Source organism: Salinivibrio sp. ML323, from assembly GCF_001995745.1.
GTDB classification, from domain to species: domain Bacteria; phylum Pseudomonadota; class Gammaproteobacteria; order Enterobacterales; family Vibrionaceae; genus Salinivibrio; species Salinivibrio kushneri.
Genome location: NZ_MUES01000001.1, coordinates 57,672 through 173,014, shown reverse-complemented (window position 1 = coordinate 173,014; position 115,343 = coordinate 57,672). Strand labels below are relative to the sequence as shown.

General features: G+C 51.6%; 100 protein-coding genes, 1 tRNA gene, 1 other RNA gene and 1 CRISPR repeat array (2 of these 103 cut by a window edge). Of the genes, 38 read left to right on the top strand and 64 right to left on the bottom strand.

The features are described from left to right. The 8 genes from panC to thpR all read right to left on the bottom strand — a co-directional run. On the bottom strand, nucleotides 1-9 hold the 5' portion of the coding sequence (panC, locus tag BZG13_RS00785) for a pantoate--beta-alanine ligase (RefSeq protein ID WP_077484309.1). Its footprint begins 885 nt before the window's first position; only the first 9 of its 894 coding nucleotides appear in the window; it begins with the start codon at nucleotides 7-9; its stop codon lies beyond the left edge, outside the window. A gap of 11 nt (nucleotides 10-20) precedes the next feature. Further along, nucleotides 21-815 carry a 3-methyl-2-oxobutanoate hydroxymethyltransferase gene (gene panB / locus BZG13_RS00780; RefSeq protein WP_077456537.1) on the bottom strand — a complete coding sequence of 265 codons (795 nt, stop codon included), beginning with the start codon at nucleotides 813-815 and terminating at the stop codon, nucleotides 21-23. 35 nt (nucleotides 816-850) lie between these two features. Then, nucleotides 851-1,342: a 2-amino-4-hydroxy-6-hydroxymethyldihydropteridine diphosphokinase gene (gene folK, locus BZG13_RS00775; RefSeq protein ID WP_077484307.1), complete on the bottom strand. Its 492-nt coding sequence runs from the start codon at nucleotides 1,340-1,342 to the stop codon at nucleotides 851-853. Further along, the gene (pcnB, locus tag BZG13_RS00770; RefSeq protein WP_206744306.1) at nucleotides 1,339-2,703 is read right to left on the bottom strand and encodes a polynucleotide adenylyltransferase PcnB; all 1,365 of its coding nucleotides are present in this window, start codon (nucleotides 2,701-2,703) and stop codon (nucleotides 1,339-1,341) included. The genes folK and pcnB overlap by 4 nt, the downstream gene beginning before the upstream one ends. 103 nt (nucleotides 2,704-2,806) lie before the next feature. Next, nucleotides 2,807-3,691, bottom strand: a complete 885-nt coding sequence (gluQRS, locus tag BZG13_RS00765) for a tRNA glutamyl-Q(34) synthetase GluQRS (RefSeq protein ID WP_077484302.1) — start codon at nucleotides 3,689-3,691, stop codon at nucleotides 2,807-2,809. A 186-nt stretch (nucleotides 3,692-3,877) separates the two neighbouring features. After that, nucleotides 3,878-4,327 carry an RNA polymerase-binding protein DksA gene (gene dksA, locus BZG13_RS00760; RefSeq protein WP_046074011.1) on the bottom strand — a complete coding sequence of 150 codons (450 nt, stop codon included), beginning with the start codon at nucleotides 4,325-4,327 and terminating at the stop codon, nucleotides 3,878-3,880. 123 nt (nucleotides 4,328-4,450) lie between these two features. After that, nucleotides 4,451-5,173, bottom strand: a complete 723-nt coding sequence (gene sfsA / locus BZG13_RS00755) for a DNA/RNA nuclease SfsA (protein WP_077484299.1) — start codon at nucleotides 5,171-5,173, stop codon at nucleotides 4,451-4,453. A 19-nt stretch (nucleotides 5,174-5,192) separates the two neighbouring features. Next, nucleotides 5,193-5,744: an RNA 2',3'-cyclic phosphodiesterase gene (gene thpR / locus BZG13_RS00750; RefSeq protein WP_077484297.1), complete on the bottom strand. Its 552-nt coding sequence runs from the start codon at nucleotides 5,742-5,744 to the stop codon at nucleotides 5,193-5,195. A 65-nt stretch (nucleotides 5,745-5,809) separates the two neighbouring features. Here thpR and hrpB point away from each other — a divergent pair, with 65 nt between their 5' ends. After that, a complete protein-coding gene (hrpB, locus tag BZG13_RS00745) occupies nucleotides 5,810-8,263 on the top strand; it encodes an ATP-dependent helicase HrpB (protein WP_077484294.1) in 2,454 nt (817 codons plus the stop codon). Nucleotides 8,264-8,271: 8 nt separating this feature from the next. Continuing rightward, the gene (mrcB, locus tag BZG13_RS00740; RefSeq protein WP_077484292.1) at nucleotides 8,272-10,611 is read left to right on the top strand and encodes a penicillin-binding protein 1B; all 2,340 of its coding nucleotides are present in this window, start codon (nucleotides 8,272-8,274) and stop codon (nucleotides 10,609-10,611) included. A 113-nt stretch (nucleotides 10,612-10,724) separates the two neighbouring features. Here the strand turns inward: mrcB and BZG13_RS00735 are convergent, their stop codons facing one another. The 4 genes from BZG13_RS00735 to BZG13_RS00720 all read right to left on the bottom strand — a co-directional run bounded on the left by BZG13_RS00735 (nucleotide 10,725) and on the right by BZG13_RS00720 (nucleotide 16,080). Further along, nucleotides 10,725-11,495, bottom strand: a complete 771-nt coding sequence (locus BZG13_RS00735; RefSeq protein ID WP_069363391.1) for an ABC transporter permease — start codon at nucleotides 11,493-11,495, stop codon at nucleotides 10,725-10,727. Continuing rightward, nucleotides 11,492-12,415 carry an ABC transporter ATP-binding protein gene (locus BZG13_RS00730; protein ID WP_077484289.1) on the bottom strand — a complete coding sequence of 308 codons (924 nt, stop codon included), beginning with the start codon at nucleotides 12,413-12,415 and terminating at the stop codon, nucleotides 11,492-11,494. The genes BZG13_RS00735 and BZG13_RS00730 overlap by 4 nt, the downstream gene beginning before the upstream one ends. Nucleotides 12,416-12,429: 14 nt before the next feature. After that, entirely contained in the window at nucleotides 12,430-14,082 is a 1,653-nt protein-coding gene (locus tag BZG13_RS00725; RefSeq protein ID WP_077484286.1) for a SulP family inorganic anion transporter, read from the bottom strand. A 342-nt stretch (nucleotides 14,083-14,424) separates the two neighbouring features. After that, entirely contained in the window at nucleotides 14,425-16,080 is a 1,656-nt protein-coding gene (locus BZG13_RS00720; protein ID WP_077484284.1) for a SulP family inorganic anion transporter, read from the bottom strand. Between the two features lie 213 nt (nucleotides 16,081-16,293). On the opposite strand from BZG13_RS00720, the gene can reads away from it, so the two are divergent. Beyond that, nucleotides 16,294-16,953, top strand: coding sequence for a carbonate dehydratase (gene can / locus BZG13_RS00715; RefSeq protein ID WP_077484282.1), 660 nt, complete (start codon nucleotides 16,294-16,296; stop codon nucleotides 16,951-16,953). 144 nt (nucleotides 16,954-17,097) lie between these two features. Here the strand turns inward: can and hpt are convergent, their stop codons facing one another. Next, nucleotides 17,098-17,628: a hypoxanthine phosphoribosyltransferase gene (gene hpt / locus BZG13_RS00710; RefSeq protein WP_077484280.1), complete on the bottom strand. Its 531-nt coding sequence runs from the start codon at nucleotides 17,626-17,628 to the stop codon at nucleotides 17,098-17,100. 347 nt (nucleotides 17,629-17,975) lie between these two features. Between hpt and BZG13_RS00705 the strand changes: the two genes are divergently transcribed. Further along, nucleotides 17,976-18,581 (top strand): TetR/AcrR family transcriptional regulator, encoded by a 606-nt coding sequence (locus BZG13_RS00705; protein ID WP_077484278.1) that lies wholly within the window; start codon nucleotides 17,976-17,978, stop codon nucleotides 18,579-18,581. Nucleotides 18,582-18,640: 59 nt separating this feature from the next. Here BZG13_RS00705 and BZG13_RS00700 read toward each other — a convergent pair whose 3' ends face one another. From BZG13_RS00700 to BZG13_RS00675, 6 genes are all read right to left on the bottom strand, one after another. Beyond that, nucleotides 18,641-19,687 carry an ABC transporter ATP-binding protein gene (locus BZG13_RS00700; RefSeq protein WP_077484276.1) on the bottom strand — a complete coding sequence of 349 codons (1,047 nt, stop codon included), beginning with the start codon at nucleotides 19,685-19,687 and terminating at the stop codon, nucleotides 18,641-18,643. Beyond that, nucleotides 19,684-21,315 carry an ABC transporter permease gene (locus tag BZG13_RS00695; protein ID WP_046073998.1) on the bottom strand — a complete coding sequence of 544 codons (1,632 nt, stop codon included), beginning with the start codon at nucleotides 21,313-21,315 and terminating at the stop codon, nucleotides 19,684-19,686. The genes BZG13_RS00700 and BZG13_RS00695 overlap by 4 nt, the downstream gene beginning before the upstream one ends. A gap of 63 nt (nucleotides 21,316-21,378) precedes the next feature. Next, a complete protein-coding gene (locus BZG13_RS00690; protein WP_069363379.1) occupies nucleotides 21,379-22,395 on the bottom strand; it encodes a Fe(3+) ABC transporter substrate-binding protein in 1,017 nt (338 codons plus the stop codon). Between the two features lie 164 nt (nucleotides 22,396-22,559). Further along, nucleotides 22,560-23,789, bottom strand: a complete 1,230-nt coding sequence (locus BZG13_RS00685; protein WP_077484274.1) for an ammonium transporter — start codon at nucleotides 23,787-23,789, stop codon at nucleotides 22,560-22,562. An 18-nt stretch (nucleotides 23,790-23,807) separates the two neighbouring features. Continuing rightward, the gene (locus BZG13_RS00680; RefSeq protein WP_069363377.1) at nucleotides 23,808-24,146 is read right to left on the bottom strand and encodes a P-II family nitrogen regulator; all 339 of its coding nucleotides are present in this window, start codon (nucleotides 24,144-24,146) and stop codon (nucleotides 23,808-23,810) included. Nucleotides 24,147-24,449: 303 nt separating this feature from the next. Continuing rightward, nucleotides 24,450-24,833: a YacL family protein gene (locus BZG13_RS00675; RefSeq protein ID WP_158011720.1), complete on the bottom strand. Its 384-nt coding sequence runs from the start codon at nucleotides 24,831-24,833 to the stop codon at nucleotides 24,450-24,452. A 126-nt stretch (nucleotides 24,834-24,959) separates the two neighbouring features. Between BZG13_RS00675 and BZG13_RS00670 the strand changes: the two genes are divergently transcribed. Then, a complete protein-coding gene (locus BZG13_RS00670) occupies nucleotides 24,960-26,099 on the top strand; it encodes a glycerate kinase (protein WP_077484270.1) in 1,140 nt (379 codons plus the stop codon). Nucleotides 26,100-26,179: 80 nt separating this feature from the next. Here BZG13_RS00670 and acnB read toward each other — a convergent pair whose 3' ends face one another. Beyond that, entirely contained in the window at nucleotides 26,180-28,777 is a 2,598-nt protein-coding gene (acnB, locus tag BZG13_RS00665; protein ID WP_077456505.1) for a bifunctional aconitate hydratase 2/2-methylisocitrate dehydratase, read from the bottom strand. A gap of 553 nt (nucleotides 28,778-29,330) precedes the next feature. Between acnB and BZG13_RS00660 the strand changes: the two genes are divergently transcribed. After that, on the top strand, nucleotides 29,331-31,244 hold the full coding sequence (locus BZG13_RS00660) for a methyl-accepting chemotaxis protein (protein ID WP_077484268.1): 1,914 nt from the start codon (nucleotides 29,331-29,333) through the stop codon (nucleotides 31,242-31,244). A gap of 133 nt (nucleotides 31,245-31,377) precedes the next feature. Here the strand turns inward: BZG13_RS00660 and lpdA are convergent, their stop codons facing one another. From lpdA to BZG13_RS00625, 7 genes are all read right to left on the bottom strand, one after another. Continuing rightward, entirely contained in the window at nucleotides 31,378-32,802 is a 1,425-nt protein-coding gene (gene lpdA, locus BZG13_RS00655) for a dihydrolipoyl dehydrogenase (protein ID WP_077456501.1), read from the bottom strand. A gap of 186 nt (nucleotides 32,803-32,988) precedes the next feature. After that, nucleotides 32,989-34,869, bottom strand: coding sequence for a pyruvate dehydrogenase complex dihydrolipoyllysine-residue acetyltransferase (aceF, locus tag BZG13_RS00650; protein WP_077484266.1), 1,881 nt, complete (start codon nucleotides 34,867-34,869; stop codon nucleotides 32,989-32,991). Nucleotides 34,870-34,881: 12 nt separating this feature from the next. Beyond that, a complete protein-coding gene (aceE, locus tag BZG13_RS00645) occupies nucleotides 34,882-37,548 on the bottom strand; it encodes a pyruvate dehydrogenase (acetyl-transferring), homodimeric type (RefSeq protein ID WP_077484264.1) in 2,667 nt (888 codons plus the stop codon). 71 nt (nucleotides 37,549-37,619) lie between these two features. Beyond that, complete coding sequence (gene pdhR / locus BZG13_RS00640; RefSeq protein WP_077484262.1) at nucleotides 37,620-38,411, bottom strand: pyruvate dehydrogenase complex transcriptional repressor PdhR; 792 nt, start codon at nucleotides 38,409-38,411, stop codon at nucleotides 37,620-37,622. Nucleotides 38,412-38,649: 238 nt separating this feature from the next. Continuing rightward, nucleotides 38,650-39,198: a 1,6-anhydro-N-acetylmuramyl-L-alanine amidase AmpD gene (gene ampD / locus BZG13_RS00635; RefSeq protein WP_069363368.1), complete on the bottom strand. Its 549-nt coding sequence runs from the start codon at nucleotides 39,196-39,198 to the stop codon at nucleotides 38,650-38,652. A gap of 24 nt (nucleotides 39,199-39,222) precedes the next feature. After that, the gene (locus BZG13_RS00630) at nucleotides 39,223-40,527 is read right to left on the bottom strand and encodes a diguanylate cyclase domain-containing protein (RefSeq protein ID WP_077484260.1); all 1,305 of its coding nucleotides are present in this window, start codon (nucleotides 40,525-40,527) and stop codon (nucleotides 39,223-39,225) included. Then, nucleotides 40,524-41,519: an ABC transporter substrate-binding protein gene (locus BZG13_RS00625; protein ID WP_077484258.1), complete on the bottom strand. Its 996-nt coding sequence runs from the start codon at nucleotides 41,517-41,519 to the stop codon at nucleotides 40,524-40,526. Before BZG13_RS00625 ends, BZG13_RS00630 begins: the two co-directional genes overlap by 4 nt. A gap of 163 nt (nucleotides 41,520-41,682) precedes the next feature. Here BZG13_RS00625 and nadC point away from each other — a divergent pair, with 163 nt between their 5' ends. From nadC to yacG, 8 genes are all read left to right on the top strand, one after another. Beyond that, nucleotides 41,683-42,585 (top strand): carboxylating nicotinate-nucleotide diphosphorylase, encoded by a 903-nt coding sequence (nadC, locus tag BZG13_RS00620; RefSeq protein ID WP_077484495.1) that lies wholly within the window; start codon nucleotides 41,683-41,685, stop codon nucleotides 42,583-42,585. 245 nt (nucleotides 42,586-42,830) lie between these two features. Next, nucleotides 42,831-43,280: a pilin gene (locus tag BZG13_RS00615; protein ID WP_077484256.1), complete on the top strand. Its 450-nt coding sequence runs from the start codon at nucleotides 42,831-42,833 to the stop codon at nucleotides 43,278-43,280. Nucleotides 43,281-43,350: 70 nt separating this feature from the next. Further along, a complete protein-coding gene (pilB, locus tag BZG13_RS00610; protein ID WP_077484254.1) occupies nucleotides 43,351-45,033 on the top strand; it encodes a type IV-A pilus assembly ATPase PilB in 1,683 nt (560 codons plus the stop codon). 9 nt (nucleotides 45,034-45,042) lie between these two features. Next, the gene (locus tag BZG13_RS00605) at nucleotides 45,043-46,257 is read left to right on the top strand and encodes a type II secretion system F family protein (RefSeq protein ID WP_077484252.1); all 1,215 of its coding nucleotides are present in this window, start codon (nucleotides 45,043-45,045) and stop codon (nucleotides 46,255-46,257) included. A gap of 64 nt (nucleotides 46,258-46,321) precedes the next feature. After that, entirely contained in the window at nucleotides 46,322-47,191 is an 870-nt protein-coding gene (locus BZG13_RS00600) for a prepilin peptidase (RefSeq protein WP_077484250.1), read from the top strand. Beyond that, nucleotides 47,191-47,805 carry a dephospho-CoA kinase gene (gene coaE, locus BZG13_RS00595; RefSeq protein WP_077484248.1) on the top strand — a complete coding sequence of 205 codons (615 nt, stop codon included), beginning with the start codon at nucleotides 47,191-47,193 and terminating at the stop codon, nucleotides 47,803-47,805. The genes BZG13_RS00600 and coaE overlap by 1 nt, the downstream gene beginning before the upstream one ends. A gap of 23 nt (nucleotides 47,806-47,828) precedes the next feature. After that, nucleotides 47,829-48,569 carry a cell division protein ZapD gene (zapD, locus tag BZG13_RS00590; protein ID WP_077456479.1) on the top strand — a complete coding sequence of 247 codons (741 nt, stop codon included), beginning with the start codon at nucleotides 47,829-47,831 and terminating at the stop codon, nucleotides 48,567-48,569. 10 nt (nucleotides 48,570-48,579) lie between these two features. Further along, nucleotides 48,580-48,780, top strand: a complete 201-nt coding sequence (yacG, locus tag BZG13_RS00585) for a DNA gyrase inhibitor YacG (RefSeq protein WP_069363361.1) — start codon at nucleotides 48,580-48,582, stop codon at nucleotides 48,778-48,780. Between the two features lie 42 nt (nucleotides 48,781-48,822). On the opposite strand, the gene mutT is transcribed toward yacG, so the two are convergent. Both mutT and secA read right to left on the bottom strand, forming a co-directional pair. Further along, nucleotides 48,823-49,218: an 8-oxo-dGTP diphosphatase MutT gene (gene mutT / locus BZG13_RS00580; RefSeq protein WP_069363360.1), complete on the bottom strand. Its 396-nt coding sequence runs from the start codon at nucleotides 49,216-49,218 to the stop codon at nucleotides 48,823-48,825. A gap of 62 nt (nucleotides 49,219-49,280) precedes the next feature. Then, entirely contained in the window at nucleotides 49,281-52,013 is a 2,733-nt protein-coding gene (secA, locus tag BZG13_RS00575) for a preprotein translocase subunit SecA (RefSeq protein ID WP_077484246.1), read from the bottom strand. Between the two features lie 484 nt (nucleotides 52,014-52,497). Here secA and BZG13_RS00570 point away from each other — a divergent pair, with 484 nt between their 5' ends. Next, on the top strand, nucleotides 52,498-52,956 hold the full coding sequence (locus BZG13_RS00570) for a DUF721 domain-containing protein (protein WP_069363358.1): 459 nt from the start codon (nucleotides 52,498-52,500) through the stop codon (nucleotides 52,954-52,956). A gap of 105 nt (nucleotides 52,957-53,061) precedes the next feature. Here the strand turns inward: BZG13_RS00570 and lpxC are convergent, their stop codons facing one another. The 17 genes from lpxC to rsmI form a co-directional block, all read right to left on the bottom strand. Next, nucleotides 53,062-53,979, bottom strand: coding sequence for a UDP-3-O-acyl-N-acetylglucosamine deacetylase (gene lpxC / locus BZG13_RS00565; protein WP_069363357.1), 918 nt, complete (start codon nucleotides 53,977-53,979; stop codon nucleotides 53,062-53,064). A gap of 117 nt (nucleotides 53,980-54,096) precedes the next feature. Then, nucleotides 54,097-55,272 carry a cell division protein FtsZ gene (gene ftsZ / locus BZG13_RS00560; protein WP_046073972.1) on the bottom strand — a complete coding sequence of 392 codons (1,176 nt, stop codon included), beginning with the start codon at nucleotides 55,270-55,272 and terminating at the stop codon, nucleotides 54,097-54,099. A 33-nt stretch (nucleotides 55,273-55,305) separates the two neighbouring features. Then, entirely contained in the window at nucleotides 55,306-56,562 is a 1,257-nt protein-coding gene (gene ftsA, locus BZG13_RS00555; protein ID WP_077484244.1) for a cell division protein FtsA, read from the bottom strand. A gap of 11 nt (nucleotides 56,563-56,573) precedes the next feature. Then, the gene (locus tag BZG13_RS00550) at nucleotides 56,574-57,350 is read right to left on the bottom strand and encodes a cell division protein FtsQ/DivIB (RefSeq protein ID WP_077484242.1); all 777 of its coding nucleotides are present in this window, start codon (nucleotides 57,348-57,350) and stop codon (nucleotides 56,574-56,576) included. Nucleotides 57,351-57,567: 217 nt separating this feature from the next. After that, the gene (gene murC / locus BZG13_RS00545; RefSeq protein ID WP_077484240.1) at nucleotides 57,568-59,025 is read right to left on the bottom strand and encodes a UDP-N-acetylmuramate--L-alanine ligase; all 1,458 of its coding nucleotides are present in this window, start codon (nucleotides 59,023-59,025) and stop codon (nucleotides 57,568-57,570) included. A 10-nt stretch (nucleotides 59,026-59,035) separates the two neighbouring features. Continuing rightward, nucleotides 59,036-60,100 (bottom strand): undecaprenyldiphospho-muramoylpentapeptide beta-N-acetylglucosaminyltransferase, encoded by a 1,065-nt coding sequence (murG, locus tag BZG13_RS00540; RefSeq protein WP_443216349.1) that lies wholly within the window; start codon nucleotides 60,098-60,100, stop codon nucleotides 59,036-59,038. Continuing rightward, entirely contained in the window at nucleotides 60,090-61,295 is a 1,206-nt protein-coding gene (gene ftsW, locus BZG13_RS00535) for a cell division protein FtsW (RefSeq protein ID WP_077484236.1), read from the bottom strand. The genes murG and ftsW overlap by 11 nt, the downstream gene beginning before the upstream one ends. Further along, a complete protein-coding gene (gene murD / locus BZG13_RS00530; RefSeq protein WP_077484234.1) occupies nucleotides 61,292-62,662 on the bottom strand; it encodes a UDP-N-acetylmuramoyl-L-alanine--D-glutamate ligase in 1,371 nt (456 codons plus the stop codon). Before murD ends, ftsW begins: the two co-directional genes overlap by 4 nt. A gap of 2 nt (nucleotides 62,663-62,664) precedes the next feature. Continuing rightward, nucleotides 62,665-63,747 (bottom strand): phospho-N-acetylmuramoyl-pentapeptide-transferase, encoded by a 1,083-nt coding sequence (gene mraY / locus BZG13_RS00525; protein ID WP_077484232.1) that lies wholly within the window; start codon nucleotides 63,745-63,747, stop codon nucleotides 62,665-62,667. Then, nucleotides 63,747-65,114, bottom strand: coding sequence for a UDP-N-acetylmuramoyl-tripeptide--D-alanyl-D-alanine ligase (locus tag BZG13_RS00520; protein WP_077484230.1), 1,368 nt, complete (start codon nucleotides 65,112-65,114; stop codon nucleotides 63,747-63,749). Before BZG13_RS00520 ends, mraY begins: the two co-directional genes overlap by 1 nt. Further along, on the bottom strand, nucleotides 65,111-66,577 hold the full coding sequence (murE, locus tag BZG13_RS00515) for a UDP-N-acetylmuramoyl-L-alanyl-D-glutamate--2,6-diaminopimelate ligase (protein WP_077484228.1): 1,467 nt from the start codon (nucleotides 66,575-66,577) through the stop codon (nucleotides 65,111-65,113). The genes BZG13_RS00520 and murE overlap by 4 nt, the downstream gene beginning before the upstream one ends. Then, nucleotides 66,570-68,336 (bottom strand): penicillin-binding transpeptidase domain-containing protein, encoded by a 1,767-nt coding sequence (locus tag BZG13_RS00510; protein WP_077484226.1) that lies wholly within the window; start codon nucleotides 68,334-68,336, stop codon nucleotides 66,570-66,572. Before BZG13_RS00510 ends, murE begins: the two co-directional genes overlap by 8 nt. Continuing rightward, nucleotides 68,333-68,662: a cell division protein FtsL gene (gene ftsL / locus BZG13_RS00505; protein WP_069363348.1), complete on the bottom strand. Its 330-nt coding sequence runs from the start codon at nucleotides 68,660-68,662 to the stop codon at nucleotides 68,333-68,335. The genes BZG13_RS00510 and ftsL overlap by 4 nt, the downstream gene beginning before the upstream one ends. Nucleotides 68,663-68,665: 3 nt before the next feature. Then, nucleotides 68,666-69,616: a 16S rRNA (cytosine(1402)-N(4))-methyltransferase RsmH gene (gene rsmH / locus BZG13_RS00500; protein WP_077456459.1), complete on the bottom strand. Its 951-nt coding sequence runs from the start codon at nucleotides 69,614-69,616 to the stop codon at nucleotides 68,666-68,668. A gap of 16 nt (nucleotides 69,617-69,632) precedes the next feature. Further along, entirely contained in the window at nucleotides 69,633-70,091 is a 459-nt protein-coding gene (mraZ, locus tag BZG13_RS00495) for a division/cell wall cluster transcriptional repressor MraZ (protein WP_077484224.1), read from the bottom strand. 252 nt (nucleotides 70,092-70,343) lie between these two features. Further along, nucleotides 70,344-70,724, bottom strand: an RNA gene (rnpB, locus tag BZG13_RS00490) — RNase P RNA component class A. A 54-nt stretch (nucleotides 70,725-70,778) separates the two neighbouring features. Beyond that, nucleotides 70,779-71,636, bottom strand: a complete 858-nt coding sequence (gene rsmI, locus BZG13_RS00485) for a 16S rRNA (cytidine(1402)-2'-O)-methyltransferase (protein ID WP_077484222.1) — start codon at nucleotides 71,634-71,636, stop codon at nucleotides 70,779-70,781. Between the two features lie 61 nt (nucleotides 71,637-71,697). Here rsmI and BZG13_RS00480 point away from each other — a divergent pair, with 61 nt between their 5' ends. From BZG13_RS00480 to BZG13_RS00465, 4 genes are read left to right on the top strand one after another with little or no spacing between them, the layout of a single operon-like run. Beyond that, entirely contained in the window at nucleotides 71,698-73,548 is a 1,851-nt protein-coding gene (locus BZG13_RS00480; RefSeq protein WP_158074856.1) for a penicillin-binding protein activator, read from the top strand. Continuing rightward, nucleotides 73,545-73,910 (top strand): YraN family protein, encoded by a 366-nt coding sequence (locus BZG13_RS00475; protein WP_077484218.1) that lies wholly within the window; start codon nucleotides 73,545-73,547, stop codon nucleotides 73,908-73,910. Before BZG13_RS00480 ends, BZG13_RS00475 begins: the two co-directional genes overlap by 4 nt. A 3-nt stretch (nucleotides 73,911-73,913) precedes the next feature. Beyond that, a complete protein-coding gene (locus BZG13_RS00470) occupies nucleotides 73,914-74,504 on the top strand; it encodes a phosphoheptose isomerase (RefSeq protein WP_046073955.1) in 591 nt (196 codons plus the stop codon). 3 nt (nucleotides 74,505-74,507) lie between these two features. Continuing rightward, a complete protein-coding gene (locus BZG13_RS00465; RefSeq protein ID WP_077484216.1) occupies nucleotides 74,508-75,038 on the top strand; it encodes a BON domain-containing protein in 531 nt (176 codons plus the stop codon). A gap of 75 nt (nucleotides 75,039-75,113) precedes the next feature. Here the strand turns inward: BZG13_RS00465 and lptG are convergent, their stop codons facing one another. Further along, nucleotides 75,114-76,187 carry an LPS export ABC transporter permease LptG gene (gene lptG, locus BZG13_RS00460; protein ID WP_077484214.1) on the bottom strand — a complete coding sequence of 358 codons (1,074 nt, stop codon included), beginning with the start codon at nucleotides 76,185-76,187 and terminating at the stop codon, nucleotides 75,114-75,116. Then, the gene (gene lptF, locus BZG13_RS00455; protein ID WP_077484212.1) at nucleotides 76,187-77,287 is read right to left on the bottom strand and encodes an LPS export ABC transporter permease LptF; all 1,101 of its coding nucleotides are present in this window, start codon (nucleotides 77,285-77,287) and stop codon (nucleotides 76,187-76,189) included. The genes lptG and lptF overlap by 1 nt, the downstream gene beginning before the upstream one ends. 192 nt (nucleotides 77,288-77,479) lie before the next feature. Here lptF and pepA point away from each other — a divergent pair, with 192 nt between their 5' ends. The 4 genes from pepA (at nucleotide 77,480) to BZG13_RS00435 (ending at nucleotide 83,163) form a co-directional block, all read left to right on the top strand. Continuing rightward, on the top strand, nucleotides 77,480-78,991 hold the full coding sequence (gene pepA, locus BZG13_RS00450; protein WP_077484210.1) for a leucyl aminopeptidase: 1,512 nt from the start codon (nucleotides 77,480-77,482) through the stop codon (nucleotides 78,989-78,991). 147 nt (nucleotides 78,992-79,138) lie between these two features. After that, a complete protein-coding gene (locus tag BZG13_RS00445) occupies nucleotides 79,139-79,669 on the top strand; it encodes a DNA polymerase III subunit chi (protein ID WP_077484208.1) in 531 nt (176 codons plus the stop codon). An 18-nt stretch (nucleotides 79,670-79,687) separates the two neighbouring features. Then, nucleotides 79,688-82,546, top strand: coding sequence for a valine--tRNA ligase (locus BZG13_RS00440; RefSeq protein ID WP_077484206.1), 2,859 nt, complete (start codon nucleotides 79,688-79,690; stop codon nucleotides 82,544-82,546). A gap of 233 nt (nucleotides 82,547-82,779) precedes the next feature. Continuing rightward, a complete protein-coding gene (locus BZG13_RS00435; RefSeq protein ID WP_077484204.1) occupies nucleotides 82,780-83,163 on the top strand; it encodes a DUF2061 domain-containing protein in 384 nt (127 codons plus the stop codon). Between the two features lie 51 nt (nucleotides 83,164-83,214). On the opposite strand, the gene rraB is transcribed toward BZG13_RS00435, so the two are convergent. Continuing rightward, nucleotides 83,215-83,595 carry a ribonuclease E inhibitor RraB gene (gene rraB / locus BZG13_RS00430; RefSeq protein WP_077484202.1) on the bottom strand — a complete coding sequence of 127 codons (381 nt, stop codon included), beginning with the start codon at nucleotides 83,593-83,595 and terminating at the stop codon, nucleotides 83,215-83,217. A gap of 327 nt (nucleotides 83,596-83,922) precedes the next feature. On the opposite strand from rraB, the gene arcA reads away from it, so the two are divergent. Then, entirely contained in the window at nucleotides 83,923-85,143 is a 1,221-nt protein-coding gene (gene arcA / locus BZG13_RS00425; RefSeq protein ID WP_069363333.1) for an arginine deiminase, read from the top strand. Nucleotides 85,144-85,520: 377 nt separating this feature from the next. After that, nucleotides 85,521-86,669: a DUF3103 family protein gene (locus tag BZG13_RS00420; RefSeq protein WP_077484200.1), complete on the top strand. Its 1,149-nt coding sequence runs from the start codon at nucleotides 85,521-85,523 to the stop codon at nucleotides 86,667-86,669. Nucleotides 86,670-87,150: 481 nt separating this feature from the next. On the opposite strand, the gene brnA is transcribed toward BZG13_RS00420, so the two are convergent. Together brnA and BZG13_RS00410 are read right to left on the bottom strand one after the other, a co-directional pair. After that, entirely contained in the window at nucleotides 87,151-87,393 is a 243-nt protein-coding gene (gene brnA / locus BZG13_RS00415; RefSeq protein ID WP_077484198.1) for a type II toxin-antitoxin system BrnA family antitoxin, read from the bottom strand. Further along, nucleotides 87,380-87,646: a BrnT family toxin gene (locus tag BZG13_RS00410; protein WP_077484196.1), complete on the bottom strand. Its 267-nt coding sequence runs from the start codon at nucleotides 87,644-87,646 to the stop codon at nucleotides 87,380-87,382. The genes brnA and BZG13_RS00410 overlap by 14 nt, the downstream gene beginning before the upstream one ends. A 741-nt stretch (nucleotides 87,647-88,387) precedes the next feature. On the opposite strand from BZG13_RS00410, the gene BZG13_RS00405 reads away from it, so the two are divergent. The 7 genes from BZG13_RS00405 (at nucleotide 88,388) to cas4 (ending at nucleotide 97,337) form a co-directional block, all read left to right on the top strand. Next, on the top strand, nucleotides 88,388-89,680 hold the full coding sequence (locus BZG13_RS00405) for a hypothetical protein (RefSeq protein WP_198935494.1): 1,293 nt from the start codon (nucleotides 88,388-88,390) through the stop codon (nucleotides 89,678-89,680). Continuing rightward, nucleotides 89,681-90,049, top strand: coding sequence for a hypothetical protein (locus BZG13_RS00400; protein ID WP_077484194.1), 369 nt, complete (start codon nucleotides 89,681-89,683; stop codon nucleotides 90,047-90,049). A 156-nt stretch (nucleotides 90,050-90,205) separates the two neighbouring features. Next, nucleotides 90,206-90,565 (top strand): hypothetical protein, encoded by a 360-nt coding sequence (locus BZG13_RS00395; protein WP_077484192.1) that lies wholly within the window; start codon nucleotides 90,206-90,208, stop codon nucleotides 90,563-90,565. A 328-nt stretch (nucleotides 90,566-90,893) separates the two neighbouring features. After that, nucleotides 90,894-95,336: a hypothetical protein gene (locus BZG13_RS00390; protein ID WP_077484190.1), complete on the top strand. Its 4,443-nt coding sequence runs from the start codon at nucleotides 90,894-90,896 to the stop codon at nucleotides 95,334-95,336. A gap of 158 nt (nucleotides 95,337-95,494) precedes the next feature. Then, a complete protein-coding gene (cas1, locus tag BZG13_RS00385; protein ID WP_077484188.1) occupies nucleotides 95,495-96,478 on the top strand; it encodes a CRISPR-associated endonuclease Cas1 in 984 nt (327 codons plus the stop codon). A 3-nt stretch (nucleotides 96,479-96,481) separates the two neighbouring features. Next, nucleotides 96,482-96,769, top strand: a complete 288-nt coding sequence (cas2, locus tag BZG13_RS00380) for a CRISPR-associated endonuclease Cas2 (RefSeq protein WP_077484186.1) — start codon at nucleotides 96,482-96,484, stop codon at nucleotides 96,767-96,769. Next, nucleotides 96,756-97,337, top strand: a complete 582-nt coding sequence (gene cas4, locus BZG13_RS00375) for a CRISPR-associated protein Cas4 (RefSeq protein WP_158074855.1) — start codon at nucleotides 96,756-96,758, stop codon at nucleotides 97,335-97,337. Before cas2 ends, cas4 begins: the two co-directional genes overlap by 14 nt. A 125-nt stretch (nucleotides 97,338-97,462) precedes the next feature. After that, nucleotides 97,463-99,539: a CRISPR direct-repeat array (repeat unit 37 nt; unit sequence GCTTCAGAGCCTATCTCAACAAGTCAGCCACTGAAAC). Nucleotides 99,540-99,661: 122 nt separating this feature from the next. Here cas4 and BZG13_RS00370 read toward each other — a convergent pair. The 3 genes from BZG13_RS00370 to BZG13_RS00360 all read right to left on the bottom strand — a co-directional run bounded on the left by BZG13_RS00370 (nucleotide 99,662) and on the right by BZG13_RS00360 (nucleotide 100,985). Then, nucleotides 99,662-99,955, bottom strand: a complete 294-nt coding sequence (locus tag BZG13_RS00370; RefSeq protein ID WP_077484182.1) for a hypothetical protein — start codon at nucleotides 99,953-99,955, stop codon at nucleotides 99,662-99,664. Between the two features lie 581 nt (nucleotides 99,956-100,536). Then, a tRNA-Ile gene (locus BZG13_RS00365) sits at nucleotides 100,537-100,612 on the bottom strand. A gap of 154 nt (nucleotides 100,613-100,766) precedes the next feature. Then, nucleotides 100,767-100,985, bottom strand: a complete 219-nt coding sequence (locus BZG13_RS00360; RefSeq protein ID WP_131825181.1) for a hypothetical protein — start codon at nucleotides 100,983-100,985, stop codon at nucleotides 100,767-100,769. A gap of 320 nt (nucleotides 100,986-101,305) precedes the next feature. Here BZG13_RS00360 and argF point away from each other — a divergent pair, with 320 nt between their 5' ends. The 3 genes from argF (at nucleotide 101,306) to pyrI (ending at nucleotide 103,936) form a co-directional block, all read left to right on the top strand. Further along, complete coding sequence (argF, locus tag BZG13_RS00355) at nucleotides 101,306-102,313, top strand: ornithine carbamoyltransferase (protein WP_077484178.1); 1,008 nt, start codon at nucleotides 101,306-101,308, stop codon at nucleotides 102,311-102,313. Between the two features lie 214 nt (nucleotides 102,314-102,527). Beyond that, complete coding sequence (gene pyrB, locus BZG13_RS00350; protein WP_077484176.1) at nucleotides 102,528-103,472, top strand: aspartate carbamoyltransferase; 945 nt, start codon at nucleotides 102,528-102,530, stop codon at nucleotides 103,470-103,472. After that, nucleotides 103,469-103,936: an aspartate carbamoyltransferase regulatory subunit gene (gene pyrI, locus BZG13_RS00345; RefSeq protein WP_069363326.1), complete on the top strand. Its 468-nt coding sequence runs from the start codon at nucleotides 103,469-103,471 to the stop codon at nucleotides 103,934-103,936. The genes pyrB and pyrI overlap by 4 nt, the downstream gene beginning before the upstream one ends. Nucleotides 103,937-104,075: 139 nt before the next feature. On the opposite strand, the gene sspB is transcribed toward pyrI, so the two are convergent. The 8 genes from sspB to zapE all read right to left on the bottom strand — a co-directional run bounded on the left by sspB (nucleotide 104,076) and on the right by zapE (nucleotide 110,516). Continuing rightward, nucleotides 104,076-104,603, bottom strand: coding sequence for a ClpXP protease specificity-enhancing factor (gene sspB, locus BZG13_RS00340; protein WP_077484174.1), 528 nt, complete (start codon nucleotides 104,601-104,603; stop codon nucleotides 104,076-104,078). Next, nucleotides 104,603-105,241, bottom strand: coding sequence for a stringent starvation protein SspA (gene sspA / locus BZG13_RS00335; RefSeq protein WP_046073932.1), 639 nt, complete (start codon nucleotides 105,239-105,241; stop codon nucleotides 104,603-104,605). The genes sspB and sspA overlap by 1 nt, the downstream gene beginning before the upstream one ends. 87 nt (nucleotides 105,242-105,328) lie before the next feature. Next, a complete protein-coding gene (locus BZG13_RS00330) occupies nucleotides 105,329-106,066 on the bottom strand; it encodes a cytochrome c1 (RefSeq protein WP_077484172.1) in 738 nt (245 codons plus the stop codon). Next, nucleotides 106,063-107,331: a cytochrome b gene (locus BZG13_RS00325; RefSeq protein ID WP_077484170.1), complete on the bottom strand. Its 1,269-nt coding sequence runs from the start codon at nucleotides 107,329-107,331 to the stop codon at nucleotides 106,063-106,065. The genes BZG13_RS00330 and BZG13_RS00325 overlap by 4 nt, the downstream gene beginning before the upstream one ends. Continuing rightward, nucleotides 107,331-107,921: a ubiquinol-cytochrome c reductase iron-sulfur subunit gene (gene petA, locus BZG13_RS00320; protein WP_077484168.1), complete on the bottom strand. Its 591-nt coding sequence runs from the start codon at nucleotides 107,919-107,921 to the stop codon at nucleotides 107,331-107,333. Before petA ends, BZG13_RS00325 begins: the two co-directional genes overlap by 1 nt. A gap of 379 nt (nucleotides 107,922-108,300) precedes the next feature. Then, entirely contained in the window at nucleotides 108,301-108,690 is a 390-nt protein-coding gene (rpsI, locus tag BZG13_RS00315; protein WP_069363322.1) for a 30S ribosomal protein S9, read from the bottom strand. Between the two features lie 13 nt (nucleotides 108,691-108,703). Next, nucleotides 108,704-109,132, bottom strand: coding sequence for a 50S ribosomal protein L13 (rplM, locus tag BZG13_RS00310; RefSeq protein WP_046073927.1), 429 nt, complete (start codon nucleotides 109,130-109,132; stop codon nucleotides 108,704-108,706). Between the two features lie 277 nt (nucleotides 109,133-109,409). Next, nucleotides 109,410-110,516: a cell division protein ZapE gene (gene zapE / locus BZG13_RS00305; protein ID WP_077484166.1), complete on the bottom strand. Its 1,107-nt coding sequence runs from the start codon at nucleotides 110,514-110,516 to the stop codon at nucleotides 109,410-109,412. Nucleotides 110,517-110,795: 279 nt separating this feature from the next. Between zapE and zapG the strand changes: the two genes are divergently transcribed. From zapG to degS, 3 genes are all read left to right on the top strand, one after another. Then, nucleotides 110,796-111,203 carry a Z-ring associated protein ZapG gene (gene zapG, locus BZG13_RS00300; protein WP_069363320.1) on the top strand — a complete coding sequence of 136 codons (408 nt, stop codon included), beginning with the start codon at nucleotides 110,796-110,798 and terminating at the stop codon, nucleotides 111,201-111,203. Nucleotides 111,204-111,274: 71 nt separating this feature from the next. Then, nucleotides 111,275-112,639 (top strand): Do family serine endopeptidase, encoded by a 1,365-nt coding sequence (locus BZG13_RS00295; protein WP_106407177.1) that lies wholly within the window; start codon nucleotides 111,275-111,277, stop codon nucleotides 112,637-112,639. Nucleotides 112,640-112,787: 148 nt separating this feature from the next. Then, nucleotides 112,788-113,858 carry an outer membrane-stress sensor serine endopeptidase DegS gene (gene degS / locus BZG13_RS00290; protein WP_069363318.1) on the top strand — a complete coding sequence of 357 codons (1,071 nt, stop codon included), beginning with the start codon at nucleotides 112,788-112,790 and terminating at the stop codon, nucleotides 113,856-113,858. Nucleotides 113,859-113,942: 84 nt separating this feature from the next. Here degS and murA read toward each other — a convergent pair whose 3' ends face one another. Together murA and ibaG are read right to left on the bottom strand one after the other, a co-directional pair. After that, nucleotides 113,943-115,202: a UDP-N-acetylglucosamine 1-carboxyvinyltransferase gene (gene murA, locus BZG13_RS00285; protein ID WP_077484162.1), complete on the bottom strand. Its 1,260-nt coding sequence runs from the start codon at nucleotides 115,200-115,202 to the stop codon at nucleotides 113,943-113,945. Between the two features lie 9 nt (nucleotides 115,203-115,211). Continuing rightward, nucleotides 115,212-115,343, bottom strand: partial view of a BolA family iron metabolism protein IbaG gene (gene ibaG / locus BZG13_RS00280; protein WP_077484160.1) — the end only. It continues 138 nt past the right edge of the window; 132 of the gene's 270 nt are visible here — the last part of the coding sequence; its start codon lies beyond the right edge, outside the window; its stop codon occupies nucleotides 115,212-115,214.

Below are 115,343 nucleotides of genomic sequence, written 5' to 3'. Positions count from 1 at the left end.
TACCTGCATACTCGGTCTCTCTATTTAAACGTGTGGGCGGAACCGGGAAATTCGCCACTCGCCACTTCTTGCACATACTTAGCCACTGCCGCACGCGCATCACCGGTCTCTGCCAAGTAGTTTTTCGAGAACTTAGGCATGTAATTTGCCGATACGCCGAGCATATCATGCATGACCAAAATTTGACCATCTGTGTCACCGCCCGCGCCAATCCCAATCACAGGCACAGACACGGTTTCAGTAATGCGCTTGGCCAGTGAAGCGGGAACGCATTCCAGCACAATGATCTGCGCGCCGGCTTTTTCTAGCGCGATCGCATCGGCTACCATTTGCTCGGCTTTTTCTTCCTCACGGCCTTGTACTTTAAAGCCACCAAAGATATTCACCGATTGCGGGGTAAGACCTAAGTGCGCACAAACCGGCACGGCGCGCTCGGTGAGCATTTTCACCGTATCAACCAACCATGATCCGCCCTCGACTTTGACCATATTGGCGCCCGCTTTGATCAATGCTGCGGCATTGGTGCAGGCTTGCTCAGGGGTGGCACAGCTCATAAATGGCATGTCGGCCATTAGCAAACTATTTGGACTCCCTGCTCGGACACAGCGGGTGTGGTACGCCAGCTCGTCAACCGATACCGACAAGGTATCGCTTTTACCTTGCAGCACCATGCCTAACGAATCGCCAACCAATAAAACAGGCACATCCTGCTGCTCAAACAATTGAGCAAAGCTCGCATCATAGGCAGTCAAGGACGCAAATTTCTGTCCTTGCTGCTTCCAAGTGATCAGATCGGTAATTGTGATTTTTTTCATTGTGTCTCCCAAAGCCTGAAACTGGGGCCCACCGATTAAACGTGATCGCAAATACGGGTTAAACCATTGCGATCAACGCGCGTCAGGCACGCGGCGAGGGTGCTGCCATCAGGCAAGCACAAGTCGGGGGCGATATCGGCAAGTGGATAAAGCACGAACTCACGCACTTTCATGCCATAATGTGGCACCGTCAGTCGCGGCTCGTCGATGACGCGATTGCCATAGAGTAGAATATCAAGGTCCAAGGTTCTTGGTCCCCAACGCTCTGCTTTGCGTTCCCTGCCATAATCAAGCTCAATCGCTTGTGTTGCATCCAATAGTGTCAGAGGGTCAAGCTGAGTGTCCAGCGCCGCGACGGCATTAACATAATCGGGCTGATCGGCCGGCCCCATGGGTTTGCTGGTATAAAGGGCTGACGCTGCCACAAAATGACTCTGCGGCAGTGACTTTAACGCAGCAACCGCCTGTTTGGCTTTTTCTACAGGATCACCGAGATTGCTGCCAATGGCGATATATACCCGATTCATGCGTCTGAGTTTGACTGCGGTTTACGCCGACGTGGCGGCCCTTTACGTCGACGAGACTTGGGTTTACGCGTATTATGAGCTTTATTGATCGCACGCACCATTTTTTGGCGGCCACTTTGATCGGCACGCTGAAAGTCTCGCCACCACGCACACAGCGCTTCTGTCTCTTCACCTTCTACCGCACCGCGCATCTCAAGCAAATCAAACGCGGCACGGAATTTTTTCTCGTCCAACGTTTTAAACGCACGCGCCCCGGTGCGACGCGTCATGCGCATTTGCAATTGCCACACTTCACGTATCATGGCGGTGAAGCGCCGCGGAATGGCGATGGTCTTCACTTGCTCATCCACAATATCACTGGCGGCCACCATGAAGGCGTCGTAGTAGCTCAAGCCACTTTCAAATGCCATTTCTTCCGCCCGTGTCACCAAGGGATACCAAAGCATGGCGGCAAATAAGAAAGCCGGGTTAATGCGTTGTTCGTTGACTACCCGCTTATCGGTTGAGCGTAATACCTGCTCTAGCATTTGCTCTGTTTGGCTGGTTTGTGTCTCGGTAAAGTGTGCGGCCACTGCCGGGAAGAGTTGCTGAAATAAATTGTACTCGCGCAACATTTGATATGTCGCGACCCCTTGACCGGATTGCAACAACTTCAAGCTTTCTTCAAACATTCGAGCGGCCGGGATATCTTGCAATAACGGCGCAAGCTCGATAATCGGCGCGGCGGTCGCGCTGTTAATCGTCATATCGAGCTTAACCGCAAAGCGCACCGCGCGTAACATCCGTACTGGATCTTCACGGTAGCGCGTTTCAGGATCACCGATCAGGCGGATAACGCGGTTATTGAGATCATCAAGCCCCCCTGCGTAATCCCGAATAGAAAAGTCGGCGATATTGTAATACAGCCCGTTCACCGTAAAGTCACGGCGCTGCGCGTCTTCATCGATGGTGCCATATACATTGTCACGCAATAGCATCCCATCTTCTGAGCGAGCCGTTTGCTTATCTTTCTCGCCTTTGCCGTGGTGGCCTCGGAATGTGGCCACCTCAATCACATCGCGGCCAAATAGGATGTGGGCAAGACGAAAACGCCGCCCAATGAGTCGACAGTTACGAAACAGCTTTTTGACTTCATCTGGGGTGGCATCGGTGGCAATATCAAAGTCTTTGGGTTCACGCCCCAATAAAAGGTCTCGCACACCGCCACCAACGAGGTACGCTTCAAAGCCCGCTTTGTGCAGGCGATAAAGCACTTTCAGCGCATTTTCGCTGATACCTTTGCGCGAAATGCCATGTGCTTTGCGGGGGATAACTTCCAACTTAAGATCCTCAATTGCGCGTGTTTTACTATCACGATTCAGAACCTTACGGCAAAAGCTGGTCACTCGATTAAAGATAGCTCACCTCGTATTTAATTGTTCGGGCCATGAAACAGCGGCATATAATATATCAGGGTGGGCCATTTTAGAATGCTGTCGTCACTTCCGTTTTTCTCGGTATCTGTGCCAACGACCAACGCTTAACCGCCAGGTCTAATAATTGGGTGGGACTCTCCACCTCTTGCTCAGCCACTCCATGCAAACCAAGAAACGTCATCGCTGCGCGTAAAGCAGGAAGCGGCGCTTGGTTATCAATGGCAGGGGCCCGGTTTTGCTTAGAAAGCTTATGTCCCTCTGCATTGACAGCCAGAGGCAGGTGTAAATAACGGGGCACGGGTTGGCCGAGTTGTTGGTACAACGCGATATGGCGCCCTGTCGGCATAATCAAATCTGCCCCACGCACGATATCGGTCACGCCTTGATCGATATCATCGAGTACCACCGCAAGATTATACGCATACAAGCCGTCGCGTCGCTTAATAATAAAGTCTTCGTTGGCCAGATGCGCATCAAGACCAAGCGTACCATGCAACCTGTCCTGAAAAGCGAGTACCTCGGCAGGACTTTTTAGTCTCACCGCCGCCGCTTGCGCCCCTTTATCTTTATCACGACACCAACCTGGGTAAACGCCACCCGCCTCTTTGATTTGCCGCCGGGTACAGGTGCAATAATACGCCTGCCCAGCGCTTAACCAAGCGTCAATCTGCGCTTGATAATCAGAAAGGTGCTGGCTTTGGTAACGCACCTCTCCGTCCCACGCAAAACCAAACGCCTCCAGCGTGCGCAAAATGTCACTCGCGGCGCCCGGCTGCTCGCGAGGCGGATCGATATCTTCAATCCGAACCAGCCACTGCCCATGGTGTGCGCGCGCATCTAAATACGAGCCAAGTGCCGCCACCAATGAGCCAAAGTGTAGCGGGCCCGACGGGGAAGGGGCAAAACGGCCAATATAAGCGGTCTGCGAAGTCATGATAAGCGCATAGACAGTAGTTGCGACGCCTGCAGCGAGAGTGAATAGCGCAAATTGTACGGGGATCTTGCGCTAACACAAGCACCCTAAAACACAAAAAGGGAGCCGAGGCTCCCTTTTATCTGTCTGCTTTCTCTCTGCCAACCACGGCGAGCGAACAACGAGTGCAAATATAACGCGCCAGCGTTAGCCAGCCATTTGCTTTTCTTTTAGCTCAGCCAGTGTTTTACAGTCAATACACAACTCTGCTGTTGGGCGAGCTTCTAAGCGGCGCACCCCAATTTCGATACCACACGAGTCGCAAAAGCCGAAGTCATCATCTTCGATACGCTGCAATGTCTTATCGATCTTCTTAATCAGCTTGCGCTCGCGATCGCGGTTACGCAGCTCTAGGTTGAATTCCTCTTCCTGTGCTGCACGATCGACAGGATCGGGGAAATTGGCCGCCTCATCTTTCATATGATTCATGGTGCGGTCGACTTCTTCCCTGAGCTGATTACGCCACGCATTGAGGATTTTACGGAAATGCTCAAGCTGAGCCTCTCCCATATACTCCTCTCCAGGTTTCTCCTGGTATGGCTCTAATCCGGCAATGGCCAGGATGCCCAGCGATTTCTTTTCTTTGCTTTCTGGCATTCAGCTTCTCCTAAAAAACCTTGACATGACCCGTGTCTGTCAAATGAGGGCGCTATCTATAGCAGAAAGCCTTTAGGGTGGCAATCTTTGATTTACGCCGCGCAACGCCCAATGTGAACATGCTTACACTTTTGCGTTATGACTAACAAAAGGTACGGAATTAACCAGATTTAGCTCACTCGGCGACATCTGAGCCTGATAGCAGATCACTTCTACCCCTGACGCCAGCGCCTGATTTAATAACTGGTTATAATCCGGGTCGATATGGGGGGCGCCTGTGACTTTTTCAATCCCTGAGTGCAAAACAACGAATAATAAGACCGCACGATGTCCTTGCTCTGCCATCGCCATCAATTCACGCAAGTGCTTTTGCCCACGCGTGGAGACGGCATCCGGAAACGCTCCCCAGCCGTCTTCCTCCAATAATGTGACACTCTTTACTTCTATATAGCAGTCAGGTTTGTCATCGTCACGTAATAGTAGGTCTATGCGACTGTTTTCGCTGCCATAGCGTACTTCCGTCTGTAATTGTCGATACCCCACTAGTTCAGGAATACTACCTGCCTGCACCGCCTCAACCGCTAAGGGGTTGGCACGTGCCGTGTTGACACAAATCCAGTGTCCCTGCTGGGTATGATTAAGCTCCCAACTATGCGGGTATTTACGTTTGCTATTATCGGAGGTGGAAAACCAAACCGTATCGCCTGGCGTCGCACAACCGGTCATCGCCCCGGTATTGGCACAATGCATGGTCAGCAACTCGCCATTAGCCAGCGTGACGTCGGTTAAAAAACGTTTGTAGCGGCGTACTAAGGTTGCCGACGCTAGTGGTGGGGAAAACTGCATCTGCCGTTCCTGCTGGTGATTAACAAAGGCTGAATTGATGCAGGCATTGGTATAACGCCCGCCCCTCATTATCTCGCGGTATCGATTCATCTGACGCGGAGGAAGGCGAAGCATATAACCCAAACCGTTGACAGGCAAATGTCTGTGTTGGCATAGGTGGTAGGTGTAAAGCTTGTTGATGCTTGACGCCACGACGCAAGGTAATATGCGGCGTAAACGTATGACTGTCCGCTTTCGCGTGCCAAACGGGTAAGGTTTGTAAGTGATGAGCTAGGTCAAACAATACCGACGGGGGTTGGTTGAAGGTTACACACGCAATTTTCGGCTGCTCCCATACTTCAACACCTGAGGTAGTGAGAGAAAACGCAGGCAGAGCTAGGTTACTTGCCGCGGCTTGGAGCGCAGGGAGCTTGGTATCAGGAACCTCCCCCAAAAACGCCAAGGTGAGATGTAAGTTCTGATCGGGCACCGCGCGCCCCTCACCACAAAGATGATGGTGGTAGCGAACCAGTTGCTCCCGAGCGGCTTGATTGGTTTTCTCGTCCAAACCTAATGCGAAAAATAGTCGCATGGGCTCTCCTTTTACGCTCAGTCCGTTAAAATAGTCACTTTGATTCTGACACAAAGGGCGAATTCTTGTCTCAGCTTCCCATTGATGCCGTGATACCCAACCTGATAGACGGGCTCGCGACCTATCCGCAGATCCTCTTATCCGCACCACCGGGCGCGGGTAAGTCGACGCGCTTACCCCTTGCGTTGCTTGAGCAGGCCTCACTGCCGGGAAAAATCGTGCTACTGGAGCCCCGTCGGCTCGCCGCGCGCAATATTGCCCGCTTCCTCGCCCATCATCTGGGTGAGCCGATAGGCCAAACCATCGGTTTACGCAYGCGGGGAGAGACCAAAGTCAGTGCTCAAACGCGTGTTGAGGTGGTCACTGAGGGGGTGCTGACACGTTTGCTGCAAACCGACCCCATGCTTGATGGCGTGAGTGTGGTCATGTTCGATGAGTTTCACGAACGCAGCCTGCATGCCGATCTCGCGCTCGCCTTGAGTCTAGATTGCCAAGCTGGCTTGCGAGATGATCTGCGTCTGGTGGTCATGTCTGCGACCTTAGATAATCACGCCTTGGCGCAACATTTACCCGACGCCCTGACCCTGACAACTGAAGGGCGCAGCTACCCGATTCATTATCACTATCACCCACTGTCACGGCATTCACAATGGGCCAGCGCAGTGGCTAGCGCCAGTCTTGATTTTATCGCTCAACACGCGGGGTCGGCCCTACTCTTTCTCMCCGGTGTGAGCACGATTAGACAGGTTTATGCCGCCCTAGAAGGGCGCCTCCCTGATGACATGGATTTGCATCGTCTTCACGGTAGCCTTGACGCCTCGGCGCAACACGCCGCGATCGCCCCTCCTTCTACTGGGAGGCGTAAGTTAGTGCTCACAACCAATATCGCTGAGACCAGTTTAACCATCGAAGGGATCCGGTTAGTGATCGATGCGGGACTTGAGCGGATGGTTATCCATCAAGCACAAACGGGTATCGATAAGCTAGTAACACGGCAGATCACACGCAGTGCCGCCATTCAACGCGCAGGTCGCGCCGGTCGCCTTGAGGAAGGACAGTGCCTACGCCTATACAGCGAAGAGCAGTTTCAACGCTTACCAGCCACTCCTACCGCGCCGATCTTACGAGAAGACTTAACCGATCTTGCCCTCAATATCATCCAGTGGGGCTGTGATGTGAAAGATTTACATTGGCTTGACGTGCCGCCCACCAAGCATTGGCAAGCGGCCTGTATCAGGCTGACACAATTGGGGCTGATTGATACGCGCCAAGGACTCACCGCGCTGGGGCAACGTGCCATTCAATTGGCGGCTAGCCCACGCGCTGCCGCCATGTTGGCTCGGGCTGAAAAGGAGGACACCTCTGTGTTATCCACCGCCTGCTGGCTCGCCGCATGGGCCGACAAGCCCATGACCTCAAGATCATCGCTGGCGCTGGTTGACCAATTACAATCGGTCATGGCTCACAAAGACTATCAAGACCGCGCCCAGTCACTGGCACGGACACTTGGGATAAGATTGCAACGCTCCCTCGATGAAGCCATGTTGCCACTGCTGGCCGCTAACACTTGGCCAGATAGAGTCGCATTGAGACGGGGAAAAACGAGACGCTTTATGATGGCCAATGGTCACGGCGTGACACTCGATAGTCAAGACGCACTCAGTCACGCTGAGGCAATCGTGGTTTGTGATGTGATGGCCGGCGAGCAACACGACAGCCGCGCCTACAGTGCCATCGCGCTTTCACTGGACACGCTACAACAGATGCGCCCCGACTTATTACGTCAACATGAGGTCGTACAATGGGACGACCATCGCGGCACGCTAAAAGCAGAAAAACAGCAACGCCTCGGCGAATTAGTGCTTTATCGTGAGCCACTGAATACACTCAGTGCTGAGCAGCAGGCGCAAGGATTATTAGACGCCGTACGCCAAAAAGGCATTGATGCGTTGAACTGGCAACGCAGCAGCCAGTCCTTGCTCACCCGCGCCCGCTGCGCGCAAGCCTGGGGACTAGATATTATGCTACCGCCACTTAGCGACGACGACTTATTGGCATCGCTCGATACCTGGCTCGCGCCATTTATTCACGGCATGTCGCGCTGGCAAACCCTGCAGCAGCTAGATCTCAAGCCCGTGTTAGAAGCTTGGTTCGGCTTTGCGGTCACCCAACAATTGAACGCGGCGCTGCCCACACATATGACCGTCCCAACGGGCTCACGTTATCCTTTGCGCTATACGCCAGACAGTGCGCCCGTCTTAGCGGTGAAAATGCAAGAGATGTACGGGCAGGCCCAAACGCCCACCCTGGCTAACGGCAAGGTGACGGTACAAGTAGAGTTACTTTCCCCCGCTGGACGCCCGCTACAAATTACCCAAGATCTGGCGGGCTTTTGGCAAGGCAGTTACAAAGAGGTGCAAAAAGAAATGAAAGGGCGGTACCCTAAACACCTTTGGCCTGATGATCCGGCCAACCATGTGCCAACCCGAAAAACCAAGCGCCATTTTAATCAGAGTTAAGCTATTGTATGGCAGAAAAAAAAACACGCTCACGCCCGAGCAATAAAAAACGTTCATCACCCAAACGCCAGCCCAAGAAGACGCCGACTAAGCCAAGTTGGGGGAAACGCCTGTTAGGCTTAGGGCTAAAGTGCAGCCTCGTCGGGATTGCCGCCGTGGTCATGTTAGGGATCTATCTAGATGGCAAAATCCAAGACAGATTCAGCGGCCAGATTTGGCAGCTTCCTGGGGTCGTTTATGGCCGAGTCATCAACCTGTCTCCTGGTAGCGATTTTTCCCTCTCACAGCTACGCCAGCAACTGGATGCGCTTAATTATCAGAAGGTACGCACCCCAAAACGCCCTGGCGAGTACTCGGCGTCAAGCACCCGGCTTGAGATCATTCGTCGTCCATTTGATTTTGAAGATGGGCCCGCGCCGGCACGTCATGCGATGTTGAGCTTTGCTGACGGCCAAGTGGATAAAATCACCGAGGTAAGCAGCCAACAACCGCTGGGGTTATTGCGTATCGAACCCAAGCTATTGGGCATGATGGAGTCCGGCATTCGTGAGCAACGCTTATTCTTGCCACGCGAGCGTTTCCCTGAGTTTTTAGTTGAAGCCTTGATCACCACAGAAGACAGAGACTTCTATCACCACGAAGGTGTTTCGCCTACCGGTATTTTACGTGCACTCGTCGCCAATATTCGCGCAGGGCGCACCGTGCAAGGAGGCTCGACGCTGACTCAACAGTTAGCTAAGAACTTGTTCCTTACCCGTGATCGCACCTTGTGGCGTAAGGTACAAGAAGCTTACATGGCACTGATCCTGGATTTTCGCTATAGCAAAGACAAAATCATTGAGGCCTACCTCAATGAGGTTTACCTCGGCCAAAGCCGTGGTGAGCCGGTGCACGGTTTTCCTTTAGGGGCGCGCTTGTATTTCGGTCGTCCTATCAGTGAGCTACGTGTCGATCAACTCGCATTACTAGTTGGCATGGTAAAAGGGCCGTCCTACTACAACCCCTTTCGCCATCCTGAACGCGCCAAAACACGACGTGATCTGGTATTACGCTTGATGCTCGAGCAAAATCTGCTCACCAGTGCCAATTATGATGCCGCCGCCAGTCGTCCGCTCGATATTCAGGCCACCCCGACGCTATCGCGTCCCCAGCCCGCCTACTTTGATCAGCTCAAAGAAGAGATCCGCCACAATGTCGGGGATAAATATGCCGCGGGCGAAGGGCTGCGTATATTTACCACGCTCGACCCTGTCTCACAGCAAGCGATTGAAGGCGCAGTCGTCGATAAGGTCAAGGCACTTAAAGGCCGAGCAGGTAACAAGCTTGAAGCGGCAGCGGTGATTGCCGACCGCCGCAGCGGCGAAGTTCGTGCCATGGTCGGCGGCGCACGCCCGGGTTTCGCTGGCTTTAATCGCGCATTAAACGCCAAACGCCCCATCGGCTCACTGTCAAAACCGGCGGTGTATCTGACCGCGTTGAGCCACCCGGAACGTTTCCAGCTCACCAGCAAGATTGACGATAAACCCATTCGTTTAGAAGGCAGCCAAGGCAGTCGCTGGCAACCGCGCAACTATGACCGCCAATACCGAGGCCGTGTGTCCTTACTCACCGCTCTTGCCAAGTCTTATAACGTCCCGACGGTAAATCTCGGCATGCAGCTGGGGTTAGATGAGGTGATCAAGACCTTCGGCAAACTGGGCGCCAATACCGAGAATATCCCTCAAGTACCGTCTTTGCTTCTTGGCGCGTTTAGCATGAGTCCGTTCGACGTTACCCAAATCTACCAAACGCTCGGCAGTGGTGGGCAACGTGCCCCCTTAACCGCCTTACGCGCGGTCACCACCAAAGAGGGACAAAACCTTTATCAAAACTGGCCAAAAGCAGAGCGTGTCGTGCCTCAGCAAGCTGGCTGGCTGACGCTATACGCGATGAAGCAGGTCGTTCAGCAAGGGACGGGACGCTACTTGACGCGTCGCCATGGCAATGTGGCACTCGCGGGCAAAACCGGTACCACAGATGATAACCGCGATAGTTGGTTTGTCGGTATCGATGATAAAGAAGTCACCACGGTGTGGCTTGGCCGCGACGATAACCAATCAACCGGGCTCACCGGCGCTTCAGGGGCATTGCGTGTCTATGATGATTATCTCAGTCGCCGAGGCGCCAGTGCGCTGACATTATCATGGCCGGCTAACGTCACCACAGTCGCCGTGACCCAGCAAGGCAGTCAGTATCAGCTGAATTGTCGTGGAGAGATGTCGCTACCGATTTGGGACATTGATGGGCAGTTTGCCAAACGCTGTGGTCAGTCAGACCCGGTCGGGTGGCTAAAAGGTTTGTTTAACTAAGCGTCAGCACACCATCAGGCGTCATTGTTCAAGCCAGCAATAAAAAGCCCCGGCCATGATGGCCGGGGCTTTTGTATCCGGTATCAAACCGAATTATTGGTACTGCGAGGTCGTTAACTACGCAAGCCTGTTCCTTTGGAAATCAAGCCCCACGCCAGGGCATACAGCCCGATGATGAACAGCATCAGCACCCCAAACGATGTCATGATGCCGACATCTGACACGCCAAGAAAGCCGTACCGGAACGCGTTCACCATGTACACAATCGGGTTCAGTTTTGACACGCCCTGCCAAAACTCAGGCAGCAGGGAGAGCGAATAAAACACCCCCCCTAGGTAAGTTAATGGCGTCAAGATAAAGGTAGGGATCAGGCTAATATCGTCAAAGGTTTTGGCGAAAATAGCGTTAATCAGTCCACCCAGTGCAAACACCGCCGAGGTCAACACCACGGTGGTAATCACAATCAACGGATGCGCTATCTGCAAGTCGACGAAGAACAAAGAGGTCATGGTCACCAAGGCGCCGACCGCTAACCCCCGACACATGCCACCACCAATGTAGCCGGCAATGATCACGTAGTTTGGAATGGGGGCGACCAACAACTCCTCAATATTATGTTGGAACTTGGCACTAAAGAAAGACGATGCCACATTCGAGTACGAGTTGGTGATCACCGACATCATGATAAGCCCGGGCACGATATACTCCATATAGGAGAAGCCTTCCATCTGGCCAATCCGCGAGCCAATCAGATTACCGAAAATAATAAAATAGAGGCTCATGGTAATCGCGGGCGGCACCAAGGTTTGCACCCAGATACGGGTAAAGCGCGCCACTTCTTTATGAATCAGGGTGCGAAATGCCACCCAATACAAAGCATTCATGCACGCTCCTCCCCATTTTGCTGAATTAAGGTGACAAATAACTCCTCAAGGCGGTTTGCCTTGTTGCGCATCGACAGCACCTGCACCCCTTGTTGCGACAACTGGTCAAAGACAGGGGTCAATCCGACTGACTTATTCACTTCCACTTCCAAGGTATTGGTATCGGTTTTCTGCCAATTAACACCGTCTAAGGTGCTCAGTTTATGCCCCGGCTGTAAATCAAGGATAAACGTCTCTGCGTCCAGCTTCGCCAGCAAGGCCTTCATGGAGGTATCTTCCACCAGCTCTCCTCGATTGATAATACCGATGTTGCGACACAAGGTTTCGGCTTCTTCAAGGTAATGGGTGGTAAGAATGATGGTGATCCCTTGCCGGTTTATCTCGGTGAGAAAGTCCCACATGGAACGACGCAGCTCAATATCGACGCCAGCGGTTGGCTCATCCAAAATCAACAGGCGAGGCTCATGCATCAACGCGCGGGCAATCATTAAGCGACGCTTCATGCCCCCCGACAAATTACGGGCAGGCTCATGGCGCTTATCCCATAAATCGAGCTGCGAGAGGTATTTTTTCGCGCGTAATTTGGCTTGGTCGCGGGGCACACCATAGTAACCCGCTTGGTTCACCACGATTTGTTCCACTTTCTCAAACTGGTTAAAGTTAAACTCTTGTGGCACCAGCCCGATTTGTTTTTTAGCTTCCACTTTTTGGCTATCGAGATCGTAGCCAAAAATGCTCACCTGCCCCTGGGTTTTATTCACCAGTGAGCTCAAAATGCCAATGGTGGTGGATTTACCCGCCCCATTTGGCCCCAATAGCGCATAAAAATCGCCCTCCTCGACAGAGAGCGATACCCCTTTTAGCGCCTTAACACTGGTCCCATAGGTTTTGACCAGGTCTTTGATGTCGATGGCTTTCATAAGCTCCCGTTCTTTTAAGGCATGACCTCGGTCACTCGGTGCGCGGCACGGAGTGCGTCATAACGGCTATCAAAAGTATGATCGTCGGTGAGCCAATTTTTAACATGCAAGCGCTCAAGCTGATCCCGTGTTTTTTGATGGGGGCAGAGCAGAAAAACTTGGCAATTGGCATCCACCGCATCTTTGATCGCATTTTCCAGCGCGAGGCCGACGGTCATATCAATCATGGGCACGTCACTGAGGTCTAAGATCATGACATCGAATTCCTCAATTTTACTGTGCTGACGTGCAATCGCTTTCGAGACACTGAATATCATTGGGCCTGAGAGATAGAAAAACAACACTTTTCCGTTGGCGCTATCTAATAAAGCCCTTTCCATCTCACTCAAGGGGACGTCATCTTCATCCGCATCACTGATCGCTTTGACCTGCTTTTCTTGCTCACGGCTTAAGTGTTCAATGGCAATAATATTGGCAATAAACACGCCCACACCCACTGCCACAATTAAGTCCACCAGCACGGTCAATATCATCACCCCATACATGATCACGGTTTGATGTAAGCTGACTTTGTGGGCACGTTGGATAAAGGTGCGGTCAAGGATATTGAACCCCACATAAATAGCGATACCCGCCAGCACCGCCATCGGGATGGGCTCAGTCAAAAAGCCTGCGACCAAGATCACCGCCGCTAAAATAAGGGCGCGCACAATGGCCGCAAAGGGTGAACGTCCACCCACTTGCACATTGACCACCGTGCCCATGGTGCCACCCGCGCCCGGCAAAGCGCCAAATAATCCCGCCACCATGTTGGCCACTCCCTGCCCGCGCAGTTCTTTATCCGAATCATGCTCTTCGCGCGTCAACGAGTCAGCGATGACCGCAGAGAGCAAGGTATCAATGCACCCCAAGGTCCCCAACACTAACGCATCCACCATCATGGTGGTGAGTACCTCACTGTCAATGTGTGGCAGCATCAAGGTGGGCAAGCCGGTGGGAATCACACCAATACGGCGAATCGCCTCAAGATCAAACCACCACATTGACAACACAGTCACCACCACCAAGGCAACGAGTTGCACCGGCATATAACGGCGATATTTTTGTGGGAAAGAAAAGAGGATCCCCAGCGTCAATAGCCCTAATAGCAGCTCACTTTGTTGGGTATGCGCGATGAGATCGGGCAGCGCTTGCAAGGTCCCGAGTACGCCACCGTCAGGGGTGCCTTGCCCCAGTAAAGGCGGCAACTGCAAAATGATCAAGATAACGCCAATGCCGGACATAAAGCCCGATATCACGCTATATGGCATTAAAGTGACGTATTTTCCAAGCTTCAAGGTCCCTAAAATCACTTGGAATAAGCCCGCCATCATCACCACCGTAAAGCCCATTGCCATGCCCCCTTCGGGGTAACGTGACACCATGGTGGTGAGTACCGCGGTCATGATCACTGTCATCGGGCCGGTCGGCTCTGAGATAAGGGTTGAAGAGCCACCAAACAACGCAGCAAACAGGCCTACTAAAATGGCCCCCCACATGCCGGCTTCGGCACCGGCACCTGACGCTACCCCGAACGCCAGCGAGAGGGGCAAAGAAATAACCGCCGTGGTGACGCCCCCAAACAGGTCCCCTTTCAGGGTCCAGTTCTTGAATCGTTCGAATTTCAAAACAGCTGATCCTTTCAAGTCGTATGCAGTATCACGGCCATGACGGCTTTACTCACTGGCACGGGGGTCCCCCAGTGCGCGCGCCAGTATATAGGAATGTGCACAAGATCAAATCAGGAGGGGAAACGCATGGTCAGTTTTCAACCAAAAAGAATAAAATGATGAGAAATGTGGCAAATATTCACTAAATATCTTGTATTTAAGTGATCGTGATGGGGGGGGATTTGGCTAATCGGGAAACGCGCGGATCCCTCTAAAAAGCCATGACAGCACACAAACCCGCTCATGACGCCAGTTTGCGAGTTTGTGTGTATCGAGGTGTAAGAGACGTTGAACAGTGCGCTATGGCATCACTTCTACCAAGCGGTTGGCCGCCTCTAATGCTGGTTTGCGTGTGGTAAAAATATGCGCGTCTCTGACCCAATCACCGATGTGAAGGCGCTGCAGCTGCTCACGTGTCTCATCGTGCGGGCACAGTAAAAACACCGTGCACTCGGCCTCACGCGCATCTTTAATCGCGTTCTCTAACGCCAAGCCAACCGTCATATCTAACATGGGCACATCGCTTAAATCCAATATCATCACACGGAACTCGTTGATGTGCGCATGCTGGCGTGCAATCGCTTTCGAGACACTGAAAATCATCGGCCCGGAAAGATAGAAAAACAACACTTGGCCATTGCTGGCATCAAGCAGCGCACGCTCTTCGTCATCAAGCGGCACTTCATCATCTTCGGCATCACTGATGGCCCGCACTTGCTTGGCTTGCTCTCGACTGAGGCGCTCAATCACCAATAAGTTGGCAATGAATACCCCCAAGCCAACGGCAACAATCAAATCGACAAATACCGTCAGCGCCATCACGCCATACATGATCCCCGTCTGCTGTAAGCTGATCTTGTGGGCACGATGCAGAAAGCTCCAATCGAGGATATTAAAACCGACGTACAAGGCGATGCCCGCCAATACTGCCATCGGGATGGGCGCGGTCAGCGCACCGGCGACCAATACCACCGCGGCTAACATCGCCGCCCGCAACATTCCCGATAAGGGAGAACGCGCGCCTACTTGTACATTCACCACGGTGCCCATAGTCGCCCCCGCGCCAGGGAGCGCACCAAGTAACCCGGCAATCATATTGGCGACGCCCTGTCCGCGCAGCTCGCGATCAGAGTTGTGTTCTTGCCGCGTCAGGGAGTCAGCAATCACCGCGGTTAATAAGGTATCAATACAGCCTAAGGTACCCAGTACGAGGGCATCAATCACCATCGCAGTAAAATGCTCAGCCGTGATATGCGGAAGCACTAGCGAGGGTAAGCCAGTGGGTATTTCCCCAATACGACGAATGCTGTCGGTATCAAACAATAAAATCGACACCAAAGTGATACTGACGAGTGCGACAAGCTGTGCGGGAATAAAACGACGATACTTGGCAGGGAAATAAAACAAGATGCCAAGGGTGAGTCCCCCGAGGAACACCTCTTTAAAATCGGCATTAGCGAGTAAGTCAGGCAATGCTTTGAGGGTGCCAAGCGCCCCGCCAGAAGGTGCGGCTTGCCCCAATAACGGCGCCAGCTGGAGCAAAATCAAGATCACCCCAATCCCTGACATAAAGCCTGACACCACACTGTAGGGCATCAAGGTAACGTATTTACCTAGCCTTAAACTGCCAATCAGAACTTGGAACGCGCCAGCCATCATCACCACGGTAAACGCCATAGCAACGCCTCCTTCCGGGTAGCGAGCCATCATCGCGGTTAGCACCGTGGTCATGATCACTGTCATCGGCCCAGTGGGCTCGGAGATCAACGTTGATGAACCACCAAATAACGAGGCAAACAACCCGACTAGAATCGCGCCCCATAGCCCAGCTTCCGCGCCAGCGCCTGAGGCGACACCAAATGCTAGCGCCAATGGCAATGAGATAATCGCGGTAGTGACCCCACCAAACAAATCCCCTTTTACTGTCAGCTGCGCAAATCGTCCTTTATCAAACACGCACTACCCCTACTGCGGTTAAGATCATGATAGAGCGAACAGTATACGAATTTTCTTGGATTAACCTATCCGAGCAGTGGTGTTGCAGGTAAACAGCGTGATCCATTGGACGCGAAAGGTGTAAAAAAATGTGAAAATTGATCTCAGTATATTTCAATCCCCCTCATTGCGGTATAGTGGCAATTGATAACTTTGCCAAAAGACTGAGTGGATATGGCCCAAATCAAAGCGTTGTTCGCCAACAATAAAGCCTGGTCAAAAGACATTCGTGATACCAACCCACAATTTTTTGCCGAGTTGGCGAAAGAACAACATCCAGAATATTTATGGATTGGCTGCGCCGATAGTCGCGTCCCCGCAGAGCGCCTGACTGGCTTAGACTCGGGCGAGCTTTTTGTTCATCGTAATGTCGCCAATCAAGTGATTCATACCGATCTCAATTGTTTATCCGTGGTGCAGTACGCCGTCGATGTCCTGCAAATCAAACACATTATTGTCTGTGGCCACTATGGTTGTGGCGGGGTACATGCAGCGATTGAAAACCCTGAGCTGGGTTTAATTAACAACTGGTTACTGCATATTCGTGATCTCTACCTCAAGCACAAAAGCTATCTTAGCCAACTGCCCGCACAAGCCCGTGGTAACCGGCTGTGTGAGATCAATGTCGCCGAACAGGTTTATCATCTGGGCAATTCAACGATTTTGCGAGCGGCCTGGGAGCGCGGCCAAGATGTGAAGGTCCATGGCTGGTTTTACGACACCACCGACGGGATCTTGCGGGATCTAGGGATGACCGCCAATAGTCAGGCATCACTGGAAATCAACTATCAATCGGCGATGTGTGAACTCGTGTCTGACCAGGTCGAGTGTTAGTCTTTCCACTCCTCCCTGACAAGGCAGGATGGCACTCGCCTGTCTCATGGGGTCAAAAAAACCGAGCGACCGCTCGGTTTTTCATTGCTCGTGAGACGCTCTGTCGCTCTGCGCGATGATTAGCGTTGCCAATCACCGTGAAAATTAATCCAATGGAATCACTTTACCGACGTACGGCAGATGGCGATACTTTTGCGCATAATCAATGCCCACACCGACCACAAATTCATCTGGAATCGTAAAGCCCAACCAATCAACCTTGACGTCGACTTCTCGGCGCTCTGGCTTGTCTAACAATGTACAAATACGTACAGAATTTGGCTCGCGCAAAGACAGGATTTCACACACCTTGCTGAGCGTATTGCCGGTATCGATGATATCCTCGACTAAGAGTACATCTTTGCCTTTAATATCATCATCTAAATCTTTCAAAATACGCACATCACGCGTACTTTCCATGCTGTTGCCGTAACTTGATGCGGTCATAAAGTCGACCGCGTGCGGCAAGTCAATGGCACGGCATAAGTCGGCCATGAAAACGAACGAGCCTCGCAACAATCCAACCAATACTAGGTCTTTTGAATCTTTATAATGCTCGTTGATCTCGGCGCCCAGGGCTTTGACTCGCGCCTGTACGTCCTGCTCTGAAATCATCACTTCAACGGTGTGTTTCATATCTGCCCCGATGGTTGTCTCTCCGAAAAAGGGAGGTCACTTACAAAGGTGGCATAGTCTAGCACTAAATCGATTGCGGATCCCAGTGAGTGCGTTTTTGCCGCTTATGCACCTGCACACTAGTTGGCTATCACGCTGATTGATAAGAAAAAATAATCCCTGCCTTTGTTTTTAATAATGAATGACTTTTTTTGCAGACAAAATTACTGTTTTACGGCCYAGATCAGGCTTCTAGCCGTTGTCAGGCCATAAATGGCTGGTATAAACTCGAACTCGCTAATAATAAAATCATTAGCACAAACAATAATTAATTTGTACAAACCAAAAATAAGTTGGCAGGTTTTAGGATGGCTCAATCAAATGAGAGAACAAGGACGCGGCTATCGCCCGAGCGCCGCAAAGAGCAGTTATTAGGGTGTGGCTTAGATGTGTTTGCGAAACGCGGGATTGGTCGTGCCGGACACGCCGATATTGCCGAAATGGCAGACGTCTCTGTCGCGACCGTATTTAACTACTTCCCAACCCGTGAAGACTTGGTGGAAGAGATCTTGGCCCAGACCGAGAAACACTTCATAAAACTCATTAATGAGTGCACCGAGCAAGATCAATCAATGCGAGCATCGCTAAACTGCATTACCTCGCAAATTATCGACACGGCACTGGCAGACAAAGCTTGGATGAAAGTCTGGTTTGAATGGAGTACCTCTATTCGCGAGGATATTTGGCCACGCTTTGTCAAAGGCAGTCGAGATGCGATGGATCAGTTCGAGCACGTGTTCGAGAACGGGATGGCAAAAGGTGAAATGGTCGACCGTTACCAACCGCGTGAGCTTGCCAGTATGTTAGCTGGGGTGTGCTATGTGCTGTTTTTACAGGCGCACCAACAACCAGATAAAACGGCTTTAAACGCCATGGCTCAGCACTATGTTGATGTACTGTGCCAACAAAGCTAACCAGGTGTTCAACCTAGTAGAAAGCCAACCCCTCGGTTGGCTTTTTTGGTTCTGGTGTCTTAATCGTCAATAAAACTCGGCCCATCATTGAACAGGACGGGCTCGTGAGGGCGGATATGTAAACTGACTTTATCCCCAACCAATAGCGGCTCGCGCGCGTGCACCGATAGTTTTTGACCGTGGATATCGATGGTGTAACGGCTGCTGTCCCCCATAAACTGCTGAGACAATACCTGCCCTTCCCCCTTCTCATCAGCACGAATGCTAAGAAACTGCGGTCTCAGTAACCACCAATGCGGGCCTGGATGACAATGCACCGGACGAGGCCAAGGGCCGAGCGGTGTCTGCATTTGTTCTTGCGACGAGACCGTTACCGGCACATAAGAGCCCTGGCCAAGAAAATCAGCGACGAAGCGGCTCGCAGGTTGATAATACACCTCAGTGGTATCACCATACTGCTCAATGAGTCCCTGGTTCATCACGGCCAGCTTATCGGCAAACGCGAATGCTTCTTCTCGACTATGCGTCACCAGGATCGCCGTCACCCCTTGGGATTTAAAAATGCGTCGGATTTCCTCAATTAAATCATGACGAACTTGGGTATCAATATTCGAAAAGGGCTCATCAAGCAATAACAGATCGGGTTCATAAGCCAGCGCGCGCGCTATCGCCACCCGCTGTTGCTGGCCGCCCGAGAGCTGATGAGGATAGCGGTCACCCAGCTCCGCCAGACGCACCAGCTTGAGCATTTCAGTCACTTTTTCACTTCGTGCTGCCGTGCTGAATCCAGACAGACCAAACCCCACGTTGTCTGCCACCGTAAGGTGTGGGAACAGCGCATAGTCTTGAAAAATCATCCCAATATTGCGTTGCTCTGGCGGGATTGAATGCTGAGTATCATCCATGAGTTTGCACCCAATCGATAGTTTTCCTGACGATAATGGCATTAATCCAGCCATTGCTTTTAGCAACGTCGTCTTCCCGCAGCCACTCGCGCCGAGCAAGCACACAATCTCTCCCTGCGCGACTTGCAGCGACAAATCCTTGAGGACAGGCGTACCGTTATAACTGCAGGTCAAATTCTCTATCGCGAGCGCACACTTCATTGATATTTTTGCTCCAATGACCGGTTAATCAGGATAAGGGGGACCAAGCCAACCACGACCAACAAAATGGCAGGCAAGGCGGCATACTCCAAGTGCTCATCCGAGGTAAAGTTGTACACATACGTGGCCAGTGTTTCGAAATTAAAAGGGCGTAGTAGAATCGCTGCATTAAGCTCTTTCATCGACTCAATAAACACCAACAGCATCGCAATGAGCGTGCCCCGCCGAATTAAGGGTAAATGCACACGGCGAATCACCCCTGTGGTGGTGCATCCCATGGTTCGCGCCGCCATATCCAGTGACGGAGGAATTTTGGCCATGCTTGATTCAATACTGCCAATGGCGACGGCACTGAACCGCACGACAAACGCGACCAATAAGGCCACCATGGTGCCAGATAATAGGAGGCCAGGCCGTCCCCAGCCGTAATGCGTGGCAATATCGTTAATGAAGTGATCACCGCGGGTCAATACTAACATCACACCAATCGCAAGCACCGTCCCCGGCACCGCATAGCCCATCGACGCCAACCGCATGGGGGCAACACTGACCCCATGCCCACGCAGGCGGCGATACACATTCACGGTCCACGCAATACCCACCGCGATCAGAGCCGCCAAACTGGAGGTATAAAAGCTGTTATAGCTAAAAGTGGCAAACTCGCTGACCGCATTTTTTTCGTAGTAGTGCCATGCATAAACTAACAGCTGTAGCAGGGGTAAAATAAACGCCAGTGACAATAAACTCCAGCACCAGGCTAACACCCCCACTTTACGCCAGCCTGTTAAGGGCATTTTCTCAATCGCATCACTGCTCGAGCTTGGACTAAATTGCGCTTGTTTGCGTCGCCCATAACGTTCCGCACTGATCAAAAGGAAGATAGCCACCAGCATGATCGCTGAGATTTTAGCGGCAGCGGTTAAGCTCGAATAGCTCAACCAGGTATCATAGACCGCGGTCGTAAGAGTGCTGACCGCAAAGTAATTGACCGTACCAAAATCGCCTAGTGCCTCCATTGCCACCAAAGAGGCACCTACCGCAATCGCCGGCCGTGCTAACGGTAAAGAAATGCGCCGAAAGCTTTGCATCGGTGAGCAACCGAGCAAACGCGCGGAGTGGGTCAAGGTGACACTCTGCTCCATAAATGCGGCACGGGTGAGCAGGTAGATATAAGGGTATAAGACTAACGCCAGCACAAAACACGCACCTGGCAAGGTACGCATATCGGGAAACCAGTAATCATTGACCGTTTGCCATTCAAACAGCGCCCGCAAGCCGCGTTGCAATGGACCCGCATAATCAAACCAGTCAGTATAGATATAACCGATGATATAGCCCGGCATCGCAAGCGGAAGCACCATCGCCCACTGCAGTTGCCGGCTACCCGGTACCTGATACATGGCCAGCATCCAGGCGGTGGGTACTCCGAGAATGATCGCAATCGCCACCACGCCAGCCACTAATAAGCTGGTATTCAAGGTGTAAGTCGGTAGTACGGTCTCGAACAAATGGGGAAAAATATCCCCGGTATCGCCCACCGCGGTATAAAAGATCGCTAAGATCGGCAAAACCAGCAATAGGGCTAGGCCCCAACTGCTGGTTTTTATCATGGGTAATCTATCTCGCATGGCCTACTACATTAAGGCGTCAGAGAAAGACAACAGGGGCGGCAGCCGCCCCTATGCAATGGCTTACAGGTCGAACTGAACTTCATCCAGCAATTTCACTGACTGGCTGTAGTTATCCGCAATCGCCTCAAGCGGCATTGGGTCATGCTTGTAGTCGCCCCAAGACGCCACCAGCTCAGACTGCTCAACACCCGGCTTCACCGGCTCTTCGAAGTTCACCTCAGCATACATATGCTGTGCTTTGTCTGACGTTAAAAATTCCATTAGTTTTAGCGCGTTTTCTTCGTTCGGTGCGTACTTCGCCATCGCCATGCCACTCACGTTCACGTGCGTACCGTAAGCATTCTGGCCTGGATAGTTCAAGTAAACCGCTTCCGCCCACGCTGTTTGTTCTTCGTCGTTCAGCATTTTGCCCAGGTAATAGCTATTACCTAGTGAGACGTCACACAGGCCTTCTTTGATCGCTTTCACTTGTGCACGATCATTGCCTTGTGGTTTACGTGCGAGATTGTCTTTTACGCCCTCAAGCCACTCTTTGGCTTTCGCTTCACCGTGGTTTTCGATGATAGCTGACACCAGAGAAACATTGTATGGGTGTTTGCCTGAACGGGTGCAAATCTTGCCTTTCCATTCTGGTTTTGCCAAGTCGAGATAATCAAAATCGTCACCCAGTTTGCCGACACGCTCGCGAGAAGAGTATACCGCACGTGCACGCGTGGTTAGCGCGACCCACTTATCTTCACTATCACGGAACTGCTCAGGCACGTTTTGATCGATGAGATCGCTTTGCACAGGCTGCACTACGTCTTGGTTTACCAGCTCTTTAAGGCGTGAGATATCAACGGTTAGCAGTACGTCAGCCGGGCTGTACTCTCCTTCTTGCTTGACCTTTTCCGCCATGCCTTTTTTAGCGAACTTAACATTCACTTCAATGCCGGTCTCTTCGGTAAACGCATCGAACATAGGCTCAATCAAGAAAGGTTGGCGATACGAGTAAACATTGACTTCTTCGGATGCGACCGCGGCGCTGGTTCCTAATAAGCTTGCGGTAATAGCCGAGGCAATCAGTAGTTTTTTCATCGTGGCAGTCCTTAAATATGATGATAAATGATAACGAATCTCACTTTCGTTAGTATACAGAGAATGACTGGATGCTCAATATCGATAAGATCAAAAAAAAACGAAACCCTACATTAAAAATGTAAGGTTTCGTTTCAGAGTCTAATCGAATTGCGTGTAACTGACTATTTTACGCTGACAAATTCGGGATATGCATCAATACCACAGTCGTGTAGATCCATCCCTGACATCTCCTCTTCTTCGGTGACACGAACCCCCATGGTGTTTTTCAGTACTAGCCACACGAGGAAACTTGCCGCAAACACCCAAGCAAAAATCACCGCCGCGCCCAGAAGCTGCGCACCAAAGGTTGCTCCGGTGTTACTTAAAGGCACAACCATCAAGCCGAAGAAGCCACACACACCGTGCACGGAGATAGCACCGACAGGATCATCCACTTTTACCTTGTCCAGACCGATAATACTGAATACGACAATCACACCTGATACCGCACCGATAATCAGCGCTGCCACGGGTGAAGGCGATAAAGGATCCGCCGTGATGGCCACTAAGCCGGCTAACGCACCGTTAAGCACCATGGTCAAATCGGCTTTTCCCCAAAGGGTTTTACACACCAGCAAGGCGGCTATCGCACCGGCCGCCGCCGCCGCATTGGTATTCAAGAAGATTTGTCCGACCGCCGTAGCGTTTTCAAAATCCGAGACCATCAGTTGTGAGCCACCGTTAAACCCAAACCAGCCGAACCATAAGATGAAGGTACCGAGTGTTGCCAGAGGCAGGTTTGAGCCAGGGATGGGATTGATTTTGCCATTTTTGCTGTATTTCCCTTTACGCGCCCCCAAGAGCAGGACACCTGCTAGGGCCGCAGCGGCACCGGCCATGTGAACAATCCCGGAGCCTGCGAAGTCGCTAAAGCCTGCTTCTGAAAGAAAACCACCGCCCCAGGTCCAGTAACCTTCAACCGGATAAATCACCGCGGTTAAGACGACAGAGAACACCAGGAATGCCCACAGCTTCATACGCTCAGCTACCGCGCCTGACACCACAGACATCGCGGTTGCCACAAACACCACTTGGAAGAAGAAGTCTGATTCAAGCGAGTGATCCGCGTCTGCCCCTTGCGTACCAATCAAGGTCCCAAAAGAAGGGACAAAGCCACCGCCACTGTTATCCACGTACATGATGTTATAACCCACCAACAGGTACATAGTGCACGCGATGGCGTAGAGGCAGATATTTTTGGTCAGTATCTCAGTGGTGTTTTTCGAGCGCACTAGGCCTGCCTCTAACATGGCAAAGCCAGCCGCCATCCACATCACTAACGCACCAGATAAAAGAAAGAAAAAAGTGTCGAGCGCGTAGCGCAATTCAGTCACCGTGTTTACCAGTTCCATTGTCTTTACTCCCTGTTTTTAAATTGCTTCCAGATCCATCTCGCCAGTACGGATCCGCACCGCCTGCTGAAGATCAAAGACGAAGATCTTCCCGTCGCCGATCTTGCCGGTTTGTGCGGCTTGAGCGATCGCATCCACCACACTGTCGACATGTTCGCTCTGCACAGCGATTTCTAATTTTACTTTGGGTAAAAAATCGACCTGATATTCAGCACCACGGTATAACTCTGTGTGCCCTTTTTGGCGGCCAAAGCCTTTCACTTCTGAGACAGTCATGCCGTCAATGCCAGCATCCGCCAACGCTTCACGTACGTCATCRAGCTTGAACGGCTTGATAATGGCGCTAATCAGTTTCATATCCTTCTCCTGCGTCCTTGTGTTTGCATCATCATCCAACCATCAAGAGCCGTGCCAAGATTTAAATAATTTAAAATCAACAACTTAAATTAAAAACACATGTAAGGGCGTTCATTTGCACCATTTAAGTGCGAATTATTCACCAACACCGCGCATGCCAAGGGGAACGATAGGCAATTGCACCAATGGGGAACATCGACACGAGAATAAGGAGAAAAAACGAGGGGGAGATCTATCTATTCAAAGCACGCATAGGGGAATACGTGCTCATCCATGCATCGCTCACTCAGTGAGCCTCAGCACTTAACGTCGACCGTAACGGGCAATGAAGTCTTGGTAAGCGCCCAACATCACTAAAAAATCTTGGTAACCACACGCCGCGTAACTTTCTTCATCATAAAAGGTCAGCGCCTGCTCATTGAGCGTGGTTTGCGCATCATCCGAGGCAGGTTGCAGCATGGCATTCGCCACCACCACGACCTCATCACGATTGGCGGTAAGCGTGAACGTATGCCCGCGCCACTGCTGCTCTGACTCAAGTTGCTGCAGAGTATGTAGACAGGGTGTCACTTGAGCCAGCTCAGTGCCGAGTTCATCCAATAGCCAACGTCCTATGGCTTCATGTCCCATAGAAAAAACAATCCGGTAGCTGTCATCAAAACTGTTGCGAGAAAATTCGTAATCCACACTGACCTCCAAATTTGGCACGCTATTGTCCTGCTTTTTGCCAGAATTGCCAAGCCGGGACTGTCATCCAAATATCACTTCAACCATACTTAAATGGAATAACAGTAGGCAGCAAAGGATAGGCAAATGCATATCGTGATCGCACCTGATTCATTTAAAGAAGGCCTTAGTGCTCGCCATGTTGCACAGGCGATTGAGGCTGGCATGGTGCCTATTTTACCTAACGCCCGTTTCTCGCAACTGCCAATGGCGGATGGTGGTGAGGGCTTTGCACAAAGCTTTCTCGATCAGCTTGGTGGCGAGCGCTATCACTGCGAGGTCACTGGGCCTGACTTTCGCTCGGTGACCGCCGAATTTGTTATCAATCGCGAACATCGTCTGGCCGTTATCGATGTTGCCAGTGCTTCAGGCCTTCCCTTAGTGCCACAGCACGCACGCCATCCTCGTCATACCACCAGCTTAGGGACCGGCGAACTGATTCGTGCCGCGCTTGACCATGATATTGACGAAATCATTATCGGCTTGGGGGGCAGTGCCACCAATGATGCCGGTGCAGGGATCCTAACCGCCCTCGGCGCCAAGCTTCTTGATGGCGCAGGCAAACCGATACCGCCTACAGGAGAGGGGCTGGGTGCGCTGATGACTCTGGATCTTGACGAACTGGATGCTCGCCTTAACACGGTCAAACTCACTGCCGCCTGCGATGTCGATAACCCCTTATGTGGACCACATGGTGCCACGACCGTCTTTGGACCACAAAAAGGCGCCCGGGAAGAAGATATTCGAGACTTGGAGCAATACCTGCACCGCTTTGCCAGTATTTGCCACCTGCAATTAGGACAGTCCATTTGCCACTTTGCAGGCGCTGGCGCGGCTGGCGGGATGGGTGCAACACTCGGCGGATTACTTGGCGCGCAGCTTGAGCCCGGTGTCGACTTATTGCTCTCACGCACCCATGCACACCACGTGTTAGCGCAAGCCGATTGGGTGATCACGGGCGAAGGCCGTGTCGATGGGCAAACGCAGCACGGCAAAGTGCCGGCTGCTATCGCCAGAATCGCACATGCCGATGATGTCCCCGTCATCGTGCTCGCTGGCAGTGTCGGTGACGATTGCGAAGCGCTTTATCAGCAAGGTGTCACCGCAATCTTCCCCATTCAAGCGGGCCCTTGTGAATTGAGCGACGCGCTGATGAATAGCAAAAAAAATCTCATGCGCACCGGTGAAAACATAGCACGCTTGATCCGATTAGCTGGTTACACATGAGTGTTACCTAAAGGTTAAATCCAAAAAAAGCGCCCCCTAACAACGGGGGCGCTTTCTGTGAGCCTGCGAGTAAAATACGCTTATACCGCGGCTTTAATAATCACATCATCCGCTTTTTTGGTGTAGGCATCCATTTGATGGAAGTTGAGGTAGCGATAGGTATCGCTAGCGGTCGCATTAATTTGCTCCGCGTACTCAAGGTATTCCTCTCTGGTCGGAATACGGCCAAGGATCGCGCCGACAGCAGACAACTCCGCTGATGCGAGATAGACATTGGCGCCCGTACCCAGTCGGTTCGGGAAGTTGCGCGTCGAGGTCGACAGTACGGTAGACTTTTCTGCCACACGCGCTTGGTTACCCATACACAACGAGCATCCTGGCGTTTCTATGCGCACCCCTGCCCGGCCATAAATGCCGTAGTAGCCTTCGGCGGTGAGCTGATCTCTGTCCATCTTCGTCGGTGGTGCCACCCACATACGGGTAGATAAACTCCCTCCAAACTTGTCCAGCAGTTTACCCGCCGCGCGGAAGTGACCAATGTTGGTCATACAGCTGCCGATAAAGACTTCATCAACACTGTCGCCTGCCACATCTGACAAACTACGCGCATCATCGGGATCATTCGGCGCGCATAGAATTGGCTCTTTGATGTCAGCCAGATCGATTTCAAGCACATGCGCATACTCGGCATCTTTATCTGCTTCCATCAAGCTTGGGTTTTCCAGCCACTGTTGCATAGCTTGAATGCGGCGCTCGATGGTACGGCGATCGCCATAGCCCTCAGAGATCATCCACTTAAGCATCACAATGTTCGACTCTAAATACTCAGCCACAGAGTCTTGCGACAACTTAACGGTACAACCAGCCGCTGAACGCTCCGCTGATGCATCTGACAGCTCAAACGCCTGCTCAACCGTCAGGTGCTCAACCCCTTCGATCTCCAAAATACGGCCAGAGAACTCGTTAATCTTGCCCGATTTCTCCACCGTCAGCAGCCCTTTTTGAATGCCAAAGTAAGGGATAGCATGAACCAGGTCACGCAACGTCACCCCGGGTTGCATTTCGCCTTTAAAGCGTACCAATACGGACTCTGGCATATCCAAAGGCATGACCCCAGTTGCCGCGGCAAACGCGACCAAGCCAGAGCCTGCCGGGAAAGAGATCCCGAGGGGGAAGCGAGTATGTGAATCGCCACCAGTACCTACGGTATCAGGCAGCAGCATACGGTTGAGCCATGAGTGGATCACACCGTCACCGGGACGCAGCGCCACACCACCACGGTTCATAATAAAGTCTGGCAACGTATGGTGGGTTTCCACATCCACCGGCTTTGGATAAGCCGAGGTATGGCAGAACGACTGCATGGTCAAATCAGCGGTAAAGCCAAGGCAGGCCAAATCTTTCAGCTCGTCGCGAGTCATTGGCCCGGTGGTATCTTGCGAGCCCACGGTGGTCATTTTTGGCTCACAATAGGTGTTCGGGCGCACGCCCTCAACGCCACACGCTTTGCCCACCATTTTTTGTGCCAAGGTAAAGCCTTTGGTGGAATCAGCCACCGGACGTGGGCGACGGAACACCTCAGAGGGCTCAAGCCCTAAGCTTTCGCGGGCTTTATCGGTCAGCCCTCGGCCAATGATCAAGGGGATACGTCCGCCCGCACGCACTTCATCGTACAGAATGTCCGTTTTTAGTTGGAAGGTAGATAGGACATCATCGGTGCCGTGCTTGCACACTTTGCCGTCGGCCGGATACAGGTCAATCACATCGCCCATGTTGAGCTTGCTCACATCAAGTTCAATCGGCAGAGCGCCCGCATCTTCCATGGTATTAAAGAAAATAGGCGCGATTTTGCCACCTAAACAAAAACCACCTGAGCGCTTGTTAGGGACGTTAGGAATATCGTGCCCCATAAACCACAACACCGAGTTAGTTGCCGACTTACGAGACGAGCCAGTACCGACCACATCACCGACATAAACCAGTGGATGACCTTTTTCTTCCAGCTTTTTCATTTGCTCGATCGGGCCAATCTCTCCCGGTTTATCCGGCTGAATACCCTCGCGCTCGTTTTTCAGCATCGCAAGAGCATGTAAGGGAATATCTGGACGTGACCAAGCATCTGGCGCGGGTGACAAGTCATCGGTGTTGGTTTCACCCGAGACTTTGAACACAGTCAGTGTCACTTTTTCAGGAATTTGTGGTTTTTCCAGGTACCACTCAGCGTTCGCCCACGACGCCATCACCTGCTTAGCGTAGGCATTGCCTGCTTTCATTTTGTCTTCAACGTCGTAAAACGCATCGAACATCAATAAGGTATGAGACAGCACTTTCGCCGCAATGGGCGCAAGCTTGTCATCATCAAGTAAGGTGATCAGTGGTTCGATGTTATACCCCCCTTGCATGGTGCCAAGTAATTCAGTGGCACGCTCGGGGCTAATCAAGGGTGATTGCGCCTCGCCTTTAGCTAGGGCGGCAAGAAAGCCAGCTTTCACATAAGCGGCTTCATCCACACCGGGTGGGATTCGGTTTTCCAGTAAATAAACGAGGGTTTCTTCTTCGCCAGCGGGCGGGTTTTTCAGCAGTTCTATCAAACTGGCGGTTTGCTCAGCGTTAAGCGGTTTAGGCACAATACCCTGAGCGGCACGTTCTTCGACGTGTTTACGGTAGGCTTCAAGCACGACTATTTCCTCTTTTCTCGGTCAGATCGTGTGATCCAACATCCTTGGAAAGTGTTAGTACTCGTATCACGCTTATCCGGCGAAGTTTATTAAAATTTTCCAGCAAGACGAGGGTTCGAGCACGTAACCGCTGCGTGAGGATAGCATTTTTAACCTAAAATTAAAATCTACTCGTTTTGTGAAACATAATACTTAGGTCGTAGTGACGCGGTACGCTAATCCACACCTCTAGGTATAAGTTACCCAGAGCCTATCGCGGTTGTCACTGATTCTACACCGCTTTTCGCCATCGCGCAGTGATCCGACTACCATTGCTTTGCGCCCTATCTCCCGCAAACGACGACACACTTTTACCGCTTTATGTTGAAAGCGCGAGTAAAGTGTCATTTTTATCAATAACCCTAAGCAAAAGCTTCAATTTTATTGTTTCATGGTCGATATATAACCAATCATTCACACATATCTGCTAACTTAGATGTTAGTGCCATAAACATCATCACATTTTTGTCACGCTAACCTATCGTCTGTTAATAGACCCAATAGAGAGAAGGGCATGAAGCTAAAGCAACTCACGATCAAACAAAAACTCGTGTTGGCATTTGTCTCCGCGGTGATCGCCTCCACCGCCATCATCAGTTATATGAGCTTAAGCCAAGCACGCGACATCATGGAAAAGCGCCTGTTAGAAAACGAGCTTCCCACCACCCTCACCCAGTTTAGAGATACCATTGATAGTGAGGTAAACCAGCTACAATCGGCCGCACGTCAGCTGGCTTCTAACCCGGTGATGCTAGATATCATCAACCAAGATATTACGTCTGCAGAAGAAACCCGCGTGATCAAACAGCTCAACGTATTACGTGAGCAATACGATTTGAATGATGCCTCCATTGCCAACCGCAACACCGGGCAGTATTGGAATCAGAACGGATTTTTACGGGTGTTAACGCGTGAAAAAGACAGTTGGTTTTACAACTTCCTCGACAGTGGCAATGCCACCATGGCCCAGGTATTCCAAGAGGATAATGGCGAGCTCAAACTGTTCGTCAACTTTCAACAGCTTAACGGTAAAGGATTAGCCGGTTTTTCACGCTCGTTGGAGGACATGACCCGCTTTTTGAATCAATTTAAAATTGAACAATCGGGTTTTGTCTTCTTGGTCAACGCTGACGGCCTAGTGCAACTGCACCGCGACACCAATCTAATGGGTGAGCAAACCTTAAGCGATATTTATGGTGGGCAAGCGCGCAGCTTGCTGCAAAAAGGCGATTTTAACCTCTTCGACACCCGTATTAATGGTGAAGAAGTCCTGCTCGCATCCAGTTATGTGCCCTCCATGGATTGGTTTGTTATCGCCGATGTCCCTGCCGAAGAGGTTTACGCGCCTCTCAATGAAACGCGCAATCAGATCCTGATGGTATCGGTCGTCGTCGGTCTCATTTTTATCGTCGTTGCCGTCTGGCTTGCCGCAACCATTACCAAGCCGATCCAATACGTGGCCAATGTGTTCCGTGAAATTGGTGAAGGTGAAGGGGATCTGCGCCAACGCGTGGATATCAACAGCCAAGATGAGATTGGTCAACTTGCCTCTGGCTTTAATAGCTTTGTGGAGAAAATCCATCGTTTAGTCTCAGACGTTGCCCGCACCGGTGGTGAGTTGCGTAGTGCGGCCGAGCAAGTGTCATCACAAGCTGGCGCCACCCAATCACAAAGCGAGTATCAGCGAGATCGCACCGTGCAAGTGGTGACCGCCATCAATGAAATGGGGGCGACCGTTAATGAGATTGCAGGCAATGCCGCCAGTGCTGCCAGTGCCGCCAACCAAGCCTCTGATGATGCAGCGAGTGGTCAAGGTGTGGTGACCCAAGCACGAGATACCATCGCTCGCCTGGCTGATGACATGGAGAATATGTCGAAAGTGATCAGCGCCTTGGCTGAAAACACCGATTCGATTGGCGGTATTTTGGATGTGATCCGCGGTATCTCTGAGCAAACCAACTTGCTGGCGCTGAATGCGGCGATTGAAGCAGCGCGAGCTGGCGAGCAAGGACGTGGCTTTGCAGTTGTCGCCGATGAAGTACGCAGCTTGGCCAGTCGCACCTCTGACTCCACCGACGAAATCCAGACTATGATTGACCGCCTGCAGCAAGAAGCGCGCAACGCGGTAGATGCCATGGAACAAAGCCGCACCATGACCGCCGAAGGGGTCAATGCTTCCGATGAGGCGTCACAATCGCTCAATGCAATCAACGAGCAGATTGTACAAATCTCGGACATGAACACTCAGGTGGCCACCGCGACTGAAGAGCAGTCCACCGTGGTCAACGATATTAACCAAAATATCGAAGAGATTAACCACAGCTCACAGCAAACCGCTGATACCGCCAACACCATGGCAGAAGCGAGTGAGTCACTGCGCGATCTTTCCCAACGTCTTGATACCTTGGTTGGGAGCTTTAAGCTTTAAACCATTCCGATGCTACCGACTGACGCACGAAGCGGGCCTTGGCCCGCTTTTTTTGTTCAGGACCCACAGGGGTTCACAGACATAAAAAAGCCCCGCATAGCGGGGCTGAGTCAGAAAAATATAAACGCGTGGTTTATTTCTTTTTCTTCGCTTTCGGGTTAGGCATATCTGTGATTGAGCCTTCAAACACTTCTGCAGCCAAACCAACCGATTCGTGCAAGGTTGGGTGAGCATGAACCGTCAGCGCGACATCTTCGGCATCACAACCCATCTCGATAGCAAGACCAATTTCACCCAGCAGCTCACCGCCGTTGGTACCCACGACAGCACCACCGATCACACGGTGCGTATCTTTATCGAAGATCATCTTGGTCAGACCGTCCGAGCAATCAGACGCAATCGCACGACCTGAAGCGGCCCATGGGAAGGTTGCTACTTCGTAGTTAATGCCTTCTTCTTTACACTCTTTCTCAGTTTTACCGACCCACGCCACTTCTGGCTCAGTGTACGCAATCGATGGGATCACTTTTGGATCGAAGTAATGCTTCTTACCTGAGATAACCTCTGCGGCCACATGGCCTTCGTGTACACCTTTGTGCGCCAACATAGGCTGACCCACGATGTCACCGATCGCATAGATGTGCGGCACGTTGGTACGCATCTGCTTATCAACATTGATAAAGCCGCGATCGTCAACTTCAACGCCAGCTTGGCCCGCATCAAGCAGTTTGCCATTCGGGCTACGGCCGATGGCAACCAAAACAGCGTCATAGCGAACAGGCTCTGCTGGGGCTTTTTTACCTTCCATGGTGACGTAGATGCCATCTTCTTTGGCTTCTACCGCGGTCACCTTGGTTTCCAGCATGAGGTTCATCTTCTTGCTGATGCGCTTGGTAAAGACTTTGATCACGTCTTTATCTGCCGCAGGGATCACCTGATCGCACATTTCGACCACATCAACCTGTGAGCCGAGTGCATGGTAGACGGTGCCCATCTCTAGGCCGATGATACCGCCACCCATTAGCAGCATTTTTTCAGGCACTTCTTTGAGCTCAAGGGCGTCGGTGGAGTCCCAAATGCGTGGGTCATCATGCGGAATAAATGGCAGCTCGATAGGACGAGAGCCGGCCGCGATGATGGCATTATCAAAGTTGATAGTAGTGCTTTCTTCCCCTTCGACTAACAGGGTGTTGGCGCCAGTGAAACGGCCTGTGCCATTGACGACTGTCACTTTACGCTGCTTGGCCATACCGCCTAAGCCACCCGTCAGTTGGCCAATGACCTTATCTTTCCAAGAGCGGATCTTGTCGATATCGGTTTGTGGCTCACCGAATACCACGCCGTGCTCGGCCATGGCTTTGGCTTCTTCAATCACTTTGGCAACGTGAAGTAGGGCTTTAGATGGGATACAGCCGACGTTTAGACACACACCGCCAAGGTTGTTGTAACGTTCAACCAATACGGTTTCCAAACCTAGGTCGGCACAGCGGAAAGCGGCGGAGTATCCAGCAGGACCAGCGCCAAGGACGACGACTTGCGCTTTGATTTCTTTACTCATTCTGACCTCGTTATAGTCTTATTCCCTGACAGGCTAAGAGCGGTAATTTTTTTATTGTTGTGGGTATCTGGGAGCCACAGTTTACAGCCATGTTAATGGGCTGAAAAATAAAAACCCATAGCCTGTGAGCTGCACAACAATTCCCGACCGACCTTTGACCGGCCAGTCGGGTTGTTGGTATTGCGATTAGAGTACCAAACGGCGAATATCAGACAGTAGGCCGTTGAGGTAGCTAATAAAGCGCGCACCCTCGGCACCGTCAATCACACGGTGGTCGTAAGACAGTGACAGCGGCAGCATCAGGCGAGGTTCAAAGTCCTTACCGTTCCATACTGGCTTCATTTCTGACTTAGACACACCCAAGATAGACACTTCTGGCGCATTAACGATTGGCGTAAACGCCGTACCGCCAAGGCCACCTAGGCTAGAGATGGTAAAGCAACCACCTTGCATATCAGAGGCCGTTAGCTTACCGCCACGGGCTTTCTTCGATACCACCATCAGCTCTTCAGATAGCTCGTGAATGCCTTTCTTATTCACGTCTTTAAAGACAGGCACAACCAGACCATTTGGTGTGTCAACCGCGATACCGATGTTGACATACTTCTTCATGATCAGGCTTTCACCGTCTTCAGACAGTGACGCGTTGAATGAAGGGAAAGCTTCCAGCGCTTTAGCAGCCGCTTTCATGATGAACACCAATGGGGTGATCTTCATGCCTGACTCTTTCTTCTTCTCGATCGCGTTTTGCTCTTTACGGAACGCTTCCACTTCAGTGATATCAGCGTTATCCCACTGCGTCACGTGCGGGATCATCACCCAGTTACGTGCCAGGTTCGCCCCTGAGATCTTCTTGATGCGAGACAGTGGTTTTTCTTCTGTTTCACCGAATTTGCTGAAGTCCACTTTCGGCCAAGGGAGCAGGCCAAGTGCACTGCCGTCGCCAGAGCCAGACGCGGCGCCAGATTCAAGACGCTTAAGCGCCTCTTTCACATAGCCTTGTACGTCTTCTTTCAGTACACGTCCTTTACGACCGGTGCCTTTGACTTTCGCCAAGTTAACACCGAATTCACGCGCGAGACGACGAACAACAGGTGACGCATGGGCGTATTCTTTGTTTTCAACAAACTCGTCTTTACCGGCGTCGGCTTTAGCTGCTGCAGGTGCTTCCGCTTTTGGTGCGGGTGCAGATTTTGCCTCTGCAGCAGGTGCAGGTGCCGCTGCTGGTGCCGCAGGTGCACTACCCGCCACCTCGAACACCATGATGTGCGAGCCGGTAGACACTTTATCGCCCGCGGCGATTTTGATTTCTTTCACTGTACCCGCAAACGGTGCCGGCACTTCCATTGACGCTTTGTCGCCTTCAACGGTGATCAAAGATTGCTCTTCTTCAACCGTATCGCCTACAGCGACCATGATGTCAGTCACTTCGACTTCATCACCGCCAATGTCAGGAACGTTGACGTCTTTTGATTCTGACGCAGCAGGGGCCGCAGGTGCAGCTTGGGCAGGTGCCTCGGCAGGGGCACTGCTGCCGACTTCAAACATCATGATCAAAGAGCCAGTTGAGACCTTGTCACCTGAAGCAATTTTGATCTCTTTAACAGTGCCCGCAAACGGTGCCGGCACTTCCATTGACGCTTTGTCGCCTTCAACGGTGATCAATGATTGCTCTTCGTCGACGCTGTCGCCTACCGCCACCATGATGTCGGTCACTTCAACTTCGTCACCGCCGATATCAGGCACGTGCACTTCTTTGATTTCTAATGCAGCCGCTGGTGCTGCAGCAGGGGCGGCGGGAGCCGCCTCTTCCGCAGGAGCGCTTGATGCGGCACCTTCCGCTTCAAAGATCATCATCAAAGAGCCGGTGGTGACTTTGTCACCCTCGGCAATTTTAATTTCCTTGACCACACCCGCTTGTGATGCAGGGACTTCCATGGATGCTTTATCACCCTCAACGGTGATTAACGACTGCTCTTCTTCAACCTTGTCACCCACGCTGACAAGGATCTCAGTCACTTCTACTTCATCCGCACCGATGTCAGGTACATTAATCTCGATTGACATTATTTCAGCCTCTTACGCGAACAGCGGGTTTACTTTGTTGGTATCGATGTCGAATTTCTTGATCGCTTCTGCGACCACTTTCTTGTCAACATCGCCACGCTTAGCCAGCTCATTAAGTGCCGCTACAACCACATAGCCTGCGTTCACTTCAAAGTGACGACGAAGGTTTTCACGGCTGTCTGAACGGCCAAAGCCGTCAGTGCCCAGTACTTTGTAAGATTCAGCTGGGACAAACGCACGAACTTGGTCAGCATAGTTCTTCATGTAGTCAGTCGCAGCAATCGCTGGCTCTGTGCCCATCACGGTTTGGATATAAGGCACTTTGCTTTCTGCATCTGGGTTCAGCATGTTGAAACGATCGACATCTTGACCGTCACGTGCCAGCTCGTTGAACGAGGTCACGCTGTAAACGTCAGACGCCACACCGAACTCATCGCTAAGCAGTTTCGCCGCTTTACGCACTTCGGTCATGATGGTGCCAGAGCCCATTAGCTGGACTTTCGCTTTATCGCCCGTGTAGGTTTCCAACTTGTAGATACCTTTACGGATACCTTCTTCCGCGCCCTCAGGCATGGCTGGCTGATGATAGTTTTCGTTCATCAGCGTCAGATAGTAATAGATGTTTTCTTGGTCAGGACCGTACATGCGACGGATACCGTCTTGCATGATCACCGCCACTTCGTACGCGAAGGTTGGGTCGTAAGAAACACAGTTAGGTACCGTGCTTGCCAAAATATGGCTGTGACCGTCTTCGTGTTGTAGACCTTCACCGTTCAAGGTAGTACGACCGGCAGTCGCACCCAATAGGAAACCACGCGCTTGCTGGTCACCCGCCATCCACGCCATGTCGCCAACACGTTGGAAGCCGAACATGGAGTAGTAGATGTAGAATGGGATCATGGGCAGATCATTAGTGCTGTAAGAGGTCGCCGCCGCTACCCACGATGACATCGCGCCTAGCTCGTTGATCCCTTCTTGCAGTACTTGGCCGCCTTCTTCTTCTTTGTAGTAAGACACCACACCGCGATCTTCTGGGGTATAAGTCTGACCCTGCGGGTTGTAGATACCTACTTGACGGAACAAGCCTTCCATACCGAATGTACGCGCTTCGTCGGCAATGATTGGCACAATGTTCTTGCCAATGCTCTTGTCTTTCAGCAATACATTCAAAGAACGTACAAATGCCATGGTGGTGGAGATATCACGTTTCTGCTCASACAGTAACGCCGAGAAATCGTCCAGTTTTGGCAATGTCAGTTCTTGCGTAAATTTCGGCAGACGCTGTGGGGTATAACCGTGCAGTGCCTTACGACGTGCGTGCAGGTATTCGTACTCGGCAGAGCCTTCTTCCAACTTCAGGTACTTCAGGTTTTGTACATCGTCGTCAGACAACAAGTCTTGTAGGCCAAGACGATCACGCATCGCGTGAACATGGGTCATGTCCATTTTCTTCACTTGGTGCGCGATGTTTTTCCCTTCAGCCGCTTCACCCATGCCATAACCTTTAACGGTTTTCGCCAAGATCACGGTTGGACGGTCATTGCACTCTTGTGCTGCTTTGAAGGCAGCAAATAATTTAGATGGCTCGTGGCCACCACGCTTAAGTGCAAAGATCTCTTCGTCAGTCATGTCTGCAACCAAGGCGGCTGTTTCTGGATACTTGCCGAAGAAGTGTTCGCGTACGTAAGCGCCATCTTTCGATTTGAACGTCTGGTAATCACCGTCAATGGTTTCATTCATCAACTGCAGCAATTTACCTGAGGTGTCTTTGGCCAACAATTTGTCCCAGCCAGAGCCCCAAACCACTTTGATCACGTTCCAGCCGGCGCCTTTAAAGAGGCCTTCCAGCTCTTGAACGATTTTACCGTTACCCATTACAGGACCATCAAGGCGCTGCAGGTTACAGTTAATCAAGAAGCAGAGGTTATCCAGTTTTTCACGGGCTGCGAATGACAGCGCACCGCGTGACTCTGGCTCATCCATCTCACCGTCACCGAGGAACGCATAAACACGCTGCTCAGAGGTGTCTTTTAGACCACGACCGTTGAGGTATTTGAGGAAACGCGCTTGATAGATAGACGCAAGCGGAGCCAGACCCATAGATACGGTAGGGAACTGCCAGAACTCAGGCATCAGTTTCGGGTGCGGATATGAAGACACCCCTTTGCCATCGACTTCCTGACGGAAGTTGTCGAGCTGCTCTTCGCTCAAGCGGCCTTCAACAAAGGCACGTGAATAGATACCTGGAGAAATATGACCTTGATAATACACCAGGTCGCCACCATCTTTCTCGTTAGGCGCACGGAAGAAGTGGTTAAAGCAGGTTTCATAAAATGCCGCCGAAGACTGGAATGATGCCATGTGGCCACCCAGCTCTAAATCTTTCTTGGACGCACGCAACACGATCATGATTGCGTTCCAACGAATGATAGAACGGATACGGCGTTCCAGATTCACATCACCTGGGTAAGCAGGTTCTTGATCAGCAGGAATGGTATTTACATAGTTGGTGGTCACGCCCGTTGGCATGTCAACACCGTCCAAACGTGCTTGCCCTAATACTTGCTCCAGAAGGAACTGGGCACGTTCTACACCTTCTTCACGAACGACTGACTCAAGAGCTTGCAACCACTCTTGTGTTTCAAGTGCGTCCACGTCATGTTTCATGACTTCAGACATGGCGATCTATCCTTTCGTTGATTGACTCGTACAAAACAAACGTTGTCGCAGCTGCAGTGCCCTTCGCGTTTCTATCGGTGCGAATAAGGCGACTCCAACTCGTCCTTGCGTTGTTGAATTCGACGTAGAGACCGTTCGCGACGGCTTTCTTCTCGACCAAGATCCAACAGAGTTTCCTCAATGTAAGCCAAGTGCGCATGCGACGCTTGCCTGGCTTTTTCTGGTTCACCAGCGGTAATCGCATCCACTATCTCAGCTCGGTGTCGGCTGACGTTTTCCACCGTCTCTTGACGGCGATAAAGTAGCTCAAAATTTTGCAAAATATTCTGTTCCAGTAACGGCGCGAGACTGCGCATGATGTGAAGTAACACCACATTATGCGCCGCTTCCGTTACGGCAACGAGATACTGCATCACAGCCGAGGCTTCTGCCTCTAAGTCCCCATTTTGTTGTGCTTGACGAATGGCGTCATGACAGTCTTCAATGCGAGAAAAATCCTCTTCTGTTCCCCGTAATGCGGCAAAATAAGAAGAAATACCCTCTAAAGCATGCCGTGACTCCAATAAGTCAAGCTGGGTTTCTGGATGGTCCGCCAATAACTCTAGCAATGGCTCAGAGAAGCGTTGCCAAAGGCGTTCACTGACAAAGGTGCCGCCACCTTGCTTGCGCGTCAGTAGCTTTTTGACTTCAAGCCGTTGAATCGCTTCGCGCACTGACGGGCGAGACACATCAAATTGCGTCGCTAACTCTCGTTCAGGCGGTAACGTCTGGCCTGGAGACAAGGTCCCTTCCAGAATTAAGCCCTCGAGCTCTTTTTCAATTACATCCGAGAGTTTAGGTTGACGAATTCGCTGATATGCCATTGTATTTATTGACCATCTGCCCTCCCAAGCTTGGCGCTTAGCTGCAGAAACTGACTGATTGTAAATTGGTAAGACCAATTACTTTATTGATCCCTAAAGTTACCAGACAGCGGGTATTCTGTCCACCTGAACTTTGATTGACATCATGGAAACCTGTGTATTTTTAGCCTGACAGCCATGAATACCCCGCCCCCTTTAAATTGGTCAGACCATTTAATTCAGTCAATGCAATAGGCATCTAAATCAGTGCGTGTAACTTTTTCCAGTCAAACGCTACCCCAGGATCCGTTTTACGGCCTGGGGCAATATGTTGGTGTCCTGTGATTCGATCACGAGTAATGGCTGGGTAGGACTGCATCAGCGTCTGCGTGATCGCCGCTAACGATTGGTACTGCTGATCGGTGTATGGATGTGTGTCTGTGCCCTCTAGCTCAATACCGATAGAAAAATCGTTACATTGCTGCCGACCGTCAAAACACGAAGCGCCAGCATGCCATGCACGCGCACTGAATGGTACAAACTGGATCACACTTCCATCTCGTCGGATCAGTAGGTGGGCGGAGACGCGAAGCGATGCGATCTCGGCAAAGTAAGGATGTGCCGAGGGGTCGAGATGCCCCTGAAAAAACTGCTCAATATAGGGACCGTCGAACTGACCGGGCGGCAGACTGATGTTGTGGATCACCAGCAAGGAGATATCCTTGCTATCTGGGCGTTGGTTATGATGAGGAGACAGACAAGCGCGCGCGCCTACTAACCAATGATTGTCAATCTGTGAAAAAGACATATCCGATCCACGTGAGCAAAATCGCTACTTTATCTGGTCAGTCGGAAGATTGGAATACAAGCAACAACGCGCTTCAGGGTGATTTTTGGCGTAATACATGGCGGCATCGGCTTGATTCATCATTTGCTGTAGCTCGAGCCCATCCGTGGGGAAGCAACTTACGCCGATGCTAATGGTCAGTGACAAGGAGGTATCGGCAACCTGTATTGGCGCGTGTATTTCTTCTTGGATACGGGTGATCACTTCATTCAACGCCGATTTATTCGCTAATAAGTCCAGCCAGACAATGAACTCATCTCCCCCCAAGCGGCCAACCAAATCAGAGCGACGCACGCATTGTTTCAAGCGATGACCGACCACTTTGAGAAGCTCATCACCGACCCCATGTCCGTAGGTGTCATTGACTTGCTTAAAATCATTTAAATCAATGAATAATAACGCCGCATTGGTTTGGGCGCGATTGGCCCGCATCACCGCCACCTCCACATGTGATTGAAACGCACGTCGGTTAAAGAGGCCCGTCAACTCATCGCGCTCAGCCAGGAATTTGAGTTGATGCTGCTGCTCACGAAGCTGTTGCGTTTGCCGTGCGACTTCTTCGCTCAACTGCTTTTTGTCCACCATGGTGTGGCTTAGCGCACGTTTCATCTCGTTGACATGATCAGCCAATTCAGTCAGCTCATCTTTATCAGTCAAGGTTAACTCAGTGGTTAAATCACCTTGCTTTATTTGTGTAATCGTCGAATGCAATGCTTTTAGACGGTGCGTTAACCGCCGCCGCAAGCTGGTCACAAACATAGTTACCAACAAGGCTAACACCACCAGTACGCCGCCATGTACCACCAGCAGGGTTTTCTGTTGCTGCCCCGACTGGTGCATGACCTGCTGCCGTACCGAAAAGGCCGTTTCACTCATCGCCTGTAGCAACACATTGAAACGTGAGAACAGCATCAAACGCCCTTCATCCACGGAAGGGGCAACGCTTAACTGCCCGGCTGTTACTGACAGTAGGCGGTCAATACTGTTTGCCGCGAGCCGGATTGACTGCGCGGACTGCGGCGGTAACGCAAGTTCATCGCTGTCTAACTGCGCACGCAATGCATGGGTTGACTGATTCACATCTTGGCGCGTTTGCGCACTGGGATATTGACGATACAACCATAGACGGCCACGCAGGCTATCAATCTGAGAGTGTACCGCCATGATGCTGTCTAACCGTGACTGAATTTGATTTTGTTTATAAAAAAGTTCAACCGTAATTAACAGCGTAATAAAGGTGAGCGCCGTACAGGCATACACAACTATACTGAGCTGCTGACCGATCTTCATTCTAATAAACTCACTTTTTGCGTGGCCTCAACCAAGGGGCCCGGGTTGAGTATATGGCGGAATGACGGCGTGCTCCCTTCCACTAAACCCGCTTCTTGCGCCCATCGCGCTTGGTTTTTTAACCGCAGTAGTAACGAATCATTCAATGAAAGGCGGAATAAGTAATCTTGCCATAGCCAGCTGAGTTTATCGTCTGACATGTCAAGATACGCGGAGACCTGTACTTTAGCCCGCTCTGGATGTTGATGAATAAAGTTCACCGCGTCATCTAGCGCACTGACAACCTGTTGCATGTCCTGGTGCTGCTTGTTGACTAACAAGCGATCACTGACTAACAGAAAAGAGAGGCTGTGCAGACCTTTACTATCAAGCGAATGCACCGGCTGGTTGGACTGCTTGAGGAGCTGATAGCCGTAGGGCTCCCATATGGCTATCACATCCACCTTCTCGTCGAGAAGCGCTTTGGGCAGTGCTTCGGGAGGATAGCCAACTTTTTCCACCCGCTCTCTCGGAATGTCGTGCAATTGCAGCAAGGAGTCAAAGAAATACTCACTGGCACTCGACGCAACAATGCCCACGCGTGCATTGTCGAGCGCGTGCGCCAACGAGCCGCTAATCTCACGGTCAATAGACCAGAGTTTGACATCGTTATCTGACTCGACAAAGCTGGTTAGCACATTAAAATCATCGCGCTCAAAACTGTTAAACATCACCACCGTCTCTGAGGTAGTCGCTAAGTCCACCTCTCCTGACATTAAGGTTTGAAAACTCTTTACCCCGCCATGGACAGGCTTAAGCGTCATCGCAATACCATGCTTTTTAAATAGTCCCTGCTCTTTAGCCACAATAATCGGGGCAGACAGGGGGGTGAGCGAAACCGCAATAGCCAGTGATSATAATGGTTCGGACACAGGCTGCCTGAGTTGCTGCCACGTACGGAACCCAATAAACGCAATCGCTATCATGGCCACCAGGGCTAACCCTCGCTTCATCGCATCCCCTCTTTGACTGTTCCTGCCCAAAGTGTAGACAATTTAAAAGACAGACTATGATCAAAAAGGTAGACGAACGCAGGGAAACGAGAGAGAAAAGCTGCATTTCGTTATCACCAGCGTTATCATTCGACCACTTTTTTGATGACCGCGGTAAGCCATGATGACATCGACCCCTTTTCATGCTGTCCATGACAGCGAGCGCCGCCTGGCCTATCTCACCTCTCACCTCCGCGCCGACGTGACCCGCGCGGTGACCGACGCACTGCGAGAAGATCTGGGTGGCGACATCGACCCCAGCAAAGACATCACCGCTAGCCTGATCCCGGCCGATTCGGTATCCACCGCGACACTGATCACCCGAGAAGATGGCGTTTTCTGTGGCCGTGCCTATGCGGATGAAGTTTTTCATCAACTCGGTGGCGACGTCACCTTGACGTGGCATGTTGCCGATGGCGACGCCATCACCGCTAATCAATCGCTGTGTACCTTACAAGGTCCCTCGCGTGTTTTGTTGACCGGTGAACGCAATGCGATGAACTTTATCCAGACCTTGTCAGGCTGCGCCAGTAAAACGGCAACCTATGTGGCAGCGCTCAACGGCACCCACACCAAATTGCTCGACACGCGTAAGACCATCCCGGGACTGCGCAGTGCACTCAAATATGCTGTCGCTTGTGGCGGCGGACACAATCATCGTATTGGTGTGTTTGATGCGTATTTGATCAAAGAGAATCATATTCTCGCCTGTGGCGGGATTGCCAATGCGGTGCAAGAGGCTCGTCGTCTGAATCCAGATAAACCGGTGGAAGTAGAGACAGAAAATCTGGATGAGCTAAAACAAGCCATTGAGGCCGGCGCCGACATTGTGATGCTGGATAACTTTAGCGTGCCGATGATGCGTGAAGCGGTGGCGTTAAACCAAAATAAAGTGGCGCTAGAAGTCTCGGGGAACGTCACGCTCGAGACATTGGCAGAATACGCCGCCACCGGAGTGGATTATATTTCCGTGGGCGCGCTTACCAAGCACGTGACTGCGCTCGATTTATCCATGCGTTTTCACTAACACGTACGCTCACTCAGCGTCGACCAGGCCGCCCACGATGGGCGGCCTTTTTATCACTCTTTCGTGACAAAAATTTTGTGGTGAGTCGAACACTACCTTAGAAAAAAATACTGTTACATCCAGCTTTTATCCTTCAGTCTCAAACTCATCTCTCCCCTCTTTTTTGCGCCACGCTCACAAGCGTAAAGTCGCTGCACTCGCGGCCACCGCGTTGGCGGCCGACCATCATTAAGAGGAGATATAGGATGCAAAAGCAACAAGGGTTTAGTTTGATTGAGTTACTGGTGGTATTAGGCATTATCGGCGCCCTGACTGCCATCGCCATTCCTCAATACCAAAAGTATCAAGATAAAGCCAAAGTCACTGCCGCGATTGCCACATTAACCAATATGCGCTCCGTGGTAGAAGCAGAAATTATGGAAGAGGGCGCGTTCCCAAAAGACGACAAAGAAAAAAAAGAAAAACTTGGAATTCCTGAAGATATAACACTTACAGGCGACGGTGAGGCTGCGCATGGCTCCATGACATTAAAGATTAAGAGCCTTCCAAAAAGTGCGGATATTAGCTCGGATAAGCTAGTCACATTGCAGCGTAAAGAAAGTGGGGGATGGAGCTGTAAACAACCTCTTGAAGAAGAGGTTAACAACTGCAAAAGTTCGGTTACAGGCAATGGCAATGGCAATGGCAATGGCTAAGTCTAACTGATCAATCCGCAACCTAGCACACACTTGTGCTAGGTTTTATATGCATTGAAAAGCGTTATTTATGATCCCAACCGCTCAGTTGTATCAAGCCGGTTTATTGACCGATGCCCAGCGCCATGCGTTGGGCATTGGCGATGGCACACCGCTTAGCGTCTCCCGTTTACTCGATGCCGGGGTTGACCCCACCGCGCTCGCTCACACCCTCGCGAGTCAGCATCACCTGCCTTTTTCGGAAAGCCATCAGTATCCGTTTAAAGACACCTGTTATGCCCTAGATAGGCGCGATTTGATTCAGCGCCATCAAGTGTTGCCGCTTGCTCAGCAAGGCCAAGAGCTACTGCTCGGCGTCAGTGACCCAGATAACACAGAGGCGGTCGCCGACTTTCGCTTTTCTACTGGGCTCAATGTCCGGTTAGTGGTACTCAGTCAGCCGGATTTGAATGCCGCTTTACGCCACTTATACGGGGCAGATATCGATGGCACCGGCGATGGCATCACCATCAGTGATCAAGACTTAGCAGCCCTGACCGTCACCGATAGCCCACAAGAAGACAGCGCTGAGCTACAAAGCGATCAGGCGCCGATCAGTCGTTATATTCAACAGATCTTGGTGGATGCGGTGCGTAAAAACGCCTCCGACGTACATTTCGAGCCCTTTGAGCATCACTACCAAATTCGCTTTCGCCAAGACGGTTTATTGCACACCTATGCCCACCCTCCTGCGGGAGTCTCGCGGCGGCTGTCGACTCGACTCAAAATCTTGGCCCAACTCAATATTGCCGAACGACGGTTACCACAAGACGGGCGCATTAAGCTGACCCTCACTGCCGATCACACCGTCGATATGCGCGTATCCACCTTACCGACCGTTTGGGGCGAGAAGGTGGTGGTTCGCTTGTTGAATAATTGCCAGCAGCAACTGACGCTACATGATTTAGGCTTAACCGAGTGGCAGCGCCAGCACTATCAAGACGCATTGGATAGACCGCAAGGGATGGTTTTGTTTACCGGCCCAACGGGAAGCGGCAAAACCGTCTCTTTGTATAGTGGGCTTAGGTATCTCAACCAGCCGCAGCGTAATATTGCCACCGTCGAAGATCCGGTTGAGATCCAGCTAGAAGGCATCAATCAAGTAAATGTTAATCCTAGCATCGGTTTAGATTTCGCCACCGCACTCCGTGCCTTTTTGCGCCAAGATCCCGATGTGGTGATGGTGGGAGAAATACGCGATCTCGACACCGCTGAAATCGGGATCAAGGCCGCGCAAACCGGTCATCTGGTGTTATCAACGCTGCATACCAATTCGGCGGCCGAAAGCATCACCCGTTTATCCCACATGGGCATTGCCCCCTACAATCTTGCCAGCTCACTGACCTTGGTGGTGGCTCAGCGTTTGGTACGCCGTTTATGCCCTGTTTGTAAACAGCCGCACCCGTCTGATGACCCACGCCTTCAGTACTTAGCCAACCTCTATCCAAGCTTAACCCCAAGCACGCTCTACCAAGCTAATCCCCACGGCTGTTACCAGTGCTATCAGGGTTATCAAGGGCGGACTGGGGTGTACGAAGTGCTTCCTGTGACCGAGACCATTGCCAGCGCCATTTACCGAAATGCCAGCGCGGTGGCACTCACTCAACTGGCCACCGAAGAAGGTATGTGGCGATTGGCCGAGTCTGGGGTTGCCAAACTCAACCAAGGGATCACCAGCATCCAAGAGCTTACCCGCGTTATTCAGCTTGCCTAAGGAGTCTGCATGGCCAAATCCACCCTGTTTATCTTTCATTGGCGTCAAGCCGCCGCCCGTGGTGAAAAAAAAGGCCAGGTGTTCGCCTATACAGAGCGAGACGCACGCCAAGAGCTCGCGAACCAATCTATCGTCCCCAGCCGCCTCATACGCCGTCGGCTATCGAGCTTTCAGCAGCGCCGTCATAAAGCCAAGGCAGCGGATATCACCCTGTTTTCACGCGATCTCACCACCTTGCTTGAGTCTGGGATCCCTATCTTACAAGCCCTGAACCTCATGGCGCTCAATCAAGTCAAAGCCGAAATGCGCTTGCTGGTGCGTCATATTCGCCAGCAACTGGAGGCGGGAACCAATTTGAGTGAGGCGCTAGCGCACGCGAGCCCCTTGTTTGATCGCTTTTATTGCGATTTGGTCGCAACGGGTGAGCAAACCGGGCAACTGCCGGAGATTTTTGCTCGCTTAACCCTATACCGTGAAAAGCAGGCGTTACTTCGCAGTAAAGTCATCAAAGCCATGATTTATCCCAGCATCGTGGTCAGCGTGGCCTTGGGCGTCAGTGCCTATCTGCTGGTGTTCGTGATCCCGAAGTTTAAACGTATTTTTGATTCCTTCGGGGCCGATTTGCCTTGGCTGACCCAACAAGTGCTCGCCTTATCCGACATCGTGAGCCAGCACGCATTGACCATTACGCTGGTCGTGGCGGGTCTTGCCGCCGCGCACCAGTTGCTACAGCGTAAAAACGCGACCTACCAATATCACTATCATCGCTGGCTACTCCGGCTGCCCGTCATTGGTGAAGTGGTGAGCAAAGCCTGCATCGCCAAGTTTTCTCGCACCTTAGCCACCACGTTTAGTGCCGGTATTCCGTTACTCTCTGGCTTACAAGCCGCGGCGAAATCCATGACCAACGCGTATTATGTCCACGCACTCAAGGCGGTGTATCAGCACACGGCCACTGGTATTCCGCTTTATCAAGCCTTGCGTGACAGTAACAGCTTCCCCGTGATGGTGACGCAAATGGTGATGATTGGCGAAGAGTCGGGGTCGCTCGATAATATGCTCAACCGCATCGCACAAATCTATGAAGCCGAAGTCGACAACACCGTAGACAACCTCGGTAAAATCATCGAGCCCCTGTTAATTTTAGTACTCGGGCTATTGATTGGCGGCTTAGTGGTGGCCATGTACTTACCCATTTTCAATCTGATGTCTGTTCTTGGCTAGCCAAGATAGAGTCTGACACCGCAAGGCGCTATGATGCGCACAAGGTTAATGCCCAGAAGGTCCCATGTTGATATTCTCATCACCGTTATTCATTTTTTTTGCTGGCTTATTTGGTCTGATTATCGGTAGCTTTTTAAATGTGGTCATCGCACGCGTGCCCATTATGATGGAACGCCGTTGGCGTCAAGAATGCTTGGCGACGTTTCCCGATGCTGACATTGACGCGCCTGATGCGCAGCGCTTTGATTTGTGTTTTCCCGCCTCACACTGCCCAAAGTGCCAGCAGCCGATTGCCTGGTACGATAATATTCCTTTGCTCAGTTGGCTGGTGTTAAAAGGCCGCTGCCGTCAGTGTGGCACGGCGATCAGTCCACGCTACCCACTGGTCGAGGTCACCAGCGCTATTGTCTGTGTGTTACCGGCATGGCTTATTTCCTCACCGGCATGGGCCATCGCGGTGATGGCGGCCAGTCTCACCTTGCTGGCGCTGACCCTCATTGATTGGGAAACCTTGTTACTGCCCGACCAACTCACCTTACCCTTAATGTGGGCCGGAATCGGCCTCGCCCTCAGCGGCATCAGTCCCGTCACACTCAGTGAGAGTGTCATTGGCGCCATGGTTGGTTATCTGAGCCTGTGGAGCCTCTTTTGGGCATTCAAGCTCACCACTGGCAAAGAAGGCATGGGCTATGGTGATTTTAAACTGTTTGCTGCTCTGGGCGCTTGGGTCGGTTGGCAAGCTTTGCCGCTACTGATTTTATTCGCCTCACTCAGTGGCGCTATTGTTGGAGGATTATTGCTTCGCCAACAACAAAAGAGCCTGCAGCACGCGTTTGCCTTTGGCCCCTTTATTGCCGTCGCAGGTTGGCTAAGTCTGCTTTGGGGCGATAGCCTGTTACACTGGTATCTTTCACACATTCTAGGAGTGCGCTAATGACCGTTGTGGTCGGGTTAACCGGAGGGATTGGCAGTGGTAAAACCACGGTTGCCAATCGTTTTGCCGCCAAGGGCATTGATATCATTGATGCCGATGTGATCGCTCGTGAGGCGGTTGCGCCCGGTAGTGACGGTCTGGCCGCGATTGTCGCGCGTTTTGGCACACCAGCATTAAACCCAGATGGCAGCCTAGATCGTGCCTGGCTTCGTGAGCGGGTGTTTAGTCATCCAGACGACAAGCAATGGCTCGATAACCTGCTTCACCCCATGATCCGCCAACGCATGATCCAAGCCTGTGCGCAGGCCAGTTCAGCGTATTGTTTGCTTGTGGTGCCCTTGTTAGTAGAGAATAACCTGACGTCATTGGCGCAACGAGTGCTGGTCGTCGATGTGGACGAGCAAACACAAATCGCGCGCACGCTCGCCCGTGATCACGTGAGTGAACAACAAGTTCACGCGATTTTGGCCGCACAAGCCAGTCGCTCTCAACGCCTCGCCGTCGCCGATGATGTGATCGATAATACGCAAACCGAAGCGGAACTTGATCGACAAGTTGATGCCTTACATCACACGTATTTAACCTTGGCAACCCAGGCAAACGCCGACCCATAGTCGGACAGGACAGCTAAACGCTTATGACCAGCCTCACTTTGTATGAACACCCACTCAATGAACAGGTGCGAATTTACTTGCGCCTGGAGTACCTGCTCTCTCAACTGGACGAAGTGAGCGGGCTTTCCGCACCCTGTCATCATATTCAATTTTTCCGCAGCCTGTTTGATCTACTGGAGATTTTAGATCAAGTGCAAGTAAAAGCGGATCTCGCCAAGGATTTGGACAAACTCAAGAAAAAACTCAAAGCCTGGACTGACGTGCCCCAGGTTGATCAGGCACAGCTCAACCAGTTGCTCGATCAACTCGCCGCGCACCAGCGCGCGGTATTACAGGCAAAACGCTTCGGCCAAGCGTTAAAAGAAGACCGTTTTTTAACCAGTATTAAGCAGCGCTTTTCGATTCCAGGGGGGAGCTGTAGCTTTGATCTCCCCAATTTCCACTACTGGCTCCATCAACCACTGGCCGCACGGCAAAGTGCGATTCAGACCTGGATGGAAACCCTGGCACCATTACGTCACGCTTTGGCGTTCTGGCTGCAACTCACACGTGAAAGCGCACATGGCGGTACCGCGACGATTCAACAAGGTTTCTACCAACAAGAAGCGGATGGCGCCTGCTTAATTCGGCTTAAGATATCCCCTGATCTCGGGGTTTATCCGTTAGTATCTGGGCACAAAAACCGCTTCGCGATCCGCTTTATGCCATTTGACGACGATCACGAGGTCGCCGACAATATGTCTGTTCATATCAGTGTTTGTTAAGGAGATCCACGTGAGTGATGCCCCTACCGTTGTCAAATGTCCAACATGCCAACAGCCTGTGGTTTGGGGAGAAGTTAGCCCGCATCGTCCATTTTGCAGCAAACGCTGTCAGTTGATTGATTTGGGCGAATGGGCCAGTGAAGAAAAAGCCATCCCCGGGGCCCCTGACCTTTCGGATGATGACCTCTGGTCAGAAGGGCAGCACGAGTAAACGTCCTGCCCTATTCCCTGTTCTACGATACTTTTCTCGCGCTCAGAATCGAGCGCGAATTTTTTCTAATACCGCATCGTTGGCGTCGGGAAACGGATAATGATCCAATTCGGCAATCGGTGCCCAAACGCCCTCTTGTCCTTCACAGCCTTGCGGCTCGCCCTCAAAGTCAGAGACCAAGAAAAAATCCAAACTTAATGCTTTGTCGGGAAAGTCAAAGTCTAACGATATAAAGGGGCTGACCGCTTTTGCCGTAATCCCAACTTCTTCGTTTAATTCTCGCAGCAATGCGCGTTGCGGGGTTTCACTCCCTTCAATTTTTCCGCCCGGAAATTCCCACTTTCCCCCTTGATGGGCGTGAGCATGACGGCGAGTGATAAAGACTTTGTCTTGTGTCGGATTAACAATAATGCCAGCGGCAATACTTACCCGTTTCATAGTCTCTCCTGATAATAAAAAAAGGCCGATAAACGGCCTTTTTGATAACGCATAGTCAGGGCTTAGATTCTACCGTGACATTGCTTAAATTTCTTCCCTGATCCACAAGGACAAGGCTCATTACGGCCGACTTTACGTCCATCGCGCACCACGGTCTCGTTGCCGCTGCCACTCTGTTCGGCGCTGTCGCTATCGTCAAACTGGTTATCAGCTTGCGCATGGTTAACTTGCTGCTTTTGCGCGGCCTGCTCAGCACGTGCTTTGCGCTCAGCTTCCATACGCTCAACGTCATCCGGCTGTTGCACGCGGACACGGCTGAGCGTTGTCACCACATCGGTTTTTAGCGCTTCCAGCATGCCCTCAAACAGCTCAAACGATTCGCGCTTGTACTCTTGTTTTGGGTTCTTTTGTGCATAGCCACGTAAGTGAATACCTTGACGGAGATGATCCATCGCCGCGAGGTGCTCTTTCCAAAGCGTATCCAAGGTTTGCAACATCACCGCTTTTTCAAAGTTACGCAGGGTTTCTGCCCCTACCGCCTCTTCTTTACCTTTATAAACCTCAATCAAGGTCGTCAGTATGCGTTCGCGCAGCAACTCTTCGTACAGCTTGTCGTCTTCATCCAGCCATTGCTGAATCGGTAATTCGAGATCAAAGTCCGCTTTAAGCCGCTTTTCCAGCCCTGGCACATCCCACATTTCTTCCAGCGACTGAGGCGGAATGTATTGGTTAACAATGTTATTAACCACATCCTCGCGGTTGTGATCGATCATTTCGCTGATATCTTCAGAAACTAGGAGCGCATCACGTAGCTCGTACACCACTTTACGCTGATCGTTAGCAACATCATCAAATTCAAGCAGTTGCTTACGAATGTCAAAGTTACGCCCTTCCACTTTGCGCTGCGCGTTTTCAATGGCTTTGTTGACCCAGGGGTGCTCAATGGCTTCGCCTTCCGCCATCCCTAATCGTTTCATCATGTTAGAGACTTTTTCTGAGGCGAAGATCCGCATCAAAGAATCTTCCATCGACAAATAAAAGCGGGTTGAACCTGGATCACCTTGACGACCGGCACGACCACGTAGCTGGTTATCAATACGACGGGATTCATGACGCTCAGTACCAATGATATGCAGACCACCCGCTTCAACGACCTGGTCATGAAGCTGCTGCCATTTTTCTTTTGCCGCTTCTACTTGCGCTTCCGTCGGGTCTTCGACATCACCCAGCACTTGTTTCCAGCTGCCACCCAGCACAATGTCAGTACCGCGACCGGCCATATTGGTGGCGATTGTCACCGTGCCTGGGTAACCGGCTTGCTCAACAATATCCGCTTCATGGGAGTGGAATTTAGCGTTAAGCACCTGGTGCTTGATGCCGTCTTTTTGCAGTGCATTGGACAGTAATTCAGATTTTTCAATCGATACCGTTCCGACCAATACCGGTTGGCCCGCTTCGGCGCGCGTTTTGATATCTTCAGCAATCGCGGCAAACTTTTCATTTTCGGTCATATAGACCTGATCGGCGTGATCTTTACGAACCATAGGCCGGTTAGTCGGGATAACCACAGTGTCTAGGCCATAGATAGACTGAAACTCAAACGCCTCGGTATCCGCGGTCCCGGTCATGCCTGAAAGCTTGTCATACAAACGGAAGAAGTTTTGGAAGGTGATCGAGGCCAGGGTTTGGTTCTCGTTTTGAATTTTCACCCCTTCTTTGGCTTCCACCGCCTGGTGTAAGCCTTCCGACCAACGACGTCCCGGCATGGTGCGTCCGGTGTGCTCGTCCACGATGATCACTTCATCGTCTTTGACAATGTAGTCAACGTCGCGCTCAAACAAAACGTGGGCGCGTAATGCGGCATTAATATGATGGATCAGGCTGATATTCGCCGGTGAGTACAAGGTATCGCCGTCTTCCATCAAGCCGTTTTTCTTGAGCAAGTCTTCAACGAATTCTTGACCATTTTCGGTCATGTACACTTGCTTGGCTTTTTCATCAACCGTGAAGTGGCCATCACCTTGATAGTCTTCGGTATCTTCTTGCTCTTGCTGTTTCAAGCTTGGGATCAAGGCATTGATACGCTGATACATCTCAGAGCTGTCTTCCGCTGGCCCAGAAATAATCAGTGGCGTACGTGCCTCATCAATGAGGATCGAGTCAACCTCATCGACAATCGAGAAATAGCGATCGCGTTGCACACGGTCTTCTGCGCGAAACGCCATGTTGTCACGCAAATAGTCAAAGCCGAACTCATTGTTGGTACCGTAAAGTACATCACACGCGTAAGCGGCTTTTTTCGCCTCCGGCGGCATGTTGGGGACATTGACGCCCACCGTCATTCCTAAAAACTCAAACAACGGACGGTTGGTTTCGGCATCACGTTCCGCCAAATAATCATTCACCGTCACGATGTGAACCGCCTTTCCGGTCAAGGCGTTCAAATAAGAAGGTAGCGTCGCGGTCAGGGTTTTACCTTCACCGGTGCGCATTTCCGCAATCTGGCCATTGTGGAGCACGATACCACCGACCATTTGCACGTCAAAGTGGCGTAGGCCAAATACACGCTTAGAGGCTTCTCGTACAGTGGCAAAGGCTTCAGGAAGGAGATCATCAAGCTCGGCACCTTGATCAAGGCGCTCGCGGAATTCAACGGTTTTCGCTCTCAGCACATCATCATTCAATGCTTCAAAATGGGGTTCGAGTTTGTTGATTTCATCAACAACTTTTCTCAGCCGACGCAAGGTGCGGTCATTACGGCTTCCGATAACTTTAGTCAGGACTTTCGATAACATGGCGTTGCCGGTACTCTTTTTAATGGTTTTCCCACATGGGCGGCCGCTACACTGCCTCTATGCTGGCGTGTTTCAGTTCAAACGCAGGTTGGCTTAAGCTCATCGATTCAACACAAGATGCCAAAACGCATCTACCTTAAGTGGAGCCAAATCGGACAGAATTCAAGGGCGATGACGCCACTTCACAACGATTTCCACGTGACTGAATGTAAATGTGGTAGATGGCACGGAAAAAATACGCCACCATCGCCTTACCCATGCGACACTTACCTGTGAATGGTTTTTTCACTCTCTGGTGATCACCTCAGGACATACCGGTATATCAACGCGGTAGGCTACATGCCGAGGTGGAGCATCTATGATAAGGTAAATTACTTTCACATCCTATGACAAATCCAATACTCAAGGGATCAATTAGCGAAAATTAGACGCTGTGCGCCCGTTCAGGCGCCGAATTGATGATAAAAAAGGCAGTTATTGCGCGATGAGAGACCACCGTCCCCGCTCTACCCTCCATCTGTTGGAGAGCGACCCCAATAATATTGCTCAGCGAGCGGTTGAGCTTGCCAAGCTAAACAAGCTGATCTTAGCCTTGTTACCCGGTGAGACATCAAAAGCCTGTCGCGTCGCCAATTATCGTGATGGCGTATTGGTGGTAGAGGCAGGCAGCGCCGCCTGGGCGATGCGACTGAACTACGAGCGACAGCATTTATTGTCGGTATTGCGTAACAAAGGCTTGGCCAGCCTTACCACCATTGAAGTGAAGATTAACCCGGCACTCGCCGCTGCCGACCGAGAAGACAAAGAGGCAGCGCCGCCCCGCCACCTTAGCCAAGCCTCGGGTGAGTTACTGCGTGCGCTGGGTGAAGGCGCCTCGCCTAAGCTAAAAGCACGGTTCGAGGCGTTGGCTAAACTCGCTGAAGATCAAAAAAAGCCAGAGTGAGCTCTGGCTTTCTATCTATCAATCTCTGGGTATTAGCGGTTTATTCTGCCTCAGTGTGGTGCATTGCGCTGTTACCGTGCAAACGCCTACCGTATCAGACAGGGCTTAGGCCAAGACCATCCCCGGTTCGGCAAATGCCACTGGAGAAGTCTCTGTTTCTTCAAACGTGACCCACTCCCACGCTTCTTGATCGGCCAAGACCGCGCGCAACAGTTTGTTGTTCAGTGCATGGCCCGATTTGTACGCGCGCATCTCACCGAGGATACTGTGACCACACATGTAAAGGTCACCGATAGCGTCCAACACCTTATGCTTGACCAGTTCGTTGTCAAAGCGCAGGCCTTCTTCATTCAAGATACGATAATCGTCCAGCACGATGGCACAGTCAAAGCTACCGCCCAGACACAAATTTTGTGACTGCAGGTACTCGATGTCACGCATAAAACCGAAAGTACGAGCACGGCTCAAGTCTTTAATAAAAGACTGGCTTGAAAAATCTAGCACCAGGTTTTGTTGCTCAGATTCAATCGCAGGGTGGTCGAATTCGATAGCAAAATCAAGGCGGAAGCCGTTGTATGGCAGCAACTCCGCCCATTTGTCATCGTCTTCAATGCGAACRGGCTTTTTAATGCGAATGAACCGTTTTGGCGTGTTTTGGACGTCGATACCCGCAGACTGCAGCAAAAAGATGAACGGGCTTGAACTGCCATCCATAATTGGAATTTCTGGCGCGTCCACTTCGATAATAATGTTATCGATCCCCATGCCTGCAATCGCTGCACTGAGATGCTCAACGGTTGAGATGCGAACACCCGCGTCATTGACTAAGGCGGTGCACAACATGGTGTCGCGCACATCCTCAGGGTTAGCCGGAAAATCTACCGGTGGCTCCATGTCTGTGCGGCGGTAAATCACACCGGTATTGGCAGGAGCCGGACGCAGAGTAAGCGTAACCTTACGCCCGGAGTGGAGACCCACACCAGTCGTTTGGACCATACTTTTCAATGTTCGCTGTCTAATCATCGGCTTATCTCAACTTTTTCTCAAAAAAGTGTGCTCTGCGTCACTCATTACCCTGTCACCTTAGACAAGGGGAGCGTGATGGTAGCACATCACTGGCTACAAACCAAGCAATTGCGATTAGTCAGCTTGTTTACGCAAAAACGCAGGAATATCGAGATAATCATGCTCGGTCTGCGATTTTGGTGCTGCATTCGAAGACGATGCAGCAGGCTGCTCTTTCGCCGCAGGGTTTGCACTTGCCGCCTGAGGTTTCTCTTGCAAAGGCTGTGCCTTTTTCGGCTCTGCCTGTGCTTGCCCAGACTGTGAGTTGGTCACCAAGGTGATATCTGGCTTACGCTCATTACCAATTCCGGTGGCCACCACAGTCACACGCAGCTCGTCGCTCATCTCTGGGTCCATCGATGTACCGATCACCACAGTCGCATTGTCTGATGCAAACGCTTTGACGGTGTTACCCACAGTCTCGAATTCATCAAGACGCATATCAAAGCCTGCGGTAATATTCACCAGCACACCGCGCGCACCAGCTAAGTCGATGTCTTCAAGAAGCGGGCTAGAAATGGCCATTTCTGCTGCCTCTTCCGCGCGATCTTCGCCGGTTGCCACGCCGCTGCCCATCATCGCGTGTCCCATCTCTGACATCACAGTGCGGACATCCGCAAAGTCGACGTTGATGTGACCTGGGCGCGTGATTAACTCGGCGATCCCTTGCACGGCGTTGCGTAGCACGTCGTTTGCCTTGGCAAAGGCATCGAGCAATGTAATCCCACGACCTAGCACTTTAAGCAGTTTTTCGTTCGGGATCGTAATCAGCGAGTCAACATGTTTTGACAGCTCTTCGATACCTTGCTCTGCAAACGCGAGTCGCTTTTTACCCTCAAAGCTGAATGGTTTAGTGACCACAGCAACGGTCAGGATTCCCATTTCTTTCGCGATTTCCGCGATAATGGGGGCTCCGCCGGTTCCTGTACCACCGCCCATTCCGGCTGCGATAAATACCATATCGGCACCTTCGAGCTCAGCTTTAATCGCATCGCGATCTTCAAGGGCAGAATCTCGACCTACTTGTGGGTTTGCCCCCGCGCCTAGGCCTTTAGTGATATCACCACCAATTTGAATAACCGTGCCTACGCTGCTTTTACGCAGTGCTTGGGCATCCGTATTAATGCTAATGAAGTCAACCCCTTCGATTGACTCACGCACCATATGTTCAACGGCGTTACCACCGCCACCGCCAATGCCGACGACCTTAATCACCGCATCGTCAGACATTTCCATCATCGGTTCAAACATGAGTTCTCTCCGTCCTTCCTGTTCGCATCAGGGTTAAAATTCTTTCTTAAACCAGCTACTCAGCTTGTTTATCCAGCTAGCCACAGCCCGCTTTTGTTCTGGTTCACTCGTTTCTGTCAGCAAGCTTTCTTTACCGTAGTGTAAAAGCCCAACCGCGGTTGCATAACAAGGTGCTTGCACATAGTCGGTCAATCCGGTGACATTCCCCGGTTGCCCCACTCTCACTTGGTTTTGGAAGACGCGCTCTGCGCATTCTACCAAGCCGTGCATTTGTGATGCGCCCCCGGTGAGCACAATTCCCGCTGCCATTTGATGTTTAACACCATCGCTACGCAGCTTTTCTTGGATAGCGACCAGTTTTTGGTTCACCAGTCCTAAAAGCTCTGAGCAACGCGGCTCAATCACCTCTGACAAGGTTTGTCGCTGCAATGTCCTTGATGGGCGTCCTCCCACACTTGGGACATTCACTTTGGCGTCCTTGTTCACCCGCTCACTCAATGCACAGCCATATTTCACTTTAATGTCTTCTGCATCAGCCAGTGGTGTGCCAAAGGCATAGGCAATATCACTGGTAATCACATTGCCCGCATACGGGATCACCTCGGCATGGCGAAGGGCACCGCCTGTCCACACAGCCAGATCCATAGTGCCGCCGCCGATATCGACGACACAGACACCCAACTCTCGCTCATCCGGTGTGATCACGGCATGGCTTGCTGAAAGCCCGGAGAAAATCAGTTGATCAACGCTAAGACCACAACGTTCGACTGCTTTCTCAATATTTTTTGCGGTGTCATTGTGACATGTGATGAGGTGCACACTTGCTTCCATCCTCACCCCGGATAAACCGAGCGGGTTTTTGATCCCTTCTTGATAATCAATTTTGTATTCTTGTGGGATCACATGCAGCACGCGCTGCTCATCACTGATTTTGACCGACTTCGCAGTGTGAATCACATTGTCTATGTCGTCTTGGGTAACATCTTCATCCGATATTGTCCCCATCCCTCTCTCAGTTTGGCAGTGAATATGCTTCCCTGACAAAGAAAGATAGACAGAGCTGATTTGGCAATCTGCCATCATCTCGGCTTCATTCACCGCACGCTGAACAGATTTAACCACAGACTCTAAGTCGTTAACGCCACCTTTATCCATTCCGCGAGAGGGACTACTGCCCACCCCCAGCACATTGATGGTGCCATCTGGCAGCACTTCACTGACCAGGGTAGACACTTTGGACGTCCCTATATCGAGCCCAACTATCAGTGACTTGTCTGTCGTTTTATTCATTCAACCATCTCTTAATTTCGGCGATTCGCGTCGTCTGCCTCTGTTTTCCAGCCTACCGCTGCCCCGGTGTCATAACGTAAATCGACATACGCAATGGCTTTATTTTGTGCCTTTATCCGCGGATATAAATGGACCAGTCGCGCAAGCCTTTCTTGTCGCGCCTTTCGCCCTAACTCAATCCGTACGCCATCTCGTGTCACAATACGCCATGAGCGCCGCTTGTTGAGTGATAACGCCTGAATCGATAAGCCAATTCGCTGTAATTGACGTTCGAGCTCTCGACTCGTGTGCAATACTTCTTCCGACGTGCCGGTATTACCGTGTAGCGACACCAGCTTTTTATCAGCGACATCTTGCGGGGCACCATTGAACACCGCCCCGTCTGGCGTTAGCAATTTTTGCCCATTCCAAATCGCACTCGCCCGGTATTCGGTGATATGTACCTTTAAGGTATCGGGCCACTGTTTTCTTACCGCGACCTGTTTCACCCACGGGAGCGCCTCAATGTTCGCTTGGATGCGATTCACATCCTGCAGCATAAAGCTTTTTAGCTCGCCGCCTGATAACACCGCTTTGCGCACTTGTGCCGCGGTCACATGTGTCTGGTCACCTTCCATCACCAGCTGCGATAAGGGGAGCTGCTGCTCATCACTCATCCAATCAATCACACGTATCACCCCCAGCAACATCAGAGTGATAACCCCAACCAGGAATGCGAGTGATGCGCCTGTTTGCCGATCCAGTTTTATCACTGTTTGTACGCGTGTCAGGGCATTGACCATGCTCATACCTATCTTATCGCCTTGTGTCGATATGACTTGACACTCACTGCGAAAAAACCGACTGATTATAGCGATCCCGCGTGACGCTCTCCAACCTAGACGTGCACTTTCATCACTAAGTTGAGATCGATTGCGCGCCATTTTCCCACAAAGACGATAAAAACCGATGTTTATTCTGGTAACCACCGATATTGACCGCTCTTTTTATCTCGTCAGCGACGTTTTATTGCGCCATTTTAGCCTTGTCTAGCTGCTTTGCCGCTAAATTTTTTGCTATTTTACCAATATCACCCGCGCCTTGTGTTAAAACCAAGTCATTAGGTTGCAGCACGTTAGCCAATGCCGAGGGTAAGGCCTCTGCATTAGGCACAAAAATAGGATCTAGCTTACCGCGCGCGCGAATGCTCCGACACAAACTTCTACCATCAGCCCCTGCAATCGGCGTTTCTCCCGCTGAGTACACATCCAACATCAGCAACACATCCACTTTTTCCAACACATTGGCAAAGTCATCATAAAGATCGCGCGTGCGGCTGTAACGGTGTGGCTGAAAAATCATCACTAAACGGTGCTCTTGCCAGCCTGCGCGTGCCGCTTTAATGGTGACGTCCACTTCACTGGGGTGATGTCCATAATCGTCCACCAGCAGGGCGGTCCCCTCATCCACGGCAAACTCACCAAGTTGATCAAAACGCCGCCCTGTGCCAGCAAAATTGGCCAAAGCACGTAAGATTGCGTCATCATCGACACCATCTTCCGTGGCAACCGCAATCGCCGCTGCCGCGTTGAGCGCATTATGTTGGCCGGGTGTATTCAAACGAATGGTTAGCGTTTCCCGATGAGGACGTGTCACTTTAAATACACCACACTGCCCATGCTGTTGGTAATCATGTAAACATATATCGGCATCGTGCGAGAACCCGTAGGTGATCACTTGGCGTCCAATCGACGGGATCAGCTCACGAACGATCGGGTCATCGATACACACCACCGCCACCCCGTAGAACGGCAGATTATGGAGAAAGTCGATAAACGTCTGTTGCAACTTTGCGAAGCTACCACCATAGGTATCCATATGGTCTGCTTCTATGTTGGTGACAATCGCCACCATTGGCTGCAGGTGTAAAAAAGAGGCATCACTTTCATCCGCTTCGGCAATCAGATAACGACTGCTGCCTAACCGCGCATTGGTGCCTGCACTTTTTACCAATCCCCCATTGACGAAGGTGGGATCTAACCCTGCCTCAGAGAAAATTTGTGTGACCATCGCGGTCGTCGTGGTTTTGCCGTGGGTACCGGCAACGGCAATGCCGTGCCGATAGCGCATTAATTCGGCAAGCATTTCTGCCCGACGCACCACAGGAATGCGCGCCGCTTTTGCCGCTTCCACTTCCGGGTTATCGAGTTTAATGGCTGTCGACACCACCACAACACTGGCTTGTTCGACATGGCTCGCTTGATGCCCGATAAAAATCTGCGCCCCCATGGATGCCAATCGCTCTGTGACGATATTCTGTGCAAGATCCGAGCCGGTTATTTGGTAACCTTCATTAATCAGCACTTCAGCAATACCACACATGCCTGCACCGCCGATCCCCACAAAGTGGATCCGCTTAACCCGGCGCATTTCCGGGATCATGGTGCGAATTTTTTCCAGCTGCTGATTATCCAATTTACCCATTCTCTATTCTCTATTTGTTGGCGTGCGTGACGATAACGTCCGCGACACGGGCATCTGCATCAATGATGGCCGCCTCTCTAGCCGCCCTTGCCATCGCTAACAAGCGTGGGCGGTCAAGCTGGTTGATTGTCTCAGCCAATGTGCTCGCTGTCAGTGATGGCTGTTCAATCATTAAAGCCGCACCACGGGCGACTAAGTAATCACCGTTGAGTGCTTGTTGCCTATCGGCATGCATAAAGGGGACGAAAATCGCCCCAACGCCAGCCGCCGCCAGCTCAGACACCGTCAATGCTCCGCTGCGGCAAATCACCACATCCGCCCAAGCATAAGCCTCGGCGACATCATCAATAAACTCACTGACTTCGACGTCACTGACACCGGCTTGTTGGTACGCATCGCGTGTCGGCTCAGCGTTGTGCTTGCCTGCTTGGTGGCGAACCGTGACCGCTTGCTCGGTGAGCGCAATCGCCTCTGGAACCGTTTGATTAAGGATCCTCGCGCCCTGACTGCCTCCCATGACTAAAACGCGCAAGGCGCCTTCTCGCTCACTAAACCGTTGCTCGGGGGCAGCGATATCACACACATCTCGACGTACTGGGTTACCGACCACTGTCTTGCCATCGAATGCGCCTGGAAACGCTTGTAACACTTGTTTGGCGACTTTCGCCAGCCAGCGATTGGTTAGGCCTGCCACCGAATTTTGTTCATGCAAGATCACGGGCACGCCACTTAACCACGCGGCAATCCCACCTGGGCCACTGACATAGCCCCCCATGCCTAATACAGCGTCGGGTTTAAAGCGCTTGATCACTTGCCGCGCTTGCCAAATCGCACTGACAATCATCCAAGGGGCTCGTAGCTTGCGCATCAGCCCCGATCCAATCAAGCCTTTAACGCGAATAAATGCGATCTCGATACCATATTTAGGCACCAAATCGGCCTCCATGCGATCCGCCGTCCCTAACCAGCAGATCTCCCAGCCTTGATTTTCTAAATACTTAGCGACCGCGAGCCCTGGAAAAACATGGCCACCAGTGCCCCCTGCCATCACTAATAATCGTTTTTTACTCATTATTCTGTTCTTTACCTTGATAAGGGTTTCTTTGGTGCGCTTGCGACGTGGCTAAGCGGTACTCGTGATCAATGCGCAATAGCAGTGCCACTGCCACCGCCATGATGACCAGACTGGAGCCCCCATAACTGATCAATGGCAAAGTCAAGCCTTTGGTCGGGAGCATGCCAGCGGCAGCGCCTACGTTGACCATGGTTTGGAACGCAAACCAGATCCCAATCCCGAAGGCAAGAAAACCGCCAAAGAGTTGGTTTTGCTCAAGGCAACGCTTACCAATAAATAAGGCTTTAAACACCAAGTAGAAAATCAAACACAAAATGACGCTGACACCCACCAAGCCAAGCTCTTCAGCAATCACCGCAAACACGAAATCGGTATGCGCTTCTGGCAAATATTCCAGTTTTTGAATGGAATTACCGAGCCCTTGTCCAAACCAATCCCCGCGCCCAAATGCCATTAAGGATTGAGTCAGCTGATAGCCACTGCCAAACGGGTCTTGCCAGGGGTCTAAAAAGGCGGTGACGCGGCGTACCCGGTAAGGCTCAGCGACAATCAAGCCCCCGACCAAGGTCAACCCGGTGATCAGCAGTGCAATAAACTGCCACAGCTTGGCCCCTGCGATAAATAACATCCCCACGGTGGTGACAAACATCACCACCACCGAGCCTAAATCAGGTTGCGCCAACAATAAGCTTGCGAAGAACAACAGCACCGCCAAGGGCTTAGCAAAGCCACGAAAATGTTCACGCACCTCACCATGGCGGCGCACCAGATACCCGGCTAAAAAGACAAATAGGGATAACTTGGCGATCTCCGCTGGCTGAATATTGATCCCAGCCACAGAGATCCAGCGTGCGGCACCATTGACAGACCGACCCACGGCAAGCACCGCCAGTAACAATAGCGACGAGAGCAATAACATATAGCCGCTATAGCGCTGCCACCAATGCACGGGGATGTACATCACTAGCACGGCGGCGGCGATAGCGACCGCCAGATAAAAGGCATGACGTTTGGCAAACAAAAAAGGCGCATCCGCCAGCCTAAGCCCCACTGGCAAGGAGGCCGAGGTCACCATGACTAACCCAATAACCATTAACAGCAGCGACGTCCAGACCAATTGGCGGTCATACAACACGCCCGGAGACGGCGTCCGAAGCCACTGCCAGCAGAATTGAGGAAGTCGGCTTACAGTCATGTCTGCCTCGCGATCATCGATTCTACCTTGGCGATAAAAGCATCCCCACGGGCAGCAAAATTAGTGAACTGATCCAAGCTTGAACAAGCGGGTGATAACAGCACCATGTCGCCGGCACAGGCTTGGTAAGCCGCTGCATCGACCGCTTGGTGCAGCGTTTCCACACACTGCGCCGTGTTATCGAGCGCCGCCAGCTGCGTTTTATCTTTGCCAAAGCAGTAAAGCGACACGTCCAGCGTCGCCAAAACAGGTTGCAACAGACTAAAGTCGGCGCCTTTACCATCGCCCCCGACCAACAGGTGTAACCGCCCTTCAATATCTAGGCCATCGAGTGCCGCTAGGGTGCTGGCCACATTGGTAGCCTTTGAATCATTGACCCACAGCACGCCCTGATGCTCGGCGACTTTTTGACAACGGTGCGGGAGGCCAGCGTATGTACTGAGTGCTGCTTTTTGCCCTTGCTGACTAATGCCGACACTGTCAGCCAGCGCCATGGCCGCCAGCCCATTGGCCACGTTATGACGGCCCACCAGTCCCAGTGAAGAGACGGGAAGCAGTGGCTGGCCGTGTGCCGCTAACCATGCCTCACCTTGGTCGGTGATAAGGCAATAGTCACCTTGATGAAAACCAAACAGACGCATGGAGGAGGCGGTGTTCGTTTGCAGCGCATGGCGCGTTTGCAGACCATCGTGCGTTTGCGGATCATCGGCATTGGCGATCAGGGTAGTCGCATGGGTGAAAATACGGCACTTGGCGCCACGATAATCGGCCAAGCTGTCGTATCTATCCATATGATCTTCAGAGAAGTTCAAAAAGGCCGCGCCATCTAGAACCAGCGAGTCGGTGGTTTCGAGTTGAAAGCTCGACAGCTCCAACACATACAGCTCGTGACCGCGGTCGAGCAAATCCAACGCCGCGACACCGATATTGCCACCCACTCCGACGTCAATACCGCTCGCTTTCGCCATTTCGCCCACTAGCGCTGTGACGGTGCTTTTGCCGTTGGAGCCAGTGATCGCCACGACCGGCTTATCGCAGTACCAGGCAAATAGCTCAATGTCTCCCACAATAGGCGTTCCTGCTGCATGGACTGGCGCCAACGCTGGCGTCTGCAGCGATATCCCTGGGTTAGTAACGACCAAATCGGCATCGACTAACCACTGCGCCTGCCAACTGCCTGTGTGCACCTCGACCTTATCTGGCAGTTGGTCTTGCCCCGGCGGCTGCGTGTGCGAGTCCATCACGCGGATACATGCCTTAGGGTGATGGCGCGCAATAAAACGCACCACCGACAGGCCGGTCACGCCCAAGCCCATCACGACGATATGGCGAAACTCGGTTAATGAATGCTGGCTCGCGGCTGGCATGATTAGCGTACCTTGAGTGTAGCCAGCGCAATCAGCACCAGCATCAACGAAATGATCCAAAAGCGCACGATCACTCGCGGCTCCGGCCAGCCTTTTAGCTCATAGTGGTGATGAATCGGTGCCATGCGGAAAATGCGCTGACCACGCAATTTATAAGAGCCGACCTGTAAGATCACCGATACAGTTTCCATCACGAACACCCCGCCCATGATGATCAGTAGCAGCTCTTGACGCACCAATACCGCGATGGTGCCGAGCGCGCCGCCTAATGCCAGCGAGCCCACATCCCCCATAAATACTTGCGCCGGGTAGGTGTTAAACCACAAAAAGCCCAGCCCCGCCCCGACAATCGCAGCACATACCACTACCAGCTCACTGCTGTATTGGATATACGGAATATGCAGGTAGCTGGCAAAGTTGACGTTCCCGGTTGCCCACGCAATAAAGGCAAACCCACCGGCGACCATCACGGTGGGCAAAATCGCCAACCCATCGAGGCCATCCGTCAGGTTCACCGCATTGCTGGTGCCGACAATCACAAAGTAGGTAAAGACCACATAAAACAGGCCAAGTTGCGGCATCACATCTTTGAAAAACGGCACCACCAACTGAGTGGCTGCGGTGTCCTTGCCGTGCGCATACAGGGCAAACGCCACCCCTAACGCAATGGCGGATTGCCAGAAATACTTCCAGCGCGCGACCAAGCCATCGGTATTTTTGCGCACCACTTTGCGATAATCATCGACAAAGCCCACCGCGCCATAGCCGAGCAGGACAACCATCACCGCCCACACATAGGGGTTAGCTAAGTCTGCCCATAAAAAGACGGTTAAACTGATGGCAGCAACAATCAGCACCCCGCCCATGGTTGGTGTGCCTCGCTTGCTAAAGTGAGACTCCGGCCCTTCCTCACGAACCACTTGGCCAATTTGCATTGATTGTAGGCGTTTAATCAAACGCGGCCCTGCCCATAACGAGAACACTAGTGCGGTTAAGGCACTCACAATCGCTCGGAACGTCAGGTATTCAAACAACCGCATTGAGGGGAAAAGGTTTTGTAGCACCTCCGCTAACCATAAAAGCATTAGCAAGCCTCCTTGATAGCGGCAACAACGGCTTCCATCGCCATCCCGCGAGCGCCTTTAATTAAAATTGTGTCAGGTGTCTGTGTGTTTATCATGGCTACTACGTGCGCAATGAGCGCCTCTTTACTATCAAAATGGTCACCGCCACAGCGTTCGCTGATCACACGGCTATCGTTTCCGGTCGTGAACACGCGGTCTAACTGTGCTTTTTCAGCATGCTCTCCCACTTCACGGTGCATTTGTTCACTGTATTGCCCCAGCTCAGCCATATCGCCCACAATAAGCCAACGCTCCCCTGGGTAGCTAGCCAGCACATCAATCGCGGATTTCATTGCCGGCACACTGGCGTTATAGGTGTCATCAATCAACCTCAAGCCTGGTCGAGGCTCAGTGACCTGGGTGCGCCCCGCGGCATTTTCCATCGCTGCTAAGCCGCTCACCACATGGTCTAACCCCACGCCCGGCAGCTGCATCGCCGCGCAGCCGGCCATCAGTGCATTAGTGATATTGTGCACCCCGGGCAATGGCAAGGTGACCGTTTTTTGCATCTGGCCATCATTTAAGGTGATTTGATAACAGCCGGCATCGGTGAGCATGCTATCTATCAACTTCAGTGGCGCCGCTTCGGTGTCAGTGACAGGGATCACCTGCTTGTCGGCCAGCACCGCTTGCCACTTTTCGTCGCCGTGGCTATGTTGATTCACCAGTGCAATGCCACCTTCTGGCAAACCTTGGTAGATCTCACCTTTGGCAATCGCCACTCCTTCCATTGAGCCAAACCCCTCAAGATGCGCGGCGGCAAGGTTGGTTACCATAGCAATATCCGGTTTCACCAACGACGCGGTGTAGGCGATTTCGCCAATATGGTTCGCCCCCAGCTCAATCACTGCATATTGGTGCTCAGGGGTCAGTCGAAACAGGGTCAATGGCACCCCAATGTCATTATTAAAATTGCCCGCAGTAGCTAGGGTCGGGCCTTTTTGTGCCAGAATAGCTGCCAGCATTTGCTTTACCGTGGTTTTGCCACAGCTGCCGGTGATGGCAATGCTGGGTACCTGACACTGGCTTTTTACCCACGCCCCGAGTTGGCCAAGGGCAATACGCGTGTCCTCCACCCGCAATTGGGGTATCGCGACATCCAGCGGACGATCGACCACTATCGCCGCTGCACCAGCCGCTTTAGCTTGCTCTGCAAAGTCATGGCCATCAAAGCGCTCCCCTTTTAAGGCAACAAACATCGCCCCTTCGCCAAGCTCGCGGGTATCTGTGGTGATCGCACCAATCTGGTCATCTTCAGGCACAAGCTCTCGGTGCAATATCGTCGCGTTCACCGCGTGGGCGAGGGTATCGAGTGAGGTCCGAATCATGATAACTCCTTGAGTTGTGCCGCCACCGTCTCTCGGTCGGAATAATGCACCTTGCCGTGCGCCAAAATTTGGTAATCTTCATGACCCTTGCCTGCAATCAGGACAATGTCATCAGTGTTCGCTTGTTGAATGACCTGAGTCACCGCGTCGGCACGATCATGCTTCACCCACGCGCGCTCTGGCGCCAGCATCCCCGTAAGCATGTCTTGGGTAATGGTCTCGGGGTCTTCACTACGTGGGTTATCATTGGTCAATACCACATGATCGGCGTGCTGCTCCGCCAAACGGGCCATTAACGGCCGCTTGCGTGTATCCCGGTCGCCGCCGCAGCCAAAGATGCACCACAGCGCGCCTTTACAATGACGTCGCAACGCAAGCAGCGCTTTCTCCAGCGCAWCGGGCGTGTGAGCATAATCAACCACGACGGTCGGTTTGTCAGCAGCGAGAAAAACCTCCATCCGCCCTGTGACAGCTTGCAACTGCGGGGCCACCGCCAATAACGGCGCTAATGGGTAGCCCAGCCCCAATAAGGTCGCCAAGCTCACTAGCAAATTGCTGACATTAAAATCTCCCACTAATGCGGCATGGATCTCGCCTTGTCCCCAAGATGAGTCGATCTGCACCTGCACACCGTCGCTGGCATAGGCCACCGAGGTCGCGCGCACAAATCGGCCTGTGTGGGCTTCCAGTGAAGCTGCGTCCATGGCGACCGCGATAGCCTCTGGCCATTGCTTGAGCCAGGTGCGACCAACACTATCATCCGCATTGATGACTTTAAGTGGCGAGCCTAACGCAAACAGTTGCTTTTTCGCCTCGGCGTAGGCGTCGAGAGTGCCGTGATAGTCAAGGTGATCATGACTTAAATTGGTAAATACCGCGGCATCAAAGGCAAGGCTGGCCACGCGCCCTTGCACCAAACCGTGCGATGAGACTTCCATCGCGACATGGCTGGCCCCTTGCTGAACAAAATCGGCTAATTGCGCTTGAATACTAATCGCGTCCCCAGTGGTGTTGTCAGCGGCTTTCAGCGCACCAATAAAGCCGTTGCCCGTGGTACCCATCACCGCCGTGCGTTGATCGAGCGCGTCAAGCCACTGAGCAATCAGTTGCGACACCGTGGTTTTGCCATTGGTTCCGGTGACACCAATCAACCCGAGGTGTTGCTGAGGATCCTGATAAAAGCGCGCCGCCATCGCAGAGAGCGCATGAGGTAACGCGCGCAGGCTGATCACTGGCACCTGATCGCGCCAGGCTATCTGGTCGTTTTCACCTTGTTGCACCACGGCCACCGCGCCTGCCTCAATCGCAGCCTGAATAAACTGGCGACCATCGACCTGATGGCCTTGCACCGCCACAAACACATCGTCATCACCGACGCAGCGACTGTCGAGTGTCATCTGCTTGACTGGCACGCTCGGCGCATCGGCCAGCCACGGACTCAGCCATTGGTTTAAATCATTCATTCTGGTTCACTTCACTTGCATACTTAGCCACTTGCAACTCAGGGCCTGTGCCCGCATCCGGTGCAATGTTTAAGATCTGGAGCGCGCTTTTCATCACATCAGAAAACACCGGCGCCGCCACCTGGCCACCATAATACTTGTCGCCTTGTGGCTCGTTGATCACCACCACCATCGCCAGTCTGGGATCACTAATCGGTGCCAGGCCCGCGGTATAACCGATATACTCATCGCCATAACCGCCCGCTACTGCCACTTTCGCGGTACCAGTTTTCGCCCCGACTCGGTAACCGTCCACCGCAGCACGGCGTGCGCTCCCGCCTTCTTGGGTCACGCCCTCTAGCATTTGCAGCACTTTATACACATTTGCACGCGAGGCGACTTGTTTCCCTTCAGTCACTCCCTCGCGCTTTAAAATACTCAGCGGTCGATTAATGCCCAACGAGCCGAGCGTGGCATAGGCACGCGCCAGTTGCGCCGGCGTCACTGACAATCCATAGCCAAAGGCCAGCGTCGCCCGTTCAAAGTCTGACCAGCGGCGGCGTGAGGGGAAGTGCCCTACCGATTCACCTACCAACTCGACGCCAGTACTTGCCCCGAGGCCAAAGCTACCGTATTCGCCCAGCAGGGTTTCCACGGGCATCGCCAACGACAGCTTACTGACACCGATGTTGCTCGATTTTTTGAGGATCCGTGCGAGATTGGCTTTACCCACTTTGGAGACATCCCGCACGCGGCTGCCCCCGATTTGCATGATGCCATTACCGGTATCTATTACGGTGTCCATATCCGCGACCCCGTTTTCCAACGCAGTGAGCACCACAAAGGGTTTCATGGTTGAGCCCGGTTCAAACACATCAGTAATCGCGCGGTTACGCATATTAAAGCTTTTCAGCGAGCTGCGGTTGTTAGGGTTATAGGAGGGGGCGTTCACCATTGCCATCACTTCGCCGGTTTTGACATCCACCATCACCAACGAGCCGGACGTGGCGCGATAATCAGCCACCGCTTGCTTAATCGCACGATAAGCGATGGCTTGCAAACGCTGGTCGATACTGAGCGTGAGCGATTGACCTTCCTTTTTGTCTTCAGTGGCAATATGTTCAACCACACGACCAAATCTGTCTTTGCGCACGGTGCGCTTGCCATGCTCTCCGGCAAGCCAGTCATCAAACCGGCGTTCAATCCCTTCCAAGCCATGACCGTCAATGCCTGTCATCCCCACTAAGTGGGCACTCACCTCAGCACTAGGATAAAAACGGCGAGACTCGGCTTTCAGTCCCACGCCGGGCAAGTCAAGCTTGTTTACATACGCAGCCATCGCTGGACGCACTTGGCGCTGTAAATAAATAAAACGCCGCTTGCGATTCGCTTGAATTTTGTCAATCAGCGCCTGGCGGTCTAGGCCCAGTACATCAGCCAGCGCGTACCAGCGTTCAACGTTGTTGAGCCCCTGGTGTTTAAATACGGTCACCGGATCGGCCCACACCGCTTGCACGGGGACACTGACCGCCAACGGCTCACCTTGGCGGTCTTCAATCATCCCACGCGCGGAATGCACTTGTTCAACCCGTACTGAGCGCAAATCCCCCTCATGACGCAGCCTATCGGGCTCAATCACTTGGATATACGCCGCACGTGCCACCAGTGCGACTAAGGCCAAGGCGATAAACGCGCAAATAAGGCCAAAGCGCCACTGGATCAGCACAGGTGGCGCTTTCGGTGTACGGCGATTGGCAGGCTTGCTAGAACGTTTTTTCACCGGCTATTACTCAAAGACCGTTTTACGATCACTTCGTTATCACTGGTTGGTCGAATCATGCCAAAATCCTCACGCGCGACGGCCTCCACATGGCTGTGTTCTGATAACGCGTTTTCTTCCAGCAATTGATTTCGCCACTCCACTTCAAGCGTTTCGCGCTGCTCAAGCAGCGCATCTTGTTTGGCAATCAAACTACGGGTCGATTGGGTCATCGACACCACAGCGATCGCTGATAGCAACACCGCCACCAACAACCCCAACGGCAACTTACCGATGGCCAGCACGTCCTGACGAATCTGTTTGGCAAGGCTGGGGCGCGGCTCCATGATTTACCCTAGTTTCTCCGCGATGCGTAATACCGAACTACGCGCACGTGCGTTTTGCGCCACCTCATCAGCTGACGGTTTAATTGCCTTACCAATGGGCTTCATCGCTGCCGAGCCAAGCTCCGCGATCTGCGCTTCAGTCAAAGGCACGCCTTTGGGCACGTCTGGGCCTTTACTTTGTTTGCGAATAAAGCGCTTCACCATGCGATCTTCTAACGAGTGAAAGCTGATCACAGACAAACGGCCACCGGGGGCGAGGCTTGCCAGCGCCCCTTGCAGTGCTTGCTCAATCTCATCCAATTCACTGTTGATATAAATGCGGATCGCTTGAAAACTGCGCGTCGCTGGGTGTTTTTTCTTTTCTCTAAACGGCACCGCATGATCAATCAGCTTGGCCAGCTGGTTAGTGGTAGTAAGCGGTGTCGCTTCTTCGTCCTCACGATGACGCACAATCGCGTTGGCAATCCGGCGGGCAAAACGCTCTTCACCAAACACTTTTAACACCCACGCAATGTCGTCTGGGCTAGCGGTTGCTAACCACTGCGCGGCTGACTGGCCGCTACTGGGATCCATGCGCATATCTAAAGGGCCGTCATGCATAAAGCTGAATCCACGGCTAGGATCGTCCAGCTGCGGAGACGACACGCCCAGATCGAGCAAGATGCCATCCACTTTTTCACTCAAGCCCCGGTCACGCAGATAGGCCTCGATATCAGAAAAAGGACCATGAATAATTTGAAAGCGAGGATCGTCAATGGTGCTGGCTTCTTCAATCGCGCGAGGGTCGCGATCAATGGCGTACAAACGCCCGTTTTCACCCAGCTGCGATAAGATATGGCGAGAGTGACCGCCGCGACCAAAGGTACCATCGACATAAATGCCGTCTGGCTTTATCGCGAGGCCGTCTACCGATTCGTTCAATAGGACGGAAACATGGGTATACTGTTCTGACATAAGTTCACTTCATTATTTACAGAGAGAGGTCAGCTAACCGCTCACTGAGCATCGGGGTTGATTCCGCCTGTGTGTCCATATCCTGGCGAATTTGTGCCTGCCATGTCTGCTCATCCCAAATCTCAAACTTATTGAGTTGGCCCACCAGCATCGCTTTGTCCTCAAGCCCGGCGTACTGGCGCAACGTCGCGGACAACAATAGCCGGCCTTGGCCATCCATCTCACAATCAAAGGCATGGCCGAGTAGCAAGCGCTGCAAGCGTCGTTCTGCCGGCTGAAAGCTCGACAGCTGTGCAAGCTTGTCTTCTATCACTTCCCACTCCGGGACGGGATACAAGGCCAAACAGGGGAGCTGGTGATCGATCGTGCACACAAACTGGCCGTCACAATGGGTAATTAAGCCATCGCGATAGCGAGTGGGTAGGGCGAGTCGCCCTTTCTTGTCGACCGATATGGCACTGACGCCGCGTAGCATGGCGCTATTTTCCCTTTTTCACCAAGATTATCCACTTTACACCACATTTTCCCACCCAGAAGTGTACGTAGCAGGTAAAAAGAAAGTCAAGCAAGCCATGACAGTGACAAAGATCACACTTAGGGAGATTAAACAAGATATTTCAGCGGGTTAATCAGTCGCTAAGCCAACCGATCACATCAGGTTATAACCAAATCGTCTGATTCAAACGCTGAAAAAGAGAGGGCGAGCCCAAAAGGCTCGCCCGATAATGAGGTGAGTTGGCCTGTAAGCCGGGTTCTGTACCGTAAAAACGGCGGTAACCATTCGTCTAGGCCTGCAATCACTCACAGGCTCCAGCAACCTACCCGTCCCCAAACGCGGGCCGCGCCAATAGGGACCTATTTGGTCTTGCTCCGGGTGGAGTTTACCGTGCCACGCACTGTTGCCAGCCGCGCGGTGCGCTCTTACCACACCCTTTCACCCTTACCTGTGCTCCGAAGAGCCATCGGCGGTCTACTCTCTGCTGCACTGGTCGTAGGCTCGCGCCTCCCAGGCGTTACCTGGCACCCTGCCCTGAGGAGCCCGGACTTTCCTCCCCTTCATCAGTCTCCCGTGGGACATCAATAAAGCAGCGGTTACCCGGCCAACTCGAGCGGGGGAGTATATAGAAGAATCACCACGCAAGCCAGTGTAAATCACGCTTAGCTACAGATTCTCCAAGCCCCACTTATAGAGTGCGTTCTTTTTAACCGAATACAATTCCGCGACTAATGCCGCTGCCTTTTTCAGGGGTAGCTCAGCGGCCAATAAACCGAGGGCATGACACGCCGCCGACGGCAACGCGCTTTTATCGGCACGATAACCCGCTACCAATAGCACCATTTCACCGCGTAGCCGGTTGGCATCCTCATTTAACCACGCAATCAGTTCGCCTAACGGTGCCCCATGAATGGTTTCAAAGGTTTTGGTCAGCTCACGCGCCAATACCACGCGCCGATCCTCACCCAACACTTCACGCATATCCGCTAAACTGTCGCGAATCCGGTGCGGCGATTCATAGAAAATCAAGGTACGAGGATCATCAGCCAAAGTGCGGAACGTATCCTGACGTGCTTTTGTCTTAGGCGGTAGGAACCCTTCAAAACTAAAGCGGTCTGAAGGCAAACCAGAAGCACTTAATGCGGTCACCACCGCGCAAGCGCCTGGCAAAGGCACCACGCGCACACCCGCTTCACGGCATTGCGTGACCAGATGGTAGCCAGGGTCGCTAATCAACGGCGTTCCCGCGTCCGAGACTAATGCAACTGACTGGCCTTGTTGCAAGCGCGCTAATAATGCCGCCGCTTTTTGCTGCTCGTTATGCTCATGTAAGGCAAAGGTCTTCGCATTGATAGAAAAATGCGAGAGCAATCGTGCGGTGTGACGCGTGTCTTCGGCAGCAACCAGATCCACGCTGGCTAACACATCGAGTGCACGCTGGGTAATATCCGCCAAGTTGCCTATCGGTGTTGGCACAATATATAGCGTGGGGTGAGCATGGTCGGATAGATTTGCATCAGTCATTTGTTTAACAACCCTTCGGCGATTAAGATAGGGGCAACGTTGTCACGGTTGAAACATGTTCATGGTTAAACTTACCCAGAAGCGTCAAAGTGTAACACGACTTATCACCCCTGTAGCCCTAGCGTTAGCGCTGGCTGCATGTAGTGCACCGACGTCTACGCCAACGGCGCGTGATGTCATCAGTCAGCCGGCAACGGAGAATTCGACATTTTATCTGTTGCAGGCAGAAACCAGCCAAGGTGAGAAGCAAAACGACTGGTATCTACTGGCGATCAAAGCACTCATCAACGAGCAACAGCTAAACCAAGCCGACGTGCTATTGCAGCGCTTGTCGGAGCGCCAACTCAACACCGAGCAACGTATTGAGTGGACCTTGGCACGTGCGCGGCTTTTCGCACAAACCGGCCAACTCACCCAAGCCGATCAGGTACTGGCGCTGTCTCCCAGCTGGCAGCTTACAGATAGCCAGTATGTGCGTTTTTACCAGCAAAAGGCCAAGATTGCCCGCCAGCAAGACAATGCGCTTGGTGCGGTGAAAAACCAATACCAATTAGCAAATTATGCCAACGCCGATGACGCGCAGCAGGCATGGAATACCTTGTGGCAAGATTTACAGTTACTGAGCCAAACTGAAATCAAACAGCTGCAAAACAGCGATGATGACATTCTCGCCGGCTGGGTTGCGTTACTTGATATTGCCCGTCGTTACACCGGTGATGTTGCTGAGATGCAAAGCCAGTTGGATGCCTATTTAGCATCGCACCCCGCGCATCCCGCCAACCAGTATCTCCCAGATAACTTAGCCGACATTCAAGCGTTGACTATCACCCAACCGACCCGTGTTGGCGTGATGTTGCCATTGACTAACAAATTCTCCGAGCAAGGGGATGCGATTCGCGATGGTTTTGTCGAGGCCATGCTGGATGCTGATAGCGAACAACGCCCTGAGGTCCGTTTTTATGACACCAACGCGTTAGACGTTAACACGCTCACTCAGCGCATCACTGATGACGGCGTTGATTTTGTCGTCGGGCCTTTGCAAAAACACAAGGTAGCCGCCGTCAGCAACGCCATTGCCGGACAAGTGCCTTTGTTGGCACTGAATGAACCCACGGATGATCGCTACCAGCAAGGGGTATGTTACTTCACCTTATCCCCCGAACAAGAGGCCGCGCAAGCGGCCGATCGCTTGCACCAACAAGGGTACCAATTCCCGCTGGTGCTCTATCCTGACTCTGCCTTTGGACAGCGAATGCGCGATGCCTTTTCCAGGCGTTGGCAATCACTGACCGACACCGAGGTAGAACAAGCACCGCTGGGCGATCGCGATAAAATGCAAGCGCGCATCCGTGATATTTTCGGCTTGGACGCCAGCCAACGCCGAATCGCTCAAATGAAGCAACTCACCGACTTGCCGTTGCAATCACAAGCGCGCAGTCGTCGGGACATTGATGCCGTGTATATGGTCGCCGGTGCCGCCGAGCTGACCTTGCTCAAGCCCTTTATCGAAGTGGCCATTAATCCGGATGTGCAGCCACCCAAGCTGTACGCCAGCTCACGCAGTAACAATCGCGCAGACGGCATGGGGCAATTAGCCGAACTGCAAGGCATCGAGTTTAGTGATATTCCGCTGCTGATTAGCCCCCAAAGCGCAGCGTACCAACAATACCAGCAGCGCCATCCATCGCCGAGCAATAACACCACGCGTTTACACGCGCTGGGAATGGATGCATACGGCCTGCTGAAAGGGTTACCGCAAATGCAGGCACAACCTGGCTACCAATTGAGTGGCCAAACAGGCCAATTATCACTGGCGGATAACTGTGTTATCCATCGGCAGCTGGACTGGGCGCGGTTTGGTAAAACAGACATCGAGCCGATTACCACTCAAACCACGCAGGATGCGCAGTGATACGTCCTCAGCCTAGGGCGAAAGGGCAAGCTTACGAGGCACACGCTTGCCAGTACCTCGTTCGCCATGGGCTGACCATTTTGGATAAAAACGCGCACAGTCGCCGCGGGGAAATCGATCTGGTGATGCAAGACGGCACCTGCTTGGTATTCGTCGAAGTCCGTTTTCGCCGCGGACAAGGTTTTGGCGGCGCAGCGGCCAGTATTACCGCCGCTAAGCAAAAGCGTTTAATTCTCGCGGCAGAGCGCTGGATGCAGTGCCACGGGGTAAAAAGTACACAAACAGAATTTCGCTTTGACGCCGTCACCTTTGATGGCAGTGTTGAGGCGGTCAACTGGATTAAAAACATCGTTCAAGGGTAAGTCATGCTAGAGAGCATCAAAGAGAGCTTTACCGAAAGTATTCAAACCCAGATTGCTGCTGCCGAAGCGATCCCTGAGTATCTGTCACAATCGGCTCAAGTGATGGTACAAAGCCTGCTTAATGGCAATAAAATCCTGTGTTGCGGTAACGGTGGCTCAGCTGCCAATGCCCAGCATTTCGCGTCTTGCTTGCTGAATCGCTTTGAAACCGAGCGCCCCAGCCTGCCAGCGTTAGCACTGACCACAGACACCACCACCTTAACGGCGGTGGCCAATGACTATAGCCATGATGAAGTGTTTTCTAAGCAAGTACGTGCCTTGGGGCAAGCTGGCGATATCTTGCTGGCGATTTCCACCAGTGGTAACAGCAAAGACATCATCAAAGCCATGGAAGCGGCGGTGACCCGTGATATGACTATTATTGCGATGACCGGCAAAGACGGTGGCGAAATGGCCGGATTGCTCGGGCAGCGCGATGTCGAGATCCGCATTCCGTCACAACGCACCGCACGGATCCAAGAAGGGCACTTACTCACCGTACACTGCTTGTGCGACCTTATCGATCAGGTGCTCTTCCCTTCTCACGGAGAATAAACCATGCGCCTGATAATCACCTTGATGTTTGCGCTTGCCTTGCAAGCATGCTCTACCGTGTACTCCTCCGACCCACGCACCACCGGCGAGGAGTGGCAAGACACACAAATTGGCCTAAATACCGCTGGGATTGTTAATAAACCGCCGTTTAGAAACAAAATTCGTGCGAAAGCGGCCGCTTTTCAAGGGCAAGCACTGTTAGTGGGGCAAAGCACCGATCCGGCTCTGACCGAGCAATTGGTTGAGCGCATTCGCGCATTGGACAATGTCGACGTCGTCTATAACGAAGTGCGCGACGCGCCGATGATTGGCCTTGCCGATATCAGCAYCGATGGCTGGCTCACGACTCGCGTCAAAGCCGCTTTTGTAGCAGACGATCAGTTGCGTTCGGTCAACATCAAGGTGATCACTGAAGCCAGAGAAGTGTTTTTAATGGGTGCCATCACCCAAGCGCAGGCAGACAAAGCGGTAGATATCGCCCGCAATGTCCGTGGCGTCGAGCGCGTAATCAAAGCCTTCCAGTACAAGGACTAACACGAGGTAACGCTTTCGTTAGTCCCAAGCCAAAAAGGCCAAGGATTTTCCTTGGCCCGTCTATCAGGTACAGCACTACAACTTACGCCGGAGCAGCAGCAAGGTGATCACTAAGAAAATCACACTTGGGGTAATGGCACCAACCGCTGGTGGTAATTTGTATACTAAGCTCATTGGCCCAAAGACTTCATTGGCAATGTAAAAGCCAAAGCCAAAGATCACCCCAGAGAGCACCCGCGCTCCCATGGTGACGCTCCGCAGTGGGCCAAACACAAAACTGAGCGCCAGCAACATCATGACCGCAATCGACAAAGGCTGGACCGCTTTACGCCATAACGCAAGCTCATAGCGAGAGGCATCCTGCTGCGAGGCTTTCAGATAGGTGACGTAACTGTACAAGCCCGATAAAGATAACTCCTCGGGTTTCACCGTTACGACCGCCAGTTTGTCGGGCGTGAGGGTGGTTTTCCACACCAATTGATCTTGCGTCACATTCGAAATCGCTTCGCGCTTTTGCATCCGGGTAATGGTGACGTCTTTGAGCATCCAACTGTCTTGATTGAGGTAGTCAGCGCTTTCGGCAAACACCACATTGGTCATGTTTTGCTGATCGTCAAACTTCCAGATACTCACCCCAGTCAGGTTGTCTTGCTCATCGGCGCGAGCAATATAAATAAAGTCATTGCCGTCTTTCGCCCATACGCCGCGCCTCACCGACATCACATTGCCGCCTGATTTAGCGATAGCACGCAACTCACGCGCCGCTTTTTGCGCATCAGGCGCGCCCCATTGACCCAGCATCATCACGATGAGCATCAAGGGGATCGCGGTTTTGAGCACCGACATACCGATTTGCAGCTTAGAAATGCCCGCCGCCTGCATCACCACCAGCTCGGAGCTGGATGCCAGCATCCCTAAACCAATCAAGGCACCCAGCAATACCGCCATTGGGAAAAACATTTCAATGTCACGGGGAACACTCAATACCACGTATAAAATGGCTTTACCCATGGTGTAGGTGCCATCACCCACCGAGCGCAGCTGCTCCACAAATTTGATGATCGCTGACAACCCCACCAAGGTCGCTAAGCACAAAGACGAGGTGCCAATCAGCGTGCGACCAATATACCAATCAAGAATGCGAAACATCAGGCAGATCCTTTTAAGCTAGCTTTGAGTCTTCGCACCGGTAGCGAATCCCAACCGGCAAGCACCACAGCCAATAACAAGGCAGCGATATTGACACTCCAAAGCCCAATTTGAGCGGGGAGATCGCCATCTTCAACCGCGGATTTGGCGGCACTGATTGACAAAAAGTACGCCAGATAAATCAAAATAGCGGGGAATAGCTTAGCAAACCGCCCTTGGCGTGGATTCACCGCCGACAATGGCACCACAATCATGGTCATCAAAGGAATACACAATACCAAGGAGATACGCCACTGCAGTTCGGCGCGCGCTTTCAAGCTCGACTCGCCAAACAATTGCAGCGTTGGCACCGCATCCCAATCGCGGCTTTTCTCGCGCACTTCGCGTTGACCAATCAACACCTGATAGTTCTCGTAGGTGGTCACGCCATAATTAAGCTGGGTCGGCAGCCCCTCTGTGCGGGTGCCATCGACCAAGTCTAGTACTTGGCGGCCATCGGTTAACTCTGAGACATAGCCTTTATCCGCCACCACCACATTGGGCAACAAGGAGTCACGCGGCACCGGCTGGGCAACAAATACCTGATTGAGGGTTTGGCCATCATCTTCAATATTATCGACAAAAATGACCGCCTCACCGGAAGGGGCGCTTTGAAATTGGCCTTGCACCAGCAGCTCCAGCCCTGATTTGGCTTCCAGCTGCTCCATGACTTCTAACTCTTGGTTATTGGCCCACGGTGTTAGCCAGAGTGCATTGAAAACGGCCACCGAGCCGGTAATGATCGCCAAATAAAGCGCCGCGCGGATCAGAAATTCATTGCCGATCCCGGTGGCGTTCATCACGGTGATCTCACTCTCGGCATAGAGCCGCCCGAATGTAATCAAAATGCCGATATACAAGCTCAAAGGTAACATCAGCATTGCCATCGACGGCATGTATAAACCCACTAAGGTAATAATTTGATCACTCGGGATCGATCCTTCCGTGGCATTGGCCAGCACACGGATGAACTTTTGGCTGAAAAAGACCAGAAATAACACAAATAAGACTGCAACTTGTGTCTTAACCGTCTCCCGGATCAAATATCGAACAATTATCAAAGCGAAGGCACCTATGGAAAACTTGTTTTTTTACTCAAATAACTATAGTTTCTGGTTTAATTAGTTGTTTTCTAATCTTTCGGCCATTTGTTGACCGCCGGCTGATCCGGGCGCATGAAGATGCGTTCCACAACATAGAGGCGGCATTATCCAACATTTGGTCTCAATTGTCTTTAGGATCTAGGAGTACAAATGGAGTTCAGTGTAAAGAGCGGTAGCCCCGAAAAGCAACGCAGTGCCTGTATTGTCGTCGGTGTGTTTGAGCCTCGCCGCCTCTCCCCTGTGGCCGAGCAGCTTGATAAAATCAGCGATGGTTATATCAGCGCCCTGTTGCGCCGCGGTGATCTGGAAGGTAAACCCGGCCAGGTGCTCCTGCTGCACCATGTCCCGAATGTCCTATCAGAGCGCGTACTGTTGGTCGGCTGCGGTAAAGAACGTGAGCTGGGCGAGCGTCAGTATAAAGAAATCATTAAAAAAACCATCAACACCCTGAATGAAACCGGGTCGATGGAAGCGGTCTGCTTCTTAACCGAACTGCACGTTAAAGGGCGCGACACCTACTGGAAAGTCCGCCAAGCGGTTGAGAGCACCAAAGATAGCCTGTACACCTTTAACCAATTCAAAAGCGTTAAGCCAGAAATTCGCCGCCCACTGCGCAAAATGGTGTTCAACGTGCCAACGCGTCGTGAACTGAACTTGGGTGAGCGCGCTATCGCGCACGGCTTGGCGGTTGCCTCAGGTATTAACGCCTGTAAAGACTTGGGTAACATGCCACCGAACGTGGCCAACCCGGCGTACCTTGCCTCGCAAGCGCGTCGCCTTGCCGACGACTATGAAACAGTCACAACCCGTATCATCGGCGAGCAAGAAATGGAAAAACTGGGCATGCATTCTTACTTGGCGGTTGGCCGAGGCTCAAAAAATGAGTCGATGATGTCAATCATGGAGTACAAGAACAACCCAGACCCAGACGCCAAACCGATTGTATTGGTGGGTAAAGGCCTAACCTTTGACTCGGGCGGCATTTCTATCAAGCCTGGCGCCAACATGGACGAGATGAAATACGACATGGGTGGCGCTGCCTCGGTCTTTGGAGTGATGCGCGCGCTGGCCGAGCTCAACTTACCAATTAACGTTATCGGGGTGCTGGCTGGCTGTGAAAACATGCCAGACGGTCAAGCGTATCGTCCGGGTGATATTCTCACCACCATGTCAGGCCAGACAGTAGAAGTACTCAACACCGACGCCGAAGGCCGCTTGGTACTGTGTGACGCCCTCACCTATGTTGAGCGTTATGAGCCAGAATGTGTGATTGATGTCGCCACCTTAACCGGGGCGTGCATCATGGCCTTGAGCCATCACATTAGTGCCTTGATTGCCAACCAAAACCCACTGGCGCACGATATCATCAATGCTTCAGAGCAAGCCGGTGACCGTGCGTGGCGTCTGCCAATGACTGACGAGTTCCAAGAGCAGCTCGACAGCCCGTTTGCCGATATGGCCAACATTGGCGGTAAAGGTGGTGGCACCATCACCGCCGGGTGTTTCTTGTCGCGCTTTGCCAAGAAATACAACTGGGCGCACCTAGATATCGCCGGTACCGCTTGGAGAAGTGGCGGAAAAGAAAAAGGCTCGACCGGTCGCCCGGTGCCGTTGTTGGTTCAATTCTTACTGAACCGCTCTGGCCTGGAAGTGGAAGAGTAAGGAGAAGGAGGCCAATCGGCCTCCTTTTTTGTTCAGGCTTTATTCAATACTGGTGTCTGCGCGCGCAATCGGCTATGTTGTTGGGCTCGCGCGACCCGGACACCCTGCTTTTGGGACGGAGGCCGTTTCTCATATTTAGGAGCGTATATGCCCACCGCCACCTTTTATTTGCTATCGCCGCCTGATGCAGCCGACGATACCGAATGCCCGGGGCTAACACCCGAGCAGCAAGCGCGTGAAAACAAAGACAGTGACACGCAACAACGTGACACACAAATCATAGTAGCAACTGCTATCGAACTGGCTTTTTACTACTATCAACAAGGGCAACGCATTTACCTGGCCGCGCAAGACCAAGCCCAAGCGCATCAACTCGATGATCTGCTGTGGCAACGTGACCCAGATGTATTTTTGCCCCATAACTTGGTCGGTGAAGGGCCGCGAGGCGGCGCACCGGTGGAAATCGGCTGGCCTGGCGTACGCCATACGGGCCATCGCAGTGTGCTTATCAATTTGGCGACAGAGCCATCAAATTTTGCGCCTTCGTTTGCACAAGTGGTAGACTTCGTCCCTTGCGATGAGACGCTCAAACAGCACGCGCGTCACCGATATAAAGCATACCGACTGGCAGGCCTGCAACTTCATACCCTGGCCATCGACCAATCGCCCAAACCTTGACGATCTTTCAAGAGCGCTATGGAAAAGACATATAATCCACAATCAATCGAAAAAGCGCTGTATCAGCGCTGGGAAGAGGAAGGCTATTTCCGACCTCATGGTGATACCAGCAAAGATGCGTTCAGCATCATGATCCCACCTCCAAACGTGACCGGTAGCCTGCATATGGGCCACGCGTTCCAGGATACCATTATGGATACCCTGACCCGTGCCGCACGAATGAAGGGCAACAATACCCTATGGCAAGTGGGAACGGACCACGCCGGTATCGCGACGCAGATGGTCGTGGAGCGCAAGATCGCCGCCGAAGAAGGCAAAACCAAACACGATTACGGTCGCGAGGCCTTTGTTGACAAAATTTGGCAATGGAAAGGCGAATCTGGTGGCACCATTACTCAACAATTGCGCCGCCTAGGGGCCTCTGTCGACTGGGATCGCGAACGCTTCACCATGGATGAAGGCTTTTCCAATGCCGTCAAAGAAGTGTTTGTTCGCCTGCACCAAGAAGACTTGATTTACCGCGGTAAACGCCTGGTGAACTGGGATCCTAAGCTGCACACGGCGATTTCCGACTTGGAAGTGGAAAACAAGGATAAGAAAGGCCACATGTGGCATTTCCGTTATCCACTTGCTGATGGCGCCCAAACCGCTGAAGGCAAAGATTACATAGTGGTGGCGACTACCCGTCCAGAAACCATGCTGGGCGACACCGGTGTTGCGGTCAACCCAGAAGACCCGCGTTATAAAGACCTGATTGGCAAGCACGTGTTGCTGCCTGTGGTGAACCGTCGCATCCCAATTGTGGGCGATGAGCACGCCGATATGGAAAAGGGCACCGGCTGTGTGAAAATCACCCCCGCGCACGACTTTAACGACTACGAAGTCGGCCAGCGCCACCAGCTACCAATGATCAACATCCTGACCTTGAACGCCGACATTCGCGATCAGGCAGAAGTGTTTGATCATAAAGGTCAGCCAAGCGATGCCTTCGATAGCGCTCTGCCAGAAAACTACCAAGGCCTGGAGCGTTTTGCCGCGCGTAAAGCGATCGTCGCCGAATTTGATGCGCTTGGCCTATTGGATGAAATTAAAGATCACGATCTGACAGTGCCATATGGCGATCGCGGCGGCGTGGTGATTGAGCCAATGCTCACCGACCAGTGGTATGTGCGCACCGCGCCGCTGGCCGAGCCGGCGGTAAAAGCTGTCGAAGACGGCGATATCCAATTTGTGCCTAAGCAGTACGAGAACATGTACTTCGCGTGGATGCGTGATGTGCAAGATTGGTGTATTTCACGTCAGCTTTGGTGGGGCCACCGCATTCCTGCCTGGTACGACGATCAAGGCAATGTCTATGTGGGCCGTGACGAAGACGAAGTGCGTCGCGATAACCAGATTGGCGACGACGTCGCACTGCGCCAAGACGAAGACGTGTTGGATACTTGGTTCTCCTCCGCGCTTTGGACCTTCGGCACCCTAGGCTGGCCAGAAAACACCGATGCACTGAAAACCTTCCACCCCACCGATGTGTTGGTGTCAGGTTTTGACATCATCTTCTTCTGGGTGGCGCGCATGATCATGATGACCATGCACTTCATCAAAGATGAAAACGGCAAGCCACAAGTGCCGTTTAAGACCATTTACATGACTGGTCTTATCCGCGATGAAAGTGGCGCCAAGATGTCAAAATCCAAGGGTAACGTGCTCGACCCGCTCGATATGATTGACGGCATCAGTGTTGATGATTTGGTTGCCAAGCGCACCGGCAACATGATGCAGCCAAAGCTAGCAGAAAAGATTGAAAAGGCGACCCGTAAAACTTTCGAGAATGGTATCGAGGCCCACGGCACCGACGCACTGCGCTTTACCCTTGCGGCACTGGCCTCAACCGGCCGTGACATCAACTGGGACATGAAGCGCCTTGAAGGGTATCGCAACTTCTGTAACAAGCTGTGGAACGCTAGCCGTTACGTGCTGATGAACACCGAAGAGCAAGATTGCGGCATGAGCGGCGGCGAGATGCAATTCTCACTGGCCGATCAGTGGATCGAGTCTCAGTTCCAGCAAGCGGCGAAAGACTTCAATACCCATCTCGACAACTATCGCCTCGATATGGCGGCCGGTGTCTTGTATGAGTTTATCTGGCACCAGTTCTGTGACTGGTACTTGGAGCTGACCAAGCCTGTACTGTGGAAAGGTGACGACGCACAGCAACGTGCTACCCGTTACACCCTGATCACCGTCTTGGAAAAAACCTTGCGTCTCGCGCACCCTGTGATCCCCTACATCACGGAAGCGATTTGGCAGAGCGTCAAACCATTGGTTGACGGTGTCGACGGCGATACCATTATGAACCAGCCATTGCCGCAATTTGATGCCAGCCGTGTTAACGCGCAAGCCTCCGAAGACATTGAGTGGGTGAAGCAGTTTATCGTCAGCATCCGTAACCTGCGCGCAGAATACGACATTGCCCCAAGCCAGCCCCTTGAAGTGATGCTAAAAGCCGCGGATAGCCGTGATGCTGAGCGTGCGACCCGCAACCGCACCACCTTGAATGCCTTGGCAAAACTCGGCAACTTCACCGTGCTTGACGGTAGCGAAACCTTGCCTGCGTGTGCCTCAGCGTTGGTCGGCAGCTCGGAGATCTTGATCCCGATGGCGGGCTTGATTGATAAAGACGCCGAGTTAGCACGTCTGGATAAAGAAATCGCCAGAGTCGAAGGTGAAATCAAGCGTGTTGAAGGCAAGCTGGGCAACGAAAGTTTCGTCGCCAAAGCCCCTGAAGCCGTGGTGGCGAAAGAGCGTGAAAAGCTCGACGGCTACCGTGAGAGCCTCACCAAGCTTGGCGAGCAAAAAGCGACGATCGCCGCGCTATAGCCCTCAGCTCACTCAGCCTATCAAGCCACACCCCTCGGTGTGGCTTTTTTTATGCCCCACCTCTGCGCAAAATGGACTTGGTCAGTTTTTAAACGCTTGTTATCCCTAGCACTGATCGCCGTTGATAGCTCTGCTCTATGTAAAAGATAGTGAGAACCGTTTTTATTTATCGACACAGACACGACATACTGTCAGTGTTGATTAAACGCGTGTTGCYAATAAGGAGCTACACCATGAAGAAGACACTCAGTTTTGCGGCTATCCACTTTTCTATCGCCTTTACCGTCGCCTATGTGCTGACCGGCGATATCATCATTGGCAGCCTGATTGCGATGACCGAACCCACCGTCAATACCGGGGCGTTTTATCTTCATGAAAAACTCTGGCAGCTTAGCCGCAGCGCACGTCCCGCGGTGAAAACCGCCAGCTTTGCGGTCGTGCACTTTAACGTCGCGTTTTTGGTAGGCTATTTAATCAGTGGCGATTGGTTAGTCGGTGGCGCACTGGCGCTGGTTGAGCCAAGCATCAACACCTTGGCGTACTTCTTCCATGAAAAGGTGTGGCAGCGTCGCCATGCGGTCAAACCCGCACCGCCCCACTTGGGGCATCATCATTAAAAAAGCCACGTGTTCGTGGCTTTATACTCAGTCGTTTAATCGGGTCGCGCGTTACTCGCCCTCAGGACCTTCCTCTTCACCTGACTCGAAGTAAGTGCCCCAGCCGTCGTAATCAATGTGGTGCTTATCGGCTAATGCCACCAGCTTTTCGACTTGCTCATCAATGCGCTCAGCATTCAAGGCCGTTTCCATCACCGCGTCAAAGCAGACGATAGTGCCGCCCTCTTCCAGCTCAAGCTCTTCAGCTTCGGCCACATCAAAGCCCATTTTAAAAGCTTCTACCGCCGCATCTTCCAGCGCTTCAAAGGTATCAGCACACAGGTGATGCTCAATGGTATATAGCGCATCAGGATCACTGCCATCGGCAAGAAGCTCCTCGATGATCATCCGCGTTTCTTGGTGTTGTTGTTCGATAAGTTCAGCCTGTGACATAGACGCGACTCCAGAAAATGAATACGGGCGCAATATGGCACGGTTTGGCAAAAAATGCCACGTTCCATCATAGTGTCATTGATGAGAAAACCGCCAAGTTAATGAATTTTCTGTGACCTTGCTAGTCCGGCGAGATTGTTAGTGATTTGTAACATTGACCTCCCCCGAGAAGGTTGTCATTATTCGAGCATCCAAGGAGGAGATGAGACACGCCCACCCTGTGCAAACGGCCTGCATTCCCACCTAACCGGTGAGCACACCGCCCGTGTGTGCAACACGCTGTTTGTCTCATTACCTGGCCCGTATTAAGGAAAAAGAGGACCTACCATGAGTGAGTTTTACGTTGGATCTGAAGTTGGGCAACTGAAGCGTGTACTGCTTCACCGCCCTGAACGAGCGTTGAACCACCTGACGCCATCTAACTGCCATGAACTGCTGTTTGATGATGTATTGGCGGTGGAACGAGCCGGAGAAGAGCATGACATGTTTGCCCGCACCCTTACCGACCAAGGCGTCGACGTGTATCTGCTCCACGATTTACTGGTCGAAACCCTAGCTGTGCCCGAGGCCAAACAGTGGCTGCTCGACACCCAGCTCAACCACTACCGCCTCGGTTATCAATTCGCCAGTGATGTACGCGCCTACTTGGCAGACATTGACCACAACACCCTGGCTGACATTCTACTCGGCGGTTTAAGCTATATCGACTTGCCCGTGCAATCATCCTCAATGATGCAGGCCATGCACGATAAAACCGACTTTGTGATTGAGCCGCTGCCTAACCATCTATTTACTCGCGACACCTCGTGCTGGGTGTACGGTGGCGTATCACTCAACCCCATGGCGAAACCGGCGCGCCAACGTGAAACCAACCATCTGCGCGCGATTTACCGCTGGCACCCGGAATTTGCGGGCAGCGCGTTTATTAATTACCTCGGTGATGAAGTGCGTGACTACGACAACGCCATGATTGAAGGCGGCGATGTGCTAGTCATTGGCCGTGGTGCGGTGTTAATTGGCATGTCCGAGCGCACCACCCCACAAGGGGTTGAGCAACTGGCACGTAGCCTGCTGTTCAGTGGCCAAGCCAAAGAAGTGATTGCAGTGCAACTGCCGAAAAACCGCTCGTGCATGCACCTAGATACCGTGATGACCCACATGGACGTGCACACCTTCTCGGTTTACCCCACCGTGATGCGCCCCGACTTGCCATGCTGGCGCCTGACCCGCAAAGGCGAAGACGGCCTTAACGTAGACGCGCAGTCTTGCTACCTCACCGCGATTGAAAAAGCACTCGACGTCGGGCCGTTAAACATCATTACTACCGGCGGCGACAGCTATGCCGCCGAGCGTGAACAATGGAACGATGCCAACAACGTGCTYACGGTCAAACCTGGGGTGGTGATTGGTTATGAAGGCAACACCTACACCAACGAGAAATACGACAAAGCCGGTATCAAGGTGTTGTCCGTCCCCGGCGACCAGCTAGGACGAGGCCGTGGTGGCGCGCGCTGTATGAGCTGTCCGCTCGAGCGCGACGGTATCTAAGGCTCTCCGGTTCAACGTTAGCCGCTGCCTCGCCAGCGGCTTTATTTTACCGTCTACTGTTATGTTTACTGGCAAACTCCTACATTCACGCCCGCCAACCGAAATTTAAGCCGCATCATCACTTCTTCATCATTATCAGGATGTTATTAAAGCTCGGCCGAAGACTCGGCAAAAAGGCCTCATTCTACTGTCATACTTTTTGATGAGTGAGCATTTACTCTAGTACCAGAAATAATTAACGTCGCCACAAGGTGACACGTTTTTTGTGAACGATACTCTCACCTCGGCGCTTTACACATAGCGTGTTAGGACAGAGACATCGCACTATACAAACGTTAGTCCGCTAACGTCAGTTGCAGTACACAAGAGGACATGCGATGAATAAGAAAATACTGATTTCGCTGCTATTAGTCGGCTTTACCCACACTTTTACCCCCGCTTTTGCCGGCAATGCAGACAACCGAGTGGTCACAGTCAAACGCGACACCGCCAAACAGCTTAGCCGAGACTATGCGCAAATCGCCCCAACGCTACAGCGCAACATTAATAGTTATGGCTTAAATGCCCCCTTGTCGGCACTGACAAAGCCTCAAGCGCGCAGCTCGCGCAGCAAGCGCAGCCTGGATACTCAGCTACACAGCGCTGACCGTGCGTTGCGTGAAGCGCAAGGCGTCGAAGACGTCGCCGACCAACTGCTCGAAGTACGCTTAGCCGACCCCAGTATGCTGGCGCGCTGGCAGGCCGGCCAAGCGCCTTTGTTTGCTTTTGAACCGGCAGGCGATGAAAAGACCTGGACCCAAATCGAAGCATTTGATATCGAAGGCAACACCCATTGGCTAGACGTCTATCAAATGCCAGACCGCCCGGTATTGGTGGTGGATACCAATGGTAAAGCGTCTCTTAAAGCCGGTCTGGAAGTGATGCGTCGCACCTTGGCCGAGCAGAACCCTGCCCCGCGGGTACGCCGAAGTGCGCGCATGATGGCACAAGGGCCCTCGGAGCCGATTGATACCACGGTGCTAAAAACCATTCGCCTGGCCGACGACAAAGAACCGTGGATCTCCGGTGCGGCAGAAGTGTATGCCATTGTGACTGGCGTGAACCCCAGCCGCGACGAACCGATGCTCGATATTGTCGATATGCCTTATTTGGATTACGACAAAACCACCTATTATCCTAATCAGGTGATGATCCACTGGGACCGCTATCGTTGGGGCGCGGCAGACGTGATCTTGATGGAGCAAGACGATGGCACCAACTACAAAGAGCTGGCGCTGAAACTTAACGAGGTGGCGAGCGACATCCTAGCCGCGATCCCCGACTTGGAAGCGCAAGCCTATGGCGTGGTCACGCAAATCACCGGAAAAATCATCGAAGCCATCCCCGACGGCTGGCTGACCAACGATGATGACTTTGTCGATGTGTACTACACCCTACTCAAAGACCGCGAATACCGCGACCACCCCAGCGCCGGCGGCAACACCATCGCCACCTGGGAGCCACTGACCATCGAACCGACAAAGTAATGGTGGACTGGAGATAGAAAGCCAAAACGCAGCCGTGGGGCTGCGTTTTTTCACTGTGACGTTACTGCCCTGGATCTCTATTACTCGTTCCCACGCTCCTGCGTGGGAATGCATACGAGATTTGAACCATGAACTGAAATCGTTACAAAATCTTCAAGCCGAACTTGTCGAGTTTGGTTACTCTGATTCTGCTGAACGGATCTCTGTTCTTACACGCTCGGACCCCGTCATACTTGGCAAGCCTTATAAAAGAAGTGATCGTTTCATCTAGCTACCCTAGTTTAAGTGCCTATCTAACTGACTTTTTATTACACAAAAATGCGCAAAAAAATGCAGCTTTCAACATTTTTACGCGCATAAAAGTGCATGAATTAACACTTTTATGCGCGTTATAGTGTATTCATTGAGAGGAGAATGAAGGCGGGAGCAAGCAAGTCAACAACTTGTAGCGGTGATTGGCATTAGCGCGTTTATACGCCGGTTATTCGGATGTGTGATGATGAGACACATTTTCCAGCCGTTCTGCCAGCCACATTTTAATGATTGACTGACGTGTTACGCCCACCCGGCTAGCCTCACGATCTAAGGAGGCTAACATCCACTCGGGGAAGTCCACGTTCACCCGTTTCTGAGTTTGTCTTGGACGCTTAGCTTTCGATAGAGCAAGATCATCTACAATGTCATCGTCACTCTCAAACTTGGCATCAAATTCATGCGCTTTCATATAAGCTCACCTCCGCTTTCCGTGAACGCCTGACAGAAATGATCCGAATATTGTTACCACGATATGTGATTACGCCAGACCAATACTTACCGTTTAACATGCCGATCACCACATACCTTGGCTCATCGCTTGTCTTGGCAGGAATTTCAATAAGATAAGGATCGTCCCACAAACCTTGCGCGGTCTGGAAGTCAATTCCATGCTTCGTCGCATTTAACCTGCTTTTGTTCTCATCGAATTCAAATCCACCCATGAGTAAAAATTATACTCTTTTTGCATACTGTGCAACCTACTAGCAAGTGGTATTGACTCGTTCCCACGCTCCTGCGTGGGAATGCATACGGAACTCGAACCCTGAACAGAAGTCGTGACAAAACTATCGAGCCGCACTTGTCGAGTTTGGTTGCTCTGATTCTGCTGAACGGATCCCTGTCCTCACACGCTCTAACACCGTGACCAATCTTAGTTGGCCACTGCAGTTTGCGCCTATCCACATTTGTTGCGATACAGAGCATCATTATAAGTAGTTTACATGTGTATGCGCCGTAGCTTTGGCAGATTATTAAAGGCCCGATCAATAAATCTATTGGAGCCACTTCACGGTTTGGTAAGAGTTAACATTACGGCAACAACAAAAGTATCCAAAAATCTAGCTTACTGAGTAAAATGCATCGCCATGATTATTGACTGGCGGACAATGTAGTGGGTTACAAAGTAATTCGACTGACCGAACTTATGGCTTATGAGTTTGGGCAAGTAGAGGGCAATATTGAGGCGCTTCTAAGAAGTGTTTTTGATAGGGATGTTGACCATTTAACATATATCCAAAATATTACGCACCAATTTATCGTCTCTGTAATGACACGATGCGCATACTCATTTCAACTGCGTGGAGAGTGATATGAGCTTACCCGACATCTTTGACCCTTCTAAGCCTCATCGGTGTCCTTTGATGCATCCCAACCCGTCAGTATGTCGTTGTACGAGTTGTGAGATGGCGAGGCAAATGGCGGCGTCAAAGGAGGCATTAGCACGCGCGACGGTTAAAAATTTTGCGCCCACCGGCTCGGTGATGACAGTAAAAAACGAGGTAGAGGCGCCCGTCGCCACCAAAGAATCCCCCAGAGAAAAAGTGGAAAGACAGCGTAGAGAGCGGCTTCAAGAACGAGAAAAGGAATGGCAACAGCTTCAAAAGAAAGTCAGCTTTGAATTAGGTTGGATGCAATCACCGGTGACTCAATCACAATCTGCCTTGTGGGACAGTCTGTTTACCTCTGAAACCACCGCCGAGCAAAAGCGAACCATCAAGCAGTGTAATGCACACCTCAATGAGCCTGTGCGACAGGGTGAGATTGTTTTACTGCCAACCACGAAACCAGACAAAAAACACGAGCAAGAGTTGCTCGATAAGTGGATAGAAGAAGCCAAGATAGCCAGTGCGGAATTAGGCAAACTGTCGGATGAGGAAGTGGCTACCCTTAACCGTCACTTTGAGCTTTTTTCTCATCAGTTGGATGAAAGAATTCGTAATGATGGATTGCCAACAGATTATTACGCTCAAGTGGCGACGGGCGTTGGGGCAACATCTTCGATTGTCCAGCAATACTTAAAGAACATTCAAAATGTCCTGTCAGAGATTAATACGCTTTATGCTTCTCAAGTCGCGATGGCGAGCCGTACTGGAGGCATGAATTACGGCGCATTTGTTGCTGACCGTGCGGCGTTGTTTAAAAAGCTTGATGGCTCTTTTGCAATGCTCTCCAAGCGTAACGTTAAGCTACCTGTTTACACGCAAATCAAGCGTAATCTCAAACTCTCCACGAAGTCCGTCATTCACAATGCGGATGAAATATTAAAAACAGGTTTTGTGAAAGAGTTGGGCAAGCGTATTGGCAATATAGCGATAGGGATTTCCGCCGCTAGAGGGTTGGGATATGTCGGGCTAGTGCTCGGTGCTGCCAGTGGTGTGGATAATATCTATGAGGCGTGCAAGGTCGATGGAGCGGGAGATTGTGGTCAGACAACAACCCGTGAAGTTGGTGGGTTTATTGGCGGTTGGTATGGAGGAGGGATTGGTGGCAGTGCTGGCAGTGGGCTTGCTGTCGCTGCCGTTTCTGGTGTTGCTTTAGTGATTGGTGTGACCGCATCGGCTCCTGTTCTGGCGGTCGCTGCAATTGGTGGGGCAGTTGCAGGTGGTGCTATTGGTGGTGTCGCTGGCGGTGCGGCTGGTAAATGGGGTGTCGATGTTATCTATGAAAAAATTGAAGATATTGGGGGGGATGAATAAATGCTGGATTGGTTGATAGCTGTTCTCGGTGTTATTGCTATCATCTGGTGCTTTCCATCGGTGATTGTATTACCTGTGATTTCATTAGGTAGTTTCAAATACATTATTTTTATGGACAAGGAACTCGCTAAAGATCTGAATAAGTACTATGATTCATACGGTTATATGCGTCCTAAATATCAATTGTCTTGGGAAGTTGGTACGCGTTGTGTTCATTATTGGGTGAAATATCCATTTATTCGTAAGCGTGCAACCACTGACTCTATTAAATTTAAAATTTTTATGTGGTTTAATGCCTTTGGCGTGTGGAGTTGGATAATGGTTTTCTTTCTCGCCTTCCTTGAGAAAGGTCTAGGAATTTCATTCTGATTTAACTTAAATTATTGTTGACGTAACCGCATCGGATCCGGTTCTGGCGGTCGCTGTAATGGTTGGCGCGGTTGCCGGTGGTGCTATTGGTGGTGTCGCTGGAGCAACTGCTAGTAAATGGTTTGTAGATGAAATGTATGCTTGGGGTTCTTAATTATGATTAAGGATGTAGCATTTTTTTTCTTTTACTATGCCATCATTTGGTCTATCCCTGGTGTAATAATGATTTCTGTTGTTTATCTAGGGAGCTTTAAGCACATTATTTTCATAGATAAGCAGCTAGCTAAAGATTTGAATAAGTATTACGACAATTACGGCTATATGCGTCCAAAGTACCAAATGCCTTGGGATATCGGAAGTCGTTTTATCAATTACTGCATTGCTTATCCTTTTATTCGACATCGCGAAAAAACAGATTCTAAAAAATTTAAAGTCTTTATGTGGGTTAATGCGCTAGGTATGTGGAGTTACATTTTATCTTTTGTGTTAATGGTGATTGGTAAGTATTTGACTTAAATTATTGTTGGCGTAACCGCATCGGCTCCTGTTCTGGCGGTCGCTGCAATTGGTGGGCCGCTAGCCTTTGTGGGGCGCGGGTCTTGAGTCAAAAAGTGCGCAAAAGACTGCGCAGTTTTGAAGGGAGAAAGTGCGCAGTTAGAGAGAAGGCGAAGTCTGTGGCACCAATCTACACCTGTTGCTACTGAGTAGACCATTTGGTTATGCGTCACCTCCAATGATGAGTTCAACACTTCATAGACTTTTAACAAAAATATGAGCCATGCAAGTGAAATAAGACAGACTGTCAATTAAAGTGTGAGCTTTACCCATAAAACATGGCTTGTTTATGTCTGATAATGCTTTAATTTTCCCTGTTGCTATTGATTTAGGCGCAAAGACTACCGGTGTCTATGCGGCTGGCTACTCACCCAACACCCATGTTGGGCAATTTAACAGCGATTCCGTATTTAAAACCGGATTTGTCGCAGAAGTAGACGATGGCCAAACCGGTTATCAGCTGCTGCAAACGCAGCGCACTAGCACCCGTCACGCTCGCCGATGCCGAACACGTAATCGTCAAGCAAAGCGATTGCTTATGTTAATGCTTAAGTGTTGCCTCGGGTTTGACACTGACAAGCATCAAATCGCTATCAGTCATTTTATTAATCGTCGCGGCTACTCGTACGTTGAAACCAATATAGATGAAGCGGCTATTAATGAGATAGCGAGTGATAATCTTGGCACCTTTTTCCACGTGCTAGAGAGCAATGGGCATGAAGCGCTCAGTGAGGTATTGACTCAAACAATGCCCGTTGATGGGCTACCGCTTTTTGATGCGCTACAGCGTATTGCGGAAGATAAACAACAGCTGATAACGCTGCAATCCGAGCTACAAGCCTTTACCCATCAAGATAAAAAACAACAACGCGCGCTCTTGCCGCTCAGTAAAGCGGTCGATTTCCTGATTGCCGAACAATCTTCCGGCGCTAAGCATCGTCGAGAATATTTCAAAAATATTCGCAGCGATCTGAAGAAGCTATCGGACCATCCAGAACGTCATTGCCGCCGGTTATTTCATGCCCTGCACCATCATAAAAAAACTACCGGAAGCGATACATTTGATAGCTTCTATCAGCTGCTTTGCCATATTAATAACTTTGATCTTAAATTACTCAACAGCATACTAAAACGTGTTGAATCAACTCAAAGCGGCGAACAGATCGAAGCCATTGTGGCGGAGAAATTTGGCAAGTGGTTGACCAAGCAATGGCGGCTCTCTAGTGCAAACGGCGCCGATCGCCTACAACAAATCAGAGATGTACAACACGCGTGGAAAGATTATCGTGCCCAAAATCCGCAATCGGTGATTGGCTTTTTCCTCGATACGCCACCTGAATGTACCGTACCGCCTTATGAAAGCCATACCAACCGTCGTCCGCCGAGTTGTCAGACCTTAACACTTAACCCTGACCTGCTATCGCGTGATTATCCACAATGGCGAGATTGGCTTGCATGGTTATCCAGCACTCCCACAATGGCCAACGCGGTACATGCCTATCGCACCCAATTAGTCGCGGTAGAAAGTGCCAAAGGGAATACGCTGATACAGACTGACGAATTAGACGCACGCACTTTACAATTTATTTTCGACAGCGCCCAAGACAAAGACCCATTTAAACTCAATGCTATTTGGGGAACTTGGAAGAAACAAAGACAACAGCAGCGACAAGGCGATGAACACGACAAAACGACGGATAAATTAGCGAAACTATTGGTGCAAAGTGCCTTGCCGCCCTCACTGACGGAGAACTTCACTTCGCATCCCGTACCGGGAGATTTCTGGCATTTAATTAACCGTTACTTCCAAAGCCGTCGGCGTGCGCGAGAGGGCCGTTACTTTCTACATTACGACAATCACTACCCTAAACAGCATCGTTGGCAACGAGACGGCAAGCTACTCGTAATGTGCCAGCACCGGCCTCGCCAACTAAAACACCAAGCGACGCGCGATATCGCGGTACTGCTTGGTGTGCCACAAACACCACTCCAACAAGCAGTAGATAACGGCCAGTGTGACGATAACAAAGCGCTATTTGCCAAGGTGAAAGGACTACAAACGGCGTGTCGTCAGGCATATCAAGCCCAAAAAGCGTGGGGACCAGATTTAAAAGCCGTGATGGTCTCCGATCCTGAGCTCAAAAAGCTCGCTGAGAAATTAGCACCGCTGACGGCAAAGGTGGCCACTCAACTGGCGCTTCGCGATGAGCAATACGATAGTTTTTGTGAGCGAAACCAATCTGTATTCACCTTTGCCCAACTGTTCCAATTGGTATGGGGAGATAGAAGCGGCTTTGCCAAAACCTGCCCGGTGTGTTCTGCTGATAACGCAAACCGGATGGCAGGCGAAGATGGCCAACCACAAGCAGCTCGGCTCAACACCCTGACAATGCGACTGATTGATGGCGGGCTTAAGCGGCTGCTCACCCACCAAGCCCATCACATTGCCAATCGGTTATGGGATCATATCGAGCATATTGGTCAGTCAGCCGATACCATCACTGTACCCTTTGTTATCGAACAGAACCGCTTCGACTTTACGGAAAACTTACCGACCTTAAAGGGGTTAAACAAACCGAAGCCACAACCCAAAAAAATAAACCCGGAACAAGCGAAAAAAGACCGCATAAAACACGCCTCGCAAGGACTTTGCCCTTATAGCGCGGGTAGCTCAGTGGGCGACAATGGCGATATTGACCATATTATCCCTCGCTCGGGTCAATATGGTGTCCTTAATGATGAAGCCAACCTGATTTACAGCTCAATAAAAGGCAATCGCCAAGTAAAAAAAGACCGGCAGCTAACACTGACCGACCTCAACCCCGACTATTTGAAAGCGCAATTTGGCACCGCCGATCCAATCACAATCACACAGCAAATCGAAACTACCTTGTATGGAGATGATGCGGATCGCTTTAGCTTTGGGCGCTACAGCCAATTTGCAGTCTTATCCGCTGAGCAACAAGTCGCATTTCGTCATGCGCTCTTTTTATCGGCAGAACACCCACTGCGCATGCAAGTGATAAGCGCTATGCTTCATCGCAACAAAGCCAAAGTTAACGGTACCCAGCGCTTTATGGCGCAACTACTCGCCGATATTCTGACCCAAAAAGCCAAACAAAAAGGCTTAGCGGCGCGATTAAAATTTGATTACTTTCAAGTCAGTGCCAATGGTCAAGACGAAGACTCTACCGTGGCTTTGCGCCGCTTGATGCGAGACCTTCATTCAGGGACAAAATACGACATTCAACCGTTCGAAAAAGGAAAAGAGAAGCAACACGCCTACTCCCATGTCATTGACGCAACGCTAGCGTTTATGATCGCCGCCGATAAACACCAAGGTGAAGGGGCGCTGAACATCCACTTTGATGAACATACCTCGATTTGGGGACAGATAGACGAAAATGGCGTGTTGAGTGACGCATTGTTTCCGCAAATTGCGGTGGCGCCCGAAAACCTCGCGCCAAACGTCAGAGTTGGGCCTCAATCCAACGAGCACAGAGCGCGTCAGCTGCTGGCAGGCAAAAAACCACATCAAGTGTTCAGCCAGACAATCTTCAAACAAAACGCGCTCGGACTGGAGTTTTATGACTTAGCCGTTATCGATGGCCAGCTCTACAAAGGCTTTGTGGAAGGTGAGGATAAACACTTTGTTAAAGCCAATGAAAAAGTGGTGGATAAACAACTCACCACCTTTCTCTATGCGGTGAGCCATCACTACTATCGCTTGGTGCAAAACAGTGATCGACAAATATACATTGCGGACAAACACAAACTCACCGCACTTTTATTCGAGACACTTGCGGCAGCTAAGGATGCGACAACGTTTGATAGCAACGCAGAAGCCACCAGGCTTGCCCGCTGGGTGTGTGGAAAATCGGCTGGATCATTGTATTTTTACAGCACCAGTGCCGCGCTAGCGGAAGCTCCCTCTGTGGTCAAAAAGCAGCCTAACTCTCGCTTTCGGAAGCAGTGGCTGGCGCATTATCAATCATGGCAGGCCAAACACCCTGATACATCTGAGAAAGATGGTACGTGGATCATTCCCACCGAGCTTGAAGCCGATTGGCGACAGCATTGCGATTGGTTTCTAGGTCGGCCAACGGATGATCAACAATCAGCTCACCGTGCAGTAAAAAGCGACACCATGCGCGCTGAAACAAAATCCAGTGGTGCAATGGCACTGGTTAGACGGCAAAGCCAAGGTAAGGCTATTTATCAGCTATTGGCACTCGATACCCAGAAAGTTCCTAAGGATCACAGCGCGGCCTTGGCGCTCGCCTCCCCGAACCTCGTTCTCCTTGATAAAGCGATTTTCACTAAAGGCTATCAAACCAAAGTGGAAGAACAGCAACCATTAGCAGGCAAGACCATAGAATCCAGCGCCTTTTTTGATCAGGCAATAAGTGAACAGTGGCAATTAGATATATCAACGCTTCAAGTTGCTATTGTCTCCAACACCAGTGTGCAAATAACGGGGTTACACAAAGACTGGGTGGCCGAGCACTTGATCCTTTCTGGGGAAGATAGTGAGAAGGCGTGGACCAAACTGACCAGTATAGCGATCAGCGATGAGGCGCAAGTGACGGATGTGTTCGCCAAAGCCTCGCTAAAAGCGTGGCTGACCGCCCCGTGCCGCAACGATAAAAGCGTGAGAGTGAAACTGGATGATGATCAGGTTTCACTTACCCTGCCCTATAAGCAGCCACAATTAAGAAAATTGGTGGACTAAAACGCAAAAAGCGCCGTAAAGGCGCTTTTTCTGCAAGGGTGCGCGATGCAGAGCCTTGTTCATCGTTGACCGTAAAGTGATTTCAGCTTTACGGCTGACTTGTTGAACTAAGAGCATAAATAAATCATTCACTGATTGCAAACAAACGGGACGGTACCATGCAGCATATTGTGATCCATGAATATGGAAAATCGCTGGGCATCACCTCTGAGCGCTTAGTGATCAAGGAAGGCAATTTTCCAACCAAAGAAATTCCACTCAGAAAAATCAGCACACTGTCTATTCAAAAGCCGGGCATTAGCTTGTCCTCTAATTTGCTCAGCGCCTGTGCTCGGTATGGCATTAAGGTGTTTATTGGCAACCGAGCCCAAGAGCTATGCTGTTTGCATGGTAACGCGCAACATGCTGTGGTCCAGAATAGAATCCATCAGTTCGAATTTTTATCGGATGACGAGCAGCGTTATCGTATTGCAAGAGCGTTTATTTACGGCAAAGTACGCAATCAACGCACTACTATGCTGTATTTCAATAAACAAAAGTGCGGCCTCGCCAAAAAGCAAGCAGCGGCCCATCTAGCGGCTGAGCTGCACTTACTCTCCCAACAAGTCCGTGATCTCCCCTATACCGAAAACTGGAATGCCACCTTGATGGGCTTGGAGGGCCGAGCAGCAGCCAGTTATTGGCAGGTACTCAGCGAGCATCAATGGCTCGGTGAACAATTTACCCGCCGTACGGGGCGCGGTGCGCAAGACCCCGCCAACCAAGCGTTGAATTATGGTTACGGCATTTTATCAAGTGTAATCTGGAACGCGTTAACTAATGCAGGACTAGAAGTCTACCTCGGTGCGCTGCATGCCATTCGGCCTGGAAAGCCCGCTCTTGTGCTCGATGTAATGGAAGAATATCGCGCTTGGGTGGTTGATCGGGCTGTCATTAAGTTACGAAGCCAACTCAATGGCGAAACGCTTAAGCCGAAAACGCGTAAGAAGTTAACCAATGAGATCCTAACGACACTCGCCAAGCCAATCCCTTATCGAAGCAGGAAAATACGCTTAGAAAGCGTCATGCAACGGCAGTGCTATCGCTTATGTGGCATGTTTGCCGACGAACAAAAGTATCGACCATTACTCTTTAGGTGGTAGAACATGGCAAAAACAACGGAAGTGCTTGTCGCTTATGACATCGAAAACAACAAAACACGGACACGGCTATATAACCAACTCAAAGATGTCGGCATGATTCCGGTACAAAAATCTGTCATGTGGGGACGTTTGTTGCCCGCCGATATCAAACTGGCGAAGCGTATTCTTGCCAGTGAAATCGACCAAGACACAGATAAAGCTTTCGTTTTAGTGAGTAAATTGTCCGAAAACGCAAAATTTTATGGTCTTACCCCAGATTTTGAGGAGTACGATGATCATGGCATCTTTTGATGAGCTGATCCCTATCAGTTACTTGCGGCAATATCTTTTTTGCCCACGTATCCCGTGGTACAAAGCCGTGATGCGTTTTGAGCCCCCTGAACAAGGGTGGGTTACGCAAGGGAAGCGTTGGCACGAGTCACAAAACCCGCGGCATCGACGTCGTTTATGCAAACATATTCCCGAACCAAGAGAGCATATCGTCAACGCGCATGTGCAAGCGCTATCGTTAGGTATTCATGGTTATATCGACGAGCTAATCTTCAATGAAGAAAAGTGTGTGGTCGTGGAGTATAAAGTGGATAAGGGTAAACCTACCGATGCGCAAAAGGTCCAGCTGTACGCCTATATGCTTGCTGCGGAGCAAACTTATCAACGGCAAGTGGTTGCGGGCGTATTACTAAAAGGCAGCGCAAATAAGCAGTACACGATCACGCTAGATGATAAAATAAAGAACAAGTGCCTAACCACACTCCATGCGGTGAGGCAAACACTCTCCAGCCATCGTATGCCGCATTCAAGCGCAACAGAGAGCAAATGCGCACAGTGCGAGTACTTGAGATACTGCAATGACAGATGAAGATTATTTTGGTGTCAGCGCTATGTTCGCAAAATATAGCCATTTTATGACATCAAAGCGGTTTGCGAAAAAAATAGGCGCTGAGCCCCTAATAACTTGCTGTATCAACAACAAAAAATCAGGGGGCTTCAGAGCCTATCTCAACAAGTCAGCCACTGAAACGGCGACGCTGCTAGCGGGCTGCCTGCGCGGCATGTTCGCTTCAGAGCCTATCTCAACAAGTCAGCCACTGAAACTACTGACAGCGGGATCACGTTCGCGACTACGCAGCCCGCTTCAGAGCCTATCTCAACAAGTCAGCCACTGAAACAACGAATCGCGCTGGATGAGATACTTAATCGCTTGCTTCAGAGCCTATCTCAACAAGTCAGCCACTGAAACGCGCTCGATCAAGTCGGCAACGTGTGGGAGTCTATGGCTTCAGAGCCTATCTCAACAAGTCAGCCACTGAAACAGAGTGATGAGCAGGCTGATAGTGTTGGTGGTGAAGCGCTTCAGAGCCTATCTCAACAAGTCAGCCACTGAAACTGGTCAGCATCAGCTCATCATTGAGCGTCGCTATCTGGCTTCAGAGCCTATCTCAACAAGTCAGCCACTGAAACTCGGCGATAGCGTCGTCCACCAGCACGCCGTTCGGCGCGCTTCAGAGCCTATCTCAACAAGTCAGCCACTGAAACCACCACTCTCGACGGTTGTCCTCGCTGCCGTCGTCGCTTCAGAGCCTATCTCAACAAGTCAGCCACTGAAACTCGCCGTTTAGCGCTTCGGCTGTCGCAATGTTTAAGAAGCTTCAGAGCCTATCTCAACAAGTCAGCCACTGAAACCAACCAGTCGCCTTTGTTGTCGATCTCTACCTCGGCTTCAGAGCCTATCTCAACAAGTCAGCCACTGAAACAATTCTCGCCGAATAGCACGGCGCCGACGCCTTGAGCTTCAGAGCCTATCTCAACAAGTCAGCCACTGAAACTTGCTGCTCGCCGCGATAAGCACATCGTCTGCGGCCTGCGCTTCAGAGCCTATCTCAACAAGTCAGCCACTGAAACAGCCATAGGCTGGATGGTCATGACTGGGGTGACGCTTCAGAGCCTATCTCAACAAGTCAGCCACTGAAACGGTGACCGTGCCGTAAGCGATATCGGCGAATTCGCTTCAGAGCCTATCTCAACAAGTCAGCCACTGAAACTCGGCCACGTCGGACGGTGTGACTTCTCTGTATGACGCTTCAGAGCCTATCTCAACAAGTCAGCCACTGAAACTTCCAAGTGTGCCTCGAAAGGATCGTCGGTAAGCTGCTTCAGAGCCTATCTCAACAAGTCAGCCACTGAAACATTGGCTCATCGGGGGGAGCCCTTGGCTGCGGTCGAGCTTCAGAGCCTATCTCAACAAGTCAGCCACTGAAACACACGCACCAAGATAGCCATCAATGTCGCAGCAAGTGCTTCAGAGCCTATCTCAACAAGTCAGCCACTGAAACTCCAATGCCGCACGAAATCACAAGTTTTCTTTAGCTTCAGAGCCTATCTCAACAAGTCAGCCACTGAAACATTGGGTATATAGAGAAAACGGCACCAGGAGCCAGCTTCAGAGCCTATCTCAACAAGTCAGCCACTGAAACAGTTTGTGAACTGGCAATGGATGAAGTGAATGCGGACGCTTCAGAGCCTATCTCAACAAGTCAGCCACTGAAACGCAAACACAAAACCGCCTTCAATGCCACGCAGGTAGTGCTTCAGAGCCTATCTCAACAAGTCAGCCACTGAAACCAGCCGGGGGCCACTGATGAAATGGCTTTATCCAGGCTTCAGAGCCTATCTCAACAAGTCAGCCACTGAAACACGGCTTAACCGCAGCCACTGCGCCCTGCGCAATGGTTGCTTCAGAGCCTATCTCAACAAGTCAGCCACTGAAACTTTGACTAGCCTAGCCTCTCCGGCACTTCGTGCGCTTCAGAGCCTATCTCAACAAGTCAGCCACTGAAACACAGGCCGAAGATGCCGCCGCACTGGCCGCCAACGAGCTTCAGAGCCTATCTCAACAAGTCAGCCACTGAAACGACTTCACCGGCCCTGTCATCGCGTCAATCACAAGCGCTTCAGAGCCTATCTCAACAAGTCAGCCACTGAAACAGTTAGCAAAAAACGGCTTTTCGACATTCCACCGCATTAGCTTCAGAGCCTATCTCAACAAGCCAGCCACTGAAACGTTGGCTGGAAAAGCACAGTAAGCGAGAGTTTGGCCGTGCTTCAGAGCTCACCTCAGCAACTATTCAATCGACTAGATACAAACTGCACACCAAATAAAATTTATAAAATAAGTCTATTGTGTCAACTGTTATGCTTATACTCCTGTAGGTCAGCCCAAAACTCGTCATTGAGCAGCCAAGGATTGACATCTAGTACGGCAGGTTGAAACCTGACCATTTCTTGATATGCCTGGATCAATACACTGGCAGCCTTTTCCATCGACATATCATAGGTGTCGAATGTTTCCACAGTATGAGAGATAAGATAGTCTTGCCACTCTTCCGAAAGCCCACCAAACCAAACATTCGAGCCAATTCGTCTCAGACTTTTCTCGGCAGCTGATAACTCATTATTATGGGGTAACGGGTCGTCCATAATCACCTCTTTATTTTACCTGGTTGCATATAAAGCTTCGGTTTCAGGATAGATAAATTTGTTTTTATGTTCATCTCTCTGATTCGAACTCATGCCGCTTTTGTACTGATACGCCCATTTTAAGTGAACGGCATTGAATGTAGCGAGTTTTTCGATGCATCCATTTGTTAAGTGAAAACGATCACTCTAAATCAAAAATTAAACATCAAGCCGACACTCAGAGCACTTCAAGCCAACACTCAGAACGTCGGTACCATTGATTGATAAAGCATATCAAGGGCTGTTTTGGTTTTCGTGCGCTATTGTCCAAAGTGTTAGATAAGCCATATTTTGTGAGATGGGTACAAGAAGTTACCTAGGCGCAACGGATGAATCGTTTTAGTGGGCGCTTGCCTAAGCAAGGTAAAAGATGACCGTTGGCAGGATCGAAGTGTTGAACACCTCTCAGTGTTACCCCGCTGATTTTTTCTAATGCGAAAACGGGCGTTGTACCCGTTCCTTGTTTGACTAAGTGTTTGACTAAAAATCAGCAGGTACAAAAAAGGCGTAGTAGGTACTAACCTGCTACGCCTTGCTATGACTGGTGGCCCCTCCCAGACTTGAACTGGGGACCAATCGATTATGAGTCGACTGCTCTAACCACTGAGCTAAGGGGCCGAATGGAATGGGATTATAGGGGAAGGCTCACAGGGTGTCTAGCTGTAAGGGGGGCGAATTCAGTATGCTTTTTGAGCACTTAGCGTGTGGTGGGATAAACAAGCGCCGCCAATGTGGCGGCACTCACGCTTTGCTTGCTTAGGAGGTTACCGCCTTATTGCATGGCGGGGTCTTGGCTTTCTTCCGCCGGCCAGGTGCTGTTGTCGTCTTCTGGCATTGGCTGCGTGTCACAATCCGTGCCGCCGTCTGGACAAGTTACCACGGGCTGGTCGCCTTGTGGTTGGCTGGCTTCGTTGGCCATCGCGGGGCCGGCGAGGCCAACCATCATCATGAGTGCGCTGAGAGTCAGTGCTTTGTTTTGTGTTTTCATCATCTTCTCCTTCCTAGTATTGTCGTTTGTCCTTGAGGACATAAACACTATCTCGCACTCATCGCGCGCCCCTGTCATTCTCTCGCTATAAGGCGGTAAAAGGATTGTCTAGTTTGTCGCCAACTTATCAGCATTGTCAGCGCTTGATTAAATCCCTCCTTGGCGGTCAGAAAATCATCAAAAAGGTGTGTTATTGGTCAGCTTATGGCCTTTACGCTCGGTTTTGTTGCTTGCATCTTGCTGGCACGGGCTTTACCATTAAAGAATAATTAAACACAAATACCGACTTAATATTCAATTTTTCGCGTTATTTAGGGATAGATATGAAAAGCGACCTCTACCAGCAATCACTACTCACCTTACTCGACTTATCACCTCAGCAAATCCACGATCTGATTGATGATGCCGCCGCACTAAAAGCGGCAAAAGCTCGCGGTGAGGAAGCCCCGCAGCTAACAGGCAAAAACATTGCGCTGATTTTTGAGAAAACCTCGACCCGTACCCGCTGTGCCTTTGAGRTGGCGGCGTTTGATCAAGGTGCGCAGGTCAGTTACCTCGGCCCTAGCGGCACCCAGATTGGCCATAAAGAAACCATGAAGGACACCGCGCGTGTGTTAGGGAGAATGTATGATGGCATTCAATACCGTGGCTTTGGCCAAGAGGTGGTCGAGACGCTCGCCGCGAATGCCGGGGTGCCGGTGTGGAATGGCTTAACCGATGATTTTCACCCCACCCAAGTGTTGGCCGATCTGCTCACCATGCAAGCGCACAGTGACAAGCCGCTAAATCAAATCGCGTTTGCGTATGTGGGGGATGCGCGCAACAACATGGGTAATTCGCTATTGGTCGGCGCGGCGAAAATGGGGATGGATCTGCGCCTGATTGGCCCTAAAGCCTATTGGCCTGAGGCTGACTTGATCGCCACCTGCCAAGATATCGCCGCCACTACTGGCGCAACGCTCACCTTAACCGAAGACACCGCAGCGGTGAACGGTTGTGATTTTGTGTATACCGATATCTGGGTGTCGATGGGTGAACCCGAATCGGCCTGGGCGCAGCGTGTGGCTGATCTCATCCCTTATCAGGTGAACCCAAGCTTAATGGCCGCCACCGCAAACCCACACGCTAAGTTTATGCACTGTTTGCCTGCCTTTCATAACGATGAGACGGGCGTAGGAAAACAAATTGCCGATCAATACGGGCTCAATGGGCTGGAAGTGACCGACGCGGTGTTCGAATCTGAGCAGTCGATCGTCTTTGATCAGGCAGAGAACCGACTGCATACCATCAAGGCTGTGATGGTTGCCACACTCGTCAACGCAAGCACGTAAACGATTGCACTTTTGCTTGCACGACATAAATAGGGGCGTATAATTCGGCCAGATTTCATTACACGGCCAGACGTTATGTTGGTTATTCCACCTACAAACAGCGATTTATCCGCCCCATCGCGGGACGGCATTCGCATTGGTCGTGATCGTAAAAGCCTCCTTTTCGGAGGTTTTTTTTTGCCTGTAGCACACTGCAAAGAAAGGGACTCGCGTTATGGCCAATACGCTTTATAACAAACATATTATTTCCATTCCCGAGCTCAGCCGCGACGAGCTAGAGTTAATCGTTGCCACGGCGGCCGAACTTAAAGCCCGCCCGAACCCGACGCTATTAAAAAATAAAGTGATTGCCAGCTGCTTTTTTGAGGCGTCAACCCGCACGCGGTTGTCCTTTGAAACCGCGATTCAGCGCCTTGGCGGCTCGGTAATTGGCTTTCCCGACGGCGGCAATACTTCGTCAGGCAAAAAAGGCGAAACCTTGGCCGACTCAGTCCGTGTGATTTCCTCGTATGTCGATGGCTTTGTAATGCGCCATCCAAAAGAAGGTGCCGCGCGGTTGGCCTCGGAGTTCTCTGAAGGTGTGCCGGTAGTCAACGGCGGTGATGGCGCTAACCAGCATCCAACCCAAACCCTGCTCGACCTGTTCTCGATTTACGAAACCCAAGGGCGGCTCGATAACCTCAATATTGCCATGGTGGGCGATCTAAAATATGGCCGTACCGTGCATTCGCTGACGCAAGCCTTGTCAAAGTTCGAGGGGAATCGCTTTTTCTATATCGCCCCAGATGCGCTAGCGATGCCTGAGTATTTGTTAGATGAGCTGACTGCCGCGGGCCACCCGTATAGCCTGCACAGTAGCATCACCGATGTGGTGCCTGAGCTGGATGTGTTGTATATGACACGAGTGCAAAAAGAGCGATTTGATGAATCAGAATACGCGCACATTAAAGCGGCGTTCATTTTAAATGCGGCCATGTTGCGTGATGCCAAACCCAACATGAAGGTGATGCATCCCCTGCCCCGTGTGGATGAGATTACTGTGGATGTCGATAAAACCCCGCACGCCTATTACTTTGAGCAAGCTGAGAACGGCGTCTATGCGCGAGAAGCCCTGCTGGCACTGGTATTAAACGRACAGGTTGAAGGAGTTGCACAATGAGCACGGATAACAAACTACAAGTTGAAGCCATCTGTCACGGCACGGTGATCGATCATATTCCCGCGCACATTGGCTTTAAGATCTTAAACCTGTTTCAAATGCACGGCAGCGATCAGCGGATCACCATTGGTCTGAATCTGCCCTCGTCAGCGTTGGGCAGCAAAGATCTGATCAAAATTGAGAACGTGGTGATCAGCGAAGATCAGGCCAGTCAACTCGCACTGTATGCACCACAGGCGACCGTGAATCAAATCGAAGACTATCAAGTAGTGGCCAAGCTGCCACTGACCTTGCCTGAGGTGATTCAAGGCGTATTCCGCTGCCCAAACTCTAACTGTATTACCCACGGTGAGCCGGCGGTCGATAGCTCATTCCGCGTGCTGAGTGAAGCAGACGATGTGAAGTTGCGCTGCAAATACTGTGAGAAGGTATTCTCGCGTGAGATCATGACTGAGCGTCACTGATACCCCCGCAGCGGATACAGGCGTCGTGAGGCGCCTATCTTCGCCATCTGTGCGGCGGACACAGCGCCTAGGCATAAAAAAACCAGCACTTGGGTGCTGGTTTTTTGTGTCTTACCTTCAGTTAGAACTTGCGACGCGGTTATTTCACCACGGTCAGCGTCGGCTTGCCTTTTTTGCTTGGCGTAGCCGGCGTGTCGTCTTCATCATCGGCTTGCGGCAACGCGTCTGGATCATCAACGCTGTCGACTGATACTAAAGACGGCTCTTCTTCGTCTTCTCCCTCGCTGGATGGGGCGGTTTGTTCAAACATCTCCTCATCATCAGCGTGGGCGTAAGCTGGCTCCATATCAAACATGGTGCCCGCGCCATTTTCACGTGCGTAGATGGCGAGCACCGCCGCCATAGGCACCAGCACTTGCTGGGGCTTGCCGCCAAAGCGCGCGTTAAAACACACGTGCTCGTTGCTCAGTTCCAAGTTACCGACCGCGCGCGGGGCGATATTGAGGACAATTTGCCCGTCTTTAACGTAGTCAAACGGCACTTGTACGCCCGGCAAGGTCGCGTCCACCACCATGTGGGGGGTGAGATCGTTATCTAATAACCAGTCGTAAAACGCACGCACTAAATACGGGCGGCGTGGTGTCATCGCAAATTCTGATGTAGACATTATTGACCTGTTAGTCGCATTTCACGTTCAGCTTCTGTCAGTGAGGCGAGAAACGAATCACGCTCAAACAGACGCGTCATGTAATCTTTTACTTGCTTCGCACCTGGGCCAGTTAGCTCAATGCCTAGCGCAGGCAAACGCCACAGCAGCGGCGCTAAGTAGCAATCTACCAGACTAAACTCTTCGCTTAGAAAGTAGGGATCTTCGGCGAATACTGGTGCCAGCGCCAGAAGCTCTTCACGCAGCTGCTTACGCGCTTTATCAGCGTCGTCAGCACTGCCTTCCATAATTTGGTCAACCAAGGTATACCAGTTGCGCTTGATGCGATACATCATCAAACGGCTTTGTGCACGAGCAACAGGGTATACCGGCATCAATGGCGGGTGAGGGAAACGCTCATCCAAGTATTCCATGATGATATCCGCGTTATACAACGCTAACTCACGGTCTACCAAGGTTGGAACAGAGTTATAAGGATTTAAGTCAACCAGGTCTTCTGGCAGATTATTCGGATCCACCAGCTCGATTTCTACACTGACACCTTTCTCTGCGAGGACGATGCGTACCTGATGACTATAGAGATCAGATGCGTCAGAGAATAACGTCATCACCGAGCGTTTATTGGCAGCAACAGCCATCAACCCCTCCAGGATGTTCAATATCAATAGAAAGCAATGGGGACCTAAAGTCCCCATTGCGGATTAGCAACACACTAGATTAACCGATCAGTGTACATCGCGCCAATATTCTTTCTTGAGGAAGTACGCCAAAATCAAGAATACCACGAAGAAACCAATCACCCACCAGCCTAACTGCTGGCGCTCTAGCTTCACCGGTTCCCCTGAGTATTCAAGGAAGTTAACCAGATCGCGCACCGCATTATCGTACTCGCTGGCACTGAGTTCGCCATTGCCGTCAGATTTAAGGCCAACAAACTCTTCCACCGGCTCACCGTCCACCATACGTGTTTCGTACACTTTACGGGGTGTGCCTTGAAGCTCTTCAAGCACGTGTGGCATACCCACGTTCGGGAACACGGTGTTGTTCACGCCAAATGGGCGAGATGGGTCGACGTAGAACGAACGTAAATAGGTATATAGCCAATCCACGCCACGCACACGTGCCACCAAGGTCAGATCAGGTGCCGGTGCACCGAAGTATTGCGCGCCCGCCTCTTGCGTCATGGCGTTTTTCATCAAGTCGCCGTAATCGGCATTCTTATCGACAATCAGGTTGTCTTCCATCAAGTCTTTAGGAATGTTGAGATCTTCGGCCACGCGCTGATAACGCTGATACTGCGTAGCATGGCAACCAAAACAGTAGTTCATGAACAGTTTGGCGCCACGTTGCAATGAGGCTTTGTCCGTCAAATCATTGTTGGCTTCGTCCAAGTGGACATTACCACCGGCGGCCATCGCCAAAGAGGACAACAGCGCGCACAAGATTACAATCCATTTTCTCATTTGAATGTCACCCTCTCTGGTAGCGGTTTTGTTGCCTCATTTTTGCTGTAGAAGAACAACAGCACGAAGAACATGAAGTAACAGAAGCTGAAGATCTGCGCCAGCAAGGTGTAGGTTGGGGTTGCTGGCAACGCACCCAGAATACCCAGAGCAATAAAGGCAATCACAAATTGGACGATGTTCGCCAAGTGCAGCTTGCTGCGGTAGCGGTATGAGCGCACACGGCAGCGGTCAAGCCACGGCAGGATGAACAGCATCACAATCGACGCGCCCATGGCAATCACACCAATTAGCTTGTCTGGGATCGCACGCAAAATCGCGTAGAACGGCGTGAAGTACCAAACAGGGGCAATGTGCTCAGGGGTCTTCAGCGGGTTAGCCGCTTCAAAGTTGGGTGGCTCAAGGAAATAGCCGCCCATTTCGGGATTAAAGAAAATCACGTAGGCAAACAAGATGCCGAACACACCCACACCAATCAAATCTTTCACTGTCCCGTAAGGGTGGAAAGGAATCGAGTCAATGATCTTATATTTCTTGGTGTAGTCAGGGTGGAACTTGAACTGTGACTGCTGGCCATCGTCGTCTGCCTCACCTTTCGGCAGTTTAGTGTCGATACCATCCGGGTTATTGGAGCCCACTTCGTGCAGTGCAAGTACGTGCAACGCCACGAGCAGCAAGAGCACAATCGGTAGTGCAACCACGTGAAGCGCAAAGAAACGGTTCAAGGYTGCGCCTGATACCAYGTAATCACCGCGGATCCAAAGCGTTAAGTCATCACCAATCACAGGAATCGCACCAAACAAGGAGATGATAACCTGTGCCCCCCAGTAAGACATCTGTCCCCATGGCAGCAGATAGCCCATAAAGGCTTCTGCCATTAACACCAAGAAGATCAGCATCCCAAACAGCCACAGTAGCTCACGCGGCTTCTGGTACGAGCCATAAATGAGGCCGCGGAACATGTGCAGGTACACCACCACAAAGAAGGCCGAGGCCCCAGTGGAGTGCATATATCGGAGGAGCCAACCGTACTCCACATCACGCATGATATATTCAACAGACGCAAACGCGCCTTCCGCTGAAGGTACGTAGTTCATCGTTAGCCAAATCCCAGTCAGAATTTGGTTAACCAGAACCAGCATTGCGAGCACACCAAACATATACCAGAAGTTGAAGTTCTTCGGCATAGGGTACTCAGTCATGTGTTTGCGATACGCATTCATCGCTGGAATGCGTTTCTCAACCCAGTTCAGCAAGTTTTCCATTACGCAGTCCCCTCATCTTGTCCCACGAGTACCCGTTTGTCGTCCAAGTACATGTAAGGTGGAACGACCAGGTTCAGTGGTGCAGGTACGCCTTGGAATACGCGTCCTGCCATGTCAAATTTAGAACCATGACACGGGCAGAAGAACCCGGCTTTCACCCCACTCACTTGCTCACTGAAGCTGTCAGGCAGATAGGTTGGCGAGCAACCTAGGTGGGTACAGATACCAACCGCGACAAAAATTTCAGGTTTAATAGAGCGGGTCTGGTTGGCTGCGTATTCTGGCTGTTGCGGCTGTGCCGAACCGGGATCACGAAGCTGGTCCTCGAAGCTAGACAGCTGTTCGACGACCGCATCACTGCGACGCACGATCCATACAGGTTTTCCTCGCCACTCAACACGGATCATTTGTCCGTCTTGTAGCTTGCTGATATCGACTTCGACAGGCGCGCCCGCCGCTTTGGCTTTCGCGCTTGGGTTCCAAGACTTAATAAAAGGTACGGCAACTGCTACGGCCCCTAAACCGCCAACAACTGACGTCGTCGCAGTCAGGAAACGGCGTCGGCCGGTATTCACTGGCGCATTGCTCATCCAACATTCTCCCATGTGCTCCCGCTTGGATTTTTATTGTGTCCTTTGCGTCCATGGAGCGTACGGCTTACTTAAAAACGAATATGTAATAACGGCTGACTGGGATCAGTTCGATTAAATCTTAGCTGCTATTACGTCGGCTAGATGATAGAGAAAACCCTACTTTTTGACAAGATAAAGCTACCTTTTTGTAACAAATGTGAGCGGTGTGCACAGAATTGAGGAAAGGGTAATAAAAATGTTGGAAAGTGAGTGCTTATACACTGTTTTGAAAGGAAATAAATGAGTATTACACGCGAGAATGCTGGTTAAATTGATGAATAAAAAAAGCCTGGCGTTGCCACCAGGCTTTTTGCAGCAAATCTGACTGAAACGTCGATTAACGCTTCGAGAACTGCGGGCTGCGACGTGCTTTGCGTAGGCCAATTTTTTTACGCTCAACGCGACGAGCGTCACGCGTAACAAAGCCAGCTGCACGTAGCGCAGGACGTAGTGACTCGTCATACTCCATCAGGGCACGAGTAATGCCGTGACGGATTGCGCCAGCTTGACCAGAGATACCACCACCAGAAACGGTGATGTACAGGTCTAGCTTCTCGGTCATTTCTACCAGCTCAAGCGGCTGACGAACGACCATGCGAGCGGTTTCGCGACCGAAGTAAGTGTCGAGAGAACGCTTGTTGATCTCGATGTTACCGCTGCCTGGCTTGATAAAGACACGCGCTGCGGAGCTTTTGCGACGGCCGGTGCCGTAGTATTGTTCTGCCATTGCTTTATTCCTCTTAGATGTCTAGTACTTGCGGTTGTTGTGCCGCGTGCTTGTGCTCAGAACCTGCGTAAACTTTCAGTTTACGGTACATAGCACGACCTAGAGGACCGCGTGGCAACATACCTTTAACGGCTTTTTCAATAACCAGTTCAGGTTTTTCCGCGATCAGTTTTTCAAAGCTGATTGACTTGATGCCACCAATGTAGCCAGTGTGGCTGTAGTACATCTTGTCAGACTTTTTGCGGCCAGTAACAGCCACTTTCTCAGCGTTGATAACAACGATGTAGTCACCGGTGTCAACGTGAGGAGTGTATTCTGGCTTGTGCTTGCCACGCAGACGCGTTGCAATTTCAGTGGCCAGACGGCCCAGCGTTTTGCCTTCAGCGTCTACAACGAACCAGTCGCGTTTTACAGTTTCTGGTTTAGCAACGAAAGTTTTCATGCTAATGATTACCCGATTAATAAGTTTCACTTCAGGAGCCTAAGCTCCCACTGTTAAGCGCCCATACATCACCCCTTCGAGTGGTGGTACACTCGGCCTAAGCCTTTCAACAGTAACGGTGGGTCGCGAGATTATAGGGAAGAGTGGAGAAAAAATCACCTCCTTTTGGCAAAAAAATTCGATGGATTTTTTCAGTTGGTGATTGTTTGGCTACTGCACGCCACTGTAGGGCGGGACACGCACCATCAGAACGCTTGCGCCCCGCTTTTTATCCTATTTAGGGCAAGTGCGGCAAGGCGAGGTAGTCATGGCTTTGCATCTCAATAAGGCGTGATTGGCAGCGCTGAAATTCAAACGCCAACCGCTCGCCTTGATAGAGGCTATCCATGGGTACCGCCGCCGAAATAATTAGCTTCACGCTGCGCTCATAAAACTCATCCACCAAGGCAATAAAGCGCCGTGCAGCGTCGTCTTGCAAGCCAGTCAGCTGAGGCATATCAGCAACCAACACGGTATGATAAAGGCGTGCCAGCTCCATATAGTCACTCTGGCTACGTGCTGATTGGCACAGCTCAGCAAAACCAAAATGCACCACCCCATCACCGTTTTCGATGGTTTGCAGCGATCGATGGTTCACCTCGATCACATCCTGCTTCAACCCGCCCTCGCCATTGAGCTTCTTAAAATACGCGTGCATTTGCGCGGTCGCGGCGTCACCTAAAGGATGGTGAAAGATCTCGGCTTGCTCAAGGGTGCGTAAGCGGTAATCGACGCCTGAGTCGACATTGACCACGTCACAATGCTGGTTAATCAAGGCGATCGCAGGCAAGAAACGGGCACGTTGTAGCCCATTCCAGTAAAGCTCATCCGGCACAATGTTAGAGGTGGCCACCAAGGTAATGCCGCGCGCAAACAAGGCTTCCATTAACGTCCCCAAGATCATCGCGTCGGTAATGTCAGAGACAAAAAACTCATCAAAGCACAGTACTCGGGTTTCTTGGGCGAACTTGTCGGCAATTTGTGGCAAAGGGTCAACCTCGCCATCCAAGGTTTTCAGCTCTTGGTGCACGCGATGCATAAAGCGGTGAAAGTGCATCCGCATCTTGTTTTCGAACGGCAAAGCGTGGAAAAACGTATCCATTAGGTAGGTTTTGCCGCGCCCCACCCCGCCCCAGAAATATAAGCCTTTTACAGGGGTCACAGAAGCCGGCTCGCGCTTACGCCAAGGCAGCCAGCTGCGCTTTTCCGGCGTGGCGGGAACAATGGGGTTGGCAACCAAGCGATGGTAGAGATCATCGAGTTTCTCTACTGCCATACGCTGCGCGGGGTCTTCAATAAAATCGTTATGGGTCAGATCGTTATTGTAATGCTCGAGTGGCGTCATTCCGTGAAAGCCTCATTGATTATCGCCTCGCACGCATAGTAACACGCCCGATACAAAACGTAACATATCCGCCAAACCACCGGAGAGGGCTCGCCCCAACCCACAATCCGTCCGCTGCCAGTACCGCAAGGACGCATCGACGTGTATAGTAAGCGAATCCCCCTTGCTGAGCTATTGGGGAATGTACGATATTATTAGGTAGGCAAGTGATTTTACTTGTCTTGACTGACCCGCCAGTGGTATCTGTGGACAGTCAACTTGTGACTACAAGGAGCAGTTATGGCCTGGATTAATAGCCTGATCTTTCTCGTCATCGGTATCGCGGTAGGCTTCTTCATTGCCCGCATGACGACACGCGATCTCAAACAACAAAAAAACATGAAAAGGGAGCTAGAAAAGTCACGTTACGAGCTGGAGCAATATCGCCAAGAACTGGTTGATCATTTTGCCCAAAGCGCGGAGCTGCTCGATACCCTTTCCAAAGATTACAACAAGCTCTATCAACACATGGCAAAGACCTCGACTGATTTGATGCCCAACTTGCCCGATCAGGATAATCCGTTTGCCAAGCGGCTGGGTAAAATCACTGAAGTGAAAGCCGAGACAACCAGTGAGCCGCCAAGAGACTACTCAGGCAGCGCCTCTGGACTGCTCAAAAGCGGCGAAGGGTCACGCGCGACAAGTTGATGGAGGATTGAACTTTTTCAGATAGCCCCCACTCTCACTTCATACCTCGACAATCGGAGTGTGAGTCTATGATGAAGAAGTCTTTACTAGCGATGAGTATCGCCGCGCTGACTCTTGGCGCGGCTTTTTCCCCTCTCCCGAGCCACGCAGCCTTGCCGCAAACCGTTAACGGTGAGGCGATGCCCAGCTTAGCGCCGATGCTAGAGAAGGTGTCTCCTGCGGTGGTGAGCATTGCCGTTGAAGGCAATAAAGTCGCCAAGCAGCGTATTCCAGAAGCCTTTCGTTTTTTCTTCGGCCCCAACATACCGCCAGAACAAGCCCAAGAGCGCCCATTCCGCGGACTCGGCTCAGGGGTGATTGTCGACGCGGATAAGGGCTATATTGTCACCAACCACCATGTGATTGATGATGCCGACCAAATTCGCGTGCAGCTCAAAGACGGACGCGAGTACGATGCCACCTTGATTGGCAGCGACGAAATGTCTGACATCGCCCTTCTTCAGCTCGAAGAAGAGGCCGATAACCTGACCCAAATTCCGCTCGCGGACTCCGACGAACTGCGCGTGGGCGATTTTGCCGTGGCGATTGGTAACCCGTTTGGGCTTGGGCAAACCGTTACTTCGGGGATCATCTCTGCACTAGGGCGCAGTGGTTTGAATTTGGAAAACTTTGAGAACTTTATTCAAACCGATGCGGCGATCAACAGTGGTAACTCGGGCGGTGCCCTGGTTAACCTTAATGGCGAGCTAATGGGGATCAATACCGCTATTTTAGGCCCAAATGGCGGTAACGTCGGGATTGGTTTTGCGATTCCAGTCAATATGGCGAAAAGCCTGGTCGACCAAATTATCGAATACGGCTCAGTGCGCCGCGGTATGCTGGGAGTAACCGGTCGCGAGCTAACATCGGAGCTGGCCGATGCCTTTGGCCTTGCTACAAAACACGGTGCCTTTGTCAGCCAAGTCATGCCTGAATCTGCAGCAGAAGAGGCAGGCTTGGAAGCCGGGGACATCATCGTCTCGGTTAATGGCAAGAGCATCCGCAGCTTTGGCGAGCTACGCGCTAAAATTGCCACCTTGGGCGCGGGCAAGCCAGTGACCTTGGGGGTTATCCGCGACGGTGAAAACCTAGAAATGGACACCACCCTTAAAGAGGCGAGCCAAACGCAAACCAAGGCCGACAACTTACACAAAGCCCTCACCGGTGCTGAGCTGAAAAATCACGACACCAAGCCCGCTGGGGTAGAAGTGACGGCGATTGAAGAAGGTTCACTCGCCGCGCGCTATGGGCTGCGTGAAGGGGATGTGATTGTCGGTCTTAATCGTCACAAGGTTGAGAACTTAGGCGATCTGCGCAAGCTACTTGAAGACAAACCCAGTGTGCTGGCGCTCAATATCGTCCGCGACAACAGCTCCTTGTACCTGGTGATCCGCTAGCCCGCGAACAGGCCTGGCGTTCATCGATTGATGCCTGCCTTCTCGGCAGGCATTTTTTTTGATCAGACCGCGGTGATGATTTCCCCAACCCTCGCTGACAATGCTATTCTCTAGCTCCGCGTTAAGTTGCTTGAGGATGGCATTATTTATGCTGGCGTTATTGATTCGCTCTGTGATTATTGGCTTGGTGACGGCTGCTTTATTGTTGGTAGCGGTGCCAGACTTACGCTCGGGTCTGCTATCCGGCTTTTCAATGGCAGACAGCATCGAGGACGATCCCGTGGAGCTGGTGTCGTTCAATTACGCGGTTAAGCGCGCGTCGCCGGCAGTGGTCAATATTTACACCCGCAACTACACCGGTAACGAACGATTAGCCCTCAACACTCAGGGGTTAGGCTCTGGGGTGATCATGAGCGCTAAGGGCTATATTGTCACTAACTATCACGTGGTCGCCGAGGCCGATCAGGTGATTGTGGCGTTGCAAGATGGCCGTATTTTCACCGCCCAGATGGTGGGTAAAGACCAGCGCACCGACTTAGCGGTGATCAAAGTACAAGCCGATAACTTACCCGTGATCCCGGTCAACGAGCGCTATCAGCCCGCGGTGGGCGATACGGTGCTCGCGATTGGTAACCCCTATAACCTCGGCCAAACCACCACTTATGGCATTATTTCCGCGACCGGGCGTACCGGGATGAGCTTTTATGGCCGCCAAGACTTTTTACAAACCGATGCCGCGATCAACCGAGGGAACTCTGGCGGCGCCTTGGTCAACAGCCGCGGCGAATTGGTGGGTATTAATACCGCCTCATTCCAGCAAGCCACCGATTTGGAAACCTATGGCATCTCCTTTGCTATTCCCTACGGGTTGACTGAAAAAATCATGAATAAACTGATTGCCGATGGCCGAGTGATCCGAGGCTATATCGGGATTGATGGTCGTGATGTGAATCCGGTAATGGCGCGCCTGCTGGATGCCGAGCAGCAACGAGGAGTGATGGTGTCTGGAGTTGACCAAGGAGGCCCTGCCGATAAAGCCGGCATCAAACCGCAAGATTTAATTATTAAGATTGATGGGCAAGCGGTACGTGGCGCGCGCAGTGCCATGGATATGGTCACCGATACGCGCCCAGGCTCAACGCTAGATGTGACCCTTATTCGTGATGGTGAGACCCTGACACTGCCGGTCAAAGTGGGCGATGAAAGGCAGCGCCGCTAACGCTGTCGGTCTCTGCGCTTATCGCTTCACGCCATCAAAAACGCCAGCTGGATGCTGGCGTTTGTGTGTCGAGTGCAGGCGAGGTTACGCCGCGTCAATCCGCTCTATTTTCGCGCCCAAGGCTTGAAGTTTATCCTCGATACGCTCATAGCCTCTATCGATATGATAAATGCGATCGACAATGGTCTCGCCCTTGGCGATACAACCCGCAATCACGAGGCTCGCCGAGGCGCGTAAATCGGTCGCCATCACTTGCGCCCCGCTTAAGCTGTCGGTGTCACCACAGATCACGGYATTGCCCTCAATTTCTGCATGAGCGCCCATGCGCTGCAGTTCAGGCACATGCATAAAGCGGTTTTCAAAGATGGTTTCGGTGATAATGCCCGTACCCTTGGCCACCAGATTAAGCAGGCTAAACTGGGCTTGCATATCAGTCGGAAACCCGGGATGCGGTGCGGTGCGTACATTCACCGCTTTTAGCTCGCGGTCGGTCATATCGAGTTCGATAAAATCATCACCGGTGACGACCTTCGCCCCCGCCTCTTCGAGCTTGTGCAATACCGCTTCGAGCAACTCCGGGGAAGTATGGCGACAAGTAATATGCCCGCCAGACACAGCCGCGGCCACCAAGAAGGTGCCGGTTTCAATCCGATCGGCCACCACTGAGTGCTTGCCGCCGCCGAGGCGTTCTACCCCCTCAATTTCAATCCGATCCGTGCCTGCACCTGACACCTTGGCACCCAGCATGTTGAGGAACTTGGCAGTATCAACGATTTCTGGCTCACGCGCCGCGTTTTCAATCACTGTGGTGCCGTCAGCCAGAGTGGCCGCGCTCATGATGGTGACCGTCGCGCCGACGCTGACTTTGTCCATCACAATATGCGCCCCTTGCAAGCGGCCATCCACGGTCGCACGCACATAGCCTTCATCCAAGGTAATAGTGGCACCCAGCTGCTCAAGGCCATTAATGTGCAAGTCTACTGGGCGGGCACCAATCGCGCAGCCGCCTGGCAATGACACTTCGCCTTTACCAAAGCGTGCTACCAAAGGCCCAAGCGCCCAAATAGACGCGCGCATGGTTTTGACTAAATCATACGGCGCACACAGCTCGGTAATGTCACTGGCATCCACATGGACAGAGCCGTTGCGGCTCACCTTGGCACCCAGGCGAGATAACAGTGCCATGGTGGTATCTATGTCACGCAGTTTAGGGACATTCGCCACCTCGACCGGCTCTTCAGCGAGTAATGAAGCAAATAAAATCGGGAGGGCTGCATTTTTCGCGCCGGAAATGGCCACTTCACCTTTTAGCGGGCCATTGCCCGTCACTCGAAACTTTTGCATCAGACCCTCTTACAGCTGCATCAGCTTTTTATCGCGTGCCCACTCAGCTGGTGTCATCGCTTTAATGCTGACCGCATGAATATCATTACGCGCAATGTGATCCGTTAGCGGACCATAGATCGTTTGTTGCTTTTTCACACG

Excerpts from the sequence above, each read along its gene's own strand:
- panB (WP_077456537.1), bottom strand. The coding sequence starts at position 815 with ATGAAAAAAATCACAATTACCGATCTGATCACTTGGAAGCAGCAAGGA.
- folK (WP_077484307.1), bottom strand. The coding sequence starts at position 1,342 with ATGAATCGGGTATATATCGCCATTGGCAGCAATCTCGGTGATCCTGTA.
- gluQRS (WP_077484302.1), bottom strand. The coding sequence starts at position 3,691 with ATGACTTCGCAGACCGCTTATATTGGCCGTTTTGCCCCTTCCCCGTCG.
- dksA (WP_046074011.1), bottom strand. The coding sequence starts at position 4,327 with ATGCCAGAAAGCAAAGAAAAGAAATCGCTGGGCATCCTGGCCATTGCC.
- sfsA (WP_077484299.1), bottom strand. The coding sequence starts at position 5,173 with ATGCAGTTTTCCCCACCACTAGCGTCGGCAACCTTAGTACGCCGCTAC.
- thpR (WP_077484297.1), bottom strand. The coding sequence starts at position 5,744 with ATGCGACTATTTTTCGCATTAGGTTTGGACGAGAAAACCAATCAAGCC.
- mrcB (WP_077484292.1), top strand. The coding sequence starts at position 8,272 with ATGGCAGAAAAAAAAACACGCTCACGCCCGAGCAATAAAAAACGTTCA.
- BZG13_RS00735 (WP_069363391.1), bottom strand. The coding sequence starts at position 11,495 with ATGAATGCTTTGTATTGGGTGGCATTTCGCACCCTGATTCATAAAGAA.
- BZG13_RS00730 (WP_077484289.1), bottom strand. The coding sequence starts at position 12,415 with ATGAAAGCCATCGACATCAAAGACCTGGTCAAAACCTATGGGACCAGT.
- can (WP_077484282.1), top strand. The coding sequence starts at position 16,294 with ATGGCCCAAATCAAAGCGTTGTTCGCCAACAATAAAGCCTGGTCAAAA.
- hpt (WP_077484280.1), bottom strand. The coding sequence starts at position 17,628 with ATGAAACACACCGTTGAAGTGATGATTTCAGAGCAGGACGTACAGGCG.
- BZG13_RS00705 (WP_077484278.1), top strand. The coding sequence starts at position 17,976 with ATGGCTCAATCAAATGAGAGAACAAGGACGCGGCTATCGCCCGAGCGC.
- BZG13_RS00700 (WP_077484276.1), bottom strand. The coding sequence starts at position 19,687 with ATGAAGTGTGCGCTCGCGATAGAGAATTTGACCTGCAGTTATAACGGT.
- BZG13_RS00695 (WP_046073998.1), bottom strand. The coding sequence starts at position 21,315 with ATGCGAGATAGATTACCCATGATAAAAACCAGCAGTTGGGGCCTAGCC.
- BZG13_RS00690 (WP_069363379.1), bottom strand. The coding sequence starts at position 22,395 with ATGAAAAAACTACTGATTGCCTCGGCTATTACCGCAAGCTTATTAGGA.
- BZG13_RS00685 (WP_077484274.1), bottom strand. The coding sequence starts at position 23,789 with ATGGAACTGGTAAACACGGTGACTGAATTGCGCTACGCGCTCGACACT.
- BZG13_RS00670 (WP_077484270.1), top strand. The coding sequence starts at position 24,960 with ATGCATATCGTGATCGCACCTGATTCATTTAAAGAAGGCCTTAGTGCT.
- BZG13_RS00660 (WP_077484268.1), top strand. The coding sequence starts at position 29,331 with ATGAAGCTAAAGCAACTCACGATCAAACAAAAACTCGTGTTGGCATTT.
- lpdA (WP_077456501.1), bottom strand. The coding sequence starts at position 32,802 with ATGAGTAAAGAAATCAAAGCGCAAGTCGTCGTCCTTGGCGCTGGTCCT.
- aceF (WP_077484266.1), bottom strand. The coding sequence starts at position 34,869 with ATGTCAATCGAGATTAATGTACCTGACATCGGTGCGGATGAAGTAGAA.
- pdhR (WP_077484262.1), bottom strand. The coding sequence starts at position 38,411 with ATGGCATATCAGCGAATTCGTCAACCTAAACTCTCGGATGTAATTGAA.
- ampD (WP_069363368.1), bottom strand. The coding sequence starts at position 39,198 with ATGTCTTTTTCACAGATTGACAATCATTGGTTAGTAGGCGCGCGCGCT.
- BZG13_RS00630 (WP_077484260.1), bottom strand. The coding sequence starts at position 40,527 with ATGAAGATCGGTCAGCAGCTCAGTATAGTTGTGTATGCCTGTACGGCG.
- nadC (WP_077484495.1), top strand. The coding sequence starts at position 41,683 with ATGACATCGACCCCTTTTCATGCTGTCCATGACAGCGAGCGCCGCCTG.
- BZG13_RS00615 (WP_077484256.1), top strand. The coding sequence starts at position 42,831 with ATGCAAAAGCAACAAGGGTTTAGTTTGATTGAGTTACTGGTGGTATTA.
- pilB (WP_077484254.1), top strand. The coding sequence starts at position 43,351 with ATGATCCCAACCGCTCAGTTGTATCAAGCCGGTTTATTGACCGATGCC.
- BZG13_RS00605 (WP_077484252.1), top strand. The coding sequence starts at position 45,043 with ATGGCCAAATCCACCCTGTTTATCTTTCATTGGCGTCAAGCCGCCGCC.
- BZG13_RS00600 (WP_077484250.1), top strand. The coding sequence starts at position 46,322 with ATGTTGATATTCTCATCACCGTTATTCATTTTTTTTGCTGGCTTATTT.
- coaE (WP_077484248.1), top strand. The coding sequence starts at position 47,191 with ATGACCGTTGTGGTCGGGTTAACCGGAGGGATTGGCAGTGGTAAAACC.
- zapD (WP_077456479.1), top strand. The coding sequence starts at position 47,829 with ATGACCAGCCTCACTTTGTATGAACACCCACTCAATGAACAGGTGCGA.
- mutT (WP_069363360.1), bottom strand. The coding sequence starts at position 49,218 with ATGAAACGGGTAAGTATTGCCGCTGGCATTATTGTTAATCCGACACAA.
- secA (WP_077484246.1), bottom strand. The coding sequence starts at position 52,013 with ATGTTATCGAAAGTCCTGACTAAAGTTATCGGAAGCCGTAATGACCGC.
- BZG13_RS00570 (WP_069363358.1), top strand. The coding sequence starts at position 52,498 with ATGAGAGACCACCGTCCCCGCTCTACCCTCCATCTGTTGGAGAGCGAC.
- ftsZ (WP_046073972.1), bottom strand. The coding sequence starts at position 55,272 with ATGTTTGAACCGATGATGGAAATGTCTGACGATGCGGTGATTAAGGTC.
- ftsA (WP_077484244.1), bottom strand. The coding sequence starts at position 56,562 with ATGAATAAAACGACAGACAAGTCACTGATAGTTGGGCTCGATATAGGG.
- BZG13_RS00550 (WP_077484242.1), bottom strand. The coding sequence starts at position 57,350 with ATGAGCATGGTCAATGCCCTGACACGCGTACAAACAGTGATAAAACTG.
- murC (WP_077484240.1), bottom strand. The coding sequence starts at position 59,025 with ATGGGTAAATTGGATAATCAGCAGCTGGAAAAAATTCGCACCATGATC.
- ftsW (WP_077484236.1), bottom strand. The coding sequence starts at position 61,295 with ATGACTGTAAGCCGACTTCCTCAATTCTGCTGGCAGTGGCTTCGGACG.
- murD (WP_077484234.1), bottom strand. The coding sequence starts at position 62,662 with ATGCCAGCCGCGAGCCAGCATTCATTAACCGAGTTTCGCCATATCGTC.
- mraY (WP_077484232.1), bottom strand. The coding sequence starts at position 63,747 with ATGCTTTTATGGTTAGCGGAGGTGCTACAAAACCTTTTCCCCTCAATG.
- BZG13_RS00520 (WP_077484230.1), bottom strand. The coding sequence starts at position 65,114 with ATGATTCGGACCTCACTCGATACCCTCGCCCACGCGGTGAACGCGACG.
- ftsL (WP_069363348.1), bottom strand. The coding sequence starts at position 68,662 with ATGGAGCCGCGCCCCAGCCTTGCCAAACAGATTCGTCAGGACGTGCTG.
- rsmH (WP_077456459.1), bottom strand. The coding sequence starts at position 69,616 with ATGTCAGAACAGTATACCCATGTTTCCGTCCTATTGAACGAATCGGTA.
- mraZ (WP_077484224.1), bottom strand. The coding sequence starts at position 70,091 with ATGCTACGCGGCGTCAGTGCCATATCGGTCGACAAGAAAGGGCGACTC.
- rsmI (WP_077484222.1), bottom strand. The coding sequence starts at position 71,636 with ATGACTGATGCAAATCTATCCGACCATGCTCACCCCACGCTATATATT.
- BZG13_RS00480 (WP_158074856.1), top strand. The coding sequence starts at position 71,698 with ATGGTTAAACTTACCCAGAAGCGTCAAAGTGTAACACGACTTATCACC.
- BZG13_RS00470 (WP_046073955.1), top strand. The coding sequence starts at position 73,914 with ATGCTAGAGAGCATCAAAGAGAGCTTTACCGAAAGTATTCAAACCCAG.
- lptG (WP_077484214.1), bottom strand. The coding sequence starts at position 76,187 with ATGTTTCGCATTCTTGATTGGTATATTGGTCGCACGCTGATTGGCACC.
- pepA (WP_077484210.1), top strand. The coding sequence starts at position 77,480 with ATGGAGTTCAGTGTAAAGAGCGGTAGCCCCGAAAAGCAACGCAGTGCC.
- BZG13_RS00445 (WP_077484208.1), top strand. The coding sequence starts at position 79,139 with ATGCCCACCGCCACCTTTTATTTGCTATCGCCGCCTGATGCAGCCGAC.
- BZG13_RS00440 (WP_077484206.1), top strand. The coding sequence starts at position 79,688 with ATGGAAAAGACATATAATCCACAATCAATCGAAAAAGCGCTGTATCAG.
- BZG13_RS00435 (WP_077484204.1), top strand. The coding sequence starts at position 82,780 with ATGAAGAAGACACTCAGTTTTGCGGCTATCCACTTTTCTATCGCCTTT.
- rraB (WP_077484202.1), bottom strand. The coding sequence starts at position 83,595 with ATGTCACAGGCTGAACTTATCGAACAACAACACCAAGAAACGCGGATG.
- BZG13_RS00420 (WP_077484200.1), top strand. The coding sequence starts at position 85,521 with ATGAATAAGAAAATACTGATTTCGCTGCTATTAGTCGGCTTTACCCAC.
- brnA (WP_077484198.1), bottom strand. The coding sequence starts at position 87,393 with ATGAAAGCGCATGAATTTGATGCCAAGTTTGAGAGTGACGATGACATT.
- BZG13_RS00410 (WP_077484196.1), bottom strand. The coding sequence starts at position 87,646 with ATGGGTGGATTTGAATTCGATGAGAACAAAAGCAGGTTAAATGCGACG.
- BZG13_RS00405 (WP_198935494.1), top strand. The coding sequence starts at position 88,388 with ATGGCGAGGCAAATGGCGGCGTCAAAGGAGGCATTAGCACGCGCGACG.
- BZG13_RS00400 (WP_077484194.1), top strand. The coding sequence starts at position 89,681 with ATGCTGGATTGGTTGATAGCTGTTCTCGGTGTTATTGCTATCATCTGG.
- BZG13_RS00395 (WP_077484192.1), top strand. The coding sequence starts at position 90,206 with ATGATTAAGGATGTAGCATTTTTTTTCTTTTACTATGCCATCATTTGG.
- BZG13_RS00390 (WP_077484190.1), top strand. The coding sequence starts at position 90,894 with ATGTCTGATAATGCTTTAATTTTCCCTGTTGCTATTGATTTAGGCGCA.
- cas1 (WP_077484188.1), top strand. The coding sequence starts at position 95,495 with ATGCAGCATATTGTGATCCATGAATATGGAAAATCGCTGGGCATCACC.
- cas2 (WP_077484186.1), top strand. The coding sequence starts at position 96,482 with ATGGCAAAAACAACGGAAGTGCTTGTCGCTTATGACATCGAAAACAAC.
- cas4 (WP_158074855.1), top strand. The coding sequence starts at position 96,756 with ATGGCATCTTTTGATGAGCTGATCCCTATCAGTTACTTGCGGCAATAT.
- BZG13_RS00370 (WP_077484182.1), bottom strand. The coding sequence starts at position 99,955 with ATGGACGACCCGTTACCCCATAATAATGAGTTATCAGCTGCCGAGAAA.
- BZG13_RS00360 (WP_131825181.1), bottom strand. The coding sequence starts at position 100,985 with ATGATGAAAACACAAAACAAAGCACTGACTCTCAGCGCACTCATGATG.
- pyrI (WP_069363326.1), top strand. The coding sequence starts at position 103,469 with ATGAGCACGGATAACAAACTACAAGTTGAAGCCATCTGTCACGGCACG.
- sspB (WP_077484174.1), bottom strand. The coding sequence starts at position 104,603 with ATGTCTACATCAGAATTTGCGATGACACCACGCCGCCCGTATTTAGTG.
- sspA (WP_046073932.1), bottom strand. The coding sequence starts at position 105,241 with ATGGCTGTTGCTGCCAATAAACGCTCGGTGATGACGTTATTCTCTGAC.
- BZG13_RS00330 (WP_077484172.1), bottom strand. The coding sequence starts at position 106,066 with ATGAGAAAATGGATTGTAATCTTGTGCGCGCTGTTGTCCTCTTTGGCG.
- petA (WP_077484168.1), bottom strand. The coding sequence starts at position 107,921 with ATGAGCAATGCGCCAGTGAATACCGGCCGACGCCGTTTCCTGACTGCG.
- rpsI (WP_069363322.1), bottom strand. The coding sequence starts at position 108,690 with ATGGCAGAACAATACTACGGCACCGGCCGTCGCAAAAGCTCCGCAGCG.
- rplM (WP_046073927.1), bottom strand. The coding sequence starts at position 109,132 with ATGAAAACTTTCGTTGCTAAACCAGAAACTGTAAAACGCGACTGGTTC.
- zapE (WP_077484166.1), bottom strand. The coding sequence starts at position 110,516 with ATGACGCCACTCGAGCATTACAATAACGATCTGACCCATAACGATTTT.
- zapG (WP_069363320.1), top strand. The coding sequence starts at position 110,796 with ATGGCCTGGATTAATAGCCTGATCTTTCTCGTCATCGGTATCGCGGTA.
- BZG13_RS00295 (WP_106407177.1), top strand. The coding sequence starts at position 111,275 with ATGAAGAAGTCTTTACTAGCGATGAGTATCGCCGCGCTGACTCTTGGC.
- degS (WP_069363318.1), top strand. The coding sequence starts at position 112,788 with ATGCTGGCGTTATTGATTCGCTCTGTGATTATTGGCTTGGTGACGGCT.